General features: G+C 60.5%; 101 protein-coding genes, 4 tRNA genes and 2 pseudogenes (2 of these 107 running past the window's edge). 56 read left to right on the forward strand and 51 right to left on the reverse strand.

What is annotated here, in order from left to right; translation table 11 throughout:
• On the reverse strand, positions 1-134 hold the 5' portion of the coding sequence (locus tag AEQ63_RS16170) for an autoinducer binding domain-containing protein (RefSeq protein ID WP_064364093.1). 577 nt of this gene lie to the left of the window's left edge; 134 of the gene's 711 nt are visible here — the first part of the coding sequence; its start codon is at positions 132-134; its stop codon lies off the left edge, out of view.
• Between the two features lie 315 nt (positions 135-449).
• Here AEQ63_RS16170 and AEQ63_RS16175 point away from each other — a divergent pair, with 315 nt between their 5' ends.
• Positions 450-1226, forward strand: coding sequence for a ferredoxin--NADP reductase (locus tag AEQ63_RS16175; protein WP_042610522.1), 777 nt, complete (start codon positions 450-452; stop codon positions 1224-1226).
• Between the two features lie 45 nt (positions 1227-1271).
• Here AEQ63_RS16175 and mscL read toward each other — a convergent pair whose 3' ends face one another.
• Positions 1272-1685, reverse strand: a complete 414-nt coding sequence (mscL, locus tag AEQ63_RS16180; protein WP_024014404.1) for a large-conductance mechanosensitive channel protein MscL — start codon at positions 1683-1685, stop codon at positions 1272-1274.
• Positions 1686-1970: 285 nt separating this feature from the next.
• Here mscL and katB point away from each other — a divergent pair, with 285 nt between their 5' ends.
• The 3 genes from katB to radA are packed head-to-tail and all read left to right on the forward strand — an operon-like array spanning position 1971 to position 5533.
• Positions 1971-3512 (forward strand): catalase KatB, encoded by a 1542-nt coding sequence (gene katB, locus AEQ63_RS16185; RefSeq protein WP_064364094.1) that lies wholly within the window; start codon positions 1971-1973, stop codon positions 3510-3512.
• Positions 3513-3572: 60 nt separating this feature from the next.
• Positions 3573-4118 carry an ankyrin repeat domain-containing protein gene (locus AEQ63_RS16190; RefSeq protein WP_064364095.1) on the forward strand — a complete coding sequence of 182 codons (546 nt, stop codon included), beginning with the start codon at positions 3573-3575 and terminating at the stop codon, positions 4116-4118.
• A gap of 47 nt (positions 4119-4165) precedes the next feature.
• Positions 4166-5533 (forward strand): DNA repair protein RadA, encoded by a 1368-nt coding sequence (gene radA, locus AEQ63_RS16195; RefSeq protein WP_003228407.1) that lies wholly within the window; start codon positions 4166-4168, stop codon positions 5531-5533.
• Between the two features lie 119 nt (positions 5534-5652).
• Here the strand turns inward: radA and AEQ63_RS16200 are convergent, their stop codons facing one another.
• Positions 5653-6021, reverse strand: coding sequence for a PilZ domain-containing protein (locus tag AEQ63_RS16200; protein ID WP_064364096.1), 369 nt, complete (start codon positions 6019-6021; stop codon positions 5653-5655).
• A 160-nt stretch (positions 6022-6181) separates the two neighbouring features.
• Here AEQ63_RS16200 and AEQ63_RS16205 point away from each other — a divergent pair, with 160 nt between their 5' ends.
• From AEQ63_RS16205 to yjiA, 3 genes are all read left to right on the forward strand, one after another.
• Positions 6182-8248, forward strand: coding sequence for a carbon starvation CstA family protein (locus tag AEQ63_RS16205; RefSeq protein ID WP_042610518.1), 2067 nt, complete (start codon positions 6182-6184; stop codon positions 8246-8248).
• Positions 8249-8263: 15 nt separating this feature from the next.
• Positions 8264-8461, forward strand: a complete 198-nt coding sequence (locus AEQ63_RS16210; protein WP_003228401.1) for a YbdD/YjiX family protein — start codon at positions 8264-8266, stop codon at positions 8459-8461.
• Positions 8462-8612: 151 nt separating this feature from the next.
• Positions 8613-9584: a GTPase gene (gene yjiA / locus AEQ63_RS16215; RefSeq protein ID WP_064364097.1), complete on the forward strand. Its 972-nt coding sequence runs from the start codon at positions 8613-8615 to the stop codon at positions 9582-9584.
• A gap of 98 nt (positions 9585-9682) precedes the next feature.
• On the opposite strand, the gene AEQ63_RS16220 is transcribed toward yjiA, so the two are convergent.
• From AEQ63_RS16220 to morA, 5 genes are all read right to left on the reverse strand, one after another.
• Positions 9683-10387 carry a GntR family transcriptional regulator gene (locus AEQ63_RS16220; protein WP_042610516.1) on the reverse strand — a complete coding sequence of 235 codons (705 nt, stop codon included), beginning with the start codon at positions 10385-10387 and terminating at the stop codon, positions 9683-9685.
• An 18-nt stretch (positions 10388-10405) separates the two neighbouring features.
• The gene (locus tag AEQ63_RS16225; RefSeq protein ID WP_064364098.1) at positions 10406-11110 is read right to left on the reverse strand and encodes a FadR/GntR family transcriptional regulator; all 705 of its coding nucleotides are present in this window, start codon (positions 11108-11110) and stop codon (positions 10406-10408) included.
• A gap of 49 nt (positions 11111-11159) precedes the next feature.
• On the reverse strand, positions 11160-12473 hold the full coding sequence (locus tag AEQ63_RS16230; RefSeq protein ID WP_064364099.1) for a C4-dicarboxylate transporter DctA: 1314 nt from the start codon (positions 12471-12473) through the stop codon (positions 11160-11162).
• 329 nt (positions 12474-12802) lie between these two features.
• Positions 12803-14056 carry a serine hydroxymethyltransferase gene (gene glyA, locus AEQ63_RS16235; RefSeq protein ID WP_064364100.1) on the reverse strand — a complete coding sequence of 418 codons (1254 nt, stop codon included), beginning with the start codon at positions 14054-14056 and terminating at the stop codon, positions 12803-12805.
• A 234-nt stretch (positions 14057-14290) separates the two neighbouring features.
• Positions 14291-18139, reverse strand: coding sequence for a cyclic di-GMP receptor MorA (morA, locus tag AEQ63_RS16240; protein ID WP_042610513.1), 3849 nt, complete (start codon positions 18137-18139; stop codon positions 14291-14293).
• A gap of 286 nt (positions 18140-18425) precedes the next feature.
• Between morA and ettA the strand changes: the two genes are divergently transcribed.
• Positions 18426-20090 (forward strand): energy-dependent translational throttle protein EttA, encoded by a 1665-nt coding sequence (gene ettA / locus AEQ63_RS16245; protein WP_016773108.1) that lies wholly within the window; start codon positions 18426-18428, stop codon positions 20088-20090.
• 349 nt (positions 20091-20439) lie between these two features.
• The gene (gdhA, locus tag AEQ63_RS16250) at positions 20440-21777 is read left to right on the forward strand and encodes an NADP-specific glutamate dehydrogenase (RefSeq protein WP_064364101.1); all 1338 of its coding nucleotides are present in this window, start codon (positions 20440-20442) and stop codon (positions 21775-21777) included.
• On the opposite strand, the gene AEQ63_RS16255 is transcribed toward gdhA, so the two are convergent.
• The 4 genes from AEQ63_RS16255 to AEQ63_RS16270 all read right to left on the reverse strand — a co-directional run bounded on the left by AEQ63_RS16255 (position 21774) and on the right by AEQ63_RS16270 (position 25343).
• Entirely contained in the window at positions 21774-22268 is a 495-nt protein-coding gene (locus tag AEQ63_RS16255) for a GreA/GreB family elongation factor (RefSeq protein WP_064364102.1), read from the reverse strand. The two genes, gdhA and AEQ63_RS16255, sit on opposite strands and share 4 nt — an antisense overlap.
• Before the next feature lie 70 nt (positions 22269-22338).
• Positions 22339-22695 (reverse strand): hypothetical protein, encoded by a 357-nt coding sequence (locus AEQ63_RS16260; RefSeq protein WP_064364103.1) that lies wholly within the window; start codon positions 22693-22695, stop codon positions 22339-22341.
• A 210-nt stretch (positions 22696-22905) separates the two neighbouring features.
• Positions 22906-24759, reverse strand: coding sequence for an Lnb N-terminal periplasmic domain-containing protein (locus AEQ63_RS16265; protein ID WP_064364104.1), 1854 nt, complete (start codon positions 24757-24759; stop codon positions 22906-22908).
• A 95-nt stretch (positions 24760-24854) separates the two neighbouring features.
• Complete coding sequence (locus AEQ63_RS16270; RefSeq protein ID WP_007909797.1) at positions 24855-25343, reverse strand: DUF3015 domain-containing protein; 489 nt, start codon at positions 25341-25343, stop codon at positions 24855-24857.
• A gap of 302 nt (positions 25344-25645) precedes the next feature.
• On the opposite strand from AEQ63_RS16270, the gene AEQ63_RS16275 reads away from it, so the two are divergent.
• Entirely contained in the window at positions 25646-28084 is a 2439-nt protein-coding gene (locus AEQ63_RS16275; protein ID WP_042610508.1) for a Lon protease family protein, read from the forward strand.
• Positions 28085-28405: 321 nt separating this feature from the next.
• Complete coding sequence (locus AEQ63_RS16280) at positions 28406-28726, forward strand: PA4575 family protein (protein ID WP_016773114.1); 321 nt, start codon at positions 28406-28408, stop codon at positions 28724-28726.
• On the opposite strand, the gene AEQ63_RS16285 is transcribed toward AEQ63_RS16280, so the two are convergent.
• Positions 28723-30552, reverse strand: a complete 1830-nt coding sequence (locus AEQ63_RS16285) for a hypothetical protein (RefSeq protein WP_064364105.1) — start codon at positions 30550-30552, stop codon at positions 28723-28725. The genes AEQ63_RS16280 and AEQ63_RS16285 overlap by 4 nt on opposite strands.
• A 160-nt stretch (positions 30553-30712) precedes the next feature.
• On the opposite strand from AEQ63_RS16285, the gene AEQ63_RS16290 reads away from it, so the two are divergent.
• From AEQ63_RS16290 to AEQ63_RS16300, 3 genes are all read left to right on the forward strand, one after another.
• Positions 30713-31201, forward strand: coding sequence for a TIGR00645 family protein (locus AEQ63_RS16290; protein WP_016773116.1), 489 nt, complete (start codon positions 30713-30715; stop codon positions 31199-31201).
• Between the two features lie 132 nt (positions 31202-31333).
• Positions 31334-31639 carry a DUF6482 family protein gene (locus tag AEQ63_RS16295; RefSeq protein WP_042610506.1) on the forward strand — a complete coding sequence of 102 codons (306 nt, stop codon included), beginning with the start codon at positions 31334-31336 and terminating at the stop codon, positions 31637-31639.
• Positions 31640-31759: 120 nt separating this feature from the next.
• Complete coding sequence (locus AEQ63_RS16300) at positions 31760-32377, forward strand: FKBP-type peptidyl-prolyl cis-trans isomerase (protein ID WP_016773117.1); 618 nt, start codon at positions 31760-31762, stop codon at positions 32375-32377.
• 130 nt (positions 32378-32507) lie between these two features.
• On the opposite strand, the gene AEQ63_RS16305 is transcribed toward AEQ63_RS16300, so the two are convergent.
• The 3 genes from AEQ63_RS16305 to AEQ63_RS16315 all read right to left on the reverse strand — a co-directional run bounded on the left by AEQ63_RS16305 (position 32508) and on the right by AEQ63_RS16315 (position 34461).
• Positions 32508-32765 carry a PA4570 family protein gene (locus AEQ63_RS16305; protein ID WP_016773118.1) on the reverse strand — a complete coding sequence of 86 codons (258 nt, stop codon included), beginning with the start codon at positions 32763-32765 and terminating at the stop codon, positions 32508-32510.
• 204 nt (positions 32766-32969) lie between these two features.
• Positions 32970-33311 carry a zinc ribbon domain-containing protein YjdM gene (locus AEQ63_RS16310; RefSeq protein ID WP_016773119.1) on the reverse strand — a complete coding sequence of 114 codons (342 nt, stop codon included), beginning with the start codon at positions 33309-33311 and terminating at the stop codon, positions 32970-32972.
• 181 nt (positions 33312-33492) lie between these two features.
• A complete protein-coding gene (locus tag AEQ63_RS16315; RefSeq protein WP_016773120.1) occupies positions 33493-34461 on the reverse strand; it encodes a polyprenyl synthetase family protein in 969 nt (322 codons plus the stop codon).
• A gap of 241 nt (positions 34462-34702) precedes the next feature.
• Between AEQ63_RS16315 and rplU the strand changes: the two genes are divergently transcribed.
• The 5 genes from rplU (at position 34703) to AEQ63_RS16340 (ending at position 38458) form a co-directional block, all read left to right on the forward strand.
• Entirely contained in the window at positions 34703-35014 is a 312-nt protein-coding gene (gene rplU, locus AEQ63_RS16320; protein ID WP_007924746.1) for a 50S ribosomal protein L21, read from the forward strand.
• 35 nt (positions 35015-35049) lie between these two features.
• Positions 35050-35307 carry a 50S ribosomal protein L27 gene (gene rpmA, locus AEQ63_RS16325; RefSeq protein WP_016773121.1) on the forward strand — a complete coding sequence of 86 codons (258 nt, stop codon included), beginning with the start codon at positions 35050-35052 and terminating at the stop codon, positions 35305-35307.
• Between the two features lie 193 nt (positions 35308-35500).
• Positions 35501-36724, forward strand: coding sequence for an Obg family GTPase CgtA (cgtA, locus tag AEQ63_RS16330; RefSeq protein ID WP_016773122.1), 1224 nt, complete (start codon positions 35501-35503; stop codon positions 36722-36724).
• Positions 36725-36861: 137 nt separating this feature from the next.
• On the forward strand, positions 36862-37980 hold the full coding sequence (proB, locus tag AEQ63_RS16335) for a glutamate 5-kinase (protein ID WP_042610505.1): 1119 nt from the start codon (positions 36862-36864) through the stop codon (positions 37978-37980).
• Between the two features lie 10 nt (positions 37981-37990).
• Complete coding sequence (locus AEQ63_RS16340; protein WP_064364106.1) at positions 37991-38458, forward strand: CreA family protein; 468 nt, start codon at positions 37991-37993, stop codon at positions 38456-38458.
• Between the two features lie 181 nt (positions 38459-38639).
• On the opposite strand, the gene rpsT is transcribed toward AEQ63_RS16340, so the two are convergent.
• Complete coding sequence (gene rpsT, locus AEQ63_RS16345) at positions 38640-38912, reverse strand: 30S ribosomal protein S20 (protein ID WP_003228351.1); 273 nt, start codon at positions 38910-38912, stop codon at positions 38640-38642.
• A 252-nt stretch (positions 38913-39164) separates the two neighbouring features.
• Between rpsT and murJ the strand changes: the two genes are divergently transcribed.
• The 6 genes from murJ to ispH all read left to right on the forward strand — a co-directional run bounded on the left by murJ (position 39165) and on the right by ispH (position 46686).
• Positions 39165-40703 carry a murein biosynthesis integral membrane protein MurJ gene (gene murJ, locus AEQ63_RS16350; protein WP_016773124.1) on the forward strand — a complete coding sequence of 513 codons (1539 nt, stop codon included), beginning with the start codon at positions 39165-39167 and terminating at the stop codon, positions 40701-40703.
• Positions 40704-40832: 129 nt separating this feature from the next.
• Positions 40833-41771 carry a bifunctional riboflavin kinase/FAD synthetase gene (gene ribF, locus AEQ63_RS16355; RefSeq protein ID WP_016773125.1) on the forward strand — a complete coding sequence of 313 codons (939 nt, stop codon included), beginning with the start codon at positions 40833-40835 and terminating at the stop codon, positions 41769-41771.
• A gap of 13 nt (positions 41772-41784) precedes the next feature.
• Entirely contained in the window at positions 41785-44616 is a 2832-nt protein-coding gene (ileS, locus tag AEQ63_RS16360; RefSeq protein WP_064364107.1) for an isoleucine--tRNA ligase, read from the forward strand.
• Positions 44609-45121: a signal peptidase II gene (lspA, locus tag AEQ63_RS16365; protein WP_042610501.1), complete on the forward strand. Its 513-nt coding sequence runs from the start codon at positions 44609-44611 to the stop codon at positions 45119-45121. The genes ileS and lspA overlap by 8 nt, the downstream gene beginning before the upstream one ends.
• Positions 45114-45566 carry an FKBP-type peptidyl-prolyl cis-trans isomerase gene (fkpB, locus tag AEQ63_RS16370; protein WP_064364108.1) on the forward strand — a complete coding sequence of 151 codons (453 nt, stop codon included), beginning with the start codon at positions 45114-45116 and terminating at the stop codon, positions 45564-45566. The genes lspA and fkpB overlap by 8 nt, the downstream gene beginning before the upstream one ends.
• Before the next feature lie 175 nt (positions 45567-45741).
• Positions 45742-46686, forward strand: coding sequence for a 4-hydroxy-3-methylbut-2-enyl diphosphate reductase (gene ispH / locus AEQ63_RS16375; protein WP_042610500.1), 945 nt, complete (start codon positions 45742-45744; stop codon positions 46684-46686).
• Here the strand turns inward: ispH and AEQ63_RS16380 are convergent.
• Positions 46643-47212, reverse strand: coding sequence for a GspH/FimT family pseudopilin (locus AEQ63_RS16380; protein ID WP_064364109.1), 570 nt, complete (start codon positions 47210-47212; stop codon positions 46643-46645). The genes ispH and AEQ63_RS16380 overlap by 44 nt on opposite strands.
• Positions 47213-47342: 130 nt before the next feature.
• Here AEQ63_RS16380 and AEQ63_RS16385 point away from each other — a divergent pair, with 130 nt between their 5' ends.
• From AEQ63_RS16385 to thiO, 7 genes are read left to right on the forward strand one after another with little or no spacing between them, the layout of a single operon-like run.
• A complete protein-coding gene (locus AEQ63_RS16385; RefSeq protein ID WP_064364110.1) occupies positions 47343-47816 on the forward strand; it encodes a GspH/FimT family pseudopilin in 474 nt (157 codons plus the stop codon).
• Positions 47813-48262 carry a type IV pilus modification protein PilV gene (gene pilV / locus AEQ63_RS16390; RefSeq protein WP_064364111.1) on the forward strand — a complete coding sequence of 150 codons (450 nt, stop codon included), beginning with the start codon at positions 47813-47815 and terminating at the stop codon, positions 48260-48262. Before AEQ63_RS16385 ends, pilV begins: the two co-directional genes overlap by 4 nt.
• Complete coding sequence (locus AEQ63_RS16395) at positions 48259-48972, forward strand: PilW family protein (protein WP_064364112.1); 714 nt, start codon at positions 48259-48261, stop codon at positions 48970-48972. Before pilV ends, AEQ63_RS16395 begins: the two co-directional genes overlap by 4 nt.
• Positions 48973-48982: 10 nt before the next feature.
• Entirely contained in the window at positions 48983-49462 is a 480-nt protein-coding gene (locus AEQ63_RS16400; RefSeq protein WP_064364113.1) for a pilus assembly PilX family protein, read from the forward strand.
• Complete coding sequence (locus AEQ63_RS16405) at positions 49449-52538, forward strand: pilus assembly protein (RefSeq protein WP_064364114.1); 3090 nt, start codon at positions 49449-49451, stop codon at positions 52536-52538. The genes AEQ63_RS16400 and AEQ63_RS16405 overlap by 14 nt, the downstream gene beginning before the upstream one ends.
• A 15-nt stretch (positions 52539-52553) precedes the next feature.
• A complete protein-coding gene (locus AEQ63_RS16410; protein WP_064364115.1) occupies positions 52554-52955 on the forward strand; it encodes a type IV pilin protein in 402 nt (133 codons plus the stop codon).
• Between the two features lie 57 nt (positions 52956-53012).
• Positions 53013-54113 (forward strand): glycine oxidase ThiO, encoded by a 1101-nt coding sequence (gene thiO / locus AEQ63_RS16415; RefSeq protein ID WP_064364116.1) that lies wholly within the window; start codon positions 53013-53015, stop codon positions 54111-54113.
• Positions 54114-54201: 88 nt separating this feature from the next.
• Here thiO and AEQ63_RS16420 read toward each other — a convergent pair whose 3' ends face one another.
• From AEQ63_RS16420 to AEQ63_RS16435, 4 genes are all read right to left on the reverse strand, one after another.
• The gene (locus AEQ63_RS16420) at positions 54202-55548 is read right to left on the reverse strand and encodes a sigma-54-dependent transcriptional regulator (RefSeq protein ID WP_064364117.1); all 1347 of its coding nucleotides are present in this window, start codon (positions 55546-55548) and stop codon (positions 54202-54204) included.
• Positions 55545-57134 (reverse strand): sensor histidine kinase, encoded by a 1590-nt coding sequence (locus AEQ63_RS16425; protein ID WP_064364118.1) that lies wholly within the window; start codon positions 57132-57134, stop codon positions 55545-55547. The genes AEQ63_RS16420 and AEQ63_RS16425 overlap by 4 nt, the downstream gene beginning before the upstream one ends.
• Complete coding sequence (locus AEQ63_RS16430) at positions 57124-57357, reverse strand: PP0621 family protein (RefSeq protein ID WP_039761661.1); 234 nt, start codon at positions 57355-57357, stop codon at positions 57124-57126. The genes AEQ63_RS16425 and AEQ63_RS16430 overlap by 11 nt, the downstream gene beginning before the upstream one ends.
• Before the next feature lie 126 nt (positions 57358-57483).
• A complete protein-coding gene (locus AEQ63_RS16435; RefSeq protein ID WP_064364119.1) occupies positions 57484-58500 on the reverse strand; it encodes an outer membrane protein assembly factor BamD in 1017 nt (338 codons plus the stop codon).
• Between the two features lie 151 nt (positions 58501-58651).
• Between AEQ63_RS16435 and rluD the strand changes: the two genes are divergently transcribed.
• The 9 genes and pseudogenes from rluD to AEQ63_RS29320 all read left to right on the forward strand — a co-directional run bounded on the left by rluD (position 58652) and on the right by AEQ63_RS29320 (position 65531).
• Complete coding sequence (gene rluD / locus AEQ63_RS16440) at positions 58652-59614, forward strand: 23S rRNA pseudouridine(1911/1915/1917) synthase RluD (protein WP_042610487.1); 963 nt, start codon at positions 58652-58654, stop codon at positions 59612-59614.
• Positions 59611-60333 carry a peptidoglycan editing factor PgeF gene (gene pgeF / locus AEQ63_RS16445; protein WP_064364120.1) on the forward strand — a complete coding sequence of 241 codons (723 nt, stop codon included), beginning with the start codon at positions 59611-59613 and terminating at the stop codon, positions 60331-60333. The genes rluD and pgeF overlap by 4 nt, the downstream gene beginning before the upstream one ends.
• A 131-nt stretch (positions 60334-60464) precedes the next feature.
• Complete coding sequence (gene clpB, locus AEQ63_RS16450) at positions 60465-63029, forward strand: ATP-dependent chaperone ClpB (protein ID WP_016773142.1); 2565 nt, start codon at positions 60465-60467, stop codon at positions 63027-63029.
• 297 nt (positions 63030-63326) lie between these two features.
• A tRNA-Asn gene (locus AEQ63_RS16455) sits at positions 63327-63402 on the forward strand.
• A gap of 9 nt (positions 63403-63411) precedes the next feature.
• Positions 63412-63488, forward strand: a tRNA-Pro gene (locus AEQ63_RS16460).
• A gap of 5 nt (positions 63489-63493) precedes the next feature.
• Positions 63494-63569, forward strand: a tRNA-Lys gene (locus AEQ63_RS16465).
• 97 nt (positions 63570-63666) lie between these two features.
• Positions 63667-63743, forward strand: a tRNA-Pro gene (locus AEQ63_RS16470).
• A gap of 162 nt (positions 63744-63905) precedes the next feature.
• A pseudogene (locus AEQ63_RS29315) lies at positions 63906-64676 on the forward strand (MCP four helix bundle domain-containing protein); the annotation flags it as partial.
• Positions 64668-65531, forward strand: coding sequence for a methyl-accepting chemotaxis protein (locus AEQ63_RS29320; RefSeq protein WP_442965715.1), 864 nt, complete (start codon positions 64668-64670; stop codon positions 65529-65531). The pseudogene AEQ63_RS29315 and the gene AEQ63_RS29320, both read left to right, overlap by 9 nt.
• A gap of 246 nt (positions 65532-65777) precedes the next feature.
• Here the strand turns inward: AEQ63_RS29320 and AEQ63_RS16480 are convergent, their stop codons facing one another.
• From AEQ63_RS16480 to AEQ63_RS16495, 4 genes are all read right to left on the reverse strand, one after another.
• Positions 65778-67076, reverse strand: a complete 1299-nt coding sequence (locus AEQ63_RS16480; protein ID WP_016773144.1) for an NAD(P)/FAD-dependent oxidoreductase — start codon at positions 67074-67076, stop codon at positions 65778-65780.
• A gap of 63 nt (positions 67077-67139) precedes the next feature.
• Positions 67140-67313: a DUF3094 domain-containing protein gene (locus AEQ63_RS16485; protein ID WP_007909875.1), complete on the reverse strand. Its 174-nt coding sequence runs from the start codon at positions 67311-67313 to the stop codon at positions 67140-67142.
• A 50-nt stretch (positions 67314-67363) separates the two neighbouring features.
• The gene (locus AEQ63_RS16490) at positions 67364-67891 is read right to left on the reverse strand and encodes an MOSC domain-containing protein (RefSeq protein WP_064364122.1); all 528 of its coding nucleotides are present in this window, start codon (positions 67889-67891) and stop codon (positions 67364-67366) included.
• Positions 67888-68514: a DUF1780 domain-containing protein gene (locus tag AEQ63_RS16495; RefSeq protein ID WP_007909887.1), complete on the reverse strand. Its 627-nt coding sequence runs from the start codon at positions 68512-68514 to the stop codon at positions 67888-67890. Before AEQ63_RS16495 ends, AEQ63_RS16490 begins: the two co-directional genes overlap by 4 nt.
• A 189-nt stretch (positions 68515-68703) precedes the next feature.
• On the opposite strand from AEQ63_RS16495, the gene AEQ63_RS16500 reads away from it, so the two are divergent.
• The gene (locus AEQ63_RS16500; protein WP_064364123.1) at positions 68704-69393 is read left to right on the forward strand and encodes an energy-coupling factor ABC transporter permease; all 690 of its coding nucleotides are present in this window, start codon (positions 68704-68706) and stop codon (positions 69391-69393) included.
• Positions 69394-69442: 49 nt separating this feature from the next.
• On the opposite strand, the gene yacG is transcribed toward AEQ63_RS16500, so the two are convergent.
• The 5 genes from yacG to pilB are packed head-to-tail and all read right to left on the reverse strand — an operon-like array spanning position 69443 to position 74054.
• Positions 69443-69643 carry a DNA gyrase inhibitor YacG gene (gene yacG, locus AEQ63_RS16505; protein ID WP_016773149.1) on the reverse strand — a complete coding sequence of 67 codons (201 nt, stop codon included), beginning with the start codon at positions 69641-69643 and terminating at the stop codon, positions 69443-69445.
• Entirely contained in the window at positions 69640-70263 is a 624-nt protein-coding gene (gene coaE, locus AEQ63_RS16510; RefSeq protein ID WP_042610481.1) for a dephospho-CoA kinase, read from the reverse strand. Before coaE ends, yacG begins: the two co-directional genes overlap by 4 nt.
• Positions 70260-71132 carry a prepilin peptidase gene (locus tag AEQ63_RS16515; protein WP_064364124.1) on the reverse strand — a complete coding sequence of 291 codons (873 nt, stop codon included), beginning with the start codon at positions 71130-71132 and terminating at the stop codon, positions 70260-70262. The genes coaE and AEQ63_RS16515 overlap by 4 nt, the downstream gene beginning before the upstream one ends.
• 1 nt (position 71133) lies before the next feature.
• Positions 71134-72351: a type II secretion system F family protein gene (locus AEQ63_RS16520; protein WP_064364125.1), complete on the reverse strand. Its 1218-nt coding sequence runs from the start codon at positions 72349-72351 to the stop codon at positions 71134-71136.
• Between the two features lie 2 nt (positions 72352-72353).
• The gene (gene pilB, locus AEQ63_RS16525) at positions 72354-74054 is read right to left on the reverse strand and encodes a type IV-A pilus assembly ATPase PilB (RefSeq protein WP_042610478.1); all 1701 of its coding nucleotides are present in this window, start codon (positions 74052-74054) and stop codon (positions 72354-72356) included.
• Between the two features lie 226 nt (positions 74055-74280).
• Between pilB and AEQ63_RS16530 the strand changes: the two genes are divergently transcribed.
• Positions 74281-74718 (forward strand): pilin, encoded by a 438-nt coding sequence (locus AEQ63_RS16530; RefSeq protein ID WP_064364126.1) that lies wholly within the window; start codon positions 74281-74283, stop codon positions 74716-74718.
• Between the two features lie 300 nt (positions 74719-75018).
• Complete coding sequence (locus AEQ63_RS16535) at positions 75019-75372, forward strand: BON domain-containing protein (RefSeq protein WP_064364127.1); 354 nt, start codon at positions 75019-75021, stop codon at positions 75370-75372.
• Between the two features lie 268 nt (positions 75373-75640).
• Here AEQ63_RS16535 and AEQ63_RS16540 read toward each other — a convergent pair whose 3' ends face one another.
• From AEQ63_RS16540 to dksA, 14 genes are all read right to left on the reverse strand, one after another.
• Positions 75641-75940, reverse strand: coding sequence for a DUF2845 domain-containing protein (locus AEQ63_RS16540; protein ID WP_064364128.1), 300 nt, complete (start codon positions 75938-75940; stop codon positions 75641-75643).
• Positions 75937-78888, reverse strand: coding sequence for a DUF748 domain-containing protein (locus AEQ63_RS16545; RefSeq protein WP_064364129.1), 2952 nt, complete (start codon positions 78886-78888; stop codon positions 75937-75939). The genes AEQ63_RS16540 and AEQ63_RS16545 overlap by 4 nt, the downstream gene beginning before the upstream one ends.
• Before the next feature lie 220 nt (positions 78889-79108).
• Complete coding sequence (locus AEQ63_RS16550; protein ID WP_064364130.1) at positions 79109-80125, reverse strand: class I SAM-dependent rRNA methyltransferase; 1017 nt, start codon at positions 80123-80125, stop codon at positions 79109-79111.
• 135 nt (positions 80126-80260) lie between these two features.
• A complete protein-coding gene (acs, locus tag AEQ63_RS16555; protein WP_064364131.1) occupies positions 80261-82198 on the reverse strand; it encodes an acetate--CoA ligase in 1938 nt (645 codons plus the stop codon).
• Between the two features lie 200 nt (positions 82199-82398).
• Entirely contained in the window at positions 82399-84063 is a 1665-nt protein-coding gene (gene pgi, locus AEQ63_RS16560; RefSeq protein WP_064364132.1) for a glucose-6-phosphate isomerase, read from the reverse strand.
• 369 nt (positions 84064-84432) lie between these two features.
• Positions 84433-85293: a pantoate--beta-alanine ligase gene (gene panC, locus AEQ63_RS16565; RefSeq protein WP_042610470.1), complete on the reverse strand. Its 861-nt coding sequence runs from the start codon at positions 85291-85293 to the stop codon at positions 84433-84435.
• Positions 85290-86090, reverse strand: coding sequence for a 3-methyl-2-oxobutanoate hydroxymethyltransferase (gene panB, locus AEQ63_RS16570; RefSeq protein ID WP_042610469.1), 801 nt, complete (start codon positions 86088-86090; stop codon positions 85290-85292). The genes panC and panB overlap by 4 nt, the downstream gene beginning before the upstream one ends.
• A gap of 398 nt (positions 86091-86488) precedes the next feature.
• A complete protein-coding gene (gene folK / locus AEQ63_RS16575; protein WP_064364133.1) occupies positions 86489-86974 on the reverse strand; it encodes a 2-amino-4-hydroxy-6-hydroxymethyldihydropteridine diphosphokinase in 486 nt (161 codons plus the stop codon).
• Between the two features lie 3 nt (positions 86975-86977).
• On the reverse strand, positions 86978-88378 hold the full coding sequence (locus AEQ63_RS16580; protein WP_042610467.1) for a polynucleotide adenylyltransferase PcnB: 1401 nt from the start codon (positions 88376-88378) through the stop codon (positions 86978-86980).
• Between the two features lie 733 nt (positions 88379-89111).
• Positions 89112-90548, reverse strand: a complete 1437-nt coding sequence (locus tag AEQ63_RS16585) for a sigma-54-dependent transcriptional regulator (RefSeq protein WP_042610466.1) — start codon at positions 90546-90548, stop codon at positions 89112-89114.
• Between the two features lie 22 nt (positions 90549-90570).
• A complete protein-coding gene (locus AEQ63_RS16590; protein ID WP_161806084.1) occupies positions 90571-93525 on the reverse strand; it encodes a sensor histidine kinase in 2955 nt (984 codons plus the stop codon).
• Entirely contained in the window at positions 93509-93685 is a 177-nt protein-coding gene (locus AEQ63_RS28215; protein ID WP_003176118.1) for a hypothetical protein, read from the reverse strand. Before AEQ63_RS28215 ends, AEQ63_RS16590 begins: the two co-directional genes overlap by 17 nt.
• 77 nt (positions 93686-93762) lie before the next feature.
• Entirely contained in the window at positions 93763-94659 is an 897-nt protein-coding gene (gene gluQRS, locus AEQ63_RS16600; protein WP_064364134.1) for a tRNA glutamyl-Q(34) synthetase GluQRS, read from the reverse strand.
• Between the two features lie 218 nt (positions 94660-94877).
• Positions 94878-95321, reverse strand: a complete 444-nt coding sequence (dksA, locus tag AEQ63_RS16605; RefSeq protein ID WP_042610464.1) for an RNA polymerase-binding protein DksA — start codon at positions 95319-95321, stop codon at positions 94878-94880.
• A 333-nt stretch (positions 95322-95654) separates the two neighbouring features.
• Here dksA and AEQ63_RS16610 point away from each other — a divergent pair, with 333 nt between their 5' ends.
• Together AEQ63_RS16610 and sfsA are read left to right on the forward strand one after the other, a co-directional pair.
• The gene (locus AEQ63_RS16610) at positions 95655-96824 is read left to right on the forward strand and encodes a pyridoxal phosphate-dependent aminotransferase (protein WP_064364135.1); all 1170 of its coding nucleotides are present in this window, start codon (positions 95655-95657) and stop codon (positions 96822-96824) included.
• Positions 96824-97537: a DNA/RNA nuclease SfsA gene (gene sfsA / locus AEQ63_RS16615; protein WP_042610462.1), complete on the forward strand. Its 714-nt coding sequence runs from the start codon at positions 96824-96826 to the stop codon at positions 97535-97537. The genes AEQ63_RS16610 and sfsA overlap by 1 nt, the downstream gene beginning before the upstream one ends.
• On the opposite strand, the gene AEQ63_RS16620 is transcribed toward sfsA, so the two are convergent.
• On the reverse strand, positions 97534-97851 hold the full coding sequence (locus AEQ63_RS16620; protein WP_064364136.1) for a Rieske (2Fe-2S) protein: 318 nt from the start codon (positions 97849-97851) through the stop codon (positions 97534-97536). The two genes, sfsA and AEQ63_RS16620, sit on opposite strands and share 4 nt — an antisense overlap.
• Positions 97852-98015: 164 nt before the next feature.
• Between AEQ63_RS16620 and AEQ63_RS16625 the strand changes: the two genes are divergently transcribed.
• Genes AEQ63_RS16625 through AEQ63_RS16640 form a run of 4 tightly spaced genes read left to right on the forward strand, consistent with a single transcriptional unit; the run spans position 98016 to position 101557 of the window.
• Positions 98016-98888: a heme/hemin ABC transporter substrate-binding protein gene (locus tag AEQ63_RS16625; protein WP_064364137.1), complete on the forward strand. Its 873-nt coding sequence runs from the start codon at positions 98016-98018 to the stop codon at positions 98886-98888.
• Positions 98889-98938: 50 nt separating this feature from the next.
• Entirely contained in the window at positions 98939-99922 is a 984-nt protein-coding gene (locus tag AEQ63_RS16630; RefSeq protein WP_172667936.1) for a FecCD family ABC transporter permease, read from the forward strand.
• Complete coding sequence (locus tag AEQ63_RS16635) at positions 99922-100689, forward strand: heme ABC transporter ATP-binding protein (RefSeq protein WP_064364138.1); 768 nt, start codon at positions 99922-99924, stop codon at positions 100687-100689. The genes AEQ63_RS16630 and AEQ63_RS16635 overlap by 1 nt, the downstream gene beginning before the upstream one ends.
• 19 nt (positions 100690-100708) lie before the next feature.
• The gene (locus tag AEQ63_RS16640; protein WP_064364139.1) at positions 100709-101557 is read left to right on the forward strand and encodes a ChaN family lipoprotein; all 849 of its coding nucleotides are present in this window, start codon (positions 100709-100711) and stop codon (positions 101555-101557) included.
• Between the two features lie 234 nt (positions 101558-101791).
• On the opposite strand, the gene AEQ63_RS16645 is transcribed toward AEQ63_RS16640, so the two are convergent.
• The 4 genes from AEQ63_RS16645 to AEQ63_RS16660 all read right to left on the reverse strand — a co-directional run bounded on the left by AEQ63_RS16645 (position 101792) and on the right by AEQ63_RS16660 (position 105155).
• Positions 101792-102586, reverse strand: a complete 795-nt coding sequence (locus AEQ63_RS16645; RefSeq protein ID WP_064364140.1) for a Crp/Fnr family transcriptional regulator — start codon at positions 102584-102586, stop codon at positions 101792-101794.
• A 15-nt stretch (positions 102587-102601) separates the two neighbouring features.
• Complete coding sequence (locus AEQ63_RS16650) at positions 102602-102874, reverse strand: TfoX/Sxy family protein (protein ID WP_016773175.1); 273 nt, start codon at positions 102872-102874, stop codon at positions 102602-102604.
• 288 nt (positions 102875-103162) lie between these two features.
• Positions 103163-103507, reverse strand: a complete 345-nt coding sequence (locus AEQ63_RS16655) for a pentapeptide repeat-containing protein (protein ID WP_064364141.1) — start codon at positions 103505-103507, stop codon at positions 103163-103165.
• 91 nt (positions 103508-103598) lie between these two features.
• A complete protein-coding gene (locus AEQ63_RS16660; RefSeq protein WP_064364142.1) occupies positions 103599-105155 on the reverse strand; it encodes a bifunctional aminoglycoside phosphotransferase/ATP-binding protein in 1557 nt (518 codons plus the stop codon).
• Positions 105156-105271: 116 nt separating this feature from the next.
• On the opposite strand from AEQ63_RS16660, the gene mrcB reads away from it, so the two are divergent.
• From mrcB to AEQ63_RS16675, 3 genes and pseudogenes are all read left to right on the forward strand, one after another.
• Entirely contained in the window at positions 105272-107596 is a 2325-nt protein-coding gene (mrcB, locus tag AEQ63_RS16665) for a penicillin-binding protein 1B (protein ID WP_064364143.1), read from the forward strand.
• 16 nt (positions 107597-107612) lie between these two features.
• Positions 107613-108362: pseudogene (locus AEQ63_RS16670) on the forward strand (tetratricopeptide repeat protein).
• The gene (locus AEQ63_RS16675; RefSeq protein WP_064364144.1) at positions 108362-108697 is read left to right on the forward strand and encodes a YqcC family protein; all 336 of its coding nucleotides are present in this window, start codon (positions 108362-108364) and stop codon (positions 108695-108697) included. Before AEQ63_RS16670 ends, AEQ63_RS16675 begins: the two are co-directional and overlap by 1 nt.
• A gap of 142 nt (positions 108698-108839) precedes the next feature.
• Here AEQ63_RS16675 and AEQ63_RS16680 read toward each other — a convergent pair whose 3' ends face one another.
• On the reverse strand, positions 108840-109256 hold the full coding sequence (locus AEQ63_RS16680; protein WP_042610450.1) for a DUF4124 domain-containing protein: 417 nt from the start codon (positions 109254-109256) through the stop codon (positions 108840-108842).
• Positions 109257-109654: 398 nt separating this feature from the next.
• Here AEQ63_RS16680 and AEQ63_RS16685 point away from each other — a divergent pair, with 398 nt between their 5' ends.
• The 3 genes in view from AEQ63_RS16685 to ilvC are tightly spaced (at most 46 nt apart) and all read left to right on the forward strand, a layout consistent with a single transcriptional unit that may run on beyond the window.
• On the forward strand, positions 109655-111379 hold the full coding sequence (locus tag AEQ63_RS16685; protein ID WP_064364153.1) for an acetolactate synthase 3 large subunit: 1725 nt from the start codon (positions 109655-109657) through the stop codon (positions 111377-111379).
• Positions 111380-111381: 2 nt separating this feature from the next.
• Entirely contained in the window at positions 111382-111873 is a 492-nt protein-coding gene (ilvN, locus tag AEQ63_RS16690; protein WP_003176102.1) for an acetolactate synthase small subunit, read from the forward strand.
• Positions 111874-111919: 46 nt separating this feature from the next.
• Positions 111920-112593, forward strand: the 5' portion of a protein-coding gene (ilvC, locus tag AEQ63_RS16695) for a ketol-acid reductoisomerase (protein WP_003228216.1). 343 nt of this gene lie beyond the right edge of the window; only the first 674 of its 1017 coding nucleotides appear in the window; the start codon lies at positions 111920-111922; its stop codon lies beyond the right edge, outside the window.

Here is a 112593-nt window from a genome sequence, read left to right on the forward strand (position 1 = left end):
TTCGGCGAGGTGACTGCAATGGCGCAGAAGTTGAACCCAAGGTTCTCCGCGAATCTCAACAGTATCGGGTAAGCCGCCTCTATGCCTTTGGCAAACGTCAGTTGTTTGAGTTGTGATTCCTTCCACGTTTCCATGAACTATCGCCTCCATAACCTGATATCCGGGCGCCGAATGGATCCAAAGGATCCGGCACGAATCGAAGTGTAGGATCTTTCCTGCGAGTCGCCTTACATTATTTCGAGATTGATACTTGGAAGTTTTTTCATAAAGCGTTCTTAGCAATACAGGCTGTTATATTTTAATTGCCATTTAAAGTTATTACTCAATAACTGACGCTGGCGACAGTCCCGAATGAACAGCGTTGATCCGCTTAATACCATTACCAATCACGAGTGTTAGGCAAGGCGATTTTGCGGGACACTGTGGGCAATCGTTTCAAGGAGTGCCTCATGACTGCCAGCGCCGAGAAGTACACCACCCAGACCTTGCTCGATGTCCAACCGTTGACGCCGAACCTGTTCACGCTGCGCACCAGCCGCGATCCCGGCTTTCGCTTCCGTGCCGGGCAGTTCGCCCGCCTGGGCGTCACCAAGGCCGACGGCAGTACCGTCTGGCGCGCGTATTCGATGGTGTCGTCGCCGTTCGACGAGTTTCTCGAGTTCTTTTCCATTGTGGTGCCGGGGGGCGAGTTCACCAGTGAGTTGAGCCGGCTCAGGGTGGGCGACAGCCTGATGGTTGAACGCCAGGCGTTCGGCTATTTGACCCTGGATCGCTTTGTCGATGGTCGCGATCTCTGGCTACTGTCCACCGGCACCGGCGTGGCGCCGTTCCTGTCGATCCTGCAGGACTTCGAAGTCTGGGAGAAATTCGAGCGCATCATTCTGGTCTACAGCGTGCGTGAAGCGCGGGAACTGGCTTACCAGGCATTGATTGCCGGGTTGGCGCAACGTGACTACCTCAGCGAGCATGCGCACAAATTGCGGTTTATCCCGACTGTGACCCGTGAGGCGCACCCCGGCGCGCTGCAGGGCCGGATTACTGCGCTGATCGAAAATGGCGAACTGGAGCGAGCAGCGGGCGTCGAGCTTTCGCCAGAGCATTCGCGGGTGATGTTGTGCGGCAATCCGCAGATGATCGACGACACCCGCGCCTTGCTCAAGCAGCGCGACATGCGCCTGAGCCTGACGCGCAAGCCGGGGCAGGTTGCGGTGGAAAATTACTGGTAGCGAAAACGGCACCCGCGGGTGCCGTTTTATTGACCAGCGGATGCTTCAGGGCCGCTCGTTCTGCGCTTTGAGCAGGTCGCGAATTTCGCCCAGCAGTTGCTCTTCCTTGCTCGGGATCGGCGGCGCGGTTGGCGCCACGGCTTCTTCGCGCTTGAGGCGGTTGATGGCTTTGACGCCCATAAAGATGGCGAACGCGACGATCACGAAATCCAGCACGGTCTGCAGGAATTTGCCGTAAGCCAGCACCACTGCGGGCGCATCGCCCTGGGCGGCTTTGAGCGTGACGGCCAGGTCACTGAAGTCCACCCCACCGATCAACAGGCCAATCGGCGGCATGATCACGTCGCCGACAAACGACGAAACAATCTTGCCGAACGCCGCGCCAATGATGATACCGACGGCCATATCGACCACATTGCCTTTGACCGCGAAGGCCTTGAACTCGCTAAGCACGCCCATAGTTATTTCCTTGTTACAGATGAGTTTGGTGTTGGCAGTGTAAATCAGCGAAACGCCTCCTGCGCGAAACACCTTCTTACAATGCCCGTTTTTATCGACACATCAATTGACGATTAGTTTGCAAAATGCCAGCAATCGCGCGCGAAATACGCGGTAAAGCGCTGATTGCACAGCCAATTTCTTCAATCATGGTGTTACGTTCTTTCTATTTATGTTCCGCGGCACGGGCCTCTAGCCTTGGCGTGGCGCACCTGGATGCGCCCCATAAAACCAGAGGAACCTGATATGACATCCACTCCTGGACTGGGGGCTTTTCCCCATCGCCGCACTTTCGGTGTATTGCCCGCCAGCCTGCTGACCTTTTCGGTCAACGCCGCTCCGCTGACCCGCGACAATGGCGCTGCTGTCGGTGACAATAAGAACTCGCAAACCGCCGGCGCCAACGGCCCGGTGCTGCTGCAGGATGTGCAGTTGATCCAGAAGCTGCAGCGTTTCGACCGTGAACGCATCCCCGAGCGCGTCGTCCATGCGCGCGGCACCGGCGCCCATGGCACCTTCACCGTGACCAACGACCTCAGCGACCTGAGCAAGGCCAAGGTGTTCGCCGCAGGCCAGAGCACCCCGGTGTTCGTGCGTTTCTCGGCGGTGGTGCACGGCAACCACTCCCCGGAAACCCTGCGCGACCCGCGCGGCTTCGCCACCAAGTTCTACACCGCTGACGGCAACTGGGATCTGGTCGGCAACAACTTCCCGACCTTCTTCATCCGCGATGCGATCAAATTCCCGGACATGGTGCATGCCTTCAAGCCCGATCCGCGCACCAACCTTGACGACGATTCGCGCCGGTTCGATTTCTTCTCCCATGTACCCGAAGCCACCCGCACGCTGACCGAGCTGTATTCCAACTACGGTACTCCGGCCAGTTACCGGGAAATGGACGGCAATGGCGTTCATGCCTATAAGCTGATCAACGCAAAGAATGAAGTTCATTATGTGAAGTTTCATTGGAAGAGCTTGCAGGGCATTAATAACCTGCGGCCAAAGCAGGTTGCAAAAGTTCAGGGTCAGGATTACAGCCATATGACCAATGATCTGGTCAGCAATATCAACAAAGGCAACTTCCCGAAGTGGGACTTGTACGTGCAAGTTCTGAAGCCACAGGATTTGTCCAAGTTTGATTTCGATCCATTGGACGCGACCAAGATCTGGCCGGGTATTCCCGAACGCAAAGTTGGACAAATGATCTTGAACCGCAATCCGGCCAACGTCTTCCAGGAAACCGAACAAGTAGCCATGGCGCCGGCCAACGTAGTTCCGGGTATTGAACCTTCGGAAGATCGTTTGTTGCAGGGCCGGGTGTTCTCTTATGCCGATACGCAGATGTATCGTCTCGGCGCCAACGCTTTGCAATTGCCGATCAATGCGCCGAAAACTGCGGTGAACAATGGCAATCAGGACGGTGCGATGAATTTCGGCGCCAGCCAGTCCGGCGTCAACTACCAGCCGAGCCGCCTGCAACCGCGTGAAGAGACGCCAGCGGCGCGTTACAGCCAGTCGGCGCTGTCCGGCAGCACCCAGCAGGCGAAGATCCAGCGCGAGCAGAACTTCAAGCAGGCCGGTGATCTGTATCGCTCGTACAGCAAGCAGGAGCGTCGCGACCTGATCGACAGCTTCGGCGGCTCGCTGGCCACCACCGATGACGAGAGCAAGCACATCATCCTGTCGTTCCTGTACAAGGCCGACCCTGAGTACGGCAGCGGTGTGACCGAAGTGGCCAAGGGCGACCTCAGCCGTGTGAAAGCACTGGCGGCCAAACTGACCGACTGATAGCGATGCGGCGCACGCGAGGGCCGGTCATGCCTCGCGTGCGTTCAAGGAGAGTGCCCGATGCGGATTTTTCTTTCATGCCTGGCCGCGTGCCTGTCGTTCACTGCGGGGGCGGCCCCGGTCGAGCAAAGCCCCGAGGCAATCAAGGCGCAGTTGCAGGCTTATTACTTCGATGCCGCGCGCCGCGGGGATGTGCCGATGCTCGAAACCTTTATCGAGTCCGGCTATTCCCTTGATACTCGCGACAGCAAGGGTTACACCGCGCTGATTCTGGCCGCCTATCACGGTCAGGCGCCGGCGGTTGAGCGACTGTTGGCAGCAGGCGCGGACGCCTGTGCTCAGGATCAACGTGGCAACACGGCGCTGATGGGCGCGATATTCAAGGGCGAGTTGCAGATTGCCCGGCGCCTGATGGCGACCGATTGCAGCCCCGACCAGCGTAACGGCGCCGGACAGACGGCGGCGATGTATGCCGGGCTGTTCAAGCGTCTGGAATTGCTTGATGCATTGCAAGCCAAGGGCGCGGACCTCAACGCCGAGGATCCGCTGGGCAACAGCGCCGCGCGTCTGGCCAGTGGCGAAATCCGTACCGCTGCGCCGCGCTGATCGGTGGTGGCTGCGTTATCATCGCGTCTTTTGTTCCGGGGGTTCTGATGGCCAAGGCCAAGCGCATGTACGGCTGCACCGAGTGCGGCGCAACCTTTCCCAAGTGGGCCGGGCAGTGCGGTGAGTGCGGTGCCTGGAACACCCTGACTGAAACCATGATCGAAAGCGGCGGCGCCACGGCACCCACCGGACGTACCGGCTGGGCCGGGCAACAGGCCCAGATCAAGACCCTGGCCGAAGTCAGCATCGAAGAAATTCCACGGTTTTCCACCGCCTCCGGTGAGCTAGATCGCGTCCTCGGCGGCGGGCTGGTCGACGGTTCAGTGGTGCTGATCGGCGGTGACCCGGGGATCGGCAAGTCGACCATTCTGCTGCAGACCCTGTGCAATCTGGCCAAAAGCATGCCGGCGCTGTACGTCACTGGTGAGGAATCCCAGCAGCAAGTGGCGATGCGCGCACGCCGTCTCGGCCTGCCGCAGGATCAACTGCGGGTGATGACCGAGACCTGCATCGAAACCATCATCGCCACCGCCCGTCAGGAAAAGCCCAAGGTGATGGTGATCGACTCGATCCAGACCATTTTCACCGAGCAACTGCAATCGGCACCGGGCGGCGTATCCCAGGTGCGCGAGAGCGCGGCGTTGCTGGTGCGTTACGCCAAGCAGAGCGGCACGGCGATTTTCCTTGTCGGCCACGTCACCAAAGAGGGCGCTCTGGCCGGTCCTCGTGTGCTGGAACACATGGTCGACACCGTGCTGTATTTCGAAGGCGAATCCGACGGTCGCCTGCGTTTGCTGCGTGCAGTGAAAAACCGTTTCGGCGCGGTCAACGAGTTGGGCGTGTTCGGCATGACCGACAAGGGCCTGAAAGAAGTCTCCAATCCTTCGGCGATTTTTCTCACCCGGGCCCAGGAAGAAGTCCCCGGCAGTGTGGTCATGGCGACGTGGGAAGGCACCCGGCCGATGCTGGTGGAGGTGCAGGCGCTGGTCGATGACAGTCATCTGGCCAACCCGCGCCGGGTGACGCTGGGTCTGGATCAGAACCGTCTGGCGATGCTGCTCGCGGTGTTGCACCGTCATGGCGGCATCCCGACCCACGATCAGGACGTGTTCCTCAACGTGGTCGGTGGCGTGAAGGTGCTGGAAACCGCGTCGGATCTGGCGCTGATGGCGGCGGTGATGTCGAGTTTGCGCAATCGGCCGTTGCCCCATGATCTGCTGGTGTTCGGCGAAGTCGGCCTGTCCGGCGAAGTGCGCCCGGTGCCGAGCGGCCAGGAACGTTTGAAGGAAGCGGCCAAGCACGGTTTCAAACGCGCGATCGTGCCCAAGGGCAACGCACCGAAGGAAGCGCCGGCGGGGTTGCAGATCATTGCGGTCACTCGCCTCGAACAAGCCCTCGACGCGCTCTTCGAATAACCACCATTCCCCTGTAGGAGTGAGCCTGCTCGCGATAGCGGTCAATCAGTCAATGATATGTTGAATGGCAGACCGCTATCGCGAGCAGGCTCACTCCTACAGTTGATCGATGGCGGGTTCTAGATTTCGATCAACGCACCCAACTCGCGCTCCAGCTCGGCCTCACCCGCCAGGTTCAACTCGATCAACCGCCGCAGGCGCTGGATCGACTCCAGGCTGATATGCCGGCAGATGAACCCCAAATGGCCGTTCTCCTCGTGGGCCAGATGCACATCCATCTCGATGTCGACGTCATCGCTCAGATGAATGTCGACGGCAAAGTCCTGCTCTTTATCACCAAGCCACGGTTCCGGCCGTTCGATCAACAATCCCTTGAGTGACAGGTCGATCAGCCTGACCGGCCAGGTGTACTCGCCCTGTTTCAGCTCGGTTCGGGCATCGAACGCAATACGTTTGAAGCGACGTCGATTGGCGGAGTGATCGTTCATGGCGCAAATCCTCATGAAGGTTCGCTGACTATAGACTGCGAATGCGTGCGCCAGCCAATCGCGCACGCGTCTAGACCTATGTCGGGGTATGGCCTTTGGCGCCGTAAGCGCTAAACTCGGGGTGGCTGTCTTTCTTGTCCACCCTGGCTGGAATAAAAAAATGAAAAATAATAATAGCCTGCTGCGCCACTTACCCTGGCTCGTGCTGGCAATCGTAGGAGCGTGCGCCCTGGGCGTAGTGGCATTGCGCCGCGGCGAGGCGATCAACGCCTTGTGGATTGTGGTCGCTGCCGTGGCCATTTATCTGGTTGCGTACCGTTATTACAGTCTGTTCATCGCCAACAACGTGATGCAACTGGATCCGCGTCGGGCCACCCCCGCCGTGCTCAACAACGATGGTCTGGACTATGTGCCGACCAACAAACACATTCTTTTCGGTCACCACTTCGCGGCCATCGCTGGCGCGGGGCCGCTGGTCGGTCCGGTGCTGGCGGCGCAGATGGGGTATCTGCCCGGCACGCTCTGGCTGATTGCCGGTGTGGTGCTGGCGGGCGCGGTGCAGGACTTCATGGTCCTGTTCATGTCGACCCGCCGCAACGGCCGATCCCTGGGCGACATGGTGCGTGAAGAAATGGGCCGGATTCCCGGGACCATCGCGCTGTTCGGCTGCTTCCTGATCATGATCATCATCCTCGCGGTGCTGGCGCTGATCGTGGTCAAGGCCCTGGCCGAGAGCCCGTGGGGCATCTTCACCGTGATGGCGACGATCCCGATCGCGATGTTCATGGGCATCTACATGCGCTACATCCGCCCGGGCCGCATCGGCGAAATCTCCGTGGTCGGCGTGTTGCTGCTGCTCGGTTCGATCTGGCTGGGCGGGCAGATTGCTGCCGATCCGGTATGGGCCAAGGCCTTCACCTTCACCGGTGTGCAGATTACCTGGATGCTGGTCGGTTACGGTTTTGTCGCCGCGTCGCTGCCGGTCTGGCTGATTCTCGCCCCGCGTGACTATCTGTCGACCTTCCTCAAGATCGGCACCATCGTCGCGCTGGCGATCGGTATCCTGATCACCATGCCCGAGCTGAAAATGCCGGCGCTGACCCAGTTCGTCGACGGCACCGGGCCGGTGTGGAAGGGCGGTCTGTTCCCGTTCCTGTTCATCACCATCGCCTGCGGCGCGGTATCGGGTTTCCACGCACTGATTTCTTCAGGCACCACGCCGAAGCTGCTGGATAACGAAACCAACGCCCGCTACATCGGTTACGGCGGCATGCTGATGGAGTCGTTCGTAGCGATCATGGCCATGGTTGCCGCTTCGGTGATCGAGCCGGGTGTGTACTTCGCCATGAACAGCCCGGCCGCCGTGGTCGGCAGTGATGCCGCGTCAGTAGCGCAAATGGTCACCAGTTGGGGCTTCGCAATCACGCCTGAGGCGCTGCAAGCGGTTGCCCATGACATCGGCGAAACCACCATCCTGGCTCGCGCCGGTGGTGCGCCGACCCTGGCGGTCGGTATCGCGCAGATCCTGCACAGTGTCCTGCCGGGTGAAAACACCATGGCGTTCTGGTACCACTTCGCGATCCTGTTCGAAGCGCTGTTCATCCTCACCGCTGTCGACGCCGGTACTCGTGCCGGGCGTTTCATGCTGCAGGACCTGCTCGGCTCCTTCGTCCCGGCGCTGAAGCGCACCGAATCCTGGACCGCCAACCTGATCGCCACCGCCGGTTGTGTGGCGATGTGGGGCTGGTTGCTGTATCAGGGCGTGATCGATCCACTGGGCGGCATCAACACCTTGTGGCCACTGTTCGGCATCTCCAACCAGATGCTCGCCGGTATCGCGCTGATGCTCGGCACCGTGGTCCTGATCAAGATGAAGCGCCAGCGCTACATCTGGGTCACCCTGTTGCCGGCCACCTGGCTGTTGATCTGCACCACCACCGCTGGCTTCATCAAACTGTTCGACGCCAACCCGGCGATCGGCTTCCTTTCGCTGGCGAAGAAGTACAGCGATGCGCTGGCCAACGGTCAGGTGCTGGCACCGGCGAAAAGCGTCGAGCAGATGCAGCACGTGATCTTCAACGCCTACACCAACGCCACACTCACCGCGCTGTTCCTGTTCGTGGTCTTCAGCATCCTGTTCTACGCGCTCAAGGTCGGCATCGCCGCCTGGGGCAAGAAAGAGCGCACGGATAAAGAATCGCCATTCCAGGCCCTGCCGGATGCGTAACCAGAGGATTGCAGCATGTTCAATGACCTGAGTCGCCTCGGTAAATACCTCGGTCAGGCCGCGCGCCTGATGGTCGGCATGCCCGACTACGACACCTACGTCGAGCATATGCAAACCAAGCACCCGGATAAACCGGTGATGAGCTACGAGATGTTCTTTCGGGAACGTCAGGAAGCCCGTTACGGTGGCAAGGGTGGGCCGAAGTGCTGTTGAGCTGACAGCCTGCGGTTGAGGTAATCCCCCTGTGGGAGCGAGTCTGCTCGCGAAGTGGAGAGTCAGTTGATGAGTGATTTGACTGGCACACCGCTTTCGCGAGCAGGCTCGCTCCCACATTTTTTTTGTGTTTCTTTAAGGAGATCGGGTTTTGTCTTCTCCCATTCCGGTAACGGTACTCAGCGGTTTCCTCGGCGCCGGCAAGACCACCTTGCTGCGTCATTTACTGAAAGCCGAGCACGGTCTGAAAATCGCCGTGATCGAGAACGAATTCAGCGACGCCGGGATCGACACCCAACTGCTCGGTGACGAGCCGGTGCAGGTCATGACCCTGGCCAACGGCTGCGTCTGCTGCACCATTCACACCGACCTGACCAAGGCGCTGTACTTGCTGCTCGAGCGCCTGGACAGTGGCGAAATCGCCTTCGATCGTCTGGTGATCGAATGCACCGGTCTGGCCGATCCGGCGCCGGTAGCGCAGACGTTCTTCATCGATGAAGAGCTGCGCGAGCGTTATCTGCTCGACGGCATCATCACCTTGGTCGACGCCGCTCACGCCGATGTGCACCTGACCCAGACCATCGCCCAGGCGCAGATCGGTTTCGCCGATCGCTTGCTGGTGAGCAAGACCGATCTGGTCGATGAGGCGACGTTCACCGCATTGAGCGAACGCCTTACGCGAATCAACCGTCGCGCGCCGATCCGCGTGGTCGAGCATGGCAACATTGATCTGGCCGAACTGCTGGATGTGCGCGGCTTCAACCTCAATGCTGATCTGGGCGGCGGTTTGAGCCTGCGTCCGGTGAGCAAGGCACCCTCGATCGATCGCATCTCCAGCCTGGTGCTGCGCACCGATCAGGCACTGGATATTGATCAGCTCAGCGAGTTCATGAACGAACTGCTGGAAGAGCACGGCAAGCAATTGCTGCGCTACAAAGGCGTGCTGAATATCGCCGGGGAAGATCGACGGCTGGTGTTTCAGGGGGTGTTGAAGCTTTATGGTTTCGACTGGGACACCGAATGGGCCGAAGGCGAAGCGCGAGAGAGTGTGATCGTGTTTATTGCCGATGACTTGCCGGAAGAGAAGATTCGGGCGGGGTTTGCCAGGGTGGCCTCTGCCTGATGGGTTTGTAGTGTCAATGATGACGCCATCGCGAGCAGGCTCACTCCTACAGGGGAACGCGTTTCAAATGTAGGAGTGAGCCTGCTCGCGATAGCAATCTAACCTGCAACACAATGCTCAAGGTCTGAACCCAGCAATGTCTGCTCAAGATGATCCAGATGCCGATTCATCAGCATGCCAGCCTTGGAAGCGTCTCCACGCTCCACCGCTTCAACCAGCGCTTTGTGTTCCTGCCAGGCGCAACAACTGTGCGTAGAACCCTCACATCGCGCAATCGCCAATGACGTCAGCGGCACCAGACTGTCAAGAAAATGCGCCAACGGTGCATTCCCCGCCATCCGCGCCAACTGCAGATGAAACTCCCCCGACAAGCGAATCGCCGCCCCGCGCCGATCCTGCTCGACGGCGCGCTTCTCGCGTTCGATCAACGTGCGCAGACGTTGTAGCTCATCTGCACGCGAGCGCTGACACGCCAACCGCACCAGGGTGCTTTCAGCCAGCCGCCGCGCATGCAGCGTCTGCCGGATCAGCTCTCGATCGGGCGCCGCCACTCGCGGCCGATGATTGGCGCGCAGCACCACGATCTGTTCATGGGACAACTGCGTCAGTACCCGCCGCACATCGGCGCGGCTGGCACTGAACATCGCCTTCAGACTGTCCTCGGTAAACCGGCTGTGTTCATCGATACGCTGCTCGAGGATCGCGTCGAACACTCGCGGATACAGATCCTCCACCGGCGTGCGCAGGCCAGGGAAGGGCAGGGCAGTGGAGTGCGCATGCGAGGCTGAAGCAAAACTGTTCATGGCCGTTCTCCTGGCAAATCAGGTGGGCAGGTTGTCGTCCGGGATATTCAGCTCGACGCCCATGCGCTGGCCTTCGCGCAGAATGTGCCGGCGCATTTCCGCGCTGGCCTGAGCGCTGTTCTTGCTGCGGATCGCGCGGACCACGGCTTCGTTTTCTTCCAGACGCTCAGCCAGATGTTCCGGGGAATTGCGCAACACGTCGGCGCTTTGCTTGAGGGCGTTGCTGGTCTGCTGTACCACGCTCGGGAAAATCGGGTTCGAGGTCAGCGTGAACAGTTCTTCGTGGAAGGCGATGTAGGCGCTGACCCCGGCTTCACTGTCACCGGCCTCGAGGGCTTCGCGCATGTCCATCAGGGTCAGGCGCAACTGGCCGACTTCCTTGCTGCTGATCGATTGCGCGACCAGCCCGACGATGAACGGCTCGAGGGTGTAGCGCAGTTGCAGCACGTCTTCGAGACTGGCGCCGGCCACCGCGCTGTCGTGGCTCTGGCTGTCGCTGAGTTGCGCATCGAGGACGACCACGCCTTTGCCCGGCATCGAGCGCACCAGACCGAGGGTTTCGAGGACGATCACCGCTTCGCGCAGACTCGGCCGGCTGATGCCCAGTTGTTCGGCCAGTTCGCGCTGGCCCGGCAGCATGTCGCCTGTGCGCCACTGGCCACGAGCCAACGCGGCGCGGAGCTTTTCCACCACTGAATTGACGACGGTTGAAGTTGTAATCACGTATTGGCTCCCTGCGCCGTGCCTGCCAATCAGCAGGCACGGCACTCATTCAAAATTCTTTGGCCGCCGCCTGAGCGACGGTTTTTCGCGGTTGAAAGTTATAGCCCTGTTCGCCGTTGAGCACCTTGTTCGCGCGCTGCACGTCGATGTCCTTTTCCCAGCGGGCGATGGCCACGGTGGCGACGCAGTTGCCGATCAGGTTGGTCAGCGCGCGGCCGATGCCCATGAACCAGTCCACGGCCAGCACCAGCACCAGACCGACCACGGGAATCGCCGGGATTGCGGTCAAAGTCGCCGCGAGAATCACCAGCGCCGATCCGGGAATGCCGTGGGCGCCTTTCGAGGTGATCAGCGACACCAGCAGAATCGTCAGCAAATCAGTCATCGCCAGTGGTGTGCCGGTGGCGTTGGCGATGAACACGATGGCCAGGGTCAGGTAGATCGAGAACCCGTCGAGGTTGAACGAGTACCCGGTCGGGATCACCAAGCCGACGGTGGAGCTGCCGATACCGAGGTGTTCGAGCTTGCGCATGATCTGCGGCAGCACGGCGTCGGAAGAAGCGGTGCCCATGACGATCAGCAGTTCTTCACGCAGGTATTTGAGCAGCGGCCACATGCGCAGGCCGGAAACGCGCATCACCAGACCGAGAATCAGCGCGACGAAGGCGACGCAGGTCAGGTAGAACAGACCGACCAGGCTGCCCAGGTGTTGCAGCGAATCGAGGCCGTATTTGCTGGTGGTGAAGGCGATGGCGCCGAACACGCCGATCGGCGCCAGCCGCACGATCATGCCCATGATGCGGAAGATCACATGGCTGAGTTCGTTGATCAGCCGCGAGATCCCGGACGCCGCTTCGCCGACCAGATTCAGCGCACTGCCGAACAGCACCGAGAACAGCAGCACTTGCAGAATGTTGTTGTCGGCGAAGGCACCGATCACCGAGGTCGGGATCAGGTCCATCAGGAATTGCGTGGTGGTGTGCATGTGCTGGCTGCGTTCAGCGAGGTCGCCCATGTCGGCGCTGGAGAGTTGCTCAAGATGAATATTCGCGCCGCTGCCGATGCCGGTACTGAAAGCGAACACCAGGCCGATCACCAGGGCGATGGTGGTCAGCACTTCAAAGTAGATCACCGATTTGAGGCCGATGCGCCCGACCTTCTTCAGATCGCCCGCGCCGCTGATGCCGCTGACCACCACGCAGAACACGATCAGGCCGATCAGCATCTTGATCAGTTTGATAAAGCCATCGCCGAGCGGTTTCAGTTGGGCGGAGTATTCGGGAAGGGTCAGCCCGCAGACGATGCCGAGCATCAGTCCGAGAACCACTTGAAGGAAGATTGAACGCGAGCACCATCTGAGCATGGGAGGAATCCTGGGTCGGTGTCCTGGCTGCCGCACGCGTTGCGCATCGGATTCAGGACTTAATTATTGTGGTCTTACCGGTATGTCCAGTGCAGGCGCAGTCTAGGCTTGGGTTTTTCCTGATTACAAGTGGGCAGCATGAAATTGGCATGACCGGTCTGACCGGTGGTCCAGAAGCCAAGATCGCAGCCTCCGACAGCTCCTGCATTTGAAATGCGATTTTCCCGTAGGAGCTGCCGAAGGCTGCGATCTTTTGATCTTTTCAACAGGCGAAAAAAAACCGGCCAATCACTTGGCCGGTTTTTCATGCTGCAGGTTTAACGTCGCACTTAAGCGCCGTACACCGGCAGTTTCTTGCAGATGGCTTTGACTTTCTCACGAACGGCATCGATCACCGCTTCGTTGTTCAGGTCAGCCAGGATGTCGCAGATCCAGCCGGCCAGCTCTTTGCACTCGGCCTCTTTGAAGCCGCGCGTGGTCACAGCCGGGGTACCGAAGCGCAGGCCGGAGGTGACGAACGGCGAGCGTGGATCGTTAGGCACGGAGTTCTTGTTCACGGTGATGAACGCTTTACCCAGTGCGGCGTCGGCGTCTTTACCAGAGATGTCCTGCTTGATCAGCGACAGCAGGAACAGGTGGTTTTCAGTACCGCCGGACACCACGTCGAAACCGCGCGCGATGAACACTTCGGCCATGGCCTTGGCGTTTTTCACCACTTGTTGCTGGTAAGCCTTGAACTCAGGCTGCAGCGCTTCCTTGAAGCAGATCGCCTTGGCCGCGATCACGTGCTCCAGCGGGCCACCCTGAGCGCCCGGGAATACTGCGGAGTTGAGCTTTTTCTCGATCTCGGCGTTGGCCTTGGCCAGGATCAGACCGCCACGTGGACCGCGCAGGGTCTTGTGGGTGGTAGTGGTCACGACATCAGCGTACGGCACCGGGTTCGGGTAGACGCCAGCGGCAACCAGACCGGCAACGTGAGCCATGTCGACGAACAGGTAGGCGCCGATCTTGTCAGCGATTGCGCGGAAGCGCGGGAAGTCGAGGATCTGCGAGTAGGCAGAGAAACCGGCGACGATCATTTTCGGCTTGTGCTCGACTGCCAGGCGCTCGACTTCGTCGTAGTCGATCAGGCCGTTGGCGTCGATGCCGTACTGGATGGCGTTGTACAGCTTGCCCGAGGAGGAAACGCTGGCGCCGTGGGTCAGGTGACCGCCGTGGGCCAGGCTCATGCCCAGAATGGTGTCGCCGGCCGACAGCAGGGCCAGGTAGACAGCAGCGTTGGCTTGGGAACCGGCGTGCGGCTGAACGTTGGCGTAATCGGCGCCGAACAGTTCCTTGGCGCGGTCGATGGCCAATTGTTCAACCACGTCGACGTATTCGCAACCACCGTAGTAACGCTTGCCCGGATAGCCTTCAGCGTACTTGTTGGTCAGGACCGAGCCTTGAGCTTCCATCACCGCTGGGCTGGTGTAGTTTTCCGAAGCGATCAGCTCAATGTGTTCTTCCTGACGCTGAGCTTCTTGCTCCATGGCGGCAAAAAGGTCGGCGTCGTACTTGGCAATAGTCAAATCACGGCTGAACATGGCGGTCCTCAAGGATCGGGGGCAGAAAAGGGGGGCATTCTAACCCAACCGCTTTTGGATGACATATGAAACGACATCATGTCGCAGACAAGTGGCGTTCATGACGGGATCAGCGGTGATCGGGTGGTTGTGTGGCGAGGGAGCTTGCTCCCGCCGGGCTGCGCAGCGGCCCCAAAACCCTGTGAGCGCTGCGCACTCAAGCGGGAGCAAGCTCCCTCGCCACAATTGCGTGTTCTAGTCGAACATGAACAGCGCGTCGTTGCAGAACTGCGCCTCGAACCGCCCCGCCGGCATCGGCCGTCCGAACAGATAACCCTGCACCTCATCGCAGCCATGCTCACGCAGAAAGTCCAGTTGCTCGTGGGTTTCCACGCCCTCGGCAATTACCGCCAGGTTCAGGCTGTGGGCCATGGCGATAATTGCCCGGGCGATCTGCGCGTCCTGTTCGCCGGACGGCAGGCCGTCAACGAAGGTGCGGTCGATCTTCAGCACGTCGATCGGGAATTGCTTGAGGTAGTTCAGCGATGAATAACCGGTGCCGAAGTCATCGACTGCGATACTCAGGCCGAGGTTTTTCAGTCCGGCAAGAATCTGCATTGCCTCGCTGACTTCGCGCATCAGGATACTTTCGGTCAGTTCCAGTTCCAGACACGCCGGTGGCAGGCCGGTTTCCCGCAGGATGGTGGCAATCCGGGTGCCCAACTGGCCGTCGGAGAACTGCCGTGCGGAAATGTTCACCGAGACCTTCGGCACCCGCACCCGCTGCTGGTGCCAGGTTTTCAGCTGTCGACAGGCCTCGCTGATGACCCAGTCGCCAACGTCCACCACCAGCCCGAGCTCTTCCAGCACCGGAATGAAATCCCCCGGCGGCACCAGTCCACGCCGCGGATGGCGCCAGCGCAGCAGCGCTTCGGCGCCGGTCAAACGTTTGCCGTCGCCGCTGAACTGTGGCTGGTAATACAGGACGAATTCGTTCTGCTCCAGCGCATGACGCAAATCGCTTTCCAGCTCCAGACGTTCCAGCGCACTGGCGTTCATGTCGGCCTGATAGAACTGGAAGTTGTTCTTGCCGCGTTCCTTGGCGTGGTACATCGCGGTGTCGGCGTTCTTCATCAACTGGCTGAGTTCGTTGCCGTCCTGCGGGCTCAGGGCAATGCCGATACTGGCGGTGACGAAGAACTCGCGGCCCTCGAGCACGAACGGCCGCACCAGGCTGGCGAGGATCTGCTCGGCCACATGAATCGCCCGGTTCAGCGCCAGTTCACGGCTGGAGCGATGCTGCAACAGCAAGGTGAATTCGTCACCACCCATGCGCGCCACGGTGTCGTCGTCATCGACGCAGGCCAGCAGACGCGTGGCCATGTCCTTGAGCATGCGGTCGCCAGCGGCGTGGCCAAGTGAGTCATTGATCGGTTTGAAACGGTCGAGGTCGAGGAACATCAGCACCACCCACGACTTCTGCCGTTCGGCCGCTTGCAGTGCGGTGTGCAGACGGTCCTGGAACAGCGTGCGGTTCGGCAGGTGGGTGAGGGCGTCGTAGTAGGCGAGGCGGTGGATGCGCTGCTCGCTGGCCTTGCGCTCGCTGATGTCGCTGAAGAAACACACGTAACTGGCCAGATCGCCTTCGTCGTCGAGCACGGCGGTGATGCCGACCCACGCCGGGTAATGCTCGCCGTTGCGGCGCTTCATCCACACTTCGCCTTCCCAGGTGCTGTGCTCGTGCAACTGCTTGAGCACGTAGCGCAGGTGCGCGTCCTGCTGCTCGTCGACGGTGAGCATGTTCGGCAATTGGTCGAGGACTTCGCTGACTGTGTAACCGCTGACCCGACTGAACGCTTCGTTGGCCTGGACGATGTAGCCGGCCGGGTCGGTGATCAGGATCGCCGAGGTCGAGTGCTCGAATACCGTAGCAGCCATGCGCAGGTCTTTCTCGGCACGGCGCTGCTGACTGATATCGCGGCCGACGCCGAGCACGCCTTCGAACGCGCCGTGTTCGTCCCAGACCAGCACCAGGCGCAGTTCGATCGGAATCTTCCGGCCGTCGGCGCGCAGGCAATCGAACAGGAACAGCTGGGTTTGCACCTGACTGCGCAGCAACGCCAGTTGCTCGGGCTTGTCCAGCGCTTTGCTGACGCGGTCCATCAGCGTGTAGATGCCGTTCAACTGCCCGGGGTTGGCGATGGTCGATTGCCAGCCATTCTGGAAAATCCATTCGGCGTTGTAGCCAAGCACAGCCTGCACCGACGGGCTGACGTAGTTCAGCGAAAGCTTGGAGTCGGTGGAGAAAATCACGTCGCTGATGCTTTCGGCGAGCATGCGGTAGCGCTGCTCGCTGTCACGCAGCGATTCGCTGGCCTCGATCTGTTCGGTGATGTCCTTGGCGACGCCGATGATCCGCGTGACCTGATCGTGCTTGTCCCGCGCCAGTGCCTGTTCACGAATGTCAAAGCGCCGCCACTTGCCGTCGCGATGGCGGAAGCGCAGCTGGCATTGCAACAGCTGGCTGTAACCGGCGTGGCGCTGCAACTGCCGCGAACGATGGTAATAGTCGGCGTCTTCCGGGTGCAGGAGGATTTCCCAGAAGTATTCGCCCATCTGATGCAGTTCAGTGCGGTTGTATCCCAGGGTCTGGCCGAGGTGGTGGTTGCTGAAAATCATCCGCTGGCTGATCACGTCCTGCACATACAGATGATCCGGCACGGTACGCACCACGTCCGACCAGAAGCCTTCGCGCTCCAGCAACGACAGCTCGATCAGCTTGCGGCTGGTGATGTCGTTGATGCTGAGGATCACCGCTTTATAGTCGTGCTGCTCGCTCGGCAGGCGCAGGACCATCCACAGGTGCTGGTCGCGGCCATTGCTGTTGGGCAGTTTGATTTCCAGTTCCAGCTGCTTCTGCTGCTGCAGCACGGCGTCGAGGATCTGCTGACCGATCGCGCACTGCGGATGGCGCTGGCCGTCGATCAGCAGTTGCCAGGCATCGTCGCAGGAATGCACATCGAGCAGTTGCAGGGCGACCTGATTGACCTCGGTAACGCGCATTTCCGCGAGCAATTGCTGGCGCTGCTGCGGTTGGTCGAGCCAGGCCTTGAGCTGGTCGCTGGTCTGGATCTGCGCCTTGTCGAACATCTGCTTGAGGCCGGACAGGTCAAGCACGCACAAGGCCACGCCGGTGCCTTCGAAAATGTCCTGATAGCGCCGCCGGCCTTCATGCACCTGGCGCTGGCGGCGGCGCATGTTGAGCAGGGCAATCACCGGCAGCATCGAGAACGCCAGGCCGAGCAGGCATTTGCCGATGAACGCCGGCAGCAATTCTTCCAGCACGCGCTGGCGGTCGAACAGCCCGCGCAATTGCCAGTCGCTGCTGCTCAGCGGCACGGTCAGCACGGTGTTGGCGACATCGTCGGGGGTCAGCCCGCCAGCCTTGGCCGAGGGCAATCCGGCTTCGCGGCTGATGATCTGGTGATTGAGGCGGTTTTCCACCAGCCACAATGGGCGCAGGGCGGTGGCGTCCTGTTTGGTCAGCGAGTCGAAGAACGTCGGCGTCAAGCGCAACGCCCAGTAACCGCGGCTGCTGCCGCTGGCCTGATGCAACAGCAGGTGCACCACCGAGCCGTCATCGGCGTTGCTGAAGTAATGCGCCTGGGCGCGGCTGCGGCGTACCAGTTCGGTCAGGTAATCGGCGTCGGAGCTGTCGCTGGCGCTGTCGCTGATGATCCGGCCGGAGGGCGAGAGCAGGGCCATGCTGCGCAGATCGGGCAGCGAGCGCTGCAGTTTGCGCAAGAGCATCTGCTGTTCGTCGGCGGTTTGCGGTTGCTCGACGATCGGTAGCAGATTGAGGGCGATTTGCGCGTTCAGCGCCATGTTCAGGCTGACTTGCGCGGCGAGGTCGGCGGTGTAGTCGATGGTGTACTGGCGCTGGTTCTTCTGGGTTTCACGCAATTGATCGAGCAGTTGCCAGAACAGCAACGCGAGCAATAACAGCACGAGGGTGGCCAGCGCCCCCTTCAATGTCCCGCGCAGGGGCGAGCCGGGCGCCGGTGGGGTGCTGCTCACAGAGGCTGGCGGAGTGACATTGGTCAAGCTGTGATCCTGCGATTTGGCTGGACTGGCGCGACGTGCACTATAAGCCGGACGCCCGAAGGGCGGCTAGCATGCCTTGAGTTGTGGCGAAGTGCCAGCCCCTCTCGGCTGGACTGCCACCGGTCATTCAGGTAGCTTTGCCGGTTAGACGGGGGCGTTCCAGCCCCTACAATCAGACTTTTTCCAGCGCGCACGCATTGATCGTGATCAAGTGAACGACGCGCACAGTCTGGCCAGGCATCGCCTGCGCTCCAATCATTCATCTGTCACTGACCCAAGGTTCTCCATGGCTCAATACGTCTTCACCATGCATCGGCTGGGCAAAGTTGTTCCGCCGAAGCGGGAAATCCTCAAGAACATTTCGCTGTCCTTCTTCCCCGGCGCCAAGATCGGCGTGCTCGGCCTCAACGGTTCGGGTAAATCCACGCTGCTGAAAATCATGGCCGGCGTCGATACCGAGTTCGAAGGCGAAGCCCGTCCGATGCCGGACCTGAACATCGGTTACCTGCCGCAAGAGCCGCAGCTCGACCCCGCCAAGACCGTACGTGAAGTGGTCGAGGAAGCGGTCAGCGTGATCAAGGATGCGCAAGCGCGCCTGGACGAGGTCTACGCCGCCTACGCCGACCCGGATGCCGACTTCGACAAGCTCGCCGCTGAACAGGCCAAGCTCGAAGCGATCCTGCAGGCCAGCGATGGTCACAACCTCGAGCGCCAGCTGGAAGTCGCCGCCGATGCGCTGCGCTTGCCGGCCTGGGACGCGAAAGTGGAACACCTGTCCGGTGGTGAAAAGCGTCGTGTCGCCCTGTGCCGTCTGCTGCTGTCCGCCCCGGACATGCTGCTGCTCGACGAACCGACCAACCACCTGGATGCCGACTCCGTGGCGTGGCTGGAGCATTTCCTCCACGACTTCCCGGGCACAGTGGTCGCGATCACGCACGACCGGTACTTCCTCGACAACGTTGCCGGCTGGATTCTGGAACTCGACCGCGGCGCGGGCATTCCTTACGAGGGCAACTATTCGGGCTGGCTCGAAGCCAAGTCCGATCGTCTGGCCCAGGAGTCCAAGCAGCAGTCGGCTCATGAAAAAGCCATGAAAGAAGAACTGGAGTGGGTGCGCAAAGGCGCCAAGGCCCGCCAGTCGAAATCCAAGGCACGTCTGCAACGCTTCGAAGAAATGCAATCGCAGGAATTCCAGAAGCGCAGCGAAACCAACGAGATCTATATCCCGGCCGGTCCGCGCCTGGGCGACAAGGTCATCGAGTTCAAGAACGTCACCAAGGGTTACGGCGATCGCGTGCTGATCGACAACCTGTCGTTCTCCATGCCGAAGGGCGCCATCGTCGGCGTGATCGGTGGTAACGGTGCCGGTAAGTCGACGCTGTTCCGCATGCTCATGGGCAAGGAAACCCCGGATTCGGGCAGCATCGAAATCGGCGAAACCGTGCAACTGGCCTGCGTCGACCAGAGCCGCGAAGACCTCGACGGCAGCAAGACCGTGTTCCAGCAGATCTCCGACGGTTCCGACCAGATCCGCATCGGCAACTACGAGATCCCGTCGCGCACCTACGTCGGCCGCTTCAACTTCAAGGGCGGCGACCAGCAGAAGTTCGTCAAGGATCTGTCCGGCGGTGAGCGCGGTCGTCTGCACCTGGCGCTGACCCTGAAGGAGGGCGGCAACGTCCTGCTGCTCGACGAACCGTCCAACGACCTCGACGTGGAAACCCTGCGTTCGCTGGAGGAAGCCCTGCTGGACTTCCCGGGCGCCGCCATTGTGATCTCCCACGATCGGTGGTTCCTTGACCGTGTCGCCACGCACATCCTGGCGTACGAAGACGACTCGCAAGCGGTGTTTTTCGAAGGCAACTACACCGAGTACGAAGCCGATCGCAAGAAACGCCTCGGCGAAGCAGCGGCCCAGCCACACCGGGTACGTCACAAGAAACTGGCCTGATATCGGGTTGGTTGCAGAAAGAGCGGAGCCTTCGGGCTCCGTTTTTTTTGCCCGGTTTTTTTCAGCGGGACCGAGGTGTGGCCATCGCGAGCAGGCTCACTCCTACATTTGAAATGCGTTCCCCTGTAGGAGTGAGCCTGCTCGCGATAGCTGTATAACTGGTGGTGCATTGCTTGAATCCAGACTCCCCACTCAGGTGCAAAATCAGCTCAAAAAACCGCCTGATTTATATCCTGTGCACCATTTAATTTCATAACTGCGACATTTTGCTCTGTTCCTGTGCGCAACTCGTTTGTTACAGTCCGGCCCAATCTCCTCCAACGACAATAAATTTGCCGAGACTTTTCCCATGATCGAATCCGTCGAATCCTTCCTCGCGCGCCTGAAAAAACGTGACCCGGACCAGCCCGAATTTCACCAGGCTGTCGAGGAAGTCCTGCGCAGTCTGTGGCCGTTTCTCGAAGCCAATCCGCATTACCTGACCTCGGGGATTCTCGAGCGCATCTGCGAGCCGGAACGCGCCGTGGTGTTCCGTGTGTCGTGGGTCGATGATCAGGGCAAGGTGCAGGTCAATCGCGGCTTCCGTATCCAGATGAACAGCGCAATTGGCCCGTACAAGGGCGGCTTGCGTTTTCATCCGTCAGTAAACCTTGGCGTGCTGAAATTCCTCGCCTTCGAACAGACCTTCAAGAACTCTCTGACGTCGCTGCCCATGGGCGGCGGCAAGGGCGGTTCGGACTTCGATCCGAAGGGCAAGAGCGATGCCGAAGTCATGCGCTTCTGCCAGGCGTTCATGAGCGAGCTGTACCGCCACATCGGCGCCGACGTTGACGTGCCGGCCGGCGATATCGGCGTCGGGGCGCGGGAAATCGGTTTCCTCTTTGGTCAGTACAAACGCCTGAGCAACCAGTTCACCAGCGTCCTCACCGGCAAAGGCATGACCTACGGCGGCAGCCTGATTCGCCCGGAAGCCACCGGCTTCGGTTGCGTGTACTTCGCTGAAGAAATGCTCAAGCGCCGCGGGCAGACGGTGGAAGGCAAGCGTGTGGCGATTTCCGGTTCCGGTAACGTCGCGCAATACGCGGCGCGCAAGGTCATGGACCTCGGCGGCAAGGTGATCTCCCTGTCCGACTCCGAAGGCACGCTGTATTGCGAAGCCGGTTTGAGCGAAGAACAGTGGCGGGCGCTGCTGGGACTGAAAAACGTCAAACGCGGGCGCCTCAGCGGATTGGCGGGCGCTCATGGCCTGGAGTTCCGCGCCGGACAGCATCCATGGTCGCTGCCCTGTGACATCGCACTGCCTTGCGCGACGCAGAACGAACTCGATGCCGAGGCCGCGCGCACGCTGCTGGGCAACGGCTGCGTGTGCGTTGCCGAAGGCGCGAACATGCCGACCACGCTGGAGGCTGTGGATACCTTAATCGAGGCGGGCATTCTCTTTGCGCCGGGCAAAGCTTCGAATGCCGGCGGCGTGGCCGTGAGCGGTCTGGAGATGTCGCAGAACGCCATGCGCCTGCTGTGGACAGCGGGAGAGGTAGACAGCAAGCTGCACGCGATCATGCAATCGATCCACCACGCCTGCGTGCATTACGGCGAAGACAACGGTCAGGTCAATTACGTCAAGGGCGCGAACATCGCCGGTTTCGTCAAAGTCGCCGATGCGATGCTGGCGCAAGGCGTGGTTTAAGCCGGTTCGATGCGGATCACTTCGATCAGTTGATCGCCGGCAGGCCGCTGCCACAACACTTCATCATTGAGCCGGGCGCCGAGCAAGGCTCGGCCCAGCGGTGAGGCCCAGTTGATCAGGCCCTGACTGGCGTCGGCCTGATCCTCACCGACCAATCGCACGCGGTGTTCTGTGTCGTGCTCGTCAGCAAAAGTCACCCAACTGCCGATCTGCACCTTGTCGGTGGAAGTCGCGGCGACAGCCACTTGGGCACTGCTCAGGCGTTGAGTGAAATACCGCAGATCCCGTTGCAGATCCGCCAGTCGCTGCTTGTCGGCCTGCTCGCCCTTGGCCGTTTGCTCGGCGTGCAGGCTTTGCAGTTCGGCGACCTTCGCCTGCAACTGCGCCAGGCCCTGCGGCGTGACGTAGTTGGGCTGCGTGCTGACCTGGCGTTCGACCGGCTGATCGGCCTGCGCGGCGGCGTTGTCTTCGTTGACGAATGCGCGACTCATGAAGTCCTCCTATTAAAGGATTTGGGCCATGGTTGGCGGCATTTGGTTTCAACGGATGTCTGCAAGCGACCTATTGCGAGCGATAAGCCCGCCCGACGTCCTGATCCTTCTGCTGCTGCCAGGCGCGTTCGCGCTCATCCCAATGCTCGTTGCGGTATTGCTCGCGATCCTTGTTTTCCAGCATCGCCTGGCATTGGCGAAAGCCATCGACCCAGCCTTCGGCGTATTGCTGGTCCTTGAGATAGCGCGGCACGTTCTTGCGAAACTCGCCGCTGATCGAACCCGCCGCTTGCCGGCCACTGACGCAACCGTCATCGAAGCCGTCGGCGAAGGCCGGTGGATAACCCTTGGCGATCAAGTCTTCATGAGTGGTCTGGCAACCGCCCAGCGCCAGGACAACGCCCAACAACCCCACGCACCGCCACATCGCACTCTCCCGCGCCGGTTTTCGGCTGATACGGGAAGTCTAGAAGGGTATTGGTCAGGTGTCGGTGAAAGGCGTGTGAGTAATTCGTTGAACAGCACAGATCCCCTGTAGGAGTGAGCCTGCTCGCGATAGCAATCTATCAGTCGATGATAGAGCGACTGGAATACCGCTATCGCGAGCAGGCTCACTCCTACAGGGGCATGTCCGGGATCAGTAGTGATACCACTTCACTTCGAGCATGACTTCGGTTTCGGGTGTGGCGAGGTGGCTGAACTCGCGCTGCGCGCTCAAACGCAAACCGAGGTTGCGCGACAGCTCCCATTGCTGGTTCAGGCTCAGGCTGCGGCGCACTTCGCCGTTGAAGAAATAATCGCCCTTGGCCTCCAGGCTCAGGTTGCCCAGCGGGTTTTTCCACAGCACGCCGGTATTGAAGCCACCGGCCGGGGAAACAAACTCGGCGAAGTCGTTGTTGTGTTCCACGCGTACCGTGCCAAGGGCAAAGCCGAGTACGTCTTCGCCCAACTGCCACGTACCGCCGCCGCCACCGTTGACGTGGCTGACCAGTGTTTCGTCATCATGCTTGCCCGGCACGCGCTCGAGGCCGCCGGTGACCTGCCAGGACAGCGGCTGCAGCAGCTCGTTGCGCGGTGTCAGCGAACGAATGGTGGCCAGATCCAGTTGCTGCAACTGCCAGTCATTGCCTTCGTACTGACGCAGCTTCAGTTGCAGGATCTCGATCTGTGCGCCGAGGGGAAAGCTTTCGGCGTTGTCGTTGAGGTCGTGATAGGCCATGCGCAGGCCATATTCGCCAAAGGCGCGATCACCGCGCGTACCGAGGCCGGCCTGCCAGGTGCGGGACTCGTGGCCATCTTCGGGCAGACCGGGTTGCGGAATTTCCAGCTCCGGCGCCGGGTTCTTGTTGATCGCGCGCAGCAGTTCGAAGCTGCGCTGCGCTCTCTGCGGGTCGCGTTCCTGGCCGTTGGCGCGGTAGCGCTCCAGACGATAGGCGGCATCGACGATCAACGCCTGACGCGCGCGGGGCAGGGCTTTGAACGTTGACTCTTGCAGGACTTTTTGATCGGCGCTGACCTTGAGCACCCATTGCTGTTCTTCATCGCTCAACGGCTCGGCGCGGCTGAGCAGTTCACGTTCGCGGGACGGGCGATATTCGATGTGCTCGACCAGCCCGGCCTCTTTCACCGCTTTGACGGTGTCGGTCGGGATTGCGGTCAGCGGGAATTGTTCGGTCAGGCGCAGGCTCGGCCGCGCCACTTGCAGCAGCTCAAGCAAGCGATACGAGCAGTTTTCGTCGAAGAAGAAATAGTCGAACTGGATCTGCTTGAGCTCCCACACATGCTCGACCATGCGTGCGGTTTCTTCCTGGGTCAGGTTGAGCCGGTATTCCCACAGGTCGCGGTTTTCCAGGCTGCGGTATTCAGAGAGCTTTTCCTGATACGGCACCAGTGCAAACAGCCCCGGGTAGCCGCCCATCAAGCCTTTCCAGGCATACAGAATGCTGTTGTCCGAGCCCTCGATGTAGGCGCCGAAGTTGATCGCGTAGCTGAGCAGCGAGGTCTTGTCGGCCTGCACGTCCGCCTGGTCAATGCGCAGCAAGGTGTGGCCGAACATCGACGAAGGGCTGTTGAGATACGCCGCCGGGAAAATCATCACCGCGCTGTGCGGCGAGACGTCCTTGAACCATTTTTTATATTCCGCGCACTCCGGCGCGGGCAGGTCGGAGAGATTGAGCTGTGCTTTCAGCCAGCGTGTACGCGCCGGGTAAACGCATTGGGCGTGTTGCTCGCCGAGGCTGGCCGGGGCGTACAGCGCCTGCACGGTGGCGGCCAGTTCGCGGTCCGGATGTTCGTTGCCATCGGGGGCGAGAAAGAATTTCTTGTCGCTGACATAGCTGCGCCAGCCGCCGAGCTTGGCGGTTTCGTAATGACCGAGGGAAATCCAGAAGCGGTCGTTGGCCAGTTGCTGCAAACGTTGAGGATCGATGTGAGGCGCGGCGGACAGCGGGGCGCAGACACAGAGCGCCAGCCAGGCAAGGCGTTTGAGCATAGTCGGCAACTTGAACAGGAAAGAAATAAAGACCCAAAGAGGGACGGGCCGAAAAAACAAAACCCGCTCCCCGAAGGAAGCGGGCGGGGTCGAGCTTAAGCCTGAGTTGCGTACTTGGCCAGACGTGGGTCCGATTTCAGTACCGCCAGGGTGTTGGTATGCACGTCTTCAGCGGTCACGTCAGCTTTGCTGAAGATCTGCTGGAAGTGCTCGTGGGTCACGGCCGCGAAATGCGCGCGGTCTTCCGGTGCTACGCCCAGTACCACGGCATAGGTGGTCAGCGCTTCGCCGTTGCCTTTGGCCATGTCTTCGGACAGCTCGTTCATCATGCCATTCATGGCGAACCAGGATTTGCCGCCGTAGGTCAGCGACGCGTTGGTCGAGCAACCGTTGGTGCCGGAAGTCATACCGAACGTGGCGTTACCGGAAGTGCCGTTGGTGGTGGAAGCAAGGAAGTGCGCCGGGGTGCCACGCTGACCTTCGAACAGCATGTTGCCCCAACCGCAATCCGGGCCGCCCGGGGCTTGCGCCATTGCGTTGATGGATACAGCGGTGAAGAGAGTACCGAGAAGAATCCGTTTCATAGCTTTGTTCTCTTTATGTGCATACCAATGGACAGGGTTCTGGCCTTTCGTACTCTGCCCGAGGACAGCGCCGAAAGTGTCAGTGGGCCGGTATTAGTTCCAGCCGCGCAGTTTGGAGTTTAGGCACGTTCCAGCGGTTCCGTGACTTTTTGCAAAATATTTGGAATAAACCTCTGATTTATCGGGACGCGCCGACCCGCCGCGCGCTTGTCTATGCTTTGTCATGTGGCGCGCCTTGCCAGTGGGGCACGGGCAGCGCCAGAATGCCGCTACCTGCCCCGCCTGATTGTTAAGGAAGCCCGATGCCTGATCCTGTTGCTGCCAGCCTGCGTCTTGCGCCCGAAGCGCTGACTCGTCCGTTTTCCGCTGAACAGTTCAGCTTCACTACCACCAATGATCTGGAGCCCTTTCGCGGTGTGCTCGGCCAGGAGCGCGCGGTCGAAGCCTTGCAGTTCGGTGTGGCGATGCCACGCCCCGGTTACAACGTATTCGTCATGGGCGAGCCGGGCACCGGCCGCTTCTCGTTCGTCAAACGCTACCTGAAAGCCGAGGGCAAGCGCCTGCAGACCCCGGCAGACTGGGTCTACGTCAACAACTTCGATGAGCCGCGCGAACCGCGCGCACTGGAGCTGCCATCGGGCACGGCGGGCTCGTTCATCGGCGACATCAACGGCTTGATCGACAACCTGCTGGCGACTTTCCCGGCCGTCTTCGAACACCCTTCGTATCAGCAGAAAAAAAGCGCCATCGACCGCGCCTTCAACCAGCGCTACGACAAGGCGCTGGACATCATCGAGCGCCTGGCCCTGGAAAAAGACGTCGCCCTGTACCGCGACAGCAGCAACATCGCTTTCACGCCGATGCTCGACGGCAAGGCCCTCGACGAAGCTGAATTCGCGCAGTTGCCGGAAGCCGAGCGCGAGCGTTTCCACGACGACATTTCCGGCCTCGAAGAGCGCCTGAACGAAGAACTCGCCAGCCTGCCGCAGTGGAAGCGCGAGTCGAACAATCAACTGCGTCAGCTCAACGAAGAAACCATCACCCTGGCGTTGCAGCCGTTGCTGGCGCCGCTGTCGGAGAAGTACGCGGAAAACGCTGCGGTCTGCGGTTACCTGCAGGCCATGCAGGTCTACCTGCTGAAAACCGTGGTCGAGCAACTGGTCGATGACAGCAAGACCGACGCCGTCGCGCGCAAGTTGCTGGAAGAGCAATACGCACCCAGCCTGGTGGTCGGGCATCCGGCCAGCGGCGGTGCACCGGTGGTTTTCGAGCCGCATCCGACCTATGAAAACCTGTTCGGTCGCATCGAGTACACCACCGATCAAGGTGCGCTCTATACAACCTATCGACAGTTGCGCCCGGGCGCGCTGCATCGCGCCAATGGCGGTTTCCTGATTCTCGAAGCAGAAAAAATGCTCAGCGAGCCGTTCGTGTGGGATGCGCTGAAACGCGCCCTGCAATCGCGCAAACTGAAAATGGAATCGCCGCTGGGCGAGATGGGCCGCTTCGCCACCGTGACCCTCAATCCGCAGCACATTCCGTTGCAGGTCAAAGTCATCATCATCGGTGCGCGGCAGTTGTATTACACGCTGCAGGACCTCGATCCGGACTTCCAGGAGATGTTCCGCGTTCTGGTCGACTTCGACGAAGACATCCCGATGGTCGACGAAAGCCTCGAGCAGTTCGCCCAACTGCTGAAAACCCGCACTTCGGAAGAAGGCATGGCGCCGTTGACCGCCGATGCGGTGGCGCGGCTGGCGACCTACAGCGCACGGCTGGCCGAGCATCAGGGACGCTTGTCGGCGCGTATCGGCGATCTGTTCCAACTGGTCAGCGAGGCCGATTTCATCCGCCATCTGGCCGGCGATGAGATGACCGATGCCGGGCATATCGAGCGAGCTTTGAAAGCCAAGGCCACCCGCACCGGGCGCGTCTCGGCGCGGATTCTCGACGACATGCTCGCCGGGATCATCCTCATCGACACCGATGGTGCGGCGGTCGGCAAGTGCAACGGTCTGACGGTGCTGGAAGTCGGCGACTCGGCGTTCGGTGTGCCGGCGCGGATCTCCGCCACGGTGTACCCGGGCGGCAGCGGTATCGTCGACATCGAGCGTGAGGTCAACCTCGGCCAGCCGATCCACTCCAAGGGCGTGATGATTCTCACCGGCTATCTGGGCAGCCGTTACGCGCAGGAATTCCCGCTGGCGATCTCGGCGAGCATCGCCCTCGAGCAGTCCTACGGCTACGTCGATGGCGACAGTGCGTCGCTGGGCGAGGCGTGCACGCTGATTTCGGCGCTGTCGAAAACGCCGCTCAAGCAGTGCTTCGCCATCACCGGTTCGATCAACCAGTTCGGTGAGGTGCAGGCGGTCGGCGGGGTCAACGAGAAGATCGAAGGCTTCTTCCGCCTCTGCGAAGCGCGCGGCCTGACTGGCGAGCAGGGCGCGATCATTCCTCAGGCCAACGTCGCCACGCTGATGCTCGACGAGAAAGTCCTCGCCGCCGTACGCGCCGGGCAGTTCCATGTCTACGCAGTGCGGCAGGCCGATGAGGCGTTGAGCCTGCTGGTCGGCGAGCCGGCCGGTGAGCCGAATGCCGATGGCGAATTCCCCGAAGGCAGCATCAATGCCCGCGTGGTCGAGCGCCTGCGCGATATCGCCGAGATGATCAGCGAAGAGGACCTGAAAGAGGCCGAGAAGGAACTGGCGCAAGAGGCCCTCGCCGAAGCCAAACCCGCTTAAGCCAAGCGCGGTCAAACTGTAGGAGTGAGCCTGCTCGCGATGGCGGAGTATCAGTCGACAAAAAGTTGCCTGACACTCCGCCATCGCGAGCAGGCTCACTCCTACATTTGTTTTGCAGATCAGGTTTTGCATTGATCTTCGGGGAATGTGTCACGACTCTGGCGCCAAACTTCACACAATGACCATTCGGCGCCTTCTGGTTCCATTTGGCTTGCGCGGGACACTTTTCTTCTATTCTCAGGTCAAGGATATCGACAGTATCACTGGATCGAGCCAGTCCTCCCGTGGGGCTGAATAACGGCTTTACCGAGGGTCGCCGCCATGTCGCGCAACCTCTGTCTCACCCGTCAATGCCTGGGTCTGGTGACCCGGATCGAATGCGCCGTCAAGCCGCTGGCCGGCGACAACGGCATGTGGACGCTGCTCTTCGCGGCCGGCATGGCCGGCGAACAACCTTCCGCGATCAAAGCCCAGGGCCCGTTCCACGGCCCGGTGGCGGCCGAGTCGATTCTCGACACCATCGTTGAAAGCCTGACCTTGCATGGCTACGAACTCGCCGATGATCCGCAGATCTGGAGCCTGCACCTGCAAGCTCAGTTGCGGCAGATCAACGGCGGTCGTGGGCGCAGCCTTAACGGTTAAGGCGCCGTCTGGTCCACCGGCGCCTTGTCGAGCTTGACCTCGAAGCCGTATTGCACGGTGGCGAGGTCGGTGCGCTGATAGGTTTCCACGCGAGTCGGGCGACCGTAAAAGTAGTGCACGCCGAGTAGCGCCGGGCCTTCGGTGCTGGCGTCGTGGCTGACCGAGAGAATCTGCTTGAGATAGTGGCCGCTGTCGTCCTTGACGAAGAAACGCCACTCGTTGGGCGGGAAGGCTTTCAGGTCGACCACCAGTGTGTTGTCCTTGATCGCCAGGCCTTTGGGCAATGACTGCGCGTCGTAGGATTGTTTCGCCACCGTGGCCAGAAACAGCGGCATCGAGCCCACGGCGATCGCCGGGGTTTCCGGAAACAGATTCAGATCATAAGTAATCGTCGCTTGCAGCGGATCGACCTGGTACGCCTCGGGTGGCAGCTCGATCGGCTCGTCGAGTTTGCCGCCGCGCTTTTCCGTGAAGAAGGTTACCGGGCTGACCCCGGGGTTGAGTTCGTCGCCAAGCAGTTCGTCGTTGAAAGTGCGGCGGTGGGAAAACTCGATACGCGCCGCGCTCGGCTCTTCCACGGATTGATGAATGCGCACGCCGGCCTTCAGTTGTTCTTCGGTCAGGTCCGCGCCTTTGAGCCAGTTCGCGGCGAGATCGTCGTAAACCACCACCGGCAGGTCAAGCGGCTGCACGGCTTTGGCCGTGGTGTGCGGATCGAAAGTGCGAACCGGCAGGTCCAGGGGTTTGCGCGTCACTGTCGCCGAGGAGAAGTCGAGCACGCTGACTTCCAGTGTGTCGATCGGGCCGTGGAAATACACCTTGTTGTAACGGCGCGGATGCTCTTTCTCGAAGGCTTGCTGATCGTCGCTGAGCTGTTTTTCCAGGGCGTCGCTCCAGCTCTTCTGCTTCTGTAACTGGGTGAGTTGGTGCTGATAAAACTCGACCTGCTCCGGGCTCTCGTTGATCGAACCGGCGCGCACCAGGTATTGGCCGCTGGCGTCGCGGGCCTGAACGATGAGCGGATTGATGCGGGCCTCGGCGACTTCTGCGGCCAATGGCAGGCTGTTGCTGACTTCGACCTCGGCGTAGTTCTTCTCCAGCTTGAGCAGTTTGACGCTGAGGTTGTCATTGCTGCGGGTCTGGCCGACGTCTTTCTGCGTCAGGTCGAAGCTGTACAGCCGCCGGGGCGCGATCACTTCGACCTGGCCTTGCAGGCTGACCGGTTGTGGCAGGCTTTTCTTGTCTACGTTGAGGCCATCGATGAACGGGTAGGTCACCGTCAGATCATCGGGGTTGGTCACGTTGGAGCTGGACGGGCTGAGCTGAATGCCCGGATCGGTTTCCGACCACTCCGGCTGCCAGGCGATCACGCGTTTGTTGCTCAGCGTCACCGAGTGCCACTCGATGCCGTGCGGGAACAGAAAACCGCCGGGAATGTTCAGGTTGAAAGGAAACACCGGTTGCAGGTCGGTGAGGTAATCCGAGCTGGCGTCCTTGTGCAGCACGAACAGGCCATTGATGAACGTATCGACCAGCGCCTGCGGGGTAGGGTAGTGCTTGAGCACGGCGAGGGCGTCGGCGCCGTATTCAGTGTGCGGCGTGATGTCGTCGAGCTTGAGTCGGGCCCGTTCCAGCAACAGCAGCGAACCGCCGAGTTCGGTGATGGCGTCCTTGAGCTTCGGATCGCTGATCGTGTCCAGTGACTGTTCGAACGTGGCCGTCTTTTCGTCGAGGTTGGCGACGTGCTTTTCATCGCCGGGCGAGCAACCACCGATGAGCAAGGCAAGGCAGATTCCGGCAGTCGTCAAGGCTGATCGCACATCCATTTCCACGCGTCCTGTCCACTGTCATTGGGCTGTCAATGCCTTGGACACTAGCAGAAAAACTTTGTCACACACACGCAGGTGGCGGATTTTCCGGCGGTTTCTGGCTGTCACAGCGGGCTGTTATACTCGCCGCCATTTCCAGCCCCTTGTGTGAGATTCAATGGAACGCTTTATTGAAAATGCAATGTACGCCACCCGCTGGCTGCTGGCGCCGATCTACATCGGCCTGTCCCTCGGTTTGCTGGCGCTGGCATTGAAGTTCTTCCAGGAAATCATCCATATCCTGCCCAACGTCTTCGCGATGGCCGAATCGGACCTGATTCTGGTGCTGCTGTCGCTGATCGACATGGCGCTGGTGGGTGGTCTGCTGGTGATGGTGATGATTTCCGGCTATGAGAACTTCGTCTCGCAACTGGATATCGACGAAGGCAAAGAGAAGCTCAGCTGGCTGGGCACCATGGACTCGTCGTCGCTGAAGATGAAAGTCGCAGCGTCGATCGTGGCGATTTCCTCGATCCACTTGCTGCGTATCTTCATGGACGCCAAGAATGTCGATCCCGAGCACCTGATGTGGTACGTGATCATTCACATGACATTTGTGGTGTCCGCGTTCGCCATGGGCTACCTCGACAAGGTCACCAAGCACTGATCAACCCTTCAAGTTACGAAGAACCGCCCGTCTGTTGCGAAACAGACGGGCGGTTTCGTTTGTGGCTTGTGCTTTCAAGCGCAGCGGCCTAACTCTGTAATGGTGCGATTCTCCACCGTTTGAGGTGCTTCCATGAACCTGCAAGAGTTGAACGCGTATGCCATCGCCGGCAAGGTCGATGAGTTGAATCTGATTTCCATGGAAGGCGGGATCTATCTGCTGGAAGCGCGCATGCACGGGGCGGCTCATCCGCTGCATGATCCGCTGGGCAAAACCCTGACTCTTCGTTCTGTCGAGCACGCGCGGGACATGCTGCATGCGTTTCCGGTGCTGCCGTTCAATCTGGTGCACACCTCGGTGCACGACGAAATGTGCGGTTTGGGCGGTGGCATCAATGAAAGCCTGAAAGTGCCGCTCGCCTGGCGCTCGGCGCTGTAGGGCCGGCCCCAGGCCCGGGGTATCTGTGCTAGTCTGCTCGCCCTTTTGGTTCCGGGCGCGCCGGGACGCGCTGTGCACGCACGGCAAGTCCTGTGGCCGTCCGCACAGCGGAGCAGTGTCATGTCCGAAGTAAATCTGTCCACCGACGAAACCCGCGTCAGCTACGGTATCGGCCGTCAACTTGGCGACCAGCTGCGCGACAACCCGCCACCGGGTGTCAGCCTGGACGCGATCCTGGCCGGTCTGACCGACGCTTTCGCCGGCAAGCCAAGCCGTGTTGGCCAGGAAGAAATGTCCGCCAGCTTCAAGGTGATCCGCGAAATCATGCAAGCCGAAGCGGCTGCCAAGGCTGAGGCCGCGGCTGGCGAAGGCCTGGCTTTCCTCGCGGAAAACGCCAAGCGTGACGGCATCACCACCCTGGCTTCCGGCCTGCAATTCGAAGTGCTGACCCAGGGCGACGGCGCCAAGCCGACCCGTGAAGACCAAGTGCGCACGCACTACCACGGCACGCTGATCGACGGCACTGTGTTCGACAGCTCCTACGAGCGCGGCCAGCCTGCCGAGTTCCCGGTTGGCGGCGTGATCGCTGGCTGGACCGAAGCCCTGCAACTGATGAACGCCGGCAGCAAATGGCGCCTGTACGTGCCGAGCGAACTGGCTTACGGCGCACAAGGCGTGGGCAGCATCCCGCCGCACAGCGTTCTGGTGTTCGACGTCGAGCTGCTGGACGTTCTGTAATCCCCAGCCTGCTTGATGGCAGGCCAATGTAGGAGTGAGCCTGCTCGCGAACGCGATGTGTCAGTTGTTGATTGGCTGGCTGACACACCGCTATCGCGAGCAGGCTCACTCCTACAGTTTTGACCGCGTTTCATATTTCGATCTTGTTGTGCAGCTCATTGGTCGGGCGCAATGCCCGGGCATAGCAGAACAGGAACAGATTGCGCACCAGCTCCTTGAGCACCAGCGGCTCGCTGGAATTGAGGCTGCTGACGTCCAGATCACCTTGATCCTGCAGTTCATGCAAGGCTTCTTCTTCAAGCACCGCACAGACTTCGCCGGTTTCCCGATGGAGGATTCTGAGGTACGGGTGTGGGCGATCCAGCCAGGCGTCGATCAAATAAGTCATGGGTCTCATCTCCTTGAAAGGTTTCAATGAGAATAATTCTTATTCATCAAATAGCAAGTGCCTATTGGCGGATCGTGGATTTTTCCAGATAAAGGTTGTGTCAGGTCAAAATGGCTGGCTGATGGCCATGCGCGGATTCATTGAGCTGAAGCGGGGAGGGCAACGCTCCATCCCACGGCTGGCGCGGGATGGATGACACAAGGCTCAGACTTTTCTGACGAACTCGGATTTGAGCTTCATCGGGCCGATGCCGTCGATCTTGCAGTCGATGTCGTGATCGCCATCGCACAGGCGGATGTTCTTGACCTTGGTGCCGACCTTGACCACCAGCGAGGTGCCCTTGACCTTGAGATCCTTGATCACGGTGATGGTGTCGCCGTCCTGCAGGACGTTGCCGACCGAATCTTTCTTCACGGCATCATCGGCCGCCACTTCGGCTTCGCCGCTGGCAGACCACTCGTGGGCGCACTCGGGGCAGACCAGTTGGGTGCCGTCTTCGTAGGTGTATTCGGAATTGCATTTCGGGCAGGGTGGCAACGTGCTCACTAAGGTTCCTTGGGTATCAGGAGGGCTAAAGGGCGCACATTGTATAGGGTTTTAGGCTGCGAAGGGCATAGCGCAGAAACAACTGTGGGAGCGAGCCTGCTCGCGAAAGCGCTGTGTCAGTCAACATTGAGTCGATTGGCAGATTGCTTTCGCGAGCAGGCTCGCTCCCACAGGGGATGAATCAGTGCGTGCGGGCGACCGCGAACTCGCTCAGTTCAACCAGTGCATCGCGATATTCGCTGGCCGGCAGCGCTTCCAGGCACTTGATCGCACGGGCCACGTAATCGCGGGCCAGTTGCGCGGTGTATTCCAGCGATCCCGACGCTTCGACGGCGATGCGGATGCTTTCCAGGTCTTCGATCCCGCCTTTCTGGATCGCCTGACGCACGAGTGCTGCCTGTTCGGCCGTGCCTTCGCGCATGGTGTAGATCAACGGCAGGGTCGGCTTGCCTTCGGCCAGATCGTCACCGACGTTCTTGCCCAGGGTTTCCGCGTCGCCTTTGTAGTCAAGCAGGTCATCAACCAGCTGGAATGCCACACCCAGGTGATCGCCGAAGGTGCGCAGGGCTTCGCTCTGCTCGGCGGTGGCGCCGGCCAGGGCGGCGGCGCTGTGGGTCGATGCTTCGAAGAGCATCGCGGTCTTGCCGCGGATGACTTCCATGTAGGTTTCTTCGCTGGTGCTGGCGTCACGCACCTTGGACAGCTGCAACACTTCGCCTTCAGCGATGATGCGCGTGGCTTGCGACAGAATCTTCATGACCGGCATCGAGCCCAGTTCGACCATCATTTCGAACGAGCGCGAATACAGGAAATCGCCGACCAGCACGCTTGGAGCGTTGCCCCACATGGCGTTGGCGGTCGAGCGGCCACGGCGCATGCCGGACATGTCGACGACGTCGTCATGCAGCAAGGTCGCGGTGTGCAGGAATTCGATGGTGGCGGCCAGCAGGCGCATGTCGTCGCCTTCGCGACCCAGGGCCTTGCCACACAGCAACACTAATAAAGGACGCAGGCGTTTGCCGCCGGCCGAAGTGATGTAATCGCCGATTTTCGATACCAGCGGCACTCGAGACGTCAGCTGCTTCTTGATGATGCCGTCGACGGCGCTAAAATCGTCCGCCACCGCGCGGTAGAAAGCTTGGGGTTGCATCAGCGAGAGTCGCTCCAGAAGGGTTGCGCGGCATGCTAGGACCCCCGTCCAGACCTGTCAAGGCGCGATAGACGGCCACTTGCGCGACGCAGATTGCTTGCGTACAATCGCGCACCCTGAACTTCCTGGGCAGCACCTGCCTTACGCAATTGCACTTGGGCCGTTCCAGCCCCATGCAGCCATGCCAGCCAATACCTCTTCTTATAAAGAGCTGGGTGAGCAGGATTATCGGAGAAATACCATGTACGCAGTAATCGTTACCGGCGGTAAGCAATACAAGGTCGCTGAAGGTGAATACCTGAAGATCGAAAAACTGGAAATCGCTACTGGCGAATCCGTGACTTTTGATCGCGTTCTGCTGGTCGCCAATGGCGACGACGTGAACATCGGCGCACCAGTTGTTGCTGGCGCAACCGTCAAGGCTGAAGTGATCTCCCAAGGTCGTCACGATAAAGTCCGCATCATCAAGTTCCGTCGCCGTAAGCACCACATGAAGCGTATGGGCCACCGCCAGTGGTTCACCGAGATCAAAATCACCGGTATTCAGGCTTAATTACAGCCTAATTCCTCACTAGGAGAATTGAACTCATGGCACACAAAAAAGCTGGTGGTAGTACCCGTAACGGTCGCGACTCAGAAGCCAAACGCCTTGGCGTGAAGATGTATGGCGGCCAGGTCATCAAGGCCGGCAACATCATCGTGCGTCAGCGCGGCACCCAATTCCACGCTGGCTACGGCGTTGGCATGGGCAAGGATCACACTCTCTTCGCTAAAATCGAAGGCGTGATCAAGTTCGAAGTAAAGGGCGCCTTCGGTCGTCGTTACGTGAGCGTAATCGCGGCTTAATCGCGAGATCGCTGGAGAAGCCCTGTCTTGCGACGGGGCTTTTTCGTTTGTGGGGTGAGTCTCTTGCAAAGCTGTTTGTATGGGCTGTCGGCGTGCGATGCAGGTCGTGTCTTGGGGTCGCTGCGCTCATTTTTGCAAGAGTCTTATGTCTTGATTGTTTTTCGGCTCGTCCGTACGGCGAGAGGCGTTGGTTATGAAGTTTGTTGATGAAGTATCGATTCGCGTAAAGGCTGGTGACGGTGGCAACGGTGCCATGAGTTTCCGTCGGGAAAAATTCATCGAGAACGGTGGCCCGAACGGTGGTGATGGCGGTGACGGCGGTTCCATCTACATGATGGCTGACGAAAACCTCAACACCCTGGTCGACTACCGTTACACCCGCCACTTCGATGCCGAGCGTGGCTCCAACGGCGGCAGCACCGACTGCACCGGCAAGAAGGGTGAAGATCTGATCCTGCGCGTGCCGGTCGGCACCACCGTGATCGACTCCGCCACTCAGGAAGTGATCGGCGACCTGACCAAGGCCGGCCAGAAACTGATGGTAGTGCAGGGCGGCTGGCACGGTCTGGGCAACACCCGTTTCAAATCCAGTACCAACCGTGCGCCGCGTCAGACCACGCCGGGCAAGCCGGGCGAGCAGCGCGACCTGAAACTGGAAATGAAAGTGCTGGCCGACGTCGGCCTGCTGGGTTTGCCGAATGCCGGTAAAAGTACCTTTATCCGTTCGGTCTCGGCGGCCAAGCCGAAAGTCGCCGACTACCCGTTCACCACGCTGGTGCCAAACCTCGGTGTGGTCAGCGTCGATCGCTGGAAGAGCTTCGTCATTGCCGACATTCCGGGTCTGATCGAAGGCGCTTCCGACGGTGCCGGCCTGGGCATTCGCTTCCTCAAGCACTTGGCGCGTACCCGTCTGCTGCTGCACCTAGTCGACATGGCGCCGCTGGATGATTCCAGTGCTCCGGACGCGGCTGAAGTGATCGTCAACGAGCTGATCAAATTCAGCCCGTCGCTGGCTGAGCGTGATCGCTGGCTGGTGCTGAACAAGTGCGACCAGATCCTTGAAGAAGAGCACGATGCTCGCGTCAAGGAAATCGTCGATCGTCTGGAATGGACCGGTCCGGTGTACGTGATCTCGGCCATCGCCAAGATCGGTACCGAGCGTCTGTGCCACGACATCATGCGTTATATGGAAGACCGTGCCGATCGCCTGGCCGCAGACCCTGCGTACAAGGAAGAGCTGGCCGATCTCGATCAGCGCATCGAAGATGAAGCCCGTGCGCAGTTGCAGGCGCTGGACGACAAGCGTGCCCTGCGCCGCAGTGGCGTGAAGTCGGTCCATGACATCGGCGACGATGACTGGGACGAAGAAGATGTGGATGACGAAGACGGTCCGGAAATCATTTACGTGCGTGACTGATCCGTTGCGATAAACTTGAACGCCGCTCAATCGAGCGGCGTTTTAGTATCCGGAAATCGATCGTTGGTCAGCAATCGCCACGATTAACGTCACGGGCAGTGCCAGGTCGCGCTGCCCTCAAGCTAAGGTTGAAGATGATGCGGAGCAAGGTGACAGGTGCGCAGCGTTGGGTCGTGAAGATCGGCAGCGCTTTGCTGACAGCTGATGGCAAAGGGCTGGATCGCGCGGCAATGAGTGTCTGGGTCGAGCAGATGGTGGCGCTGCATGAAGCGGGCGTCGAGCTGGTGCTGGTGTCCTCCGGGGCGGTGGCGGCCGGCATGAGTCGCTTGGGCTGGACCTCGCGACCCAGTGCCATGCACGAGTTGCAGGCGGCCGCTGCGATCGGTCAGATGGGTCTGGTGCAGGCGTGGGAATCGAGCTTCGCCGAGCATGGCCGGCACACCGCGCAGATTCTCCTGACCCACGACGACCTGTCTGACCGCAAGCGCTACCTCAACGCCCGCAGCACCTTGCGTGCGTTGGTCGAGTTGAAAGTCATTCCGGTGATCAACGAAAACGATACCGTGGTGACCGACGAAATCCGTTTCGGCGACAACGACACGCTGGCGGCGCTGGTGGCCAATCTGGTCGAGGCCGATCTGCTGGTGATCCTCACCGATCGCGACGGCATGTTCGACGCCGATCCGCGCAACAATCCTGATGCGCAGTTGATTTATGAAGCGCGCGCCGATGATCCGACGCTCGATGCGGTCGCCGGCGGTACCGGCGGTGCTCTGGGGCGCGGCGGCATGCAGACCAAGTTGCGCGCGGCGCGCCTGGCGGCGCGTTCCGGGGCGCACACCATCATCGTCGGTGGGCGGCTTGAGCGCGTGCTCGATCGCCTCAAGGCGGGCGAGCGCATCGGTACGCTGCTGTCGCCTGAGCGCGGCATGCTCGCGGCGCGCAAGCAGTGGCTGGCGGGGCATCTGCAAACCCGTGGCACTCTGGTGCTGGATGAAGGGGCAGTGTCGGCGTTGTCCAAGGGCAACAAAAGTCTGCTGCCGGTAGGGGTGAAACTGGTTCAGGGCAGTTTCCGGCGTGGTGAGATGGTGGTCTGCGTGGCGCCGGACGGTCGTGAGATCGCGCGGGGGCTGGCCAATTACAGCGCCCTGGAGGCGCAAAAAATCATCGGTCAGTCGTCGGATGCGATTGTCGGTTTGCTCGGTTACATGGCTGAACCGGAACTGGTTCACCGTGACAACCTGATTCTGGTCTAGGGAAAATTCGATGCGCGTAGCGGAAGGATTGTTGGGCCTGTTGATGGCCATGCCACTGCTGGCCTCGGCCGAAGAGATCGGTCAGGTGTCGACGGTGTTCAAATTTGTCGGGCCGAATGACCGGATCGTGGTCGAGGCGTTCGACGATCCGAAAGTCGAGGGCGTGACCTGCTACCTGTCACGCGCCAAGACCGGCGGGGTAAAGGGTGGTCTCGGTCTGGCAGAGGATCGCGCCGAGGCATCGATCGCTTGTCGTCAGGTCGGGCCGATCAAGTTCAAGGGCGAGCTGAAGGATGGCGACGAGGTATTCAAGGAGCGCACCTCGCTGGTGTTCAAGACCATGCAGGTCGTGCGTTTCCTCGACAAGAAGCGCAACACCCTGGTGTACCTGGTCTACAGCGATCGCCTGATCGAGGGTAGTCCGCAGAATGCGGTCACTGCCATCCCGATTCTGCCGTGGGTGCCTGTGCAGCCATAACACAGCAAAACCAATTGTAGGAGTGAGCCTGCTCGCGATAGCTGTGTATCAGTCAACAATTGCATCGACTGATACGCCGCCATCGCGAGCAGGCTCACTCCTACTTTTTTTGCCTGTAGCTTGTTGAATCCCAGGCAATAAAAAACCGACCCTGAGGTCGGTTTTTTAATGACTACGTCGATTAAGCGGCTTCTTTCAGCGCTTTGACGTGGCCATTCAGACGGCTCTTATGACGAGCAGCCTTGTTCTTGTGGATGATGCCTTTATCGGCCATACGGTCGATAACTGGCACAGCCAGAACGTATGCAGCTTGAGCTTTTTCAGCGTCTTTTGCGTCGATGGCCTTAACTACATTCTTGATGTAGGTACGAACCATGGAACGCAGGCTGGCGTTGTGGCTGCGACGCTTCTCAGCCTGTTTTGCACGTTTTTTGGCGGAAGGTGAGTTGGCCACCGTCGAGCTCCTCGAAAGACTTTTTAGGAAATAGCAAACAAAATAGGCCGCGAATCATGCCGATGAAGACTTGTCTTGTCAAGGGCACTTGAATCGTTCCGCTAAGTGGTAGGTATAAAGAGGCGGGATATTTATTTCCGGCGCTTGACCTGTAAACTCGCGAGCTTTGGCTCTGTGCTGTTGCGGCGCGGAGTATCGCACAAGTGGGCGCATTGTTCGCCTGCTGTTTATCGACAGGCACAAACTCTCTCAATGAATCTGCTCAAATCGTTGGCCGCCGTCAGCTCTATCACGATGCTTTCCCGGATTCTGGGTTTTGTTCGTGACACGCTGATCGCGCGGACATTCGGCGCCGGGATGGCCACGGACGCCTTCTTTATTGCTTTCAAACTGCCCAATCTGCTGCGGCGGATCTTTGCCGAAGGCGCTTTCTCCCAGGCTTTCGTGCCGATTCTGGCCGAATATAAAAGTCAGCAGGGCGAAGAGGCGACGCGCACCTTTATTGCCTATGTGTCGGGCCTGTTGACGCTGGTGCTGGCGGTAGTGACGGCGCTGGGCATGATCGCCGCGCCCTGGGTGATCTGGGCCACGGCGCCGGGGTTTACCGATACCCCGGAAAAATTCCAGCTCACCTCCGATCTGTTGCGGGTGACCTTTCCTTATATATTGCTGATCTCGCTGTCGTCGCTGGCCGGCGCGATCCTCAACACCTGGAACCGCTTCTCGGTGCCGGCGTTCGTGCCGACTCTGCTCAACGTCAGCATGATCGTGTTTTCGCTGTTCCTCACGCCGTACTTCGATCCGCCGGTCATGGCCCTCGGCTGGGCGGTGTTGGTCGGCGGTCTGGCGCAATTGCTGTATCAGCTGCCGCACCTGAAAAAGATCGGCATGCTGGTGCTGCCGCGCCTGAACCTGCGCGACAGCGGCGTGTGGCGGGTGATGAAGCAGATGCTGCCGGCGATTCTCGGTGTGTCGGTCAGTCAGATCTCGCTGATCATCAACACCATCTTCGCCTCGTTTCTGGTCGCAGGTTCAGTGTCGTGGATGTACTACGCCGACCGTTTGATGGAGTTGCCCTCGGGCGTGTTGGGTGTGGCGCTCGGTACGATTCTGCTGCCAACGCTGGCCAAGACCTACGCCAGCAAGGATCGCCACGAGTATTCACGCATCCTCGACTGGGGGCTGCGCCTGTGCTTTGTGCTGGTGCTGCCGTGCGCGCTGGCGCTGGGAATTCTCGCCGAACCGCTGACCGTTTCGCTGTTCCAGTACGGTCAGTTCAGTGGCTTCGATGCCGAGATGACCCAGCGTGCGCTGATCGCCTATTCGGTCGGCCTGCTCGGGATTATCGTGATCAAGGTGCTGGCGCCGGGCTTTTATGCGCAACAGAACATCCGTACCCCGGTGAAAATCGCAATCTTCACGCTGGTCTGCACTCAGTTGTTCAACCTGGCGCTGATCGGGCCGCTGGCCCACGCCGGTCTGGCGCTGGCAATCAGTGCCGGTGCTTGCCTCAACGCCGGGTTGCTGTTCTATCAACTGCGCAAGCAGAAGATGTATCAACCGCAGCCGGGCTGGGGCAAGTTCGGTTTCAAACTGGTTGTTGCGGTGACGGTGATGTCCGCGGTGTTGCTGGCCGGCATGCATTTCATGCCCGCCTGGGATGAGGGGCACATGCTCGAGCGCTTCTTGCGCCTGGGCGCGCTGGTGGTGGCCGGGGTGGTGGCGTATTTCGGTATGTTGCTGCTGCTGGGTTTCCGCCTGCGCGACTTCAATCGCAAGGCCTTGAGCTAAGGTTTCAGCCTTTATCGACAGGCACGGGTCGACGGTTTTGTCGGCTCGTTCACTTTGCGTTACGGTGTTGCCTGTCGTCGGCCGTCGGGTGTGGTTATAATCGACCACTTTATGAGCAAGAAGCGCGTTATGCAGCTGGTTCGAGGCCTCCACAACTTGCGCCCCCAGCATCGGGGCTGCGTCGCCACTATTGGCAACTTTGACGGTGTTCACCGTGGTCACCAGGCTATCCTGGCCCGGCTGCGTGAGCGTGCGCTCGAGTTGGGCGTACCCAGCTGCGTGGTGATTTTCGAGCCGCAGCCACGGGAGTTCTTTGCTCCCGACACCGCACCGGCGCGTCTGGCGCGGTTGCGTGACAAGCTGCAGTTGCTGGCTGCCGAAGGCGTCGACCGGGTGTTGTGCCTGGCTTTCAACCAGCGGTTGAGCAAGCTTAGCGCCAGTGAATTCGTCGATACCATTCTGGTCGATGGCCTCGGCGTGCAGCATCTGGAGGTCGGTGACGATTTCCGCTTCGGCTGCGACCGCCTCGGCGATTTCGATTTCCTCATGCAGGCCGGGCAGGTACACGGATTCACCGTCGAAGCCGCGCAAACCGTCGAGCTGGATGGCATTCGCGTCAGCAGCACGCAAGTGCGCAATGCTTTGGCCGCCGCCGATTTTGCCTTGGCCGAACGCTTGCTCGGTCGTCCGTACCGCATCGCCGGTCGCGTGCTGCATGGCCAGAAACTGGCCCGGCAATTGGGAACACCCACTGCCAACATTCAACTCAAGCGTCGTCGCGTGCCGTTCACCGGGGTGTATCTGGTGAATGTCGACATCGACGGCAAGACCTGGCCCGGCGTCGCCAATATCGGCGTGCGCCCCACGGTGCAAGGGGATGGCAAAGCCCACCTCGAGGTCCATCTGTTAGATTTTGCCGGCGATCTGTATGACCGGCGTTTGACGGTGGTTTTCCACCAAAAGCTGCGTGAAGAGCAGCGCTTCGCCTCTCTGGAGGCATTGAAAACGGCGATCAATGCGGATGTCGCCACCGCCCGTGCACTAGCCGCACCTAGCGCCCATCGCTAATGAAGAGCCTTAAATGACCGACTATAAAGCCACGCTAAACCTTCCGGACACCGCCTTCCCAATGAAGGCCGGCCTGCCACAGCGCGAACCGCAGATCCTGCAGCGCTGGGACAGTATTGGCCTGTACGGAAAGTTGCGCGAGATTGGCAAGGATCGTCCGAAGTTCGTCCTGCACGACGGCCCTCCGTACGCCAACGGCACGATCCACATCGGTCACGCACTGAACAAGATTCTCAAAGACATGATCATCCGCTCGAAAACCCTGTCGGGTTTCGACGCGCCATACGTCCCGGGCTGGGACTGCCATGGCCTGCCGATCGAGCACAAGGTTGAAGTGACCCACGGCAAGAACCTCGGCGCGGATAAAACCCGCGAGCTGTGCCGTGCCTACGCCACCGAACAGATCGAAGGGCAGAAGTCCGAGTTCATCCGCCTCGGCGTGCTGGGCGACTTCGCCAACCCGTACAAGACCATGGATTTCAAGAACGAGGCCGGTGAAATCCGCGCCCTCGCCGAGATCGTCAAGGGTGGTTTCGTGTTCAAGGGCCTGAAGCCCGTGAACTGGTGCTTCGACTGCGGTTCGGCCCTGGCTGAAGCGGAAGTCGAGTATGAGAACAAGAAGTCCTCGACCATCGACGTGGCCTTCCCGATCGCCGACGAAGCCAAACTGGCTGCCGCGTTCGGTCTGGCCTCGCTGGGCAAACCTGCTGCGATCGTGATCTGGACCACCACCCCGTGGACCATCCCGGCCAACCAGGCGTTGAACGTGCACCCGGAATTCAACTACGCGCTGGTCGATATCGGCGACAAGCTGCTGGTGCTGGCTGAAGAGCTGGTCGAAGCCTGCCTGGCGCGCTATGGCGTGGAAGGTTCGGTGATCGCCACCACCACCGGTAAAGAGCTGGAGCTGATCAACTTCCGTCACCCGTTCTACGATCGTCTGTCGCCGGTGTACCTGGCTGACTACGTCGAACTGGGCGCAGGCACCGGCGTGGTTCACTCCGCCCCGGCCTATGGCGTGGACGACTTCGTGACCTGCAAGAAATACGGCATGGTCAACGATGACATCCTCAACCCTGTGCAGAGCAACGGCGTGTACGTGCCGTCGCTGGAATTCTTCGGCGGCCAGTTCATCTGGAAGGCCAACCCGGCCATCGTCGAAAAACTGACCGAAGTCGGTGCGCTGATGCACACCACCGTTATCGAACACAGCTACATGCACTGCTGGCGCCACAAGACCCCGCTGATCTACCGCGCCACCGCGCAGTGGTTCATCGGCATGGACAAGCAGCCAACCAGCGGCGACACCCTGCGCGTGCGCTCGCTCAAAGCCATTGAAGACACCAGGTTCGTCCCGGCCTGGGGCCAGGCGCGCCTGCACTCGATGATCGCCAACCGTCCGGACTGGTGCATCTCGCGTCAGCGCAACTGGGGCGTGCCGATCCCGTTCTTCCTCAACAAGGAAAGCGGCGAGCTGCACCCGCGTACCGTCGAGCTGATGGAAGAAGTCGCCAAACGCGTTGAAGTCGAAGGCATCGAAGCCTGGTTCAAACTCGACGCCGCCGAACTGCTCGGCGATGAAGCGCCGCAGTACGACAAGATCAGCGACACCCTCGACGTCTGGTTCGACTCGGGCACCACGCACTGGCACGTCCTGCGCGGTTCGCACCCGATGGGTCACGAGAGCGGCCCGCGTGCCGACCTGTACCTGGAAGGTTCCGACCAGCACCGTGGCTGGTTCCACTCGTCCTTGCTGACCGGTTGCGCCATCGACAACCACGCGCCGTATCGCGAGCTGCTGACGCACGGCTTCACCGTCGACGAGTCCGGTCGCAAGATGTCCAAATCGCTGGGCAACGTGATCGCGCCGCAGAAGGTCAACGACACCCTGGGCGCCGACATCATGCGTCTGTGGGTCGCTTCGACCGACTACTCCGGCGAAATGGCGGTGTCCGAGCAGATCCTGCAGCGCAGCGCCGACGCCTATCGTCGTATCCGTAACACCGCGCGCTTCCTGCTTTCCAACCTGACCGGTTTCAACCCGGCCACCGACCTGCTGCCGGCCGAAGACATGCTGGCGCTGGATCGCTGGGCGGTGGATCGCACGCTGCTGCTGCAACGCGAGTTGCAAGAGCACTACGGCGAATACCGTTTCTGGAACGTCTACTCGAAGATCCACAACTTCTGCGTGCAGGAGCTGGGTGGTTTCTACCTCGACATCATCAAGGACCGCCAGTACACCACCGGCGCCGACAGCAAGGCACGGCGCTCGTGCCAGACCGCGCTGTTCCACATCTCCGAAGCGCTGGTGCGCTGGATCGCGCCGATCCTCGCCTTCACTGCCGATGAGCTGTGGCAATACCTGCCAGGCGAGCGTAACGAATCCGTCATGCTCAACACCTGGTACGAAGGTCTGACCGAGCTGCCGGAAGGCTTCGAGCTGGGTCGCGCCTACTGGGATCGCATCATGGAAGTGAAAGTCGCGGTCAACAAAGAGATGGAAATCCAGCGTGCGGCGAAAGCCGTCGGTGGCAACCTGCAGGCCGAAGTCACGCTGTTTGCCGAAGAAGCGCTGAGCGCCGATCTGGCCAAGCTGAGCAACGAGCTGCGCTTTGTCCTGATCACCTCGACTGCCAGCGTTGCGCCATTCGTGCAGGCTCCGGCCGATGCCGTGGTCACCGAAGTCAGTGGTCTGAAACTGAAGATCGTCAAATCGGCCTTCCCGAAATGCGCACGTTGCTGGCACTGCCGCGAAGACGTCGGCGTGAACCCGGAGCATCCGGAAATCTGCGGTCGTTGCGTCGACAACATCAGCGGCGCTGGCGAGGTTCGTCACTATGCCTGATGCCGTTGGCCGTTTCGGACGGCTGAGCTGGCTGTGGTTGAGCCTGCTGGTCCTGGTCATTGACCAGGCCAGCAAGTTCTACTTCGAAAGCAAGCTCGAAATGTTCCAGCAGATCGTGATCATTCCCGATCTGTTCAGCTGGACCCTGGCCTACAACACTGGCGCCGCCTTCAGCTTCCTCGCGGACAGCTCCGGCTGGCAGCGCTGGCTGTTTGCCCTGATCGCCATTGTCGTCAGTGCCGTGCTGGTGGTCTGGCTCAAGCGCCTGGGCCGCAACGACACCTGGCTGGCCGTCGCCCTGGCGCTGGTGCTGGGTGGCGCGCTGGGCAACCTGTATGACCGCATTGCCCTGGGCCATGTGATCGACTTCATTCTGGTGCACTGGCAGAACCGCTGGTATTTCCCGGCGTTCAACATTGCCGACAGCGCGATCACCGTCGGCGCGATCATGCTGGCGCTGGACATGTTCAAATCGAAGAAAACCGAAGAGGCCGCTCATGACTGAACCGCTATCGACTGAGCAACGCATCGGCCAGAACACCGAAGTCACGCTGCACTTTGCCCTGCGCCTGGAAAACGGTGATACCGTCGACAGTACGTTCGACAAGGCCCCGGCCACCTTCAAGGTCGGCGACGGCAACCTGCTCCCGGGTTTCGAAGCCGCACTGTTCGGCTTCAAGGCCGGCGACAAGCGCACCCTGACCGTCGAGCCGGAAAACGCCTTCGGTCAGCCGAACCCGCAGAACGTGCAGACCATCCCGCGTTCGCAGTTCACCGACATGGAGTTGTCACCGGGCCTGCTGGTGATCTTCAACGATGCGGCCAATACTGAATTGCCAGGTGTGGTGAAGGAATTCGACGACACGCAAGTGACCGTCGACTTCAACCACCCTCTGGCCGGCAAGACGCTGACCTTTGACGTGGAAATCATTTCCGTCAAAGCGCTATAACTGACTGTATAAGGTCAAATGTGGGAGCGAGCCTGCTCGCGAATGCTGAATGACATTCAACGTTGGTGTTGTCTGACACACCGCTTTCGCGAGCAGGTCGAATCGTCACACCGTCGCTCCCACACTGTTTTCCACAGAATTCGTTATTTCTTGCGCGCAAGACACGAGGCACAGCATGCAAATCAAACTCGCCAACCCCCGTGGCTTCTGCGCCGGTGTGGACCGGGCGATCGAAATCGTCAACCGCGCCCTGGAAGTCTTCGGGCCGCCGATCTACGTGCGTCACGAAGTGGTGCACAACAAGTTCGTCGTTGAAGACCTGCGCAGCCGTGGCGCGATTTTCGTCGAAGAGCTCGATCAGGTGCCCGATGACGTCATCGTCATCTTCAGCGCCCACGGTGTTTCGCAAGCCGTGCGCAACGAAGCCGCCGGTCGTGGTTTGAAGGTTTTCGATGCAACCTGCCCGCTGGTGACCAAGGTGCACATCGAAGTCGCCAAATACAGCCGAGACGGTCGCGAGTGCATCCTGATCGGCCACGCCGGTCACCCGGAAGTCGAAGGCACCATGGGTCAGTACGATGCCAGCAATGGCGGTGCGATCTATCTTGTCGAAGACGAGAAGGACGTGGCCGAGTTGCAAGTGCGCAACCCGGAAAAACTCGCCTTCGTCACCCAGACGACGTTGTCGATGGACGACACCAGCCGCGTCATCGATGCCCTGCGCACGCGCTTCCCGGCGATCGGCGGTCCGCGCAAGGACGACATTTGCTACGCCACGCAAAACCGTCAAGACGCCGTCAAGCAACTGGCCGACGAGTGCGACGTGGTACTGGTGGTCGGCAGCCCGAACAGCTCCAACTCCAACCGTCTGCGTGAACTGGCTGAACGCATGGCGACCCCGGCCTACCTGATCGACGGTGCCGAAGACCTGCAACAGAGCTGGTTCGACGGCGTCGAGCGCATCGGCATCACCGCCGGCGCCTCGGCACCGGAAGTACTGGTGCGTGGCGTCATTCAGCAATTGCAGGCCTGGGGCGCGACCGGTGCCGATGAGCTGGCCGGCCGTGAAGAGAACATCACGTTTTCGATGCCGAAAGAGCTGCGCGTCCGCTCGATCTGACGTTCCTGCTGCTGTCGCACAGCGCCTGTTCGGTCTCCTGACTGCTCAGGCGCACGCGACCGGTCGCCGCCAGCACGATCTGCCGCTGGCTGACCGGTGCGCGCGGCGAGCAGATGTGTATTGTCCCCGCCTGAAATCGCCGTCCCGGCATCAGCGGTTGCCCCAGATGACTGAACCGCACATAGCGGCTCACCCACCAGTTGCCGACAATCGGCACCTTCGCCTCACTGGCACGTTCAACCAGCAGCGGATTGCTGCTGTCCTGCGAACCCTTGCCGCTCAGATCCAGAATGATTCGCCAGCCACGGCTCCAGTCGCCGTCGATGCCATGGATCACCACGTTGTGATTGTGTGTCATAGCCAGTGTGCGGGCGTGGCGAATACCTTCGATCAGCGATTGCGCTGCATGATCGCGTTGAGTTGCTTCCTTGAGCGCAGCGAACGCCGGGCTGACCAGCAGCAGAACAATTGCGCCAATCGCCAGTCCCATAAGCAGTTCAATCAGGCTGAAACCGTGTTGCGGCATGAAAAATCCCTCCGTGGAATGGTGTGAGCAGCGCAATCCGTGCGCCGCGCAGGCCAAATCAGTCGGCATGTGCCGAGCGAATGTTCTAGCGTGTAGAAGCAGGTATAGCCGACGGCAACGGAGGGCATCGATGGATCTTCGTACAAAAGGTTTCACGCTGGTCGAGTTGCTGGTCGCCATCGCGGTGTTCCTGGTACTGATCACGCTGGCGGTGCCGGCCTTTACCCGTACGATTCAGAGCAGCAAGGCGGATACCGAAGTCGGCGACCTGCAGCGCGCAATCAATTTTGCTCGCCTCGAAGCGATCAATCGCGGCGTGACCACGCGTTTGCGTCCGACCGCTGGCGGCAGTGTCTGGACCGGTGAGCTGGCGGTCTACGACAGTACCGGCAATCCGGCCAATGTGTTGCGGGTTGTTCCAGCGATGAGCAGCGGGGCGACTCTGACGCTACCCTCAGGAGTGACCGCACTGGATTTCAACAATCTTGGCGGTCTGGCGGCACCGTCGACGGCGGTGGTCATCGGTTACACGCTGGGCACGCAAAGCAGGACGCTGAACGTGTGTTTGAACGGACGCATTCAACTGGGTGGAAATTGCGGATGAGGGCAGGGAGCAAAATCGCACAGGAGGGCATGACGCTGATCGAAGTGCTGGTCGCGTTGCTGATTCTCACTGTCGGCCTGTTGGGCGCGGCGGCAGTGCAACTCAATGCGCTGAAGTACACCGACAGTTCGCGGATGACCAGTCAGGCGAGCTTTATCGCCTACGACATGATGGACCGCATTCGCGCCAATTCCGGCGCCGACTACACCACTACACCGCCGACCTCGGGCAACCTCAGCGTGGCGCGGGATCAGGATCTCTACGACTTCACCACCAATATCGCCAACTTTGGCGGTCCGACCGCGACGGGCAGCATCACCCTCAACCAGCGTGTCTATACCATCACCATTACCTGGAGCGATGCGCGCGCCGCCAACGCTGCCAGTGCCCAGCGCAGTTTCGTGCTGACCAGTCGGGCGGCGGTCGATCCGGTGGCCACGCCATGAAGTATGCCAGCCGTGGTTTCGGTTTGATCGAGTTGCTGATCGCATTGGCTTTGGGGCTGATTGTCGTGCTGGGTGTGGTGCAGATCTTCAATGCCGCGAAAAACACCTACGTCAGTCAGAACAGCGCCGCGGCGATGCAGGAGGACGCGCGTTTCGTCCTCAGCAAAATGATTCAGGAAATCCGCATGGGCGGCATGTTCGGCTGTCCCGGCCCCATCACTGATGCGAGCAGCGCGGGCGTCTGCACCGCCGCGCAACTCCCCCCGATCAACTGGGATAACGCCAATCTCAAGCTGACCAGGGTCACCGCCGATGTCGGCAGCGGCGGGGGAACGCCGACCTGGACAGTGATTTCAGACTGTCGCAACAGCGCGGTCGCCTACAGCGGATTGCGCAGCCCGACCACGGGGCAAATCGCTTTCCCGATCCGCCGCCTGATCTACAGCTTCAGCAATAACCAGATCCTCATGGGCACCGGCAGCGGCAATCCCGCGCAGCAAGTGCTGGTGAACAACGTCAGCGCCTTCAACGTCACCTTCGGCCTGGCCAGCTCCGCGACCGACGTGGCGGCCTCCACTTACAGCAGCAATCCCGGGGATCCCGCGCGCATCCGCAGTGTGCGTCTGAGCCTGACCCTCACCGACCCGAACAATCGGGTGCGCGATCAAACCTTCAACGTGGTTGCGGCATTGCGCAATCGCTTGCAGTGAGGGGGCGGTGATGAGGATTTCCTTGCAACAACGTCAGGCACAGCGCGGCATGGTCTTGCTGGTCAGTCTGGTGTTTCTGCTGTTACTCACGTTGATTGGCTTGTCGTCGATGCAGAGCGCCAACCTGCAAGAAAAAATGGCCGGCAGCGTGAGCTTGCGCAATCAATCGTTCCAGTCTGCGGAAGCGGCGTTGCGTGTTGGCGAAAGCGCGGTGCAGCTGGACAGTTACTCGTTGGCCGTGTGCAGCGGCACGACCCAATGCCTGCCGCCGGCGGAGTCGTCAGTGGTCAGTTCGGCCGGCTTCAATTCGACCTCGGGGGTGACCTGGATCGCCGCCGGTAATGGCTTTTATGGCGTGCAGAACATCGGCACGACCCTGACGGCAGTGAACGTGCCAAGTAACACCTCGGCGACGTTGTATCGAGTCACCGCAGTCGGCATCGCCGGCAATTCGCGTAGCGTGGTGGAGAGTATCTATGCGAAGTATTGAGCGCTGCGGCTCGCTGCTGATCGGCATGCTCCTGAGTTTCTATCTGGCGGCGCCGGCGTGGGCATTCACGCCTTCCGATTCGCCGCTGCTGAGCGCGGCTGCGGTGGCGCCGAACGTGATGCTGCTGATCGACGACTCCGGCAGTATGAACAGCATTATCTACGCCGCCGGATTCGACCCGAACGTCAACCGCACACCCGCCCGGCAGTGCAATGCTTTTCTCGGATTGTGCTCTGCACTCAATGCTCCACCGATCACCGGCGACACGGTGTTTCTATCGAGCCTGCCGACTTCCGGTTGCTCGGGAGGCGCCTATGCGTTCTACAACAACAGCGTGGCGCCCTTGTGCCTCAAGCTCCCCGACCCCGTAGGCAACGAGAACACTCGGTATTCCGCCGATTACATTTCCTACATAGTCAGCCTGGCTAACAGCAACGGCACCCGCGACTTCACCACGGGGGCGATCCCCAACGATTACCGGATGAACGTCGCGCGCAACGTTTCCACCGCATTGGTCAGCAGCAACCGCACCCTGCGCATGGGCCTGTCGACGTTCAACCCGGCCACCAGCAGCAACCCGGGCAATGGTGGCTTCATCGCGCGCTCGATCACCGATCTGTCGCCGGTTACCGGCAGTGTGACCCAGGCCCAGGCGGACGCTAACTACAATGCGCTGATTTCATCGATCAACGGCTTGAATGCCGTGGCCAATACACCGTTGGCCGAGAGCTATTACGAGGTGACGCGCTACATGCGTGGCTTGGCGCCTTACTACAACGGCACGCCGGCGACCTATACCAGCCCGATTCAATATCGCTGCCAGAAAAACTACGGCGTGGTAATCACCGATGGCTTGCCGACCTACGACCGGACGTTCCCCACCAATGATCCACTGGGGGGCAGCCGTTTACCGAACTGGGATGGCGTGAATAACGATGGCGACAACCTCAACGGTGACGGCGAAGGCGACACCCTGTATCTGGATGACATTGCCAAATTCGCCTTCGACATCGACATGCGCTCGACCGGTACCGACGCCGCCGGCAAGAGCTGGAACGCGGTGGATTTTCCCCGGCAGAACATGAACACCTACACCGTGGGTTTCGCTGCGGATAACGACATGTTGTCCGACGCCGCCAGTTATGGGCAGGGCAGGTACTACCAGGCGACCGACAGCTCCGGGCTCAATGCGGCGTTATCGTCGGCATTGAGCGATATCACTTCCAAGGCCGGCTCCGGTGGCGCCGGCGTCGCCAGCAGCAGCACCTTGAGCAGTGGCAGCAGTTTTTACCAGACCACTTACGATCCCAAGGATTGGCGCGGCACGATCAGGTCGTTCGGGTTTACCTCGACCGGCACGGTAAATACCTCGGCGGCGCAATGGTCGACCGACACCACGATCGTGCCCTCTGCCACGGCGCCGACTTTCCAGTCATGGAACACCGCGAGCAATGCGCCAATTGCTCTGGCATTCGGCAGCTTTTCCCCAGCCCAGCAGACCACGCTGAATCAGGGCCTGCCCACCGGTATCAGCGGCAATGATCTGGTCGAGTGGAGCAAGGGGACCAACAAGGCCGGGCTCAAGGTGCGTAGTGCGCTGCTCGGCGACATCATCAATTCGCCGCTGGTGCTCGCGTCGCCTTCGGACAAGACCGCGTCCGATTTGACGGGTGACAGCAGCTACACCAACTACCTGACGACCAAGGCTGCGAACATGAACACCAGTCTGGTGGTCAACGCCAACGACGGTTTCGTCAATGTGATCAATTCGGCGAACGGCACCCGTCGTTATGCCTATATGCCCTCCAGCGTGCTGCCGTCCCTGCGACTGATCGCGGACACCAACTACGTCAACGGCGTCAGCCACAAATTTCTGGTGGATGGTCAGGTCGGCGTGTTCGATGCGCAGGCCGGTACCACCTGGAAAACCCTGGCCATTGGCGGAACGGGGGCCGGCGGCAAAACCTTCTATGGGCTGCAACTGTTCGATGCCTCGGCAGGGAACGTGATCAGGGCACTGTGGGAAGTCAGTGCGCCGGCCACGGCCAACACGGCGAATGCGTTCAATGATCTGGGTTACGCCTATGCCAGGCCGGAAGTGGCACGCTTGGCCAATGGTCGCTGGGCGACTTTCATCGCCAATGGCTACGGCAGCAATTCGGGGGTTGCAGCGTTGTATGTACTGGATGCGCTGGATGGTTCGCTGATCAGGAAAATCGTCGTCGACAGCACGGAAACCAGCAACGGTCTGTCATCTGTGGAACTCAGGGTGAACTCTTCGAACGTGGTACAGGCGGCCTACGCTGGCGACCTGAAAGGACGCATGTGGAAATTCGACTTGAGTGCAACGGCGCCGGAGAGCTGGGGCATGGCGTTTGCCGGCAAGCCTTTGTTCACCGCGCCGGGCGGGGCAACGCAGCCGATCACCGCGCAACCGCTGCTGGCGGATAACGCTCAGGGCGGCAAGCAGGTGTTCTTTGGCACCGGCAAGTTCAACGAAACCGCCGACAAGACCAACAAGGATCTGCAGGCGTTCTATTCAATCTGGGATGCAGAAGGTGGGGCCGGACAAATCACCGTCAGCAGTTTGCAGGCGCAGGCGATTACCGGTTCGTTCTCCGGCAGTTCCGGGCAGTTCCTGACCACCAGCCAGAATGAAACGACGTATCCGGGAGAGAAAGGCTGGTATTTGCCGCTGGTGTACAACAACGTGCTGACCGGCGAGCGCGTGATCAACCAGGCCAGCATTGTGCTGGGGCGAGTCGTTTTTACCACCGCCAGCGTCGATACCACCGATCCGTGTTCGAGCTTTGGTACGGGCAGACTGGTCGAACTCGATGCGTTCAACGGTAAGATGCTCAACTACGCCGTGATCGACACCACGGGTGACCGTTTGGTCGACAGCAATGACACGATATCCAGTGGCGTGGTATTCACCGGTGGCATTCCGACCCTTAACGTCATTTCCCGAGATGCCAAGACCAAGCTCGTGAGCGACACCAGTGGCGTCATCACCACCGTTGTGGAAAAGGGTGGCGGCGGCAGCCGTCGTATCATGTGGCGACAAATCCAGTAAGCGAGAATTTGAGGCATGCGCAGATCCAGCCGAGGTTTTACCCTGATCGAAATCATGATCGTCATCGCGATTATCGGGATCATCCTCACCATCAGCATTCCCAGCTACAACGAATACGTGAAGAAGGGCCGTCGCGCCGAAGTGGTCTCGCTGCTCTCGGAGCAGGCGCAGACCCTCGAACGCTTCTACACCCGCAACAATGTCTACACCGGCGTCACCGGGCTGAGCACGGGCAATGATTTCTACACCATCACCCCAACGCTGACCGACCAGACCTTTGCGCTGACCGCGATTCGTAAAACCGGATCGGCCATGGCCACCGACAAATGCGGTGATTTCACCCTGACCAATACCGGCGTGCGAAGCATGAACAACGCGACCACCGGAGTGACCACCAAGGATTGCTGGGGCCGCTGACGCACTCTCTTTCGGGCGCCTTTTGCGCCCACTGTCTTTTTTACGGTTGGATCAAACATGACCAGGCAACAGCAAGTGGTGATTGTCGGTGGCGGGGTAATTGGCCTGCTCACTGCCTACAATCTCGCCTCCGAAGTGCGCAGCGTGGTGCTGCTGGACCGCTCGAATGTCGGCCAGGAGTCGTCCTGGGCCGGCGGCGGCATTGTTTCGCCGCTGTATCCGTGGCGCTACAGCCCGGCGGTTACTGCGCTGGCGCATTGGTCGCAGGATTTTTATCCACAGCTCGGCGAGCGCTTGTTTGCCGGCACCGGGGTCGATCCTGAAGTGCACACCACCGGCCTGTATTGGCTGGATCTGGACGATGAGGCCGGAGCGCTGGCCTGGGCCGAGCGGGAGAACCGGCCGCTGCAGGCTGTGGATATCTCGGCGGTGCATGACGCGGTGCCGGTCCTCGGCAGCGGTTTCAGCCGGGCGATCTACATGGCCGATGTCGCCAACGTGCGCAACCCACGGCTGGTCAAGTCGCTGAAAGCGGCATTGCTGGCGCTGCCGAACGTGACGATTCATGAGCAGTGCGAAGTCAGTGGTTTCGTCCGCGAAGGCGAGCGCGTGGTTGGTGTGCAAACCTCCACTGGGGTGATCAGCGGCGACGAGATGGTGCTGACGGCGGGGGCGTGGAGCGGTGATCTGCTCAAGACGCTGAACCTGACGCTGCCGGTAGAACCCGTCAAAGGCCAAATGATTCTCTACAAGTGCGCGGCTGATTTCCTGCCTAGCATGGTGCTGGCCAAGGGGCGTTATGCGATCCCGCGTCGCGACGGCCACATTCTGATTGGCAGCACGCTGGAGCACGAAGGCTACGACAAGACCCCGACCGATGTGGCGTTGGAAAGCCTCAAGGCCTCGGCGATCGAGTTGTTGCCGGCGCTGGCGGATGCCGAAGTGGTCGGGCATTGGGCCGGGCTGCGGCCGGGTTCGCCGGAAGGCGTGCCGTACATTGGCCGGGTGCCGGGGTTCGAGGGTTTGTGGCTGAACTGCGGGCATTACCGCAATGGGCTGGTGCTGGCGCCGGCCTCGTGTCAGTTGTTTGCCGATGTGATGCTGGGGCGGGCGCCGATCATTGACCCGGCGCCGTATGCGCCTGAGGGCCGCATCTGAAGCAAGATCAAAAGATCGCAGCCTTCGGCAGCTCCTACAGGGAACGCATTCCAATGTGGGAGCTGCCGAAGGCTGCGATCTTTGCGATCTAGTCCAGACCCAACTTCTTCAGCCGATAACGCATCGACCGAAACGACAGACTCAACCGCTGCGCCGCCGCCGTGCGGTTCCAGCGGGTTTCCTCCAGCGCCTGCAGAATGAGTTTGCGCTCGACGCTCTCCAGATAATCCTCGAGATTGTCGATCTGCGTCAGATCAGCCGTCGCCCCATCCGCGGCGCAATTTCCTTCGCTCAAACGCAGATCCTGCGCTTCGATCGTGCGCTGTTCACACAAGGTGTGCGCGCGTTCGAGGACATTCTCCAGTTCGCGCACGTTGCCGGGAAAGCGATAGTTCTTCAGCGCCTCCAGCGCTTGCGGATGCAGGCGCGCTTCGGGTTGTCCAGTGTCCTTGGCCAGACGCTTGAGCACATGCATGGCGAGCGCCTCGATGTCGTCGCGACGTTCTCGCAGGGAGGGCACGCGCAGTTCAATGACGTTGAGCCGGTAATACAGATCCTGACGGAAGCGCTCGGCCGCGACTTCGGCTTCAAGGTCTTTGTGTGTGGCGCACAGGATGCGCACGTCGACCACCGTTTCCTGCTGGCCGCCGATGCTGCGCACGGCTTTTTCCTGAATCGCCCGCAGCAGTTTCACCTGCATCGGCAGTGGCAGATCGGCAACTTCATCGAGAAACAGAGTGCCGCCATGGGCCGCCTGGAACAGCCCCGGCTTGTCTTCGACGGCACCGGTGAAACTGCCTTTGCGGTGGCCGAAGAATTCGCTTTCCATCAGCTCCGACGGAATCGCCCCGCAGTTCACCGGCACAAAGGGCTGACTGGCGCGCGGGCCTTGTTCGTGAATCAGGCGCGCGACCAGTTCTTTGCCGCTGCCGGATTCACCGCTGATGTACACCGGCGCCTGGCTGCGCGCGAGCTTGTCGATCTGCTTGCGCAGATTGGCCATCGGCGGCGAGTCGCCCAGCAAGCGTCGCTCGATTGCCGTACTCAGGCCACCGGCTGTCGGCATGCGCAGCGCCGAGCTGACCAGCTCGCGCAGTCGCGGCAGCTCCACTGGTTTGGTGAGGAAATCGAACGCGCCGGCCTTCAGCGCATTGATAGCCGTTTCCAGGCTTCCGTACGCGGTGATCATCGCCACCGGCAGATGCGGAGCGCGCTGCTGGATGTGTTGTACCAGCTCCAGCCCGGTGCCGTCGGGCAGGCGCATGTCGGTCAGGCACAGGTCAAAGTGCTCGCGCTGTAACAGCGCCTGAGCCTCGCCCAGGTTGCGCGCGCTGAAGGTCTCGAGTTTCATCCGTCCCAGGGTGATTTCCAGGAGCTCGCGGATATCCGGTTCGTCGTCGACGATAAGAATTTTTTGCCGTGGGCTTGTATTCAACTTTGTTTCCGTCCGTGAGCAAAGGTGATGCGAAAGCAGCCGCCGCCTTGGCGTGATTTGAAGTCTAGGCGTGCCTGGTTGCTTTCGCACAGCTCACGGGACAGATAAAGGCCAAGACCGGTGCCCTGGCTGCTGGTGGTGAAGAACGGTTCGAACAGATGCGCCTGCTCGTCGGCCGACACGCCGGGGCCGTTGTCCTGCACTTCGAGTACTGCCAACTGGCTGTCGGGGTCGACGAACAGCGCCAGCCAGACTTCGGCCTGCTCGTGCAACTGGGCACTGTGCCGCCAGGCGTTGCGTATCAGATTGTCGAGAATCTGCCGCAGCTGGTTGGGGTCCATCAGCGTGGTGAAGTCGCCCGAATTGATCCGTAGATGAATGTGCTGGCGCTCGGTGGCCTGCTCGCGGGTTTCGCCGACGAAGTCTTCCAGCCATGGCTTGAGGTCCAGCCGTTGCGGTGCGCTTTGCTGACGGCGGGACAGTTGCAGGACGTTTTCGATGACTCGGTTCATGCGCTGGGAGTGATCTTGAATAATCTGCGTCAGACGCCGATCCGCGCTATCGAGTTCCTCGGACTCGGCCAACAGCTGCGCGGCATGACTGATTGCGCCCAACGGATTGCGAATTTCGTGGGAGATGCCCGCGGTCAAACGCCCGAGCGCAGCGAGTTTGAGTTGCTGCGCCTGTTGGGTGATTTGCGCCAGATCTTCGAGAAACACCAGGGTCTGCTGGTTCGGGCTCTGCTCAAGGGCGATGAAGCTTGGTTGCAGCTCGAGGCCGTTGCCGGGGATTTTCAGGCTCTGCGGGCGCAAGGTCGGGTTGTTGCGCCACAGGCGCAGGCGATCGACCAGCGCGGGCGAATACTCATCGATCAAATGACCTTGCAGGTGGCTATGGCCGAGCAGGCTTTGCGCGCTGTGATTGGCCAGTTGCACCCGGCGTTGCTCATCGAGCACCAGAATGCCAGTGCGCATGCGTTGCAGGATCAACGCGTTGAGCGCTTCCAGGCCAACCACTTCACTGGCGCGCTGTTCGGCGAGGGTTTCACTGACTTCGAGGCGGCGGATCAGCCCTTGCACCAGCAACGAGGCGGCAAAGCACAGCGCGCCGAGGGTGCCGGCTTGCAGGTAGGCGTTGGCGCTGAGGGGATGGCTGAAGCTCAGCACAAAGCTCAGGCCGACAATGCCGATTGCCGCAATGGCGGCAATCAGCAGGCCGATGCGCCGGCGCAGCAGGGTATTGCTGATCGCCACCGAGACGACCAGCAGATTGCCCAGCGCACTGGCGACGCCGCCAGCGGCGTAGAACAGGCCGCACAACAGCAGCACATCGACCAACGCTAAAGTGAACAGTTGCGCCGGGCGCCGGGTGTTTTCGAGGAACACCACCAGCAGCATATTGATGATCAGATACAGCCAGCTGCCACCGCGCAGCAGATCGTCGTTGGCCGACGTCAGCAGGCGGTTGTCCATGTTGCTGGAGATCAGCAGCACCAGGGTGATGCCGACACTCAAGCGGTACAGGTGATAAAGGCGCAGCAGACGCTGAGCCTGTTTCTGGTCGGCGTTGGCGGCCTCAGCGACCACTGGCGCCCGGGCCTTGCTCAAGATGAGCCTGGCTGCAATACCATTGTTGCTGGTTACCCAGGGCGCGGTCGCGCGGCAGGTGCACGCCGCAATGGGCGCAACGCACCATCGGCGGGGCGTCCTGTTCGCGTGGCGATCGGGTGGACGAGGCGGGGGCCTTGAATTTGCGCCAGAGCCAGATGGCGGCGAAGATCAGGGCAATCCAGAACAATAAACGAAGCATGATGAGCGGCTTTTCGACTGATGATCCGGCAGTTTAGCCAAGGACCCGAGCAGCGCACAGCCTATTAAAGCGCGGCAATAAAAAAGGGAGATCCGCAGATCTCCCTTTTTCGTACAACCGGTGTGATCAGTCGAACACGCCGAAGGTCATGTAGCTGAACCACGAGCGGTCGGTGTCGCTGGATTCCGGCTCTGGCTCTTCGATCACGTCGCCATTTTCGTCTTTAGGCTTGAGCTCGTTCGGGATCGCGTCTTTCGCGTCCTGGAACTGCTTCTGCACGTCCTGGTTGGCGCGGGTCTCGCCCGGCGGCAGCGGTGGACGGGATTCGATCAGGCCCAACGTCGCCTTGCTCAGGAACGAACGGTTGTCGGCTTCGGCTACGCGTGGCACGAACTGGCCGTCCTGCAGGTTCGGGTGATCCGGGTAGTTGAGTTTCAGGGTTTCCAGACTGGTCGCCGCCAGATCGTCGAGGTGCAGACGCTGGTAGGCTTCGGTCATTACCGCCAGGCCGTCGCCGACCGAAGGGGTTTCCTGGAAGTTTTCCACCACGTACTTGCCACGGTTGGCAGCGGCTACGTAAGCCTGACGGGTCAGGTAGTAGTCGGCCACGTGGATTTCGTAGGCGGCCAGCAGGTTGCGCAGGTAGATCATGCGCTGCTTGGCGTCCGGCGCGTAGCGGCTGTTCGGGTAGCGGCTGGTCAGCTGCGCGAACTCGTTGTACGAGTCGCGGGCGGCGCCCGGGTCACGCTTGGTCATGTCCAGCGGCAGGAAGCGCGCCAGCAGGCCGACGTCCTGGTCGAACGAGGTCAGACCCTTGAGGTAGTACGCGTAATCCACGTTCGGATGCTGCGGATGCAAACGAATGAAACGCTCGGCGGCAGACTTTGCAGCTTCCGGCTCGGCGTTCTTGTAGTTGGCGTAGATCAACTCCAGCTGAGCCTGATCGGCGTAGCGACCGAACGGATAACGCGACTCCAGAGCCTTCAGCTTGGCTGTGGCGCTGGTGTAGCTGTTGTTGTCCAGATCAGTCTGAGCCTGCTGATACAGCTCGGCTTCGCTGAGGTTTTCGTCTACGACTTCCTTCGATGAGCAAGCAGCGGTCAATGCGAGGATGGCGATCAGCAGCAGGTGTTTCACTTGCATGGCGGCTTGCGTCCCTATGACGGCCGCTGTCTTGGGCGGGGCCGTCCTGTTATGATGAGCGCCCCGTTGAAAAGCCTCGGGGCAAAAGACGCCGTATTTAACCACAAGCGCGCAGCCGAAACCAAAGGCTGTGCCGACGCCCAGTCCGAGCATGTCCGATAAAATTGAACTTCGCGCAGAGGTGCCGTCCGAATTGGGCGGCCAACGCCTCGATCAAGTCGCCGCCCAACTCTTCGCTGAGCACTCACGCTCGCGCCTTTCCGCCTGGATCAAAGAAGGTCGCCTGACTGTGGACGGGGCGGTGATCCGCCCGCGCGACATTGTGCATGGCGGTGCCATCCTTGAGCTGACTGCCGAGCAGGAAGCCCAGGGCGAGTGGATCGCCCAGGACATCGAGCTCGATATCGTCTATGAAGACGACGACATCCTGGTGATCAACAAGCCTGCAGGCCTGGTGGTGCACCCGGCTGCCGGTCACGCCGATGGCACCTTGCTCAACGCTTTGTTGCACCATGTGCCGGACATCATCAATGTCCCGCGTGCCGGTATCGTGCATCGACTGGACAAGGACACCACCGGTCTGATGGTGGTGGCCAAGACCATTCAGGCGCAGACCAAGCTGGTCGCGCAATTGCAGAGCCGCAGCGTCAGCCGCATCTACGAATGCATCGTGATCGGCGTGGTCACCGCCGGTGGCAAGATCAACGCGCCGATCGGTCGTCACGGCCAGCAGCGCCAGCGCATGGCAGTGATGGAAGGCGGCAAGCCTGCCGTCAGCCACTACCGCGTGCTCGAGCGTTTCCGTTCCCACACCCACGTGCGTGTGAAACTGGAAACCGGTCGGACCCACCAGATCCGCGTGCATATGGCGCACATCAACTTCCCGTTGGTCGGCGACCCGGCGTACGGCGGGCGTTTCCGCATTCCGCCAGCGGCCAACCCGACCATGGTCGAGTCGCTCAAGCACTTCCCGCGTCAGGCCTTGCACGCGCGCTTCCTTGAACTGGATCACCCGACGAGTGGTGAGCGGATGAGCTGGGAATCGCCGCTGCCGGAAGATTTCGTCTGGCTGCTGACTCTGCTCAAGCAGGATCGCGAGGCCTTCGTCGGATGAACTGGCTGACGCCGGACTGGCCTGCGCCGGCCAGCGTCAGGGCCTGTGTCACCACCCGCGAGGGCGGTGTCAGTGAGGCGCCGTTCGACAGCCTTAATCTGGGCGATCATGTCGATGATCGTCCTGAGGCCGTTGCCGAGAACCGTCGGCGTCTGACCGAGCACTTTTCTATACAGCCTGCCTGGTTGCAGCAAGTGCACGGGATAGCCGTAGTTCATGCTGATCCGGGCGTTGTTGCGACGGCAGATGCCAGTTGGACGGCAACGCCGGCTATTGCCTGCGCGGCGATGACGGCAGACTGTTTGCCGGCATTGTTCTGCGATCGTGCCGGCACGCGTGTCGCGGCCGCTCATGCCGGTTGGCGTGGTCTGGCGGCGGGCGTGCTTGAAGCCACCCTCGACAGCCTCGATGTTCCTGCTGACGAGGTACTGGTCTGGCTCGGCCCGGCCATTGGCCCCAAAGCCTTTGAGGTCGGTCCGGAAGTACGGGAAGTCTTCATCAATCAACTGCCTGAAGCAGCAGAAGCGTTCGTACCGAGCAACAATGCCGGCAAGTTCATGGCTGATATCTATCTGCTGGCGCGCCTGCGTCTGGCTGAACGGGGTGTCACGGCTGTTTATGGTGGCGGTTTCTGCACCGTGACCGATCCGCGCTTCTTTTCTTACCGCCGTGCGTCGCGCACCGGTCGGTTCGCTTCATTGATCTGGCTCACCCGCTAGACTTGCCTGACCTGCATCAACTCTCCGACGCTTGAATCTCCCAGAATCGACCGCATCTACAGTGGTATCTGGCAGGTTTCTTTATTCAGGATGGTTTCTTAGGTCCGGCCTGCTCAAAAGGAAGGTGACCCATGCGTATAGACCGTTTAACCAGCAAATTGCAGTTGGCCCTGTCCGACGCCCAGTCGTTGGCGGTTGGCCACGATCATCCGGCCATCGAGCCGGCGCACTTGATGCAGGCCATGCTTGAACAGCAGGGCGGTTCGATCAAGCCGCTGCTGATGCAAGTAGGCTTCGACGTCAACAGCTTGCGTAAAGAGCTGACCAAAGAGCTCGACCAATTACCGAAAATCCAGAACCCGACCGGCGACGTGAATATGTCGCAGGATCTGGCGCGCCTGCTCAATCAGGCTGACCGTCTGGCCCAGCAGAAAGGCGACCAGTTCATCTCCAGCGAACTGGTGCTGCTCGCCGCGATGGACGAGAACAGCAAGCTCGGCAAGTTGCTGCTCGGCCAGGGCGTGAGCAAGAAAGCCCTGGAAAACGCGATCAATAACTTGCGTGGCGGCGAAGCGGTGAATGACGCCAACCACGAAGAGTCGCGGCAGGCGCTGGACAAGTACACCGTCGACCTGACCAAGCGCGCCGAGGACGGCAAGCTCGATCCGGTGATCGGCCGTGACGACGAAATCCGTCGGACCATTCAGGTTCTGCAACGCCGTACCAAGAACAACCCGGTCCTCATCGGTGAACCTGGCGTGGGTAAAACCGCGATCGCTGAAGGTCTGGCCCAGCGCATCATCAATGGCGAAGTGCCGGACGGCCTCAAGGGCAAACGCCTGCTGTCGCTGGACATGGGCGCACTGATCGCCGGTGCCAAGTATCGCGGTGAGTTCGAAGAGCGCCTCAAAGGCCTGCTCAACGAACTGTCGAAGCAGGAAGGGCAGATCATTCTGTTCATCGACGAACTGCACACTATGGTCGGCGCCGGTAAAGGCGAAGGCTCGATGGACGCCGGTAACATGCTCAAACCCGCGCTGGCCCGTGGCGAGTTGCACTGCGTCGGCGCGACCACGCTCAACGAGTACCGCCAATATATAGAGAAGGACGCGGCGCTCGAGCGGCGTTTCCAGAAAGTCCTGGTGGACGAGCCAAGCGAAGAAGACACCATCGCCATTCTGCGCGGCCTCAAGGAACGTTACGAGGTTCACCACAAGGTGGCGATCACTGACGGCGCGATCATCGCCGCGGCCAAGCTCAGCCATCGCTACATCACTGACCGGCAGTTGCCGGACAAGGCCATCGACCTGATCGACGAAGCCGCCAGCCGCATCCGCATGGAGATCGACTCCAAACCGGAAGTACTCGATCGTCTCGAGCGACGCCTGATTCAGCTGAAAGTGGAATCCCAGGCACTGAAGAAAGAAAGCGACGACGCGGCGAAGAAACGTCTGGAAAAACTCCAGGAAGAAATCGAGCGTCACGAGCGTGAGTATTCCGATCTGGAGGAAATCTGGAATTCGGAAAAAGCCGAGGTGCAGGGCTCTGCGCAGATTCAACAGAAGATCGAACAGTCGCGTCAGGAACTGGAAGCGGCGCGCCGCAAAGGCGACCTGAACCGCATGGCCGAGTTGCAGTACGGGGTGATCCCGGATCTGGAGCGCAGCCTGCAGATGGTCGACCAGCACGGCAAGAGCGAAAACCAGTTGCTGCGCAGCAAGGTGACCGAGGAAGAGATCGCCGAAGTCGTGTCGAAGTGGACCGGCATCCCTGTGTCGAAAATGCTCGAAGGCGAGCGCGACAAGCTGATGAAGATGGAAAGCCTGTTGCACAAACGGGTAATCGGTCAGGAAGAGGCGGTCGTGGCCGTGGCCAACGCCGTGCGGCGTTCCCGCGCCGGGTTGTCCGACCCGAATCGTCCGAGCGGCTCGTTCATGTTCCTCGGCCCGACCGGTGTCGGTAAAACCGAGCTGTGCAAGGCGCTGGCCGAATTCCTCTTCGACACGGAAGAGGCGATGGTGCGGATCGACATGTCCGAGTTCATGGAGAAACATTCCGTGGCTCGTCTGATCGGTGCGCCACCGGGCTACGTCGGCTATGAAGAGGGCGGTTATCTGACCGAAGCGGTGCGTCGCAAGCCGTATTCGGTGATCCTCATGGATGAAGTCGAGAAGGCGCATCCGGATGTGTTCAACATCCTCCTGCAAGTGCTCGAGGATGGCCGTTTGACCGACAGTCACGGGCGTACGGTGGACTTCCGCAACACGGTGATCGTGATGACGTCCAACCTCGGCTCGATGCAGATCCAGGAGCTGGTCGGTGATCGTGAAGCGCAGCGTGCCGCGGTGATGGACGCGCTGACGTCGCACTTCCGGCCGGAGTTCATCAACCGCGTCGACGAAGTGGTGATCTTCGAGCCGCTGGCACGCGACCAGATCGCCGGGATTACCGAGATCCAGTTGGGTCGTCTGCGCAGTCGCCTGGCCGAGCGCGAGCTGAAGCTGGAGCTGAGTCCGGAGGCGATGGACAAGCTGATCGCCGTCGGTTACGACCCGGTGTATGGCGCGCGTCCTTTGAAACGGGCGATCCAGCGCTGGATCGAAAACCCGCTGGCGCAGTTGATCCTGTCGGGGCATTTCATGCCGGGCGACACCGCCACTGGCAAGGTCGAGAACGACGAAATCGTTTTCGGCTAAGCCTCAGCGGCAATGAAACCGGGAAGGCCTCGCATTGCGAGGCCTTTTTTTCGCCAGGCTGTTGAACTCAAAGGAAAAGGCTTGTAAAGTGCGCCCCGCAGTCAGTCACCGGCAGCGTTTCAACCCACCGGGTTGGAATCTGAAATAAGTTGCAAATCATTAACTTGAAAGCAATTTAGGGGGTTGACAGAGGTGTTCTAGGTTGTAGAATAGCGCGCCTCAGACACACGAACGCAGCGATGCGAACGGGTGGCGAGAAGCAGCAAGGCTTCACCGTTGTAACTTGAAATATGTAGTTCCGTGATAGCTCAGTCGGTAGAGCAAATGACTGTTAATCATTGGGTCCCAGGTTCGAGTCCTGGTCACGGAGCCAATTTCAAATCGGGGTATAGCGCAGTCCGGTAGCGCGCCTGCTTTGGGAGCAGGATGTCAGGAGTTCGAATCCCCTTACCCCGACCATATTTGGGTCGTTAGCTCAGTTGGTAGAGCAGTTGGCTTTTAACCAATTGGTCGTAGGTTCGAATCCCACACGACCCACCATTTTTGAAACCAGTTAGCGCTGGGATCGAATCTTAAGATCAGAGGCCAAAAGCGCTGATCGAAGAAGGCGATCTTTGAAAGGTCGCCTTTTTTTTACCGGGGTATAGCGCAGTCCGGTAGCGCGCCTGCTTTGGGAGCAGGATGTCAGGAGTTCGAATCCCCTTACCCCGACCATATTGAAAATCCTCGTATCGAAAGATACGGGGATTTTTTTTGCCTGCCGAAAGGCGAATCCCTTCAAGTCGTCATACAACCTGCCGATAGCCCGCTAACACGAGGGGACTGCCAACGCTTCGCCCCTTGAATCTGGCCATTACAAGAATAAGGGCGTTCGTCATGTTGCTTCGTCAGTTGAATATTGCTCCCCGGGCTGCCCTGGGATTTGCCCTGATCGCGGTGTTGGTGGCCTTGCTCGGCGTGTTTGCGCTGGGGCAGATGTCGAGCATTCGCGACAGTGAGGTAGCGGTGGAGAACCGCTGGTTGCCAAGTATTCGTGGCGGCGACGAGATCCGCGAACTGATGCTGCGCATCCGCACCATTTCCCTGCGCATGGCGCTCGATCAGGATCCGGCCAACATCGCCACCTATCGCGGCCAGATGGACACCCGCGACAAGGAGCTGAGCGAGAAGATCGCCGCCTACGACAAACTGGTCGACACTGCCGAGGGTCAGCAGCTGTATGACCAGTTCAAGAAAACCTTCGCCGCCTATCGCACCGGCATTGCCCAGTCATTCACTCTCGCCGAGCAAGGCAAGCGTGACGAGCTGACCAAATTGCTGCTGGTCGACATGAAGACCGTGGTCGACGGCTCCGGCAAGCAACTCAACGATCTGGCCGATCTGTTCGCTCGGCAGGTCGCGGCTGAAAGCGAGAAGTCCGCCGCGCATTACGAAACCTCGCGGACAATCGTAACCCTGTTCATCGCCCTGGCAGCACTGGCCACGGTGGCATTGGCGATGTTGCTCACACGCAGTATCGTGCGCCCGCTGAGCAGCGCCGTAAGCGCCGCGGAAAGCGTCGCGCAGGGCGATCTGACCCGCCCCATCGAAACCCATGGCAACGATGAAGTCAGCCGCTTGCTCAAGGCCCTGGCGACGATGCAGCAAAACCTGCGCGAGACCCTGCAAGGCATCAGCGGCTCTGCCACGCAGTTGGCCACCGCCGCTGACGAACTGAGCGCCGTCACCGTCGACAGCACCCAAGGCCTGCAGCAGCAGAACAACGAAATCGAACAAGCCGCCACGGCGGTCAATCAGATGACCGCTGCGGTGGAGGAGGTCGCGCGCAACGCGGTGTCGACGTCCGATGCCACGCGTCAATCCAGTCAGTCGGCGCAGTTGGGCCAGGAGCGCGTCAGCGAAACCGCCAGCGCTATCAGCGCCTTGGCCAGTGATGTGCAGAACACCGGCGAATTGGTGCAGTCGCTGGCCAATCAGTCGCAAGACATCGGTAAGGTTCTGGACGTGATTCGCGCCATCGCCGAGCAGACCAATCTGCTGGCGCTCAACGCGGCCATTGAAGCGGCACGCGCGGGTGAAAGCGGTCGAGGTTTTGCGGTAGTGGCCGATGAGGTGCGCGCACTGGCGTATCGGACCCAGCAATCGACGCAGGAAATCGAGCAAATGGTGCAAGGCATGCGCAGCGGCTCGAGCCTGGCGCTGGATTCAATGCAGGCCAGCGCTTCCCGTGCGGCGAGCACGCTGGTCCTGGCTGAGCGGGCGGGTGAGGCGCTGGTCACCATCACAGCTTCGGTGCACGAGATTCACGAGCGCAACCTAGTCATCGCCAGCGCCGCTGAAGAACAGGCGCAGGTGGCGCGGGAGGTGGATCGCAATCTGGTGAATATTCGTGATTTGTCGGTGCGTTCGGCCGCAGGAGCCGATCAGACCAGCGCGTCGAGCCATGAGCTGTCGCAACTGGCCAATGCCCTGCAAGGCATGGTGCGACGCTTCCAGCTCTGATGAACAGAGATCAATTGTAGGAGTGAGCCTGCTCGCGATAGCGGTGGTTCAGGCATTGCATGAGTGAAGGATAGATCGCCATCGCGAGCAGGCTCACTCCTACATATATCGTGGTTGTCTGCTGAATTGCGCACAACACAAGACAATGTGGGAGCGAGCCTGCTCGCGAAGGGGCCGGATCATTCAACGACAGTCTTGACTGACCCACCGCTTTCGCGAGCAAGCTCGCTCCCACAGGTTTGCGCTTTAGTGCAGTTTCAGACGCGGCTCGGTACCACGGCCAATCTTGCTGCCCAGCATCAGCATCGCCGTGCGGAACGGGCCGTAAAGCGCCATCTGGTGCATGCGGTACAGCGACACGTAGAACATCCGCGCCAGCCAGCCTTCAAGCATGACGCTGCCGGTCAGGTTGCCCATCAGGTTACCCACAGCAGAAAAACGCGACAGCGAAATCAGCGAGCCGTAGTCGGTGTACTTGTACTCCGGCAGGGTCTTGCCTTCGATGCGCAGTTTCAGCGACTTGGCCAGCAGCGACGCCTGCTGGTGCGCAGCTTGTGCACGCGGCGGGACGTTGCGATCGGTGCCCGGCTGCGGGCAGGCCGCGCAGTCACCGAAGGCAAAGATGTTTTCGTCGCGGGTGGTTTGCAGGGTTGGCAGTACTTGCAGCTGATTGATGCGGTTGGTTTCCAGACCGTCGATGTCCTTGAGGAAACCCGGTGCGCGAATACCGGCGGCCCAGACTTTCAGGCTGGCCTTGATCTCGTTGCCATCGGCGGTGATCAGGCTGTCGGCGGTGACTTCGCTGACCGCGGCGTTGGTCATCACATTGACCCCGAGCTTCTCCAGGGTCTTGTGTACCGGCCCGCTGATGCGCTCTGGCAGGGCAGGCAGCACTCGCGGGCCGGCTTCGATCAGCGTGATGTGCATGTTTTCAGGTTTGATCCGGTCCAGACCATACGCCGCCAGTTCATGGGCGGCGTTGTGCAGCTCGGCCGCCAGTTCCACGCCTGTGGCGCCGGCGCCGACGATGGCCACGCTGATCTGCTCGACCACATCGGTCTGCCCGGCGTGGGCGCGCAGATAGTGATTGAGCAATTGCTGATGGAAGCGCTCGGCCTGTTTGCGCGTATCGAGGAACAGGCAGTGCTGCGCCGCACCCTGGGTGCCGAAATCGTTGGTGGTGCTGCCGACGCTGATTACCAGCGAGTCGTAAGCCACTTCACGCGCCGGCACCAGCTCGACGCCGTTTTCGTCGTAGGTGGCGGCCAGCTGGATTTTCTTCTGCGCGCGATCGAGCCCGCTCATGCGCCCGAGCTGGAACTCGAAGTGGTTCCATTTCGCCTGGGCGACATAGTTGAGTTCGTCTTCGGAAGAGTTCAGGGAACCGGCAGCGACTTCGTGCAGCAGCGGTTTCCAGATGTGGGTCAGGTTCGCGTCGACCAGCATGACGCTGGCCGTGCCGCGTTTGCCCAGAGTCTTACCCAGACGGGTAGCCAACTCCAGACCGCCGGCGCCGCCGCCGACAATGACAATACGATGGGACATAGGGATAACTCGCAAGGTTTTTAAAGGAAATCGGTGCGGTTACCCGAGGGAGCGCAAGGCAGCTCATAACGTCAGGTAACTGATAAATCGGCTCAACAGGCCCAGACCAATGGTCACCGCCAGTACCAGCACCAGGAGCATCCACGGCCGGAAAGGCCGGCGCTCGACACGGTGTTGGGACAGTTGCAGGTACTCTTCGACATGCTTTTGGTCTTCGGGGTTCAGGCGGCTGGTCATATTTGCCTCGTCAGGTAGACGTTACTGAATGAGCAGAAGCTACAGCGGTGTCAGCCGGGGTGGAACGGCGCATAGCCGCTGTCCGGAACCGGTTCGACGCGTACTTCATCGTCGAGGCGAATGATGCCGCTTTGTAACACTCGGGCGGTGATCCCGCCATGCCCGCGCACGGCTTGAAAAGTGCCCGGACCGAGATTGTTCTGCAAACGTGCGCAGGGCTGACACCAGCCAGTGGTTTCGAGTATCGCCTGCCCGATGCGAAAGCGCCGCCCCTTCAGGCTAAACAAATTGATTCCGCTTATAACGAGATTGCGCCGCATATCTTCAGGCCCGATCGGTTGATCGTCGGGACGGCCCATCAAGGCGTTGATCACCGCCAGGTGTTCCCATTGAATCAGCGTCACCTGACGCGCGTTGCGCACGCCCGGTCTGGCGTGGTCGCCGGTGAGTCCGGCTTCCAGTCGCGCCTCGACCGCGTCGAGCTCAAGCATCGGCCCACGCGACGCCGGACGCACGCCGATCCAGCGCACCCGACCTGTTTGCGGTACTTCGGCGATCAACTGCTGCAGCGGCGTCACAGACTGATGCCCACGTCGAAGACGATGCTGCGGCCAAGGTTGCTGCGCAGAAAGTCCGGTGCGTCGGGGTGGGCGAACAGCACCCTGGCGAACGTCGGGCCGACCAGTGACAGCGAGCGCCAGCCCTGGCGCAGGTATTCGGTCGGTGGCGGGAAATGACTGTTGAGGTCCAGCACTTCGCGTTTGAGGCTGGCGAAGGCGATGATGTCCAGTTCACCCAGATCCATGCCGCGTTCCTTGTAGTTGTGCGCCTTCTTGCGCAGGGTCGGCGCCAGACGCAGGAGAAATTCATTGGCCGGGATGCGTTTCGGCTTGGCTTCGCGGCGCACCAGTTGGCTCAGGGAAAACGCGCTGCGTCGGCGCTGCAATTCATCGCGCCATTCATCGTTGAGGCGACGGCCTTCGTCGAGGACGAAAAAAACTTCGAAGTTGGCATCGCGGAACAGCACGTCCGGCGGTTCACCGGCCGGCGCGAATTCGTCGGCACGGTAGGGGATGTTCAAGCCTTGCAGCAGGCGCTGGCAGACCCAACGCTCACGCTCCCATTTGCGGGCATTGGACAGGAACGCGTTGGCTTGCTCGGCCGCGATGGTCAGCAGGCGTAAATAATCTGAATCATCCATAAGCCCAAGCTTAGCGTCCAAATGCGACAGGCAGATAGCTTTGCATTGGCCCAGATATAAACGTCGTGCGATTGCGCCCTTGTAGGAGCTGCCGAAGGCTGCGATCTTTTGCTTTTATAAACAAGATCAAAAGATCGCAGCCTTCGGCAGCTCCTACAAAAAGCGTGTCGAGTAGCAGGTGAGGGAATCATGATCGGTGCCGAACTGCTTTCAACGGCAAGCCTGACGCTCGGCTGGCTGATTTATCTGCCGGTGCTGCTCTGGGCGATCATGCGCGCGCCGTGGGTCGAACTGTTCAGCGACAGTCGCCGTCAGCACTTGCTGTTCGGCACGGTGTTCGCGCTGTTTCTGCTGTGGCTGGTGCGCAGGGATTTCGATACCGGGGTGTCCTATCACTTCATCGGCATGACGGCGGTGACGCTGCTGCTCGATTGGCCGCTGGCGATCGTCGGCGGGCTGGTCGCGCAGATCGGTCTGGTGTTGGTGGGCCGTCAGGATCTGGCTGCGGTCGGCATCAATGGCGCGTTGCTGATCCTGTTACCGGTATTGATCACCGAATGCGTGGCGATCCTTGTCGAGCGCGCGCAGCCACGAAACCCGTTCGTTTACATCTTCTGTTCCGGCTTCTTTGCCGCCGCGTTGTCGGGCCTGTTGTGCCTGATCCTGAGCCTGACGCTGCTGTGGTACGACGGCCTGTTCGCCATGCCGGAGTGGCTGGAAGATTTCGTCGGCTACCTGTGGCTGCTGCTGTTTCCCGAAGCTTTCATCAACGGCATGGTGGTCAGTGCGTTGGTGGTGTTCTGCCCGGAGTGGCTGGAGACCTTCAACCGCACCCGCTACCTCTCGGCACCATGGAAGGATGACGATCCGAAGTCTTGATCCACATCGAACCGCCATGCTCGCGGGCTTATGCGACCCCGATCAGCGATCAGTGACGCGGATCGAAATCGCCGGAAAACAACTCGTCTTCGGCGTCAGGGGCGACCGGAATCTTGTGCTCTTCCGAGGCCCAGGCGCCGAGGTCGATCAGTTTGCAGCGATCAGAGCAGAACGGACGGAATTTGTTCGCCGGGGTGAATTCGACGGGGGCCCCGCAGGTTGGGCATTCAACGGTTGGGATCTGGCTCATGCTTGGCCTCCGGATAAAGTCAGATAAAAGTGATGCAGACGCTCGACCTCGCTGTGCAGCCAGGCGAGGTCGCGGTCGTTGACGATCACGTCGTCGGCACGGCTCACGCGGTCTTCACGGCTCGATTGCGCCTTGAGGATCGCTTGCACTTGTTGTTCGCTGGTCTGGTCTCGCTGCAGGGTGCGTTCGATCTGCAGTTGCTGTGGCGCATCGATGACCAGGATACGTTGGGTCATCGCGTATTGCCCGGACTCGATCAGCAACGGTGAAACCAGAATCGCGTAAGGCGATTTTGCCTGCGCCAGATGATGAGCGATTTCTTCGCCGATCAACGGGTGCAGCAGCGCTTCGAGCCAACGCCGTTGTTCAGGGTCTTCGAAGATCAGTTTGCGCAGAGCGGCACGGTCGAGTGTACCGTCGGCCTGCAGCACGCTGGGGCCGAAATGTTCGGCGATCTTCGCCAGCGCCGGACGTCCCGGCTCGACCACCCAGCGCGCGGCGTGATCGGCATCCACCACATGCACACCGAGGTCGATGAAGTGCTGGGCCGCCGCGCTTTTGCCGCTGCCGATGCCGCCGGTCAGGCCGAGAATCCAGGGTTTTTCCACAGGGGTATTCATTTCAAACCGACAGACTGCCAATAGAAGTCGGTTATTTGACCACCCCAGAGCAAGGCAATCCAGCCGGCAATTGCCAGAAAGGGCCCGAACGGGATCGGCGTCGAGGTTTCCTGGGCGCGCAGACGCAGCATGACGACGCCCAAAATCGCCCCCACCAGCGATGACAACAGAATGGTCAGCGGCAGAACCTGCCAGCCACCCCATGCACCGAGCAAGGCCAGCAGCTTGAAATCGCCATGGCCGATGCCGTCCTTGCCGGTGAGTAACTTGAACAGCCAGAACACCGACCACAGCGCCAGATAACCCGCGACCGCGCCCCACAGCGCGTCGGACAACGGCACGAATACGCCGAAGCTGTTGACGATCAGCCCCAGCCACAGCAACGGCAGCACCAGCACATCGGGCAGCAGTTGATGCTCGCAGTCGATCAGGCTCATCGCCAGCAAGCCCCACGTCAGCAAGATCAGCAGACCCGCCGGCCAGCCGAAGCCAAGGTGCCAGGCGATGAAGGCCGAGAGCAGGCCGCAGGCCAGCTCGGTCAGCGGGTAACGTCTGCTGATCGGTGCCGAGCAGGCCGAGCAGCAGCCGCGCAGCACCAGATAACTGAGCAGCGGAATATTTTCCCAAGGGCGGATCCGGTGTCCGCAATGCGGGCACGCGGAATGCGGCAGCATCAGGTTGTAGGTCGGCGCAGGTGTTTCAATGGGCAGGCCGAGCACATCATGGGCCTGCTGGCGCCAGTCGCGCTCGAGCATTTTCGGCAGACGCCAGACCACCACGTTGAGGAAGCTGCCGACCACCAGACCAAGCAGCAGCGCGGTGAGCACAAAGGCCAGCGGGGACACGGCAAACAGTTCGTCGATAGGCATGTCAGATCGCTGAGCCGAGTTGGAAGATCGGCAGGTACATGGCCACCACCAGTCCACCGACGATGACCCCCAGCACCACCATGATGAACGGCTCCATCAGGCTGGTGAGGTTGTCGACCATGTTATCGACTTCGGCCTCATAGAAACTGGCAACCTTGTCGAGCATGTCATCCAGTGCCCCGGACTCCTCGCCGATGGCGGTCATTTGTACAGCCATGTTGGGGAATACACCGGTGCTACGCATCGAGAAATTCAGCTGCATGCCGGTCGACACATCCTGCCGGACCCGCAGCACCGCACGCTTGAACACCACATTGCCGGTGGCGCCGGCGACCGAATCGAGCGCTTCCACCAACGGCACACCGGCCGCGAATGTCGTCGACAGGGTGCGGGCAAAACGCGCAACGGCGGACTTGTACATCAAGGTGCCCACCAGCGGCAGCTTCAGCAGCCAGGCATCGCGCCGGTCGCGCAGGGCCTGCGAAGTCTTCAGCGCGTGGCGAGTGCCGAAAAACGCCGCCACCAGGGCAAAGAGAATCGCCCACCACCACTGCTGCATGAACTCCGACAGGCTGATGATCATCAGAGTGAAGCCCGGCAATTCGGCGCCGAACCCGGAAAACACCGACTGGAACTGCGGTACCACTTTGACCAGCAGAATGCCGGTCACCACCGCCGCTACCAGCACCACGGCAGTAGGGTAAGTCATCGCCTTCTTGATCTTGGCCTTGAGCGCTTCGCTTTTTTCCTTATAGGTCGCGACGCGTTCGAGCAAGGTATCGAGGGCGCCAGACTGCTCGCCGGCGTCGACCAGATTGCAGTACAACTCGTCGAAGTATTGCGGTTTTTTGCGCAATGACGTGGCGAAGCTGTTACCGGCGGCGACCTCCTGTTTGACCTCGTCGACGAGTTTGCGCATGGCCGGGTTTTCGAAGCCCTCGCCGATGATGTCGAAGGACTGCAACAGCGGCACGCCGGCCTTCATCATGGTCGCCATCTGCCGGGTGAACAAGGCGATGTCCTGCGGCTTGATGCGTTGGCCGAAGCTCAGCAGGGAGGCGGATTTCTTGCGCACCTTGCCCGGGTTGATCCCCTGTTTGCGCAGCTGCGCCTTGATCAGTGCGGGATTCTGCCCACTCAACTCGCCGCTGACTTTGCTGCCTTTGCGGTCCGTGCCTTCCCAGGCATAAACGCTGACTTTTGCTGCCTTGACCGCCATGTTCAATCCTTGGTGACCCGGTTGATTTCCTCAAGGCTGGTGATGCCTTGCATGGCCTTGTGCAGCCCGGAGGTGCGCAGGTCGGCGAAACCGTCGCGGCGCATCTGGATGTCGATCTCCAGCGAATTGCCTTCGGCCATGATCAGCCGTTGCAGGTCCGGTGTGTTTTTTACCACTTCATAAATCCCCACGCGTCCTTTGTAACCGCCATTGCAGTGATCGCAACCGACCGGCTCGTAGATCGTGAAATGACCGATGCGTTCCTCGGGGAAGCCTTCCTTGAGCAAGGTTTCGTGCGGGATCTCCAGCGGCCGCTTGCAGTGCGCGCACAATTTGCGCGCCAGACGCTGGGCGATGATCAGGCTCACCGAGGTGGCGATGTTGAAACCGGGAATGCCCATGTTGTGCAGGCGCGTGAGGGTTTCCGCTGCGCTGTTGGTGTGCAGGGTCGACAGCACCAGGTGACCGGTCTGCGCAGCCTTGATCGCGATCTCGGCGGTTTCCAGGTCGCGGATCTCGCCGACCATGATCACATCCGGGTCCTGACGCAGAAACGAACGCAGGGCCTGAGCGAAATCCAGCCCCTGGCGGGGATTGACGTTGACCTGGTTGATGCCTTCCATGTTGATCTCCACCGGGTCTTCGGCGGTGGAGATGTTGATGTCGACGGTGTTGAGGATGTTCAGCCCGGTGTACAGCGACACGGTTTTACCGGAACCGGTGGGCCCGGTGACCAGAATCATCCCTTGCGGCTGTTTCAGCGCAGCGAGGTACAAGGCTTTTTGTTCGGCCTCGTAACCCAAGGCGTCGATGCCCATTTGCGCACTGGACGGGTCGAGAATCCGGATCACCACTTTTTCGCCCCACAGGGTCGGCAGGGTGTTGACGCGGAAATCGATGGATTTGCTTTTCGACAGGCGCATCTTGATCCGCCCGTCCTGGGGTTTGCGCCGTTCCGAAATATCGAGGCTGGCCATGACCTTCAAACGTGCGGCGATGCGCCCGGCCAACTGGATCGGCGGCTTGGCCACCTCGCGCAGCATGCCGTCGGTGCGCATGCGTACCCGGTAGTTTTTCTCGTAGGGCTCGAAATGCAGGTCGGAAGAGCCGCTCTTGATCGCATCGAGCAGCATCTTGTGCACGAAGCGCACGACTGGAGCATCGTCCGCATCGAGGCCGCCGATAACGTCCTGCTTGTTGTCATCGATGGACTCGACGTCGAGGCCGTCGAGATCGACATCGGCCATTTCTTCCAGGCCCGAAGCATGGCTGTCGAAGAACTTGTCGATGGCGTCGCTGAGCTTGTCGTCCTCGACCAGAATCGCTTCGGTGCTCAGGCCGGTGCTGAACTGGATGTCGCTGATTGCCTGCTGATTGCTCGGGTCGGATAGACCCACGAACAATTTGTTGCCACGTCGCCACAGGGGCAGGGCGCAGTGCTGGCGAACCAGTTTTTCACTGACCAGGCCCTTGGGCTGGGTTTCTTTGTCGAGGCAGTTGAGATCGAGCAGCGCCATGCCGAAATGTTCCGAGGCGATCTCGGCGATCTGCCGGCTGTTGACCAGTTTGTTGTGCACCAGGTAATTGACCAGCGACACACGATTGCGCTGGGCCTGCGCCCAGGATTGCCGGGCGCTTGTTTCCGTGAGCAATTCGGCCTGGACCAATTGCTTGGCCAGACCGCTCAGAGCGATGTCATTCATGGGGATTCCGCACGCTTGCCGTTCATGACTTATAGCCTAGTCAAGTGACAGCGCCAAACACGGCCGGTGCAGGTGACAAAAAGTGTCAGATAGTGCGGTTGCCGGTTGTAGGAAACGGCGTCGGGGAATGCGCGCGCCCAGCAGACGGGGGCAAAAGGGCGTTGGCATGGGCTGTGCTGAGCCTTGTTCAGATCATGAGATTTCGACTCATGCATGGAGCGTGTCTATGAAAAAACAACAAGGCTTTACATTGATCGAGCTGCTGATCGTTGTGGCGATCATCGGCATTCTGGCGACAATCGCCCTGCCGCAGTATTCGAAATATCAGGCGCGTTCGAAGGTGACGGCGGGGCTGGCGGAGATTACCGCGCTCAAAGTACCGTTCGAAGACACGATCAATCAGGGCGGCACCCCGGATCTGACGAACGTCGCCAACGGTACTACTGCCACTTCCAACTGTACGTTGGCGGTTACAGGCACCGCGTCTACAGGCGCAGGATCAATCACTTGTACCTTGCTTAACGCGCCGGGTCCGGTTCTGGGTAAAACCGTCACGCTTTCTCGATCAGGATCCGCCACGGGCAATACTTCAGGCGCATGGACCTGCGCGACAACTGTCAACGCCGATTACTCGCCTCGTGGCTGCACGGCCAGCGGTACGTAATCCGGTTCGCGCCTGAAGCCCGAATGCCCCGCACCGCGGGGCATTTTTCATTTCGCGAGCACTTCACAAAAGCTCCAATAATTTCAGCAGCTTATGAACTTTCCAAAAAACCGCAACTTGCATGCGAAATTGAAGTGAGTCATGCATTTTGCATGAAAGTGAAAATCAGCGTTTTTCATAACTGTTTGTTTTTAAACGATTTTATACGGTCGAAAAAGTTGGCACAGCGTTCGCAATATCTCCGGTAACCCTGCTGACAAGCGTTACAGCAGACTTCCAGTAAAAACAGGAGTTACTCGTATGAAGAAGTTCGCTATCACTGCCGCTGCTACCGCTCTGACCCTGACCATGGCTGGTGGCGCTTTCGCCCAGTCCGCTCAGGCTACCCAAGCGCCAATGGTTCTGGCTGCCGGTGAAGTTACCAAGGCTAAAGAAGCTACTTCCGACACTTGGATCACCACCAAAGTGAAAAGCGATCTGGTTACCGAAAAAGGTATTCCAGGCACCGACATCAAAGTCGAAACCAACAAAGGTGTAGTTTCCCTGTCTTCTGACGTAGCTGTCACCGAAGCTCAGAAAACCACCGCGGTGAACATCACCAAGAAAATCAAAGGCGTTAAAGCAGTTTCTGCTGACGGCCTGAAAGCCGACTAAGGCAAGACTTCTCGCCTGAACCGGGAGAAGACGCGACAGACGGGCCGAGCAATACGTCTGCCGCAACTTTAGAGTTCATGCGAACGGTCACACGGATGTGACCATTACAGGCCCCGGCACTTGTGTCGGGGCCTGTTCTATTCATGGGTCACACAAAGCAAATGTAGGAGTGAGCCTGGCTCGCGATGGCGGTCTGTCAGTTGACTGATGTCTCGACTGACAAACTGCGATCGCGAGCAGGCTCACTCCTACAGGGATGATATATTGATCAGTTACCGCGTTTGCTGGTGATCTGCCGCAGGCGATTGCCTTCGAAGCGCAGGTACTGGTACATGCCGTTGTTCGGGCCGTAGGTCCATTCCTCGACCTGAAACTCTTCGCGCCGATTGGCACTGCGCTTGTAGCCGAGCACGTCCCGGCCGGCCGGCTCGCCACACTTTTGCAATACCTCGCTTGCGCGGTCGCCGAGGCTGATCAACTGGCTGCCGCAGCGCAAAGTGTCCGAAGCCGACGCGTGGCCAGCAACACACATCAGAGCGATCACCGCCAGCCAATTACGCATGATCATTCGGCATCCAGATGCATTTGCGTTACCACGCGGCCATCGCTTTCGGCTTCGCCGAGGTTGGCGTCGATGAAGTACACCCGGTCATCCTCGAGCTTGCCCTTGTCGACCAGGTAATCCTTGATGGTGCTGGCGCGATCCTGACCCAACTGTCGCAGCAGCACGTCGCTGCCACTCCAGAACACAATCACGGCCTGGCGCATTTTTGCCGTGCGTTCTTCCTTGCCCAGATCCTTCCATTCTGCCGGTGGCTGGGTTTTCAGGCGGGTGCGGTAGATGCCTTCGAGCAGCGCGGCTTTCTCGCCTTCCGGCACTTGCAGCAGCGAGGCCTGGGCCGGAACTTTATCGCCACGGCGCTGAAGCATCTTGTAGTAGTTGTACTGGTATTCCCGTTCCAGACGCTGCTCCGCGAGCAATGGCCCGTCGCTGCTTTTCGCGGCAGTGCCTTCGATTTCCAGGCGCAGCGCCGGACGCTCCTTGAGCGCTTGCGACAGTTTCACCAGCGCCGCTTCGGCGTCTTTGCTCAAGTCGCTGGAGCCCGGCGCGAAGGATACGGTGCCGAGGTCTTCGGAGCCGCCACCACTGACCAGCCCACCGATCATCTTGAACGGCGCGGCGGCGGCTTTGACGATGAGGTTGCGCAGGGTCTGCCAGACGATCGGCATCACGCTGAACTGCGGATTGTTCAGGTCGCCGGTCACCGGCAATTCGATGGAGATCTTGCCGTCGACGTCCTTGAGCAGGGCGATCGCCAGTTTCAGCGGCAGACTCACCGCATCGGGGCTGTCGACTTTCTCGCCCAGTTGCAGTTGCTCGACCACGACCTTGTTCTCGGCCTTCAACTGACCCTTGGTGATCAGGTAATGCAGGTCAAGATTCAGCCGGCCCTTGCGGATACGGTACCCGGCGAACTTGCCGGAGTAGGGCGTCAGGGTCGTCAGTTCGACGCGTTTGAAACTGGTGGCGATGTCGAGGCTGGCCATCGGGTCGAACGGATTGACCGCACCCTTGATCGTCACCGGCGCATAACGGTCGACCTTGCCTTTGATGTCGACGCTGGCCGGTTTTGCCTGACGACTGTCGATGGTGCCGATCTGGCCGTTGAGCTGCTGCACGGCGGTAGCGAAATTCGGGGTCAGGCTGAAGTCGGCGAAGTTCGCCGAGCCGTCGTTGATCGCAATCGAGCCAATGTGAATGCCCAGCGGTTTGTCCTTGCCGGCCGGTTTGCTTCCGGCCGGTTTCGCACCGCTGTCCGCCGGTTGCGGAATCAGCAAATCGTCGACGTTGGTGGTGCGGTCGTCGTTGATCATGAAACGCACGTACGGCTGTAACAGGTTGACCTTGTCGATCGACAGGCTGTCGCCGTGCTGATAGTTGATGCCGTCGACCACCACTTGCTGCCATTTCAGGAAGTCGCGGGTCTTGAGCGTATCGAGGGTGTGCAACTGATCGATCTGTGCGCGGCCGGTGACGCTGAGGGCCAGCGGTTCGGTGCTTTTCAGGTCGACCTTGAGGTCACTGCCAAGCATGCCGCTGCGCAGTTCCAGACGAATGAACGGGTTGATATAGGATTGCGCGACCCGCAGGTCGACATCCTGGGTTTTCACGTTGAGCTGCGCATTCACCGGGGCCAGATTGACCGTACCGTCGGCGCTGATCCTGCCTTGCTTGCCCAGGCCGCTGTCGAGCTTGAGCTTGAAAGGCGAGCCGTTGAGGCTGTCGAAATCCTGCAGGTCGACGTTCAGTGGGGTGATGTCCAGCGCCACCGCCGGCTGTGCTGAACGGTCGGCGAGATGGACCGTGTAGTTGCGCAGTTGCACATCCTTGACCAGCACCTGCCATGGCTTGCTCGGTGCGTTCGATTCAGCCTTCGGCGAGTCGGCGGCCGCTGGTGCATCAGCCGGTTCGGCAGCGGCTTTGGCAGCCGCTTTCGACGGTTGGCTGGCGAACAGTTTCTGCCAGTCCAGTTGGCCATCGGCTTCCAGCGCCGCCCAGGTTTCCAGCTTGTTGCTGCGGATCTTGCCGACCACCACTTGCTGCTTGGCCAGGTCCAGCGAGGTTTCGCTGACGTCGAGACGTTCGAGCCTGGCCAGTGGGCGTCCATCCGGGGCCTTGATGGCGAACGGCGCGATGCTCACCGCGACGTTGTTCAGCAGCAGTTCGGTTTGTTTCGACAGGTTGAGTTTGTAGTCGGTGCTGAGGCTGACTACGCCGTTTTCCAGTACCAGCGGCACGGCGTCGCGGACGTAGGGCCAGAAGGATTTCATCTGGCCATCGGTGACTTTCAGGGTGCCTTCGGAGGTGAACGGGATCAGGCTGAAGTTGCCCGTCCAGTCGATCCGCCCGCCAGCGGGGCCGATCGCGATAAGGGTCATGTCGGCGCTGTCTTCGGGCAGGGTGCTCAGGTTTTTCAGCTCGAAACTGAGGTCGTCGTAGAGGAATTCGATCGGCTCGCTGGGGCGTGCGTCCTCGAAATGCACGACGCCGCCGGCCAGTTTGATGTTGTCGATGCGCAGCGGAAATGGCTTGGCGTCGGGATCGGCGGGTGTCGGCTCACTCGGCGGCACGTTGAACAGGCCCAGCAGGTTGAGCTTGCCGTCCTTGGCGAAGAGGATTTCGCTCTTGGGTTTGTCCAGTTCGATGTCCGACAGGTGCAGCGCTTTGGTCCACAGGCTGTCGATTTGCAGGTTGGCGTAGAGACGATCAAAGCCGACCTGTTCCTTGCCCGGCTCGCCGATGACCAGGCCCCACAGGGTGACCTCAAGGCTGAACGGGTTGAGTTCGATGCGCTGCAGATGCGCTGGCACCGTCGCGTAGTTCGCCAGTTGCTGGTTGGCCACGCGCAAGGCAATGCCCGGCAGGATCCGAAACCCCAGCAGGCTGTAGAGGGCCAGGGCTGTCAGCAGTGCGCCAATCGCGCGAATCAATCCTTTGGGCATGTGCGGCTTCATCTGTCTGAATCGGAGTGCCTTGGAGTATGGCACGCGATTCTGGTTCCGAAGTGCTTGATGTGGGACAGGATTGTTCAGAAATTTCTGTAGGAACAGATCCCCATTGTAGGAGTGAGCCTGCTCGCGATAGCGGAGTGTCAGTCAGCAATTCTGGTCACTGACAGACCGCTATCGCGAGCAGGCTCACTCCTACAACGGGCGCGGCGTCGTCAAAAAGCAATCACAGCTGCAAGATCAGCGTCTTCAGCGGTGGCTGCTGATCACGCGAGGGGAAGTCGGCGCCCGGGGTCATCACGCTCCATTCACGCACTGGGCGGCCGGCTTTTTCGGCGCAGCGCAGCACTTGTTCGCGCCAGTCGTCCATGCTGACTTTCGCCAGGTTGTTGCAGCAGATCAGCACGCCGTCATCGGCGGTAGTAAGCAGCGCGGGTTTGAGCAGGCTTTGATAATCGCGCAGCAGGTCGACGGTGCCGAATGCGCTTTTCGCCCACGCCGGCGGGTCGAGCAGCACCAGATCGTATTGGCGCTGTTCGAGGCGCTGATAGCTCGGCAACTTCTGCCCGCGCCGCTGGCTGATCGGCAGGCCAGCAAGCTGACGGATCGCCGGGAAGTAATCGGACTGAATGAATTGCATCTCCGGCAGTTGCGGGTTGAGCAAACCGTTCTCGCGCCCGACCGCCAGATTGCCCTCGGCGAAATCGAGGTTGCACACCTCGAGCGCACCGCCGGCCGCAGCACTGAGGCCAACGCCACAGGTGTAGGCGAACAGGTTGAGCACGCTTTTGCCTTGCGCGTGATCCTTGACCCAGCCGCGCGTATTACGCAGGTCGAGGAACAACAGCGGATCCTGCCCGGCATGACGCCCGCGCACGCGGTAGTTCAGGCCCCATTCATGGCCGACCAGATCGGCCAGTGCGGCGTCATCGGCTTTATAGACACTGTCCTCGCGATCAATCCGCGAATTGCCACGGGAGCGGTCGTTGTAGACCAGAAGGGTGTCGAAGCCCAGCGTCTGGTTGACCATGGCGTGCAGTTGCAGCAGGTCGTCACGCTCCAGCGTCTGATGAAAACTCTGCACCAGCAGTTGCGGGCCGTAGCGGTCGATGGTCAGGCCGCCGGCGCCTTCCTGGCTGCCATGGAACAGCCGATAGCAATCGGTGCCCTGGCTGTGCAGCGCAGCGAGCAAGTCCTGGCGTTGATCGAGGGCGGCGCGCAGCGCCTGATTCAAGGAAGACATGCGGGCGCCTTGCTGAGGGGAATTGGGGCGCGGGAGTTTAACAGTTTGCCGGGGGATCGCGTGATGGCCTTCGCGAGCAGGCTCGCTCCCACATGTGCAATGCGATCACCTGTAGGAGCGAGCCTGCTCGCGAAGCTATTGATTCAAACGTTTATCAACGAGGTCCTGCACCACGCTTGGGTCAGCCAGCGTCGAAGTGTCGCCCAGACTGTCGAGCTCGTTGCAGGCAATCTTGCGCAGGATCCGCCGCATGATCTTGCCCGAGCGGGTTTTCGGCAGCGCCGGTGCCCATTGGATCAGGTCCGGTTTGGCGAAGCTGCCGATCTCCTTGCTCACATGTGCCAGCAAGTCTTTCTTCAGCTCTTCGTTGGCCTCGGTGCCGTTCATTGGCGTGACAAACGCGTAGATGCCCTGGCCTTTGACGTCGTGTGGATAACCGACCACCGCTGCCTCGGCGATGCTGTCGTGCAGCACCAGTGCGCTTTCCACCTCGGCGGTACCGATACGGTGGCCGGAAACGTTGATCACGTCGTCGATGCGCCCGGTGATCCAGTAATCGCCATCCTCATCGCGGCGGGCGCCGTCGCCGGTGAAGTAATAGCCGGGGTAGGGCTTGAAGTAAGTGTCGATCATTCGCTGTGGATCGCCGTAGACGCTGCGAATCTGCGCCGGCCAGCTCGATTTGATCGCCAGCACGCCGTTGCCGGCGCCGTGGATTTCCTTGCCGTGTTCATCAAGCAATACCGGCTGCACGCCGAACATCGGTTGCGTCGCGCAGCCGGGTTTGATCCGTTGTGCGCTGACCAGCGGGCTGAGCATGATGCCGCCGGTTTCGGTCTGCCACCAGGTGTCGACGATCGGGCAGCGCTGTTCACCGACAACGTTGAAATACCAGTCCCACGCTTCCGGGTTGATCGGCTCACCGACGCTGCCGAGCAATCTCAGGCTTGCGCGCGAAGTTTCCTTCAACGGCCCGGCGCCTTCGCGCATCAGCGCGCGCAGGGCGGTCGGTGCGGTGTAGAAGATGTTGACCTTGTGTTTGTCGATGACCTGCCAGAAACGCGAACTGCTCGGGTAGCTCGGCACGCCTTCGAACATGAGTGTGGTCGCACCGTTGGCCAGCGGCCCGTAGACGATATAACTGTGGCCGGTGACCCAGCCGACGTCGGCGGTGCACCAGAACACTTCACCGTCGCGGTAATCGAGCACGTACTTGAAGGTCATCGCCGCTTGCAGCAAATAGCCGCCAGTGGTGTGCAGCACGCCTTTGGGTTTGCCGGTGCTGCCGGAGGTGTAGAGGATGAACAACGGGTCTTCGGCTTCCATCGGTTCCGGCGGGCAATCGTCGTCGACTTCGCGTATGGCCTGGTGATACCAGAGGTCGCGGCCCTCGACCCAATCGACCTCGCCCTGAGTGCGCTGGACGACCACAACGGTGCTGACGTTCGGGCAACTTTGCAGGGCTTTGTCGACGTTGTTTTTCAGTGGCACGAAGCGCCCGCCGCGTACGCCTTCATCAGCAGTGATGACGGTGCGGCAGTCGGCGTCGAGGATACGGTCGCGCAGGGAATCCGGCGAGAATCCGCCGAATACCACCGAATGAATCGCGCCGATCCGCGCACAGGCAAGCATGGCGTAGGCGGCTTCGGGGATCATCGGCATGTAGATGCACACCCGGTCGCCTTTCTTCACGCCACGGCTTTTCAGCACGTTGGCCAGGCGGCAGACGTGGTGATGGAGTTTCTTGTAAGTGATCTGCGCCGATTCGGCAGGGTCGTCGCCTTCCCAGAGCAGGGCAGTCTGTTCGCCACGTTGTGCGAGGTGGCGGTCGATGCAGTTGTAGCTGACGTTGAGCTTGCCGCCGGCAAACCAGGCCGCTTCACCGGTTTTCAGGTCATAGCGCTGAACGGTCTGCCACGGCGTGCTCCAGTCGAGAAAACGCGTGGCCTGCTCGGCCCAGAATGCGCTGGGGTGTTCAATCGACTCGCGGTACAGCCGCCGGTAGTCTTCCTGGCTCAACTGAGCAGCCTGGCGCACGGCATCGGCTTTGGGGAACGTGCTGATATCGAACATGACGGTTCCTTATTCTTGTGGTGCGACACGAATAAAGATGCGCCGAGCGCTGCGCAGGTTCAAGTCATGTGCCAAAACAACTGTGGGAGCGAGCCTGCTCGCGAAGGCGGAGTATCAATCAACAAAGGTGTTGAATGAAAAACCGCTTTCGCGAGCAGGCTCGCTCCCACAGGGGAACAGCGTTAGACCGAAGGCCTTTTTTAGCCGCGATGACGCCCGCGGAAGTAGTTGATCAGGCCCTGAGTCGAGGCATCGTCAGCCACGGTCTCGTCGCTGCCGACCAGACGGTTATAGACGCCTTTGCCCAGTTCCTTGCCCAGCTCCACACCCCACTGGTCGAAGGCATTGATGCCCCAGACCACGCTTTGCACGAACACTTTGTGCTCATACATGGCAACCAGTGCGCCGAGGCGGCGCGGGCTGATGCGTTCGACCACCAGGGTGTTGCTCGGACGGTTGCCCGGGATCACCTTGTGTGGCGCCAGTTTGTGCACTTCGTCTTCGCTCATGCCTTTGTCGCGCAGTTCGGCTTCGGCTTCCGGCAACGTCTTGCCGAGCATCAGCGCCTGGCTCTGCGACAGGCAGTTGGCGTACAGCCACTGGTGATGGTCGGAAACCGGGTTGAAGCTGACGATCGGCACAATGAAGTCGGCCGGGATCAATTGGGTGCCCTGATGCAGCAACTGGTGGTAAGCATGCTGGCCGTTGCAGCCGACGCCGCCCCAGATCACCGGGCCGGTATCGGTCGACACCGAGGTGCCGTCCTGGCGCACGCTCTTGCCGTTGGACTCCATGTCCAACTGTTGCAGGTGCTTGGTGATATTGCGCAGGTAGTGGTCGTACGGCAGGATCGCGTGGCTTTGCGCGCCCCAGAAATTGCCGTACCACACGCCGAGCAGAGCCAGCAGCACCGGCATGTTCTGTTCGAACGGCGCGGTCTGGAAATGCTGGTCCATGGTGTAGGCACCGGACAGCAGTTCCTTGAAGTTGGACATGCCGATGGCCAGGGCAATCGGCAAACCGATGGCCGACCACAGCGAGTAACGACCGCCGACCCAGTCCCACATCGGGAAGATGTTTTCTTCGCGGATACCGAAGGCCACAGCCGCGGCGTTGTTGCTCGATACGGCGATGAAGTGGCGATACAGCTCGGCTTCGGAGCCGCCCTGCGCCAGGTACCAGGCGCGTGCAGCCTGAGCATTCTTCAGGGTTTCTAGGGTGTTGAAGGACTTTGACGACACGATGAACAGCGTGGTCTCGGCGCGCAGTTTCTGTGTCAGCTCGTGAAATTCACTGCCGTCGATGTTCGCCAGATAATGGCAACGCACACCCTTCTGCGCGTAGGACAGCAGCGCTTCGGACACCAGTTCAGGGCCGAGGAACGAACCACCGATGCCGATGTTTACCACGTCGGTGATCGGCTTTTCGGTGTAACCGCGCCACAGGCCGTCGTGGATTCGCCCGACCAGATCAGTGATCTGGTTCAGCACCTTGTGCACTTCCGGCATCACGTTGACACCGTTGACCGACAACTTGTCGCCAACCGGCCGGCGCAGGGCAGTGTGCAGCGCCGGGCGGCCTTCGGAGGCGTTGACGATTTCGCCGTCGAACAGCGCTTGGATCGCGCCCTTCAGATCGACTTCATTGGCCAGACCCACCAGCAGGTTGCGGGTCTCGTCGTTGATCAAATTCTTCGAATAGTCGAGAAACAGGCCGCAGCTGCTGAGGGTGAATTGATTGAAACGCTGCGGATCGGCGTTGAAGGCTTCGCGCATGCTGAAATCCTGCATGGCTTGGCGGTGATCTTTCAACGCTTGCCAGGCGGGCAGAGCGGTAACGTCGTGAGGAGTGCGGTAGTACGCCATCGCTGCGGTTTTCCTTTTTACTTGAACGGCCTTTTGAACACGGTACAGATCAGCCATGCCCTTTTAGCGCATGGGATCAACTGCGTCGACACGATATCCGGACACAGGGCGAATACAGTAAACCTCGCGCCGCGTTCTGTCTTGACTTTGTCTGACCAGATCCCTGTACTTTTTTAACATCCGAACGGGAATCTGGCCGACAGACGGAGGTGCCCGGCCGAGGGGGAAGGGCCTGAAGCAATCTTTCGAGCGCCAAAAAAACCTGTAGGAGTGAGCCTGCTCGCGATAGCGGTCTGTCAGTCAAAGCGTTGTTGACTGATTTACCGCTATCGCGAGCAGGCTCACTCCTACAGGGGAAATGCGTTGTCTTCAGGTCGGGCTATCGAGATTCAGGTGCAGGTTGTCGATCAACCGTGTCGTACCGAGGAATGCCGCCGCCAGAATCACCAGATCGCGATCCTGCGCCGTCGCCGGACGTAAGGTCAGGCCATGGCGGATTTCCAGATAATCCGGGCGCAGACCGGCCGCTTCCAGCACCTGCAACTGCGCAGCTACCAGCGCCGGGTAATCACGCTGACCTTGCTTGATCGCTTCGGCAATGTTGCTCAGCACGCGGTACACCACCGGCGCCACGGCACGCTGCTCTTCACTGAGAAAACCGTTGCGCGACGACAGCGCCAGACCGTCCGCTGCACGCACGGTCGGCTCGCCGATGATCTGGATCGGCATGTTCAGGTCGTGCACCAGCGCGCGGATCACCGCCAGTTGCTGGTAATCCTTCTGGCCGAAAATCGCCAGATCCGGCTGGACCATGTTGAACAGCTTGCTGACCACCGTCGCCACGCCTTCGAAGTGCCCCGGACGGCTGGCACCACACAGGCCTTCGGAGAGTTGCGGCACGCTGACCCGGGTTTGGCCGGCCATGCCGTCGGGGTACATCTCTTCAACCGTTGGCGCGAACAGCAGGTCGCAACCGGCTTCGAGGAGCTTTTGCTGATCGGCGGCGAGGGTGCGCGGGTATTTGTCGAGGTCTTCGCCGGCGCCGAATTGCAGCGGATTGACGAAAACACTCGCGACCACGAAGTCCACTCGCTGAGTGGCTTTAGTGATCAGCGCGACGTGGCCGCTGTGCAGGTTGCCCATGGTCGGCACGAAGCCGATGCGCTTGCCTTCACTGCGCGCGCGGGCGACGGCGGCGCGCAGTTCGCGTACGGTTTTGACGGTGTTCATGCAGAGAATCCGTGTTCGATGCCGGGGAACGTGGTGGCTTTGACTTCGCTGACGTAAGCCTTCAGCGCGGCCTGGATACTGTCCTGACCTTGCATGAAGTTCTTGACGAATTTGGGTACGCGGCCGGTGATCGACAGGCCAAGCATGTCGTGCAATACCAGCACCTGACCGTCGGTGGCGTTGCCGGCGCCGATGCCGATCACCGGAATGCCCACGGCCTGGCTGATTTCCGCCGCCAGCTCGCTCGGCACGCACTCGAGCAGCAGCATCGACGCACCGGCCTGCTCCAGCGCGATCGCATCGGCCCGCATCTGCCGCGCCTGGTTCTCGTTGCGTCCCTGCACTTTATAGCCGCCGAGGATGTTGACCGCCTGCGGGGTCAGGCCCATGTGCGCGCACACCGGCACACCGCGCTCGGCGAGCAGACGGATCGACTCCGCCAGCCACAGCTGACCTTCGACCTTGATCATGTGCGCGCCGGCCTGCATCAGCATGGCGCTGTTGATCATGGTTTGCTCAAGGGTGGCGTTGGCCATGAACGGCAGGTCGGCAAGGATCAGGGCATCGCCGTTGCCACGCTTGACGCTGGCGACATGGTAGGCCATTTCCGCCGTGGTCACTGGCAGGGTGCTGTCATGACCTTGCAGGACCATGCCGAGGGAGTCGCCGACCAGCAGCACTTCGACACCGGCCTCGTTGCAGGCGTGGGCGAAGGTCGCGTCATAGCAGGTCAGCATGGTGATCTTTTCACCTTTCTGCTTGAGGCTCTGGAGCGTGGTCAGGGTGATGGCTGGCATGTAAAAAATCCTCGTTCAGGCGCTCTGGAAACTGCTGCGAGTCACGCGCGTGATTCTTCATCTACTCAGGCGCACGGTCTTGTGTCGTGCTTTAAAAGGCCTGGATTGCGCCCGTTCATGCCGGGTTGGCGGCAGCGGGACGCCTATAGTCGTGATGAGCCAAGCGGAAGTCAATTGCGTGTGTTACCGCATTGTTACGCGGGCGGTGTTACCGGCGTTACTGATGCGATTCAGCGGCGCGGCGGGCCTGAATTGGGGAATTCTTGTCTGACAAAATCCTGGATGTGAAATAAACCAATGTGGGAGCGAGCCTGCTCGCGAAGGCGGCAGATCAGTCAACATAGTGTTGAATGACGCACCGCTTTCGCGAGCACGCTCGCTCCCACAGGGGATTGCAATCAATCTGTCTGGAGGCGTTCAAGGCCGACGAACGGGCAGGCGGCCAGCAGGTCCGTCAGCCTGCGGCCATCGGCGAGACGCAGACCCTGCGGCGCCAGTTCAGCGAGGGGATAGAGCACAAAGGCGCGCTCCTGAATCTGGTAATGCGGGACTTTCAGCCGTGGCTCATCGATCAGTCGATCGCCGAACAGCAGGATATCCAGATCCAGCGTGCGTGGCCCCCAGCGCTCCAGGCGTTCGCGGCCCTGAGCGTTTTCGATGGCTTGCAAGGCGTTGAGCAGCTCGATCGGTGCGAGCGAGCTGTCGAGGGCGGCGACGGCGTTGGTGTAACGCGGCTGGCCCGGCAACAGTGAATCGCTTTGATAAAAGGCTGAAACGCCGGCAAGGCTGGTCTGCGGCAATTGCCCCAGCGCCGCAATGGCGCTGCGCAATTGGTCGGCCGGGTCAGCGAGGTTGCTGCCCAGGCCAATGTAGATGCGTTCCATGGCTTACTCGCCCGTCGCGCTCGAAGCCCCGGCGCGCTTGCGCTTGGAACCGCCGCTGCGGCGGCGCTTGCGCGGTGCGCCACTGGCATCGTCACCCTTGCCGCTGAGGTCGCGGATCATGTCGCGGCGCTCGCTGTCGTTGGCGTCCTGATAATCGGTCCACCATTCGCCGAGGCCGTCGGTCTCCTCACCGGCGCTTTCACGCAGCAGGAGGAAATCGTAACCGGCGCGGAAGCGCGGGTTGTCCAGCAACAGATCGGCACGTTTGCCGCTGCGCCGTGGCAGGCGTTCCTGCATGTCCCAGATTTCGCGGATCGGCATGGTGAAGCGCTTCGGAATCGCGATGCGCTGGCACTGTTCGGCAATCAGCTCGTGAGCGGCTTCCTGCATCGCCGGAATCGGCGGCATGCCACGTTCCTGCAGACGCAACACGCGGGCCGGCAGTGCCGGCCAGAGCAGGGCGGCAAACAAGAACGCCGGGGTCACCGGTTTGTTCTGCTTGATGCGCAGGTCGGTGTTGCTCAGCGCTTCGCTGATCAGCGTGTGGGTGTATTCCGGATTGTATTCCAGCGCCTCGGCGCTGGCCGGGAACAGCGGGGCGAACAGTTGCAGATCGACCAGCATTTCAAAGGTGATCGCGCCGTGGCCGGAGAGGAACAGCTTGAGCACTTCTTCGAACAGCCGCGCCGAGGGAATCTCGCGCAGCATCGGTGCCAGTTCGCGGATCGGCTGCACGGTGTGCTTCTCTATGCCGAAATTGAGCTTGGCGGCGAAACGCACGGCCCGCAGCATGCGCACCGGATCTTCCTGATAGCGTTGCTTGGGATCGCCGATCAGACGGATCAGGTGATTGCGGATGTCGTGTACACCGTTGGCGTAGTCGAGGATGCGCTCGCTGACCGGATCGTAATACAGGGCGTTGATGGTGAAGTCGCGGCGTTGCGCGTCTTCTTCCAGAGTGCCGTAGACGTTGTCGCGCAGAATCCGCCCGCTCTCGTTGCGCGAAGACTGATTGCTGTCTTCGTCGTCTTCGTTGACCGGGTGATTGGCGCGGAAGGTCGCGACTTCAATGATTTCGCGACCGAAGTGGATGTGCACCAGTTTGAACCGGCGACCGATGATCCGCGCATTGCGGAATTCGGCGCGGACCTGCTCGGGGGTGGCGCTGGTGGCGACGTCGAAATCCTTGGGCGTGATGCCCAGCAGCATGTCACGCACGCAACCGCCGACCAGATAAGCCTGGTAACCGGCACCTTGCAGGCGTTCGACGATGTTCACCGCATAGCGGCTGAACTGCGTTTTCTGCAGCGAATGTTGGCCACTGTTGAGCACTTCAGGGGTGCTGCGGATGTGTTGCGTACGACGCACGGGAGTTCGGAATGACTGGAACAGCTTCTTCAGCATGGGATGCACTGTTTGAAGGAATGTTCGGCCATACCAAAAGAATGACCGCATGATGGGCGCAGATTCTAGCATTTAGTCGGGGGATGGTGTAGGAGACAGCAGATTCGGGCTGAAAGCCGCAAGCTGCAAGGGCCGAGCGAGGAAAATGGGGGGATTTTACCAAGGGGAGAAACTACAAGGGGAGCCGAAGCTCCCCAAGAAGTAGTTGCGTGCTCTTTTTATTATTGATTCGGGCTTCTTGTTTTTGTTGAGTGCCCTCGCCACGAAGTGTTTCCTTCGTGACCCTCCCAATCGGGAGCCAAGAGCAAACGGATTGCTTTGGTCGCTGAATTGCAGTGATCTCTCGATCCAACCAGTACAGGCTCTGTCTTAGGACAGTTTTTGTTGTTCTCGGCCTGGTCGTGGGGCAAGCCCCAAATACAACGCCTCTCCAAAAGAATCAGTTAGCTGCGCCTCTCGCCGTCTTGTTTTTATTGTACGTGAGTCGATTCGTCTTATTTTTATTGTCTTGTGCATTGCTTGTTATTGTTCTTGTACCAAACATATAGCAGGGTGCGTGCCAACTTTTGCCAAACCCCGCAAAACAAGGGGTTAGGTCGATATAACCGTTTTGCAGGGGCGAAAAAAAGCCGGGGTTTCGTTACCGATAACCCCGGCTTCTGTTACGTGAATCGACTGCGGTAACAGTTTTTTCACATTGTCATGCGTTACCCGCACACGCGGTGGGTAACGCTCAGCTCTCGCTGGCGACCCCGGTCTTGCGCCGTGGAATGCCCAGACGCTGGCGGCGTTCCCACAGGCATTTGCGGCTGACGCCCAGTTTGCGCGCCAGTTCGGTCTCGGTCATGTGGTCCTGATGCTCGAGGACGAAGTGCTGGAAATAGTCTTCCAGCGACAGATCCTCGGTCGGCTCATGGCTGCTGTTGCTAGCGTTACCGCCGGTTTGCGGCGGCAGACCGATGAACTCGTCGTCTTCCAGATCGCTCAGCTCGATGTCGATGCCAAGCAGGTCGGCCGAGATCTCCGGGCTTTCGCTGAGAATCACCGCGCGCTCGACGGCGTTCTCCAGCTCGCGCACGTTGCCCGGCCAGGAATAGTGCCGGATCGCCTGTTCGGCATCGGCGGCAAATTTCAGGTCGGTGCGATTGATCCGTGCGCTCTGGCGAGCGAGGAAGGCATTGGCGATTTCGTTGACGTCGGCGCCACGCTCGCGCAGCGGCGGCAGCTTGAGGGCAATCACGTGCAGACGGTAATAAAGGTCTTCACGGAACTGGCCGATTTTCGCCAGGCTCTTGAGATCGCGGTGGGTTGCAGCGATCAGGCGCACATCGACTTTCTGCGACTGCACCGAACCGACCCGGCGAATTTCGCCTTCCTGCAAGACCCGCAGCAGGCGAGCCTGGGCTTCCAGTGGCAGTTCGCCGATCTCATCGAGGAACAAGGTACCGCCGTCCGCCGCTTCGACCAGACCGGCGCGGCCGGCGCTGGCACCGGTGAACGCGCCTTTCTCATGCCCGAACAGTTCGGACTCGATCAGGCTTTCCGGAATCGCCGCGCAGTTCACCGAGATCATCGGCGCCTTGGCGCGTTTCGACAGATTGTGCAGGGCGCGGGCCACGAGCTCCTTGCCGGTGCCGGACTCGCCCTGGATCAGGACGTTGGAATCGGTTGGCGCGACCTTGCGGATCTTGCTGTACAGGTCCTGCATCGGGGGGCACGAACCGATGATGCCGATTTCCCCGTTGCTGTTATCCACCGAGGCTTTGCCGTTGCCAGTGGCAGGCTTGCTCGCCGTGGCTTCGCCGACGGCGGGCGCTGATTGGCGATCACGCAGGATCCGCGCAACCGCCTGGAGCATTTCATCGTGGTCGAACGGTTTGGCGATGTAATCGACCGCGCCCATTTTCATCGAGTCGACCGCCGAGCGCAGACTGGCGTAACTGGTCATGATCAGCACCGGCGTGCCCTGGCCGAGCTTGATCAGCTCGGTGCCCGGGGCGCCCGGCAGGCGCAGGTCGCTGACGATCAGATCGAACGTAGGAATGGTGAAGCGTTCTTGTGCTTCCTGCACTGATCCGGCTTCGCTGACCTGGTACTGGTTGCGTTCCAGCAGGCGGCGCAAGGCGGAGCGGATAATGGTTTCGTCTTCGACGATCAAAATGTGCGGCATTGATTCGATACTCTCGACGGTCTCAGTTCACAGCGGACGTCGCTTCGACATGACGCGGTAAGGTCACCCGGATACGGGTGCCGCGCTGGCTTTGTACATCAGCCGGGCTGTCGATGGTGATTTGTCCATAATGCTCTTCAACGATGGAATAGACCAGTGCAAGGCCCAGACCGGTGCCTTCACCCGGATCCTTGGTGGTGAAGAAAGGTTCGAACAATCGGTCCATGATGCTCGACGGAATACCACTGCCTTCGTCTTCGACGATCAGATCGACCGTGTGTTCGCCGGCTTCACTCTTGACCCGTACGGCACTGTGCGGCGGCGAGGCGTCACGGGCGTTCGAGAGCAGATTGATCAGTACCTGGGCAAGCCGCTGCGGGTCGCCTTCGACCCAATGGTCGGGATCGCACAGGTTGTAGAACTGCACTTCGAAATTGCGCCGGTTCAGCGCCAGCAGGCCGATGGCATCCTGCGCGACTTCCGCCAGACACACCGGTTCGTCACTGTGCTGATGGCTGCCGGCATGGGCGAAACTCATCAGCGACTGGACGATGCGCGAGACGCGTTTGGTCTGCTCGAGAATCTGCCCGCTGATTTCCGTCAGCTCGCCGTCGTCTTCGCGCTCTTCACGCAGGTTTTGCGCCAGACAGGCAATGCCGGTGATCGGGTTGCCGATTTCATGCGCCACACCCGCCGCGAGTCGACCGATGCTGGCCAGACGTTCGGAGTGCACCAGTTTGTCTTCGAGCATCTGCGTTTCGGTCAAATCCTCGACGAGTAACACCAGGCCACTGTTGCCCGGTGCCAACGGCTCGTCGATCGCCGCTTTGTGCAGGTTCAGCCAGCGGGTCTGGCCATCGAGGGCCAGATGCTGTTTGTGCAAATGCTCGTCGGGCAGATTGATGAAGCCTTGCAGCAACTCTTTCCACGGGTTGGCGATGGTGCTCAGGCGCGAACCGACCACCCGCTGCGCAGCGATGCCGGTCAGCTCTTCCATGGCCTTGTTCCACATCAGGATCTCCTGATCCTTGGCCAGCGAGCAGACGCCCATCGGCAGCTCCTGCAAGGTCTGCCGGTGGTAGCGGCGCAGGGCGTCGAGTTCGGCCGCCAGGCCGGTAAGGCGCGAGTGGTAATCCTCGAGGCGGCTTTCGATGAAGTGAATGTCTTCGGTGACGTAGTTTTCGCCGCCGGCCTTATAGGGCAGGAAGGTTTCCACCATATCCTGCGCGACGCTCGGGCCCATCAGGCCGGACAGGTTGGCCTCGATGCGGTCGCGCAAACGGCGCAAAGCGTAAGGGCGGCGTTCGTCGAAGGGCAGATACAGATCGCGCAGCGCTTGCTCGACTTCTTTCTGCGCCGCCTTGGCGCCCAGCGGTTTGGCCAGTTGCGTGGCGAATTCCTGCGGCGAGGCGGCGTGCAGTTCGCGGCGTTGCGGGCGGCGCACGTTGTCCACGGCGCAGGCTTCGGCCGCGCTGGCTTCTTCCGGGCTCGCGTTGGTGAACAGCGAGATCAGTGTGAACATCAACACGTTGGCGGCGAGCGAGGCGATGGCTGCCATGTGCCAGCTGGTGTCGTCGAGCACGTAGATCATGTTCAGCAGCGGAATGTAGAAACCCTGCAGATTGCCGACCAGCGGCAGCAACATGGTCACCACCCAGACCGTGATCCCCGCCAGCAGACCGGCAATGAAGCCGCGGCGGTTAGCGGTCGGCCAGTACAGCACCGACAACACCCCGGGCAAGAATTGCAGGGTAGCCACGAATGCGACGATGCCGAGGTTGGCCAGATCCTGTTCGACGCCGAGCATCAGGTAGAAACCGAAACCGGCCATGATGATGGCGACGATCAGCGCCCGGCGGGTCCACTTCAGCCAGCGGTAGATATTGCCCTCCGCAGGAGGTTGATAGAGCGGCAGCACCAGATGGTTCAGCGCCATGCCCGACAAGGCCAGGGTGGTGACGATGATCAGGCCACTGGCGGCGGACAGACCACCGACATAGGCAAGCAAGGCCAGCGGTTTGCTGTTGGCGGCAATGCCGATGCCGAGGGTGAAATATTCCGGGTCGGTGGTGGCGCCCAGTTTCAGGCCGGCCCAGAGAATCAGCGGCACGGCGAGGCTCATCAGCAGCAGAAACAGCGGCAGGCCCCAACTGGCACTGACCAGCGAGCGCGGATTGAGGTTCTCGGTAAATGTCATGTGATACATGTGCGGCATCACGATCGCCGAGGCGAAGAACACCAACAGCAGCGTGCGCCACGGGCCTTCCTGCAACGGCGTGTGCAGGGCAGCGAGGGCGGTCTGGTTCTGCAGCAGCCACAGTTCAAGCTGTTGCGGGCCGTCGAACACGCCATACAGCGCATACAGGCCAACGCCGCCGAGGGCGATGAGTTTGATGATCGACTCAAAGGCAATCGCGAACACCAGCCCTTCGTGTTTCTCGCGGGTGGCGATATGCCGGGAACCGAAGAAAATCGTGAACAGAATGATCAGCGCACAGAACGCCAGCGCCACGCGGCTTTGCACGCGTTCGCCGGTGAGAATGCCGATCGAGTCGGCCACTGCCTGAATCTGCAGGGCCAGCAGCGGCAGCACGCCGATCAGCATGAAGATCGTGGTCAGCGCGCCGGCCCAGGTGCTGCGAAAGCGGAAGGCGAACAGGTCGGCCAGCGATGACAGTTGGTAGGTGCGGGTGATTTTCAGGATCGGATAAAGCAGCACCGGCGCCAGCAGAAACGCGCCGGACACGCCGAGATAGCTGGACAGAAAGCCGTAACCGTACTGATAGGCCAGACCCACCGTGCCATAGAACGCCCAGGCACTGGCGTAAACCCCAAGCGACAGGGTGTAGGTCAGCGGGTGGCGAATGATCGCGCGCGGGATCATGCCCCGTTCGCTGACCCAGGCCACGCCGAACAGTGCCGCGAGGTACGCGGCGCTGATCAGGATCATCTGGGTCAGGCTAAAGCTCATCGGCATCTTTTTGGCTCTGCAGGATGAAGGTCACGACAATCAGGATCAGCCAGAGCAGATAAGGGCGATACCAGGCGCCCGTCGCGTCGATCCACCAATCCATGATGGCGGGGGAGAACAGGTAGATCCCGACGACCAGAAGCAGGACCAAGCGATAGATGTACATCCCGGCCTCTCTTTGTTATGCGCGTACCCGAAAACGTGCGGCGATGGTAACGGATGGGCGCGCGACTGCAAGTGTCGTCATTGCAGTTGCGCTTCGGGCAGGGTCAGTGTGCGCGGGATCCTGTCGGCATCCCAGTGCGCGCTGCCCCAGACAAGCAGTTCGCGCGGCGACGCGTGGGCCAGCTCAGTGCCGGGGTTCTGCCCCAATGCACGCAAGGCTCGCAGCAGTAACGGCGTGGCTTGATCGGCTTCAAGCGGTGGCGAGCGGTAGGACTTGCCGAGTTTGTTGCCGTCCGGCTGAGTGATCAATGGCAGGTGCAGATAGCGCGGCTGTTTCAGGCCGAGCAGTTCTTGCAGGTACAACTGGCGCGGCGTCGAATCGAGCAGATCGGCGCCGCGCACGATATCGGTGATGCCCTGCCAGGCGTCATCGAGCACCACCGCGAGTTGATAGGCATAGAGACCGTCTCGACGACGGATGACGAAGTCGCCAACGTCGCGGCCCAGGTGCTGACGGTATTCGCCCTGTACGCGGTCAATAAAGTGGTATTCCAGCTCCGGCACGCGCAGGCGGATCGCCGCGTCGTGCTGAGCATGCCCGGCGTTGCGACAGAACCCAGGATAAATGCCGTGGTAGGGCTCCAGCTGTTTGCGCGAGCAGGTGCAGGCGTACGCCAGACCGTGATTGAACAGGCTGTCGAGCACCTCGGCGTAGGCCGCGTGCCGATCGCTCTGGCGGACCATTTCGCCGTCCCATTCGAAACCGTAACTTTCCAGCGCCTTGAGAATCGCCGCTTGCGCACCGGGCTCTTCCCGCGGCGGATCGAGATCTTCCATGCGCACCAGCCAGCGCCCACCGACCGAGCGGGCGTCGAGGTAGGACGCCAACGCAGCGACCAGCGAGCCGAAGTGCAGGTGGCCACTGGGGGTGGGGGCGAAGCGGCCGATGTAGGCGGGGGACGTTTTGGCGGTCATGGAAACGAAACTACTTTTCAGGCTATACGCAGGTCAACCTGTAGGAGTGAGCCTGCTCGCGATAGCGGTGTGACATTCAACCAAGATATTGACCTGACCCATCGCTATCGCGAGCAGGCTCACTCCTACAAAAAGCAACGGCAGAGGCAAAAGGCAGAAACAAAAGGCACAAACAAAAACGGAGCGTTCGCACGCTCCGTTTTTCGTTCAGGTCGAGATTACTTGCCGACCTGCTTTTCCTTGATTTCCGCCAGGGTCTTGCAGTCGATGCACAGATCGGCGGTCGGACGGGCTTCGAGGCGCTTGACGCCGATCTCGATGCCGCAGGACTCGCACCAGCCATACTCTTCGTCTTCGATCAGTTGCAGCGTCTTGTCGATTTTCTTGATCAGCTTGCGCTCACGATCGCGGGCGCGCAGTTCGAGGGCGAACTCTTCTTCCTGGCTGGCACGGTCGGCCGGGTCAGGGAAGTTGGCCGCTTCGTCTTTCATGTGATCAACCGTACGGTCGACTTCCTGCATCAAGTCCAGTTTCCACTTGTTCAGGATCTTGGTGAAGTGCGCGCGCATCGGAGCGCCCATGTACTCTTCACCCGCCTTCGAAACGTAAGGTTCGAAGCCGCTGATCGTCGCTTGCTGCTGTTGCTTTGCTTGGGTGGACATGAAATAGACCGCCTCTACTCTTGTAATCCATTGCGCAGGATTGCTCCATCACCGACACCTGCCGGCCCTGCGGCTGCAAGCGGGCGAACTTACCAGATCAAATCAGCCTGCGCTACTCCCGGATGTCGAGCCCCCGGCGGGTGGCGCTTGCAGATGTTTGGCAAGCCGTGTCTGTGGGAATGGAGACCTGTTCAATCACTGATTTTAGTCAATCCTGGAGCGTACGTTCAGATCGTTACAGTCCAGCGTTCTTGAGGCTGTGACCTTCACGGGTTCTCGCTCGTTCCGGCAGACAGGTAGAATCGTCTCTTTTTTCCTGTCGAAGGCAATCCAATGGCCACCTACAGTGCGCGCAGTCGTGCGATCGAACCGTTCCATGTGATGGCGCTGCTGGCGCGTGCCAATGAATTGCAGGCTGAAGGCCACGACGTGATCCATCTGGAAATCGGCGAGCCGGACTTCACCACCGCCGAGCCGATCATTCGCGCCGGCCAAGCTGCGTTGACCGCGGGCAAGACCCGTTACACCGCCGCCCGTGGCATTCCCGAGCTGCGCGAGGCGATTGCCGGGTTTTACCAGTCGCGATACGGCCTGAACATCGACCCGCGGCGCATTCTGATCACGCCGGGCGGCTCTGGCGCGCTGCTGCTGGCCAGTGCCTTGTTGGTCGATCCGGGTAAACACTGGCTGCTGGCAGACCCGGGCTACCCGTGCAACCGGCATTTCCTGCGGCTGGTCGAAGGCGCGGCGCAACTGGTGCCGGTCGGGCCGGAGGTGCGTTATCAACTGACCCCGGATCTGGTGGAGCGGCACTGGGACCACGACAGCGTCGGCGCCTTGGTCGCTTCGCCGGCCAATCCGACCGGGACTCTGCTCACCCGCGATGAGCTGGCCGGGTTATCCACAGCGATCAAGGCCAGACACGGGCATCTGGTGGTGGACGAGATCTACCATGGCCTGACCTACGGCACCGATGCGGCCAGTGTGCTGGAAGTCGATGACAGCGCTTTTGTCCTCAACAGTTTCTCCAAGTATTTCGGCATGACCGGATGGCGCCTGGGCTGGCTGGTGGCGCCGGAGGCGGCGGTCGGTGAACTGGAAAAACTTGCGCAGAACCTCTACATCAGCGCGCCGAGCATGGCGCAGTACGCGGCGCTGGCGTGTTTCGAACCGGCGACGATCGCGATTCTCGAAGAGCGCCGCGCCGAATTCGCCCGCCGTCGCGATTTCCTCCTGCCAGCGCTGCGCGAGCTCGGCTTCAACATTGCCGTTGAGCCGGAGGGCGCGTTCTATCTGTACGCCGATATCAGCCGTTTCGGCGGCGATGCCTTCGCGTTCTGCCGGCATTTCCTCGAAACCGAGCATGTGGCCTTCACGCCCGGGCTGGATTTCGGTCGTTATCAGGCCGGCCATCACGTGCGCTTCGCCTACACCCAAAACCTCACACGCTTGCAGGAAGCCGTGGAGCGCATCGCGCGCGGTTTGAAGAGCTGGCAAGGCTGATGCGCTTTTATCCTGCTCTGGAAGAAGCGCGGCTGATTCGTCGCTACAAGCGTTTTCTCGCCGATATCGAGACCGTTAACGGCGAGTTGCTGACCATTCACTGCCCGAATACCGGTTCGATGCTCAACTGCCAGGTGGAGGGCGGGCAGGTCTGGTTCAGTCGCTCCAACGACCCCAAACGCAAATTGCCCGGGACCTGGGAAATCGGTGAGACCCCGCAGGGCCGGCTGTTTTGCGTCAACACCGGGCGCGCCAACGGTTTGGTCGAAGAGGCCTTGCAGGCCGGCGTGATCAGCGAATTGAATGGCTTTACCGCGTTAAAGCGTGAAGTCGCCTATGGCCAGGAAAAAAGCCGCATCGACTTCCGCCTCGAATACCCCAGCGGCCCGGCGTACGTCGAAGTGAAAAGCGTCACGTTGGGCTTCGACGGTACGGCTGTGGCGGCGTTTCCGGATGCGGTGACCCAGCGCGGCGCCAAGCATCTGCGTGAGCTGGCGCATCTGGCGCGCGACGGCATTCGGGCGGTGCAGTTGTACTGTGTAAACCTCACCGGCATCGATGCCGTGCGCCCGGCCGAGGAGATCGATTGGGCTTACGCCGAGGCGCTGCGTGAGGCGGTCGCCTGCGGTGTCGAGGTGCTGGCCTACGGCGTGCGCCTCGACCATGAAGAGATGGTCATCGACCGTCGACTCGACGTCTTGCTCAACGGTTAAACATCGACCCACACGCCTTGTGTATCTTCCCGGCATTCAATCGCCGTCAGTGATTGCCCGGCGCACGGGCCGGCAACGCATTCGCCGTCCTCGATCAGAAACAGTGCGCCGTGGGTGGCGCACTGGATCAGGCTGTTGCTGGGGTCGAGAAACCGGTCGGGCTGCCATTCCAGGCCGACGCCCCGGTGCGGGCAGCGATTGAGATAGACGTAGGCCTGTCCACCGCGACGCACGGCGAACAGCTTTTTGCCGTCGATTTCGAAACCGCGACTGCCGGCTTCGGCCAGATCACTGCCGGCGCAGAGAAACTTCATGGCTATCCTCTAGTGTCCGCTCGTGTCTGGATATGTCCGAGCTTGACGTTCAAATGCAAACAATTATCAAATGGCGGCCTTCTCCCAAAGGGAGTCTGGCTGTTGTCGAGGATACTTGGCTCGCTGCGCCGATGCCCGGGAAACCTTGTTCAAGGAAGCTGTATATGCGCCTGAAAACCCGCGTTGCCATGCTGTGCGTCGGCCTTTTTCTCAGCCATCAGACGATCGCGGCGGATTTACCGCAACGCTGGGTCAGCGCCGGCGGGGCACTGTCGGAATGGGTCAGCGCGTTGGGCGGCGAGTCGAAGCTGGTCGGGGTCGACACCACCAGTCAGCATCCGCAATCGTTGCAAACGCTGCCGAGCATTGGTTATCAGCGCAGCCTGTCGGCGGAAGGCATCTTGAGCCTGCGCCCGGACATTCTCATCGGCACTGAAGAGATGGGGCCGCCACCGGTTCTGGCGCAAGTCAAAGCGGCCAAGGTGAAAGTCGAGTTGTTCTCGGCGCAGCCGGATCTGCCGACGCTGGAAAAGAATGTCACTCATCTCGGGCAGTTGCTCGGTGCGCAAGCGAAGGCGGCGCAGTTGCTGCAGACTTATCAACAGCAACTTCAGGCGCAGGCTGCCCGCGTTGCCCGAGTGCAGACCACACAGAAAGCCCCAGGCGTCCTGCTATTGCTCGGGCACGCCGGTGGCAAGCCGTTGATCGCCGGCAAGGACACCGCCGCCGATTGGCTGCTGCAGCAGGCCGGCGGGCACAACCTTGCAACGCATACCGGCTACAAACCGTTTTCCGTGGAATCCCTCGCCAGCCTCGATCCGCAAGTGCTGGTGTTCGCCGACCGTGCGCTGAGCGGTGAGGCGGCTAAAGCTGCGTTGTTCAAGGAAAACCCGATTCTCAATTCCAGCCGTGCGGCCAAGGCCGGACGCGTGATGGAGCTGGACCCGACGCTGCTGGTGGGTGGGCTTGGGCCGCGTCTGCCGGCCGCTTTGCAAACCCTGACTGACGGTTTCTACCCGGCCAAGGACGGCCAATGACCACACTGGTCAAACCCCGTGGCTTGTTTATCGGCCTGACATTGCTGTGTCTGCTGGCGATCTGGCTGTCGCTGGCGCTGGGGCCGGTGAGCCTGCCGCTGGTGGACACCTTGCGCGCCGCGTTGCGTCTGATTGGCGTGCCGTTGGCGCCGGAAGGGCTGGAGCAGGCCGAGCTGATTCTCGGCCAGATTCGCCTGCCGCGAACCTTGCTCGGGTTGGCGGTCGGCGGCGTGCTGGCGCTGTCCGGGGTAGCGATGCAGGGTTTGTTTCGCAACCCGCTGGCCGATCCGGGGTTGGTCGGGGTGTCCAGTGGCGCGGCACTCGGCGCGGCGATTGCGATTGTCGGCGGCTCGTTCTTCGGCGGCCTGCCGGAGTGGTTCGGCCCTTACCTGTTATCGGTGTGCGCGTTTCTCGGCGGGCTCGGGGTCACGGCGCTGGTCTATCGGCTGGGCCGGCGCAACGGTCAGACTCACGTTGCAACAATGTTACTGGCGGGTATCGCGCTTACGGCGCTGGCCGGTTCGGCGGTGGGACTGTTCACTTATCTGGCCGATGACGCCACGCTGCGCACCCTGACATTCTGGAACCTGGGCAGCCTCAACGGCGCCAGCTATGCGCGGCTATGGCCTTTGCTGATCATTACCATCGGCGTGGCGGTATGGCTGCCGCGTCGGGCCAAGGCATTGAATGCCTTGTTGCTGGGTGAGTCCGAGGCCGGGCATCTGGGCATCGATGTCGAACGGCTCAAGCGCGAACTGGTGTTCTGCACCGCGCTGGGTGTCGGCGCGGCGGTGGCGGCGGCAGGCATGATCGGCTTCGTCGGGCTGGTCGTGCCGCATCTGGTGCGCCTGCTGGCCGGTCCCGATCATAAGGTGCTGCTGCCAGCCTCGGTCCTGGCGGGTGCGAGCCTGTTGTTGCTTGCCGATCTGGTGGCGCGCCTGGCGCTGGCGCCGGCGGAGTTGCCGATCGGCATTGTTACCGCGTTTATCGGCGCGCCGTTCTTTCTTTATCTGCTGTTGCGAGGGCGTGCCTGATGTTGTCTGCGCACAATCTGCACGTCCGCCGTGGCCGCAAAGCAGTGCTCAGTGGGGTCACGCTGCAACTCGAACCCGGTGAAGTGCTTGGCGTGCTGGGGCCGAACGGCGCCGGCAAAAGCACATTACTCGGTGCCCTGTGCGGAGAATTGCTCGCCAGTGACGGCAACGTTTCGCTCGACGAGCAGGCGTTGAGTCACTGGAGCGGCACGCAGCGGGCACAACGACTGGCGGTGCCGCCGCCGGTTTCGACACTGGACTTTGCCTTCGCCGTTGAAGAGGTCGTCGGCATGGGCCGTTTGCCCTACCTGACCGGGCGCAGGCGTGATGACGAAATTGTCGCGGCGGCGCTGGCCGCTGCCGATGCCGGGCACCTGAGCGGGCGCAGTTATCTGGCATTGTCCGGTGGCGAGCGTCAGCGTGTGCATCTGGCGCGGGTGCTGGCGCAACTCTGGCCAGGGCAGGTCGGGCAAACCTTGTTGCTCGACGAACCGACCTCGATGCTCGATCCGCTGCATCAGCACATTACCCTGCAAGCGGTACGCGAGTTTGCCAAGCGTGGCGCGGCGGTGCTGGTGATCCTGCATGATCTGAATCTGGCGGCGCGCTATTGTGACCGGGGGTTGTTGCTGGAAGAGGGGCGTTCGGTCGCGCTGGACACTCCGCAGCAGGTGCTGCGCCCGGATACGCTAAAAGCGGTGTTCGGCCTGGAGGTTTTGGTGCAACCGCACCCGGAGCGTGGGCATCCGCTGATCATCGCCCGCTGATCAATCATCGAGGTGTCGCATGCGTGGATTGTGGTTGTGGGCGCTGGTGTTGCTGGCAGGCTGTCAGCACGTGGTGGCTCCGCCGGTGAGCGGTGAAATCCGCGATCTGCGCAGCGGCGAGATGCTCACCGCGCAGCAACTCCTGACCCGCCTCGCTGAACCTGAGCGCCTGATCATGGGTGAGCAGCACGACAATGCCGATCACCATGCCGCACAGTTATGGCTGTTGCAGTCGCTCGGCGGGGAACGTGCGCAAGGCAGCCTGCTGCTGGAAATGCTCACGCCGAATCAACAAGCGAAAGTCGATGCGCTGCGCCAGTCGAAATCTGTTCCGGCAGATCTTCCTGCTGCGTTGGCCTGGCAGGATGGCTGGGACTGGAATCTTTACGGGCCTATCGTGCGCTTCGCCCTGACGCAGCCCTATCCGCTGCTGGCGGCTAATCTCGACGACAGCGACATCCGTGCGTTTTATCGAAATCCACCTGCTCTCGACGGCCGACGCAGTAATGCGCCGGCGGTGAAAAACACCCTGCTTGGACAAGTCAGTGAATCTCACTGCGGCTTGTTGCCCGAATCACAGATGCCGGCGATGTTGGCGATTCAGCAACAGCGTGATCGACGTATGGCCGAGGGAATGCTGACGGCACCGACCCCTTCGATCCTGCTGGCCGGCGCCTGGCATGCGCGCAAGGATGTTGGCGTGCCGCTGCATTTGCTGGATCTCGGCGCTGGCAAGCCACCGATCGTATTGATGCTCGCCGAGCAGGGCGATGCGGTCACGGCAGCGATGGCCGACTATGTCTGGTACACGCCGGCGACGCCGAAGCCCGATTACTGCGAGCAGATGCGCCAGCAATTCGGCAAATGACTTTTCTGCGGGCAAAAAAAAAGACCCGGTAAAAACCGGGTCAAATAACCGTGATTAGCCTGATGAGGAGATAATCTGAGAGTCCGAACCAAGGGCTTTTCAGAATATCGACTGATCTCGCGACCAGTTGTGATAATCATAGCGATTCTCATTACCGCGTCAACCGCTGTTTTTGCAAATCTGTAATTAAGTTTTTCGAGCGGCCGTGAGGCTCCATAAACAAAGGGCTTCGCGCTAGGTGCGATGCGTCGTCAATTGAGTGATCTGTCGATTCAATTGGCCGATCCGTCGAGCCATCCCTTCGATCAGGCTGTGAGCGATCTTCGGATTGCTGCGGGTCATGCTCAAAAATTGATCACCGGGAATCAGCATCACTGTGCTTGGTTCGCGCGTCACCACCGTGGCATTGCGCGGCTCGCCAGTGAACAACGCCATGGCGCCGAAAATCTCGTCCTTGGGCACCTCGCCGACCTTGTGTCCGTCGACGAAAGCCTCGGCGTGCCCGTCGATGATCACGAAGACATGATCCGCTGCATCGCCCTGGTGAATCAGCACGGCGCCGGCTTCAACGCGTTTGAAGCCGTTGGTGCTGCGAAACTCGCGCGGTTTCAGCTCCGCCACCGCGTGGGCGAGCAGCGCCATTTGCCCGAGCAGATAGCTCAGCAGCTGCTCCGCTCGATCAGGGTCGGCATACAAATGCTGCAGCACTTCAGCGCGCCGATAAGGCAGCAGCCGCACAGTCCCTTCGCTGCGCAAGCGGCAGTCGCTCCATTGCTCGCCACGTTGCAGACCGAGCAGATCACCTTCCTGCCAGTAGAACAGCGCACGGCCGGCGATGCAGCCATGTACCACGCCCTCGCTCAGCAGAAACAACTGGTCGCCAGCCACCTGTGCAAACAGGTCATCTGTTGCCTGCAGCTCAATAACCGGCGCGCATGGCGAAAGCTCCTGCAGCCATTGCCCGGGAAGATTCTGTAAACGATTGATCAGTGCGTCGGCGGGCGCCGATGGTTCCCCCAGCAAATACATGGCGTCAGCGCCTGCTCAGTTTTTGTGGCGCGCAGAAATGGCTTCGAGCTGCTTGTTCAAGGCGTCCTTGCGCTCGGCGGGAATGTCGTTCCAGTGCACGTCCATCAACGCGCCCTCGATCGCATACAGCAACACCTTCGACGCGCGAAACCCGCGGGTGCGCACGGCGCGATAGGCATCCACCGCACCGAGGCGACGCAAGTCCGAGGCGCTGTGGATGCCCACGGCATGCAGCCATTGCGCCGATGTCTTGCCAAGATTTTTCAGGTGTTGCAGTTCATCATTCATCAAGCCTCCTTGCGACGGCCGAATGGTGCGTGGGCAAGCTTCTCAGGAGTGTAGCCATCAGTAGGAAAAGCGTGGTTGTTTGGTCGGATTCGACGCAAAAGCTTCTAAGAAAGGCGGGTGAAAGACCTGCGAATGCAGGAGGAGGGGAGTAATGCATACAACTGTAGGAGTGAGCCTGCTCGCGATGGCGGTGTAGCAGCCGACATCCATTTTGAATGTCAGTCAGCTATCGCGAGCAGGCCCACTCCTACATGGAGAGGATGTTGTGTCAGGGGCTGCCGATGAATATCAGCGAGTGCGATACCGCAACCGCGTGCCGAAATTCATCGACATCAGGATCTCGTCAGCACTCAGCTCCGGCGGAAAGTACGCCCCGGAAATCTGCGCATGGGCCAGGCTGGCGCCTTCGAGCGAAGCCTTGCGAAAGTCGATGCCGCGCAGATCGGCGGAGCGGAAGTACGCATCGCGGAAATCTACGTTATCGGCGTTCAGTTCACGCAGGTCCAGACCACGGAAGTCGCCGCCGACCATGTCGATCAGGCCATCCTGTGGACGTTCGTTGTTGAAGCCTGCGACATCATCTTTGTGCAGCAGGGCGTAAAGCGGAGTGTCGAGCAGTTTCGGCTGGCTCATGTCAGATCACCTGTTGGTTTTATGACGCCAGTATAGTGCCACTATTTGACGGCCGTGAAGCGAGCGAGGGCTTCACGGCCGAAATAGTTTTTTACAGACCTGGCAGGCGCTGACGGATCTGCGCGACCACGGTGTCCAGCGTCCCGGATTCATTGGTCTGCACGCGTTTGCTGCGCAGGATTTCTTCCGGCGTCAGCGCTTCGCGGTTGGCCTGCTGCGCTTCGATGACTGCGAGGGTGGCGTCGGACGGATCCTTTTTATCGGCCTGACGCACCGCCAGCCAGCTTTCGATCACGGCTTGCGGGGCGTTGCAGTCGAGGATCAGGAAGGGCGTGCCGGTGGCTTCGGCAATCTTCGCTGCGTTGTCGCGCTGCTCACGCTTGAGATAGGTCGCGTCAATCACTACCGGGAAACCGGCGTGCAAGATGACCTCGGCGATCTCATGCAGGCGCGCGTAAGTCGCGGCGCTGGCGTCGGCGCTGTAAATGCCTGCCTGCACATCGTTGGCAACGGTCTGCTCACCGAACAGGCGCTTGCGCTCGACATCCGAACGCAGGCGAATCGCGCCCAGCGCTTCCACCAGGCGCATGGCCACGTGGCTTTTACCGACTGCGGAAACACCATGGGTGATGGCCATGAAGCGCGAAGGAATGGTGCTGTAGCTTTCTGCCAGGTTGGCGTAGTTGCGGTACTGGCGCAGGGTGGTGGCGCGCTGCACGGCAGTCGCATCCGCGGGCATGCTGAACAGCGCCACTTTGGCGCGCACTAGAGCGCGGTAGGCTTTATAGAAGTTCAGCACTTCCAGGCCCTGATAGTCACCGGTCAGTTCCAGGTATTGGCTGATCAGGCGACGCGCCAGCGATTTCAAGCCGCGGTCTTCCAGGTCCATCGCGAGGAAGCCGGTATCGGCCCAGACGTCAGTGAAACGGAATGGCTCGTTGAATTCGATGCAGTCGAAGATCACCACATTGTCGTCGATGACTGTGGCGTTGCCCAAGTGAATATCACCGTGGCATTCGCGGGTGAAACCTTGCGCCTTACGCTGGGCGAACAACGGCTTGAGGCGTTCGAAGCTGCTTTCGGCCCAGGCTTTCAGTGCTTCAAGTTGCAGCAGGTCGTTCTTGTCGCTGAGGAATGGCAAGATCTGCTCGAAGTTTTGCGCGACCGGCGCCATCACGCTGTCCGGCGTGCCGGCGTCGTGTTCGGCCGGGACTTTCGGGGCATTGAGATGGAAATGGGCAATCTGCTCAGCCAGGGCATCGATGTGCTGAGTGGTCAGTTCGCCATTGGCTTGCAGCGTGCTGAGCAACCCGCTCTGCGGGAACTGGCGCATTTTCAGCACATATTCGATGGCCGGGCCGTCGCCACCGAGTTGCGGGGCTTCGATGCTGCCGGTGACTGGCAACACGTCCAGATACAAATCAGCGGTCAGACGCTGGTTGAGGCGCAGCTCTTCCGCGCAGAAATGTGCGCGTGCGTCGAGGCTGGTGAAGTCGAGAAAGCCGAAATTCACCGGTTTCTTCACTTTATAGGCAAAGGGGCCGGTGAGAATCACCCACGAGATGTGGGTTTCGATGACCTGAAATCCTTCGACGGGATGCGGGTAGAGGGCCGGGTTTTGCAGGGCAGCGATCAGGGACTGGCTCACGGGCGATCCTTCAGAGGCGGGGGAATTCGAGGCGGCCATTATGGCTGCTTGCCCGCCTGACGCAAACCTCCGCGCGTGCCTGTTGAGGATCGATAAAGTGCGTATAATCCGCCGCCATGACTCGATCCCGATCCCCCCGTACCAAGAAAAAACCACCAGCCAAGGGCCTCAGCCCATGGTTGAGCTGGGCCATTAAACTCAGTCTGGTCGGCCTTGTGGTGCTGGCCGGCTTCGCCGTTTACCTCGATGCCGTGGTGCAGGAGAAATTCTCCGGCAAGCGCTGGACCATCCCGGCCAAGGTGTATGCGCGCCCGCTCGAGCTGTTCGTCGGACAGAAGCTCAGCAAGGACGATTTCCTCACCGAACTCGATGCCCTCGGCTATCGCCGCGAAGCCGTGAGCAATGGCCCCGGTGCCGCCGCCGTCAGCGGCAATACGGTCGACCTGAACACCCGTGGCTTCCAGTTTTATGAGGGGCTGGAGAAACCGCAGCCGGTGCGCGTGCGTTTCTCCGGCGATTACGTCGCCGAGCTGTCCGCGACCAACGGTTCGAAGCTGTCGGTGGTGCGCCTCGAACCGCTGATGATCGGCGGCATTTACCCGAAAAATCTTGAAGACCGCATCCTGATCAAGCTCGATCAGGTGCCGCCGTACCTGCTGGAAACCCTGATCGCCGTGGAAGACCGCGATTTCTATAGCCATTGGGGCGTGTCGCCGAAATCGATCGCGCGCGCGGTGTGGATCAACACCTCCGGCGGCAAGATGACCCAGGGCGGCAGTACGCTGACGCAGCAGTTGGTGAAGAACTTCTACCTGACCAGCGAACGCAGCCTGACCCGCAAGCTCACCGAAGCGATGATGGCGTTGCTGCTCGAACTGCATTACAACAAGCAGGAAATCCTTGAGGCCTACCTCAACGAAGTCTTTGTCGGCCAGGACGGTCAGCGGGCGGTGCACGGTTTCGGTCTGGCCAGCCAGTTCTTCTTCGGCCAGCCATTGTCCGAGCTGAAACTGCATCAGGTCGCGTTGCTGGTCGGCATGGTCAAGGGGCCGTCCTACTACAACCCGCGGCGTAACCCGGAGCGTGCGCTGGAGCGGCGTAATCTGGTCCTCGATGTGCTGGCGCAGCAAGGCGTGGCAACTGCCGAACAGGTCGAAGCAGCGAAGAAAATGCCATTGGGTGTAACCACCCGCGGCAAGCTCGCCGACAGCTCGTTCCCGGGCTTCATCGACTTGGTCAAACGTCAGTTGCGCGAAGACTATCGCGACGAGGACTTGACCGAAGAAGGCCTGCGCATCTTCACCAGTTTCGATCCGATCCTGCAGATGAAAGCCGAAGCTTCGGTCAACGACACGTTCAAACGTCTGGCCGGGCGCAAGGGCTCCGATGACGTCGAGGCGGCGATGGTCGTGACCAACCCGGAAACCGGTGAAGTCCAGGCAATGATCGGCAGCCGTCAGGCCAGTTACGCCGGTTTCAACCGCGCACTCGATGCGGTACGTCCGATCGGCTCGCTGATCAAACCGGCGGTGTACCTCACCGCGCTGGAGAAACCGAGCCAGTACACGCTGACCAGTTGGCTGTCGGACGATCCGTTGTCGGTCAAAGGCGCCAACGGTCAGGTGTGGAAGCCGCAAAACTACGATCGCCGCTCCCACGGCACGGTGTTCCTCTATCAGGGTCTGGCGCATTCCTACAACCTCTCGACTTCGCGTCTGGGCCTGGAAGTCGGCGTGCCGAACGTGCTCAAGACCCTCGGTCGCCTGGGCGTCACCCGTGAATTCCCGGCGTTCCCGTCGATGCTGCTCGGTGCCGGCGGCATGACGCCGATCGAAGTGGCGACCATGTATCAGACGCTGGCCAACGGTGGTTTCAACACGCCGATGCGCGGTATTCGCAGCGTGCTGACCGCCGAGGGCGAGCCGCTCAAGCGTTATCCGTTCCAGATCGAACAGCGTTTCGATCCGGCTTCCATCTACCTGATCCAGAACGCCATGCAGCGGGTGATGCGTGAAGGTACCGGCAGTTCGGTTTATAACGTGCTGCCCAAGACCCTGACGCTGGCGGGCAAGACCGGTACCAGTAACGATTCGCGCGACAGCTGGTTTGCCGGTTTCAGTCAGGATCTGCTGGCGGTGGTCTGGCTCGGTCGCGATGACAATGGCAAGACGCCGTTCACCGGTGCCACCGGTGCGCTGCAGGTCTGGACCAGTTTCATGCGCAAGGCCGATCCGCTGCCGCTGGACATGCCGCAGCCGGACAACGTCGTGCAGGCCTGGGTCGATTCGCGCACCGGCCAGGGTTCCGATGCCAACTGCCCCGGCGCGGTGCAGATGCCGTATATTCGCGGCAGCGAGCCGCCACCCGGCGCCGCGTGTGCAAGCGAAACACCTGCCTCGCCGGAGTCGGTGATGGACTGGGTCAAGGGCTGGATGAATTAAGCAAAGAGGGTTTCAAGTGAACAAGTGGTTGATTCCAGCGGTGACCGCCGTGGCTTTGCTCAGCGGCTGCTCCACCGTACAGCGTGGTTCGATTCCCGTGGTGGATTCGGGCACAGCCGTGTCCAATAGTGAACGCATCGGCGCCAATGGCGGTTTCCGCCAGACCACGGTCAAGCGCCCGGCGCAGGGCCAGACTCAGGCGATTCCGCAGGGCGATACCGGCGTGGTGGTGATGGTGCCGGGCGGCGGTGCGGCGGTGTCGACACCGATCAGCTCTTCGCCGATCGTCCCGGGCCCGGCATCCGGCGGCATCACGTCGGGGCCATACAACCCATCGGCGGTTTAATCGGCGCCGGTCAACTCCGGCCGCTACAGCATGCCATCGACGCCGAGTGGCATTCCTTCGGCCAGCAGTGGCGGTGGCCTGTCGGCGGATGAGCAACTGGACGGCCCGGTACTCGCCTTGCTGACCACCGCGCAACAGCAGCAGGCCGGCGGCGACCTCAACGGTGCTTCTTCCAGCCTGGAGCGGGCGCAGCGTGTTGCCCCGCGTGAGCCACAAGTGCTCTACCGTTTGGCGCAAGTGCGCATGGCCCAGGGCGATGCGCCGCAAGCCGAGCAATTTGCCCGTCGTGCGCTGACCATGGCCAACGGTCGTCCGGATCTGCAAGCCAGCCTGTGGGACATCATCGCTCAGGCACGTGAGAAACAAGGCGATTCCGCCGGCGCCGCGCTGGCCCGTCAGAAGGCCAAGGTTTCCCTGTGATGGACGCGCGCTTCCCGAAAATCGCCGATCATCTGTTGCTGATCGAGCGAGAACTGCGCGCTTTGGGCTGGTGGGATGAGGTCGAGCCGTCGGCCGAGGCCCTGAGCAGTGTCGAGCCGTTTTCGGTCGACACGCTGGACTTCGAGCAATGGCTGCAATGGATCTTCCTGCCGCGCATGAAGATGATCCTCGAACAGGACCTGCCGCTGCCGAACGCCTCGGGCATTCAGGAAATGGCGGAAATGGTCTTCGCCCAGCGCAACCTTGGCGGCAAGGATCGTCAGTTGCAGGTGCTGCTCAAAGAGTTCGACCTGCTGATCACCGCTTCGCGCTGAATACGGTTGTGCAGGAGCTGCCGAAGGCTGCGATCTTTTGATCTTGCTTATGCAAAAACAGGATCAAGAGATCGCAGCCTCGTTCCACTCGTCAGCTCCTACACAGCTCCTACACAGCTCTGACACAGATCCGGTAGAGTGCCTACGAACAGTTCTCGGCAATCTGCTTCTGCGCTTCGACGATGCGCTCCTGACGCTGCGCGTCGTCGAGCCGCCGCACATCCCCCTCGACTTCCTCACGCAAGCGCGGATTGTTCTGCAATTGCGCGAGATTCGTGCGTGCCTGCTCGCAGAACGCCTTGAGTTGCGCCTGCTGCTCGGCGACCTGTTTCTTCACCTTGGTATCAATCGCCTTCTGATCGCCGAGCACGCCACCCCCCGGCATCGGCGCAGCTTTCGGCGTGGGCGAGGAGGGCGTCTGTACGGTCGTCGACGATTGGCCCTGCGGCGGCTGCGCATCGAAATGCGTGACACCTTGGGCATCGACCCATTTGTAGATTTGAGCGGCCGAGCACCATGGGCTGAGGCCGATCAGCAGAGTGAGGAGGAGCGTTCGCATGCTGATTCCTTGGTAAAAATGCGCAATTGGCGCTAACAGAGTAGCGCTTTTCAGGTTTTTTCTTGCGTTCTCATGTGCTTACCCACAATTAACCCAACAGACGACTTGACTTGCAGAGGGCGAAACAGAAGAATCCAAAGTCCGCTGTAGAGGGACTGCCAGAAGCAGACCCACTCGGTAGATCATGAGGCGCACATCCGCGCCGACCTGTTACACCCGCAACGCGTTACCTCGCGCTGGGTGGGAAAGGCCCGCAACACTTGGGACGATCCCAATACTTGCTCAGTCAGTGCTGACGTAGTCGGCGACCACCGTCGCTCATGCTCTGCCGAGAAGTAAACCTATTAAGACCCGCCCCTTTTTGTGGACGGTATTCTGGCGTTTTAGAGGTGAACAACGTGGAGCTTTTATCTGGCGGTGAGATGCTCGTCCGCTTTTTGCGTGACGAAGGCGTCAAATATATCTACGGGTACCCGGGTGGTGCTCTCCTGCATGTTTACGATGCCCTGTTCAAAGAACCGGAAGTGACCCACATCCTGGTTCGTCACGAACAAGCGGCGACCCATATGGCTGACGGCTACGCCCGTGCCACCGGTAAAGCCGGCGTGGTATTGGTGACATCCGGTCCAGGCGCCACAAACGCCATCACCGGTATCGCCACCGCCTATATGGACTCGATTCCGATGGTGATCATTTCCGGTCAGGTGCCAAGCACCATGGTCGGCACCGACGCGTTCCAGGAAACCGACATGATCGGTATCTCCCGGCCGATCGTGAAGCACAGCTTCATGATCAAGCACGCCTCGGAAATCCCGGAAGTCATGAAGAAGGCGTTCTACCTGGCGCAATCCGGTCGTCCGGGTCCGGTCGTGGTCGACATCCCGAAAGACATGACCAACCCGGCCGAGAAGTTCGAATACGTTTTCCCGAAAAAAGCCAGGCTGCGTTCCTACAGCCCAGCCGTTCGCGGTCACTCCGGGCAGATTCGCAAAGCAGCGGAAATGTTGTTGGCAGCCAAGCGCCCAGTGCTGTACTCCGGCGGCGGCGTCATCCTCGGCAACGGCTCAGCGCAGCTGACCGAGCTGGCAAAAATGCTCAACCTGCCGGTAACCAATACCTTGATGGGCCTGGGCGCTTTCCCTGGCACTGACCGTCAGTTCATCGGCATGCTCGGCATGCACGGCAGCTACACCGCGAACCTGGCGATGCACCATGCCGACGTGATCCTTGCGGTCGGCGCACGCTTCGACGATCGGGTGATCAACGGCCCGGCCAAGTTTTGCCCGAACGCCAAGATCATCCACATCGACATCGACCCGGCGTCGATCTCCAAGACCATCAAGGCCGACGTGCCGATCGTTGGTCCTGTCGAGAGCGTCCTGACCGAAATGGTCGCGATCCTCAAGGAAATCGGCGAGACCCCGAACAAGGAGTCCGTGGCCAGTTGGTGGAAGCAGGTCGATGAATGGCGCGGCGATCGCGGCCTGTTCCCTTATGAAAAGGGCGACGGCAGCCAGATCAAGCCGCAGACCGTGATCGAAACCCTCTGCGAAGTGACCAAGGGCGATGCCTTTGTGACCTCCGACGTGGGTCAGCACCAGATGTTCGCTGCGCAGTACTACACGTTCAACAAGCCTAACCGCTGGATCAACTCCGGTGGTCTGGGCACGATGGGCTTCGGGCTGCCGGCGGCGATGGGCATCAAACTGAGCTTCCCGGACGACGATGTGGCCTGCGTCACCGGCGAGGGCAGTATCCAGATGAACATTCAGGAGCTGTCGACCTGCCTGCAGTACGGCTTGCCGGTGAAAATCGTCATCCTCAACAACGGTGTGCTGGGCATGGTTCGCCAGTGGCAGGACATGAGCTACGGCAGCCGTCACTCGCACTCCTACATGGAATCGCTGCCTGACTTCATCAAGCTGGCCGAGGCCTATGGCCACGTTGGCGTACGCATCACCGAATCGAAAGATTTGAAGTCGAAGATGGCTGAAGCGTTTGCCATGAAGGATCGCCTGGTGATCATCGATGTTGCAGTCGACACCAGCGAGCACGTCTACCCGATGCAGATCAAAGACGGCTCCATGCGCGATATGTGGCTGAGCAAGACGGAGCGTACTTAATCATGCGGCACATTATTTCCCTGCTTCTGGAAAACGAACCCGGCGCTCTGTCTCGCGTAGTCGGCCTGTTCTCGCAGCGCAACTACAACATTGAAAGCCTGACCGTGGCCCCGACCGAAGACCCGACCCTGTCGCGTCTGACGCTGACCACCGTGGGCCACGATGAAGTGATCGAGCAGATCACCAAAAACCTGAACAAGCTGATCGAAGTGGTCAAGCTGGTGGACCTGTCGGAAAGCGCTCACATCGAGCGCGAACTGATGCTGGTCAAGGTCAAGGCCACTGGCGCCCAACGCGCCGAGATCAAACGCACCACCGATATCTACCGTGGGCAGATCGTCGATGTCAGCGCCAGCGTGTATACCGTTCAGTTGACCGGTACCAGCGACAAGCTCGACAGCTTCATTCAGTCCATCGGCACCGCATCGATTCTGGAAACCGTCCGCAGCGGCGTGACCGGCATTGCTCGCGGCGACAAAGTACTCAGCATCTAAACCAAATTAGCGCATGGCCTGAACGGCCGGATATAAGGGGAAATTCATGAAAGTTTTCTACGATAAAGACTGCGACCTGTCGATCATCCAGGGCAAGAAAGTTGCCATCATCGGTTACGGCTCCCAGGGTCACGCTCAAGCGTGCAACCTGAAAGACTCCGGTGTCGACGTTACCGTCGGTCTGCGTAAAGGTTCGGCCACCGTTGCCAAAGCCGAAGCTCACGGCCTGAAAGTGACCGACGTTGCTTCCGCCGTAGCTGCTGCCGACCTGGTCATGATTCTGACCCCGGACGAATTCCAGTCCTCGCTGTACAAGAACGAAATCGAGCCGAACATCAAGAAAGGCGCCACCCTGGCCTTCTCCCACGGCTTCGCGATTCACTACAACCAGGTTGTTCCGCGTGCCGACCTCGACGTGATCATGATCGCGCCGAAAGCACCAGGCCACACCGTACGTTCCGAGTTCGTCAAAGGCGGCGGTATCCCTGACCTGATCGCGATCTACCAGGACGCCTCGGGCAATGCCAAGAACGTAGCGCTGTCCTACGCCGCTGGCGTGGGTGGTGGTCGTACCGGCATCATCGAAACCACCTTCAAGGACGAGACCGAGACCGACCTGTTCGGCGAGCAAGCCGTTCTGTGCGGCGGTACCGTTGAACTGGTAAAAGCCGGTTTCGAAACCCTGGTTGAAGCTGGCTACGCGCCGGAAATGGCCTACTT

Source organism: Pseudomonas sp. RIT-PI-o, from assembly GCF_001297215.1.
GTDB classification, from domain to species: domain Bacteria; phylum Pseudomonadota; class Gammaproteobacteria; order Pseudomonadales; family Pseudomonadaceae; genus Aquipseudomonas; species Aquipseudomonas moraviensis_A.

Excerpts from the sequence above, each read along its gene's own strand:
- AEQ63_RS29320 (WP_442965715.1), top strand. The coding sequence starts at position 64,668 with ATGCAGCAAAACCTGCGCGAGACCCTGCAAGGCATCAGCGGCTCTGCC.
- AEQ63_RS16645 (WP_064364140.1), bottom strand. The coding sequence starts at position 102,586 with ATGTATTTGCTGGGGGAACCATCGGCGCCCGCCGACGCACTGATCAAT.
- pgi (WP_064364132.1), bottom strand. The coding sequence starts at position 84,063 with ATGGCGTACTACCGCACTCCTCACGACGTTACCGCTCTGCCCGCCTGG.
- sfsA (WP_042610462.1), top strand. The coding sequence starts at position 96,824 with ATGCGCTTTTATCCTGCTCTGGAAGAAGCGCGGCTGATTCGTCGCTAC.
- pilV (WP_064364111.1), top strand. The coding sequence starts at position 47,813 with ATGAGGGCAGGGAGCAAAATCGCACAGGAGGGCATGACGCTGATCGAA.
- ispH (WP_042610500.1), top strand. The coding sequence starts at position 45,742 with ATGCAAATCAAACTCGCCAACCCCCGTGGCTTCTGCGCCGGTGTGGAC.
- AEQ63_RS16500 (WP_064364123.1), top strand. The coding sequence starts at position 68,704 with ATGATCGGTGCCGAACTGCTTTCAACGGCAAGCCTGACGCTCGGCTGG.
- mscL (WP_024014404.1), bottom strand. The coding sequence starts at position 1,685 with ATGGGCGTGCTTAGCGAGTTCAAGGCCTTCGCGGTCAAAGGCAATGTG.
- AEQ63_RS16190 (WP_064364095.1), top strand. The coding sequence starts at position 3,573 with ATGCGGATTTTTCTTTCATGCCTGGCCGCGTGCCTGTCGTTCACTGCG.
- ilvN (WP_003176102.1), top strand. The coding sequence starts at position 111,382 with ATGCGGCACATTATTTCCCTGCTTCTGGAAAACGAACCCGGCGCTCTG.
- AEQ63_RS16410 (WP_064364115.1), top strand. The coding sequence starts at position 52,554 with ATGCGCAGATCCAGCCGAGGTTTTACCCTGATCGAAATCATGATCGTC.
- AEQ63_RS16265 (WP_064364104.1), bottom strand. The coding sequence starts at position 24,759 with ATGCTCAAACGCCTTGCCTGGCTGGCGCTCTGTGTCTGCGCCCCGCTG.
- panB (WP_042610469.1), bottom strand. The coding sequence starts at position 86,090 with ATGCCAGCCATCACCCTGACCACGCTCCAGAGCCTCAAGCAGAAAGGT.
- AEQ63_RS16485 (WP_007909875.1), bottom strand. The coding sequence starts at position 67,313 with ATGACCAGCCGCCTGAACCCCGAAGACCAAAAGCATGTCGAAGAGTAC.
- gluQRS (WP_064364134.1), bottom strand. The coding sequence starts at position 94,659 with ATGACCGCCAAAACGTCCCCCGCCTACATCGGCCGCTTCGCCCCCACC.
- pilB (WP_042610478.1), bottom strand. The coding sequence starts at position 74,054 with ATGAATGACATCGCTCTGAGCGGTCTGGCCAAGCAATTGGTCCAGGCC.
- AEQ63_RS16540 (WP_064364128.1), bottom strand. The coding sequence starts at position 75,940 with ATGATCATGCGTAATTGGCTGGCGGTGATCGCTCTGATGTGTGTTGCT.
- AEQ63_RS16585 (WP_042610466.1), bottom strand. The coding sequence starts at position 90,548 with ATGCCGCACATTTTGATCGTCGAAGACGAAACCATTATCCGCTCCGCC.
- AEQ63_RS16480 (WP_016773144.1), bottom strand. The coding sequence starts at position 67,076 with ATGTCCCATCGTATTGTCATTGTCGGCGGCGGCGCCGGCGGTCTGGAG.
- AEQ63_RS16380 (WP_064364109.1), bottom strand. The coding sequence starts at position 47,212 with ATGCCGCAACACGGTTTCAGCCTGATTGAACTGCTTATGGGACTGGCG.
- AEQ63_RS16650 (WP_016773175.1), bottom strand. The coding sequence starts at position 102,874 with ATGAATGATGAACTGCAACACCTGAAAAATCTTGGCAAGACATCGGCG.
- AEQ63_RS16290 (WP_016773116.1), top strand. The coding sequence starts at position 30,713 with ATGGAACGCTTTATTGAAAATGCAATGTACGCCACCCGCTGGCTGCTG.
- rpmA (WP_016773121.1), top strand. The coding sequence starts at position 35,050 with ATGGCACACAAAAAAGCTGGTGGTAGTACCCGTAACGGTCGCGACTCA.
- AEQ63_RS16315 (WP_016773120.1), bottom strand. The coding sequence starts at position 34,461 with ATGCAACCCCAAGCTTTCTACCGCGCGGTGGCGGACGATTTTAGCGCC.
- AEQ63_RS16515 (WP_064364124.1), bottom strand. The coding sequence starts at position 71,132 with ATGCCTATCGACGAACTGTTTGCCGTGTCCCCGCTGGCCTTTGTGCTC.
- AEQ63_RS28215 (WP_003176118.1), bottom strand. The coding sequence starts at position 93,685 with ATGTACATCTATCGCTTGGTCCTGCTTCTGGTCGTCGGGATCTACCTG.
- AEQ63_RS16435 (WP_064364119.1), bottom strand. The coding sequence starts at position 58,500 with ATGCAAGTGAAACACCTGCTGCTGATCGCCATCCTCGCATTGACCGCT.
- katB (WP_064364094.1), top strand. The coding sequence starts at position 1,971 with ATGACATCCACTCCTGGACTGGGGGCTTTTCCCCATCGCCGCACTTTC.
- AEQ63_RS16300 (WP_016773117.1), top strand. The coding sequence starts at position 31,760 with ATGTCCGAAGTAAATCTGTCCACCGACGAAACCCGCGTCAGCTACGGT.
- AEQ63_RS16405 (WP_064364114.1), top strand. The coding sequence starts at position 49,449 with ATGCGAAGTATTGAGCGCTGCGGCTCGCTGCTGATCGGCATGCTCCTG.
- glyA (WP_064364100.1), bottom strand. The coding sequence starts at position 14,056 with ATGTTCAGCCGTGATTTGACTATTGCCAAGTACGACGCCGACCTTTTT.
- AEQ63_RS16305 (WP_016773118.1), bottom strand. The coding sequence starts at position 32,765 with ATGACTTATTTGATCGACGCCTGGCTGGATCGCCCACACCCGTACCTC.
- ettA (WP_016773108.1), top strand. The coding sequence starts at position 18,426 with ATGGCTCAATACGTCTTCACCATGCATCGGCTGGGCAAAGTTGTTCCG.
- clpB (WP_016773142.1), top strand. The coding sequence starts at position 60,465 with ATGCGTATAGACCGTTTAACCAGCAAATTGCAGTTGGCCCTGTCCGAC.
- AEQ63_RS16610 (WP_064364135.1), top strand. The coding sequence starts at position 95,655 with ATGGCCACCTACAGTGCGCGCAGTCGTGCGATCGAACCGTTCCATGTG.
- thiO (WP_064364116.1), top strand. The coding sequence starts at position 53,013 with ATGACCAGGCAACAGCAAGTGGTGATTGTCGGTGGCGGGGTAATTGGC.
- AEQ63_RS16520 (WP_064364125.1), bottom strand. The coding sequence starts at position 72,351 with ATGGCGGTCAAGGCAGCAAAAGTCAGCGTTTATGCCTGGGAAGGCACG.
- AEQ63_RS16680 (WP_042610450.1), bottom strand. The coding sequence starts at position 109,256 with ATGCGAACGCTCCTCCTCACTCTGCTGATCGGCCTCAGCCCATGGTGC.
- AEQ63_RS16175 (WP_042610522.1), top strand. The coding sequence starts at position 450 with ATGACTGCCAGCGCCGAGAAGTACACCACCCAGACCTTGCTCGATGTC.
- fkpB (WP_064364108.1), top strand. The coding sequence starts at position 45,114 with ATGACTGAACCGCTATCGACTGAGCAACGCATCGGCCAGAACACCGAA.
- AEQ63_RS16270 (WP_007909797.1), bottom strand. The coding sequence starts at position 25,343 with ATGAAACGGATTCTTCTCGGTACTCTCTTCACCGCTGTATCCATCAAC.
- cgtA (WP_016773122.1), top strand. The coding sequence starts at position 35,501 with ATGAAGTTTGTTGATGAAGTATCGATTCGCGTAAAGGCTGGTGACGGT.
- AEQ63_RS16295 (WP_042610506.1), top strand. The coding sequence starts at position 31,334 with ATGAACCTGCAAGAGTTGAACGCGTATGCCATCGCCGGCAAGGTCGAT.
- AEQ63_RS16205 (WP_042610518.1), top strand. The coding sequence starts at position 6,182 with ATGAAAAATAATAATAGCCTGCTGCGCCACTTACCCTGGCTCGTGCTG.
- AEQ63_RS16620 (WP_064364136.1), bottom strand. The coding sequence starts at position 97,851 with ATGAAGTTTCTCTGCGCCGGCAGTGATCTGGCCGAAGCCGGCAGTCGC.
- AEQ63_RS16260 (WP_064364103.1), bottom strand. The coding sequence starts at position 22,695 with ATGTGGCGGTGCGTGGGGTTGTTGGGCGTTGTCCTGGCGCTGGGCGGT.
- panC (WP_042610470.1), bottom strand. The coding sequence starts at position 85,293 with ATGAACACCGTCAAAACCGTACGCGAACTGCGCGCCGCCGTCGCCCGC.
- AEQ63_RS16255 (WP_064364102.1), bottom strand. The coding sequence starts at position 22,268 with ATGAGTCGCGCATTCGTCAACGAAGACAACGCCGCCGCGCAGGCCGAT.
- coaE (WP_042610481.1), bottom strand. The coding sequence starts at position 70,263 with ATGAATACCCCTGTGGAAAAACCCTGGATTCTCGGCCTGACCGGCGGC.
- AEQ63_RS16340 (WP_064364106.1), top strand. The coding sequence starts at position 37,991 with ATGCGCGTAGCGGAAGGATTGTTGGGCCTGTTGATGGCCATGCCACTG.
- AEQ63_RS16655 (WP_064364141.1), bottom strand. The coding sequence starts at position 103,507 with ATGAGCCAGCCGAAACTGCTCGACACTCCGCTTTACGCCCTGCTGCAC.
- AEQ63_RS16430 (WP_039761661.1), bottom strand. The coding sequence starts at position 57,357 with ATGCTTCGTTTATTGTTCTGGATTGCCCTGATCTTCGCCGCCATCTGG.
- AEQ63_RS16625 (WP_064364137.1), top strand. The coding sequence starts at position 98,016 with ATGCGCCTGAAAACCCGCGTTGCCATGCTGTGCGTCGGCCTTTTTCTC.
- AEQ63_RS16675 (WP_064364144.1), top strand. The coding sequence starts at position 108,362 with ATGGACGCGCGCTTCCCGAAAATCGCCGATCATCTGTTGCTGATCGAG.
- acs (WP_064364131.1), bottom strand. The coding sequence starts at position 82,198 with ATGTTCGATATCAGCACGTTCCCCAAAGCCGATGCCGTGCGCCAGGCT.
- AEQ63_RS16230 (WP_064364099.1), bottom strand. The coding sequence starts at position 12,473 with ATGCTCAGATGGTGCTCGCGTTCAATCTTCCTTCAAGTGGTTCTCGGA.
- gdhA (WP_064364101.1), top strand. The coding sequence starts at position 20,440 with ATGATCGAATCCGTCGAATCCTTCCTCGCGCGCCTGAAAAAACGTGAC.
- radA (WP_003228407.1), top strand. The coding sequence starts at position 4,166 with ATGGCCAAGGCCAAGCGCATGTACGGCTGCACCGAGTGCGGCGCAACC.
- rplU (WP_007924746.1), top strand. The coding sequence starts at position 34,703 with ATGTACGCAGTAATCGTTACCGGCGGTAAGCAATACAAGGTCGCTGAA.
- AEQ63_RS16550 (WP_064364130.1), bottom strand. The coding sequence starts at position 80,125 with ATGTCTTCCTTGAATCAGGCGCTGCGCGCCGCCCTCGATCAACGCCAG.
- AEQ63_RS16580 (WP_042610467.1), bottom strand. The coding sequence starts at position 88,378 with ATGCTGAAGAAGCTGTTCCAGTCATTCCGAACTCCCGTGCGTCGTACG.
- AEQ63_RS16385 (WP_064364110.1), top strand. The coding sequence starts at position 47,343 with ATGGATCTTCGTACAAAAGGTTTCACGCTGGTCGAGTTGCTGGTCGCC.
- AEQ63_RS16545 (WP_064364129.1), bottom strand. The coding sequence starts at position 78,888 with ATGAAGCCGCACATGCCCAAAGGATTGATTCGCGCGATTGGCGCACTG.
- dksA (WP_042610464.1), bottom strand. The coding sequence starts at position 95,321 with ATGTCCACCCAAGCAAAGCAACAGCAGCAAGCGACGATCAGCGGCTTC.
- lspA (WP_042610501.1), top strand. The coding sequence starts at position 44,609 with ATGCCTGATGCCGTTGGCCGTTTCGGACGGCTGAGCTGGCTGTGGTTG.
- mrcB (WP_064364143.1), top strand. The coding sequence starts at position 105,272 with ATGACTCGATCCCGATCCCCCCGTACCAAGAAAAAACCACCAGCCAAG.
- ribF (WP_016773125.1), top strand. The coding sequence starts at position 40,833 with ATGCAGCTGGTTCGAGGCCTCCACAACTTGCGCCCCCAGCATCGGGGC.
- ileS (WP_064364107.1), top strand. The coding sequence starts at position 41,785 with ATGACCGACTATAAAGCCACGCTAAACCTTCCGGACACCGCCTTCCCA.
- AEQ63_RS16495 (WP_007909887.1), bottom strand. The coding sequence starts at position 68,514 with ATGGATGATTCAGATTATTTACGCCTGCTGACCATCGCGGCCGAGCAA.
- AEQ63_RS16285 (WP_064364105.1), bottom strand. The coding sequence starts at position 30,552 with ATGGATGTGCGATCAGCCTTGACGACTGCCGGAATCTGCCTTGCCTTG.
- yacG (WP_016773149.1), bottom strand. The coding sequence starts at position 69,643 with ATGAGCCAGATCCCAACCGTTGAATGCCCAACCTGCGGGGCCCCCGTC.
- AEQ63_RS16640 (WP_064364139.1), top strand. The coding sequence starts at position 100,709 with ATGCGTGGATTGTGGTTGTGGGCGCTGGTGTTGCTGGCAGGCTGTCAG.
- AEQ63_RS16395 (WP_064364112.1), top strand. The coding sequence starts at position 48,259 with ATGAAGTATGCCAGCCGTGGTTTCGGTTTGATCGAGTTGCTGATCGCA.
- murJ (WP_016773124.1), top strand. The coding sequence starts at position 39,165 with ATGAATCTGCTCAAATCGTTGGCCGCCGTCAGCTCTATCACGATGCTT.
- AEQ63_RS16275 (WP_042610508.1), top strand. The coding sequence starts at position 25,646 with ATGCCTGATCCTGTTGCTGCCAGCCTGCGTCTTGCGCCCGAAGCGCTG.
- folK (WP_064364133.1), bottom strand. The coding sequence starts at position 86,974 with ATGGAACGCATCTACATTGGCCTGGGCAGCAACCTCGCTGACCCGGCC.
- AEQ63_RS16400 (WP_064364113.1), top strand. The coding sequence starts at position 48,983 with ATGAGGATTTCCTTGCAACAACGTCAGGCACAGCGCGGCATGGTCTTG.
- AEQ63_RS16210 (WP_003228401.1), top strand. The coding sequence starts at position 8,264 with ATGTTCAATGACCTGAGTCGCCTCGGTAAATACCTCGGTCAGGCCGCG.
- AEQ63_RS16280 (WP_016773114.1), top strand. The coding sequence starts at position 28,406 with ATGTCGCGCAACCTCTGTCTCACCCGTCAATGCCTGGGTCTGGTGACC.
- AEQ63_RS16635 (WP_064364138.1), top strand. The coding sequence starts at position 99,922 with ATGTTGTCTGCGCACAATCTGCACGTCCGCCGTGGCCGCAAAGCAGTG.
- AEQ63_RS16530 (WP_064364126.1), top strand. The coding sequence starts at position 74,281 with ATGAAAAAACAACAAGGCTTTACATTGATCGAGCTGCTGATCGTTGTG.
- AEQ63_RS16590 (WP_161806084.1), bottom strand. The coding sequence starts at position 93,525 with ATGCCGATGAGCTTTAGCCTGACCCAGATGATCCTGATCAGCGCCGCG.
- pgeF (WP_064364120.1), top strand. The coding sequence starts at position 59,611 with ATGAACTGGCTGACGCCGGACTGGCCTGCGCCGGCCAGCGTCAGGGCC.
- proB (WP_042610505.1), top strand. The coding sequence starts at position 36,862 with ATGCGGAGCAAGGTGACAGGTGCGCAGCGTTGGGTCGTGAAGATCGGC.
- AEQ63_RS16200 (WP_064364096.1), bottom strand. The coding sequence starts at position 6,021 with ATGAACGATCACTCCGCCAATCGACGTCGCTTCAAACGTATTGCGTTC.
- AEQ63_RS16220 (WP_042610516.1), bottom strand. The coding sequence starts at position 10,387 with ATGAACAGTTTTGCTTCAGCCTCGCATGCGCACTCCACTGCCCTGCCC.
- rluD (WP_042610487.1), top strand. The coding sequence starts at position 58,652 with ATGTCCGATAAAATTGAACTTCGCGCAGAGGTGCCGTCCGAATTGGGC.
- AEQ63_RS16535 (WP_064364127.1), top strand. The coding sequence starts at position 75,019 with ATGAAGAAGTTCGCTATCACTGCCGCTGCTACCGCTCTGACCCTGACC.